The 115343-nt window shown below is 59.4% G+C and carries 85 protein-coding genes and 25 pseudogenes (1 of these 110 running past the window's edge); 66 read left to right on the top strand and 44 right to left on the bottom strand.

Annotated elements, in window-relative coordinates; all coding sequences use genetic code 11:
• Positions 1 to 1116: 1116 nt before the first annotated feature.
• From CIT31_RS27335 to CIT31_RS27365, 7 genes are all read left to right on the top strand, one after another.
• Positions 1117 to 1572 (top strand): acyl-CoA thioesterase, encoded by a 456-nt coding sequence (locus CIT31_RS27335; protein ID WP_165778568.1) that lies wholly within the window; start codon positions 1117 to 1119, stop codon positions 1570 to 1572.
• A 502-nt stretch (positions 1573 to 2074) separates the two neighbouring features.
• Positions 2075 to 3445 (top strand): MmgE/PrpD family protein, encoded by a 1371-nt coding sequence (locus tag CIT31_RS27340; protein WP_095521165.1) that lies wholly within the window; start codon positions 2075 to 2077, stop codon positions 3443 to 3445.
• 525 nt (positions 3446 to 3970) lie between these two features.
• A complete protein-coding gene (locus CIT31_RS27345; protein WP_095521166.1) occupies positions 3971 to 6040 on the top strand; it encodes a 3-hydroxyacyl-CoA dehydrogenase NAD-binding domain-containing protein in 2070 nt (689 codons plus the stop codon).
• Positions 6041 to 6043: 3 nt separating this feature from the next.
• Positions 6044 to 7231, top strand: coding sequence for an acetyl-CoA C-acyltransferase (locus CIT31_RS27350; protein ID WP_095521167.1), 1188 nt, complete (start codon positions 6044 to 6046; stop codon positions 7229 to 7231).
• On the top strand, positions 7215 to 8147 hold the full coding sequence (locus CIT31_RS27355; RefSeq protein ID WP_095521168.1) for an ABC transporter permease: 933 nt from the start codon (positions 7215 to 7217) through the stop codon (positions 8145 to 8147). Before CIT31_RS27350 ends, CIT31_RS27355 begins: the two co-directional genes overlap by 17 nt.
• 31 nt (positions 8148 to 8178) lie before the next feature.
• Positions 8179 to 9189: a glycine betaine/L-proline ABC transporter substrate-binding protein ProX gene (gene proX / locus CIT31_RS27360; protein WP_095521169.1), complete on the top strand. Its 1011-nt coding sequence runs from the start codon at positions 8179 to 8181 to the stop codon at positions 9187 to 9189.
• Between the two features lie 55 nt (positions 9190 to 9244).
• Complete coding sequence (locus CIT31_RS27365) at positions 9245 to 10288, top strand: betaine/proline/choline family ABC transporter ATP-binding protein (protein ID WP_095521170.1); 1044 nt, start codon at positions 9245 to 9247, stop codon at positions 10286 to 10288.
• Positions 10289 to 10320: 32 nt separating this feature from the next.
• On the opposite strand, the pseudogene CIT31_RS35370 reads toward CIT31_RS27365, so the two are convergent.
• Positions 10321 to 10513: pseudogene (locus CIT31_RS35370) on the bottom strand (IS5/IS1182 family transposase); the annotation flags it as partial.
• 174 nt (positions 10514 to 10687) lie between these two features.
• Between CIT31_RS35370 and CIT31_RS27370 the strand changes: the two are divergent.
• Positions 10688 to 11251: an antitoxin Xre/MbcA/ParS-like domain-containing protein gene (locus CIT31_RS27370; protein ID WP_108722859.1), complete on the top strand. Its 564-nt coding sequence runs from the start codon at positions 10688 to 10690 to the stop codon at positions 11249 to 11251.
• Between the two features lie 339 nt (positions 11252 to 11590).
• Entirely contained in the window at positions 11591 to 12724 is a 1134-nt protein-coding gene (locus CIT31_RS27375; RefSeq protein WP_095521269.1) for a porin, read from the top strand.
• 298 nt (positions 12725 to 13022) lie between these two features.
• On the opposite strand, the pseudogene CIT31_RS27380 reads toward CIT31_RS27375, so the two are convergent.
• Positions 13023 to 13800, bottom strand: a pseudogene (locus CIT31_RS27380) (IS5 family transposase).
• Positions 13801 to 13889: 89 nt separating this feature from the next.
• Positions 13890 to 14939 (bottom strand): AraC family transcriptional regulator, encoded by a 1050-nt coding sequence (locus CIT31_RS27385; RefSeq protein WP_095521171.1) that lies wholly within the window; start codon positions 14937 to 14939, stop codon positions 13890 to 13892.
• Between the two features lie 13 nt (positions 14940 to 14952).
• Between CIT31_RS27385 and CIT31_RS27390 the strand changes: the two genes are divergently transcribed.
• The 3 genes from CIT31_RS27390 to CIT31_RS27400 all read left to right on the top strand — a co-directional run bounded on the left by CIT31_RS27390 (position 14953) and on the right by CIT31_RS27400 (position 18572).
• Positions 14953 to 17169, top strand: a complete 2217-nt coding sequence (locus CIT31_RS27390) for an acetate--CoA ligase family protein (protein WP_133116213.1) — start codon at positions 14953 to 14955, stop codon at positions 17167 to 17169.
• Between the two features lie 17 nt (positions 17170 to 17186).
• Positions 17187 to 17996 carry an enoyl-CoA hydratase-related protein gene (locus CIT31_RS27395; protein WP_095521173.1) on the top strand — a complete coding sequence of 270 codons (810 nt, stop codon included), beginning with the start codon at positions 17187 to 17189 and terminating at the stop codon, positions 17994 to 17996.
• A gap of 147 nt (positions 17997 to 18143) precedes the next feature.
• A complete protein-coding gene (locus CIT31_RS27400) occupies positions 18144 to 18572 on the top strand; it encodes an acyl-CoA thioesterase (RefSeq protein ID WP_095521174.1) in 429 nt (142 codons plus the stop codon).
• A 34-nt stretch (positions 18573 to 18606) separates the two neighbouring features.
• On the opposite strand, the gene CIT31_RS27405 is transcribed toward CIT31_RS27400, so the two are convergent.
• Entirely contained in the window at positions 18607 to 19620 is a 1014-nt protein-coding gene (locus CIT31_RS27405) for a GlxA family transcriptional regulator (protein WP_206073422.1), read from the bottom strand.
• A gap of 125 nt (positions 19621 to 19745) precedes the next feature.
• Here CIT31_RS27405 and CIT31_RS27410 point away from each other — a divergent pair, with 125 nt between their 5' ends.
• The 7 genes from CIT31_RS27410 (at position 19746) to CIT31_RS27440 (ending at position 26902) form a co-directional block, all read left to right on the top strand.
• Positions 19746 to 20996 carry a sarcosine oxidase subunit beta family protein gene (locus CIT31_RS27410; protein WP_095521175.1) on the top strand — a complete coding sequence of 417 codons (1251 nt, stop codon included), beginning with the start codon at positions 19746 to 19748 and terminating at the stop codon, positions 20994 to 20996.
• 9 nt (positions 20997 to 21005) lie between these two features.
• On the top strand, positions 21006 to 21296 hold the full coding sequence (locus tag CIT31_RS27415) for a sarcosine oxidase subunit delta (protein WP_095521176.1): 291 nt from the start codon (positions 21006 to 21008) through the stop codon (positions 21294 to 21296).
• Positions 21293 to 24226, top strand: coding sequence for a sarcosine oxidase subunit alpha family protein (locus tag CIT31_RS27420; protein WP_095521177.1), 2934 nt, complete (start codon positions 21293 to 21295; stop codon positions 24224 to 24226). Before CIT31_RS27415 ends, CIT31_RS27420 begins: the two co-directional genes overlap by 4 nt.
• On the top strand, positions 24192 to 24779 hold the full coding sequence (locus CIT31_RS27425; RefSeq protein WP_245316486.1) for a sarcosine oxidase subunit gamma: 588 nt from the start codon (positions 24192 to 24194) through the stop codon (positions 24777 to 24779). The genes CIT31_RS27420 and CIT31_RS27425 overlap by 35 nt, the downstream gene beginning before the upstream one ends.
• Position 24780: 1 nt before the next feature.
• Positions 24781 to 25671 (top strand): bifunctional methylenetetrahydrofolate dehydrogenase/methenyltetrahydrofolate cyclohydrolase FolD, encoded by an 891-nt coding sequence (folD, locus tag CIT31_RS27430; protein WP_095521179.1) that lies wholly within the window; start codon positions 24781 to 24783, stop codon positions 25669 to 25671.
• A 71-nt stretch (positions 25672 to 25742) separates the two neighbouring features.
• The gene (gene purU, locus CIT31_RS27435) at positions 25743 to 26627 is read left to right on the top strand and encodes a formyltetrahydrofolate deformylase (RefSeq protein ID WP_095521180.1); all 885 of its coding nucleotides are present in this window, start codon (positions 25743 to 25745) and stop codon (positions 26625 to 26627) included.
• Positions 26628 to 26728: 101 nt separating this feature from the next.
• On the top strand, positions 26729 to 26902 hold the full coding sequence (locus tag CIT31_RS27440; protein WP_245316493.1) for a hypothetical protein: 174 nt from the start codon (positions 26729 to 26731) through the stop codon (positions 26900 to 26902).
• On the opposite strand, the pseudogene CIT31_RS35375 reads toward CIT31_RS27440, so the two are convergent.
• Positions 26871 to 27570, bottom strand: a pseudogene (locus tag CIT31_RS35375) (transposase); the annotation flags it as partial. The gene CIT31_RS27440 and the pseudogene CIT31_RS35375 overlap by 32 nt on opposite strands.
• Positions 27571 to 27649: 79 nt before the next feature.
• On the opposite strand from CIT31_RS35375, the pseudogene CIT31_RS27450 reads away from it, so the two are divergent.
• The 18 genes and pseudogenes from CIT31_RS27450 to CIT31_RS34450 all read left to right on the top strand — a co-directional run.
• A pseudogene (locus tag CIT31_RS27450) lies at positions 27650 to 27904 on the top strand (helix-turn-helix domain-containing protein); the annotation flags it as partial.
• Between the two features lie 28 nt (positions 27905 to 27932).
• The gene (locus tag CIT31_RS35380; RefSeq protein ID WP_236379414.1) at positions 27933 to 28466 is read left to right on the top strand and encodes an acyl-homoserine-lactone synthase; all 534 of its coding nucleotides are present in this window, start codon (positions 27933 to 27935) and stop codon (positions 28464 to 28466) included.
• Positions 28467 to 28682: 216 nt separating this feature from the next.
• Complete coding sequence (locus CIT31_RS27460; protein ID WP_095521271.1) at positions 28683 to 29693, top strand: ABC transporter ATP-binding protein; 1011 nt, start codon at positions 28683 to 28685, stop codon at positions 29691 to 29693.
• Positions 29683 to 30702, top strand: a complete 1020-nt coding sequence (locus tag CIT31_RS27465) for an ABC transporter ATP-binding protein (protein WP_280950416.1) — start codon at positions 29683 to 29685, stop codon at positions 30700 to 30702. The genes CIT31_RS27460 and CIT31_RS27465 overlap by 11 nt, the downstream gene beginning before the upstream one ends.
• A 136-nt stretch (positions 30703 to 30838) precedes the next feature.
• Entirely contained in the window at positions 30839 to 32533 is a 1695-nt protein-coding gene (locus tag CIT31_RS27470) for a peptide ABC transporter substrate-binding protein (RefSeq protein ID WP_095521273.1), read from the top strand.
• A 92-nt stretch (positions 32534 to 32625) separates the two neighbouring features.
• A complete protein-coding gene (locus CIT31_RS27475) occupies positions 32626 to 33633 on the top strand; it encodes an ABC transporter permease (protein WP_095521182.1) in 1008 nt (335 codons plus the stop codon).
• Positions 33608 to 34612 (top strand): ABC transporter permease, encoded by a 1005-nt coding sequence (locus CIT31_RS27480; protein WP_245316487.1) that lies wholly within the window; start codon positions 33608 to 33610, stop codon positions 34610 to 34612. Before CIT31_RS27475 ends, CIT31_RS27480 begins: the two co-directional genes overlap by 26 nt.
• A gap of 268 nt (positions 34613 to 34880) precedes the next feature.
• Positions 34881 to 37883 carry a WD40/YVTN/BNR-like repeat-containing protein gene (locus CIT31_RS27485; protein ID WP_206073423.1) on the top strand — a complete coding sequence of 1001 codons (3003 nt, stop codon included), beginning with the start codon at positions 34881 to 34883 and terminating at the stop codon, positions 37881 to 37883.
• 58 nt (positions 37884 to 37941) lie between these two features.
• Positions 37942 to 38091, top strand: coding sequence for a hypothetical protein (locus CIT31_RS34440; protein WP_165778570.1), 150 nt, complete (start codon positions 37942 to 37944; stop codon positions 38089 to 38091).
• Positions 38092 to 38225: 134 nt separating this feature from the next.
• Positions 38226 to 38369 (top strand): hypothetical protein, encoded by a 144-nt coding sequence (locus tag CIT31_RS34445; RefSeq protein ID WP_165778571.1) that lies wholly within the window; start codon positions 38226 to 38228, stop codon positions 38367 to 38369.
• 908 nt (positions 38370 to 39277) lie between these two features.
• Positions 39278 to 40879: an ABC transporter substrate-binding protein gene (locus CIT31_RS27490; RefSeq protein WP_095521185.1), complete on the top strand. Its 1602-nt coding sequence runs from the start codon at positions 39278 to 39280 to the stop codon at positions 40877 to 40879.
• Between the two features lie 6 nt (positions 40880 to 40885).
• Complete coding sequence (locus CIT31_RS27495) at positions 40886 to 41827, top strand: ABC transporter permease (RefSeq protein ID WP_095521186.1); 942 nt, start codon at positions 40886 to 40888, stop codon at positions 41825 to 41827.
• A gap of 1 nt (position 41828) precedes the next feature.
• A complete protein-coding gene (locus CIT31_RS27500; protein WP_095521187.1) occupies positions 41829 to 42710 on the top strand; it encodes an ABC transporter permease in 882 nt (293 codons plus the stop codon).
• A 1-nt stretch (position 42711) separates the two neighbouring features.
• Positions 42712 to 43719, top strand: a complete 1008-nt coding sequence (locus CIT31_RS27505; RefSeq protein WP_095521188.1) for an ABC transporter ATP-binding protein — start codon at positions 42712 to 42714, stop codon at positions 43717 to 43719.
• Positions 43716 to 44732: an ABC transporter ATP-binding protein gene (locus tag CIT31_RS27510; protein ID WP_095521189.1), complete on the top strand. Its 1017-nt coding sequence runs from the start codon at positions 43716 to 43718 to the stop codon at positions 44730 to 44732. The genes CIT31_RS27505 and CIT31_RS27510 overlap by 4 nt, the downstream gene beginning before the upstream one ends.
• A gap of 111 nt (positions 44733 to 44843) precedes the next feature.
• Positions 44844 to 46232 carry a CapA family protein gene (locus CIT31_RS27515; protein ID WP_095521190.1) on the top strand — a complete coding sequence of 463 codons (1389 nt, stop codon included), beginning with the start codon at positions 44844 to 44846 and terminating at the stop codon, positions 46230 to 46232.
• Positions 46233 to 46408: 176 nt separating this feature from the next.
• Complete coding sequence (locus tag CIT31_RS27520) at positions 46409 to 46906, top strand: Lrp/AsnC family transcriptional regulator (protein WP_095521191.1); 498 nt, start codon at positions 46409 to 46411, stop codon at positions 46904 to 46906.
• Between the two features lie 616 nt (positions 46907 to 47522).
• Positions 47523 to 47681: a hypothetical protein gene (locus CIT31_RS34450; protein ID WP_165778572.1), complete on the top strand. Its 159-nt coding sequence runs from the start codon at positions 47523 to 47525 to the stop codon at positions 47679 to 47681.
• A gap of 49 nt (positions 47682 to 47730) precedes the next feature.
• Here the strand turns inward: CIT31_RS34450 and CIT31_RS27530 are convergent, their stop codons facing one another.
• The 7 genes and pseudogenes from CIT31_RS27530 to CIT31_RS27560 form a co-directional block, all read right to left on the bottom strand.
• The gene (locus tag CIT31_RS27530) at positions 47731 to 48768 is read right to left on the bottom strand and encodes an ABC transporter ATP-binding protein (protein WP_095521193.1); all 1038 of its coding nucleotides are present in this window, start codon (positions 48766 to 48768) and stop codon (positions 47731 to 47733) included.
• Positions 48765 to 49784 (bottom strand): ABC transporter ATP-binding protein, encoded by a 1020-nt coding sequence (locus CIT31_RS27535; protein ID WP_095521194.1) that lies wholly within the window; start codon positions 49782 to 49784, stop codon positions 48765 to 48767. The genes CIT31_RS27530 and CIT31_RS27535 overlap by 4 nt, the downstream gene beginning before the upstream one ends.
• Positions 49781 to 50674, bottom strand: a complete 894-nt coding sequence (locus CIT31_RS27540; protein ID WP_095521195.1) for an ABC transporter permease — start codon at positions 50672 to 50674, stop codon at positions 49781 to 49783. The genes CIT31_RS27535 and CIT31_RS27540 overlap by 4 nt, the downstream gene beginning before the upstream one ends.
• 1 nt (position 50675) lies before the next feature.
• The gene (locus CIT31_RS27545) at positions 50676 to 51614 is read right to left on the bottom strand and encodes an ABC transporter permease (RefSeq protein WP_095521196.1); all 939 of its coding nucleotides are present in this window, start codon (positions 51612 to 51614) and stop codon (positions 50676 to 50678) included.
• Positions 51615 to 51633: 19 nt separating this feature from the next.
• Positions 51634 to 53217: an ABC transporter substrate-binding protein gene (locus CIT31_RS27550; protein WP_095521274.1), complete on the bottom strand. Its 1584-nt coding sequence runs from the start codon at positions 53215 to 53217 to the stop codon at positions 51634 to 51636.
• Positions 53218 to 53463: 246 nt separating this feature from the next.
• Positions 53464 to 53774, bottom strand: a pseudogene (locus CIT31_RS35385) (transposase); the annotation flags it as partial.
• Positions 53775 to 54647: 873 nt separating this feature from the next.
• Complete coding sequence (locus tag CIT31_RS27560; protein ID WP_133116214.1) at positions 54648 to 54854, bottom strand: hypothetical protein; 207 nt, start codon at positions 54852 to 54854, stop codon at positions 54648 to 54650.
• A gap of 81 nt (positions 54855 to 54935) precedes the next feature.
• On the opposite strand from CIT31_RS27560, the pseudogene CIT31_RS35390 reads away from it, so the two are divergent.
• The 3 genes and pseudogenes from CIT31_RS35390 to CIT31_RS27575 all read left to right on the top strand — a co-directional run.
• Positions 54936 to 55509: pseudogene (locus CIT31_RS35390) on the top strand (aminotransferase class III-fold pyridoxal phosphate-dependent enzyme); the annotation flags it as partial.
• A gap of 8 nt (positions 55510 to 55517) precedes the next feature.
• Positions 55518 to 56882: a CapA family protein gene (locus CIT31_RS34455; RefSeq protein WP_342586962.1), complete on the top strand. Its 1365-nt coding sequence runs from the start codon at positions 55518 to 55520 to the stop codon at positions 56880 to 56882.
• Between the two features lie 24 nt (positions 56883 to 56906).
• Positions 56907 to 57613, top strand: a pseudogene (locus CIT31_RS27575) (DDE-type integrase/transposase/recombinase); the annotation flags it as partial.
• A 408-nt stretch (positions 57614 to 58021) separates the two neighbouring features.
• On the opposite strand, the gene CIT31_RS27585 reads toward CIT31_RS27575, so the two are convergent.
• Positions 58022 to 59131, bottom strand: a complete 1110-nt coding sequence (locus CIT31_RS27585; protein ID WP_095521200.1) for an IS110 family RNA-guided transposase — start codon at positions 59129 to 59131, stop codon at positions 58022 to 58024.
• Positions 59132 to 59359: 228 nt separating this feature from the next.
• Positions 59360 to 59501, bottom strand: a pseudogene (locus CIT31_RS36155) (integrase core domain-containing protein); the annotation flags it as partial.
• Positions 59502 to 59511: 10 nt separating this feature from the next.
• Here CIT31_RS36155 and CIT31_RS27590 point away from each other — a divergent pair.
• Positions 59512 to 59829, top strand: coding sequence for a hypothetical protein (locus tag CIT31_RS27590; RefSeq protein ID WP_095521201.1), 318 nt, complete (start codon positions 59512 to 59514; stop codon positions 59827 to 59829).
• A gap of 186 nt (positions 59830 to 60015) precedes the next feature.
• Here CIT31_RS27590 and CIT31_RS27595 read toward each other — a convergent pair.
• Positions 60016 to 60790, bottom strand: a pseudogene (locus CIT31_RS27595) (transposase); the annotation flags it as partial.
• A gap of 100 nt (positions 60791 to 60890) precedes the next feature.
• Positions 60891 to 62549, bottom strand: a complete 1659-nt coding sequence (locus CIT31_RS27600; protein ID WP_095521203.1) for an MFS transporter — start codon at positions 62547 to 62549, stop codon at positions 60891 to 60893.
• Between the two features lie 1286 nt (positions 62550 to 63835).
• On the opposite strand from CIT31_RS27600, the gene CIT31_RS27610 reads away from it, so the two are divergent.
• The 8 genes and pseudogenes from CIT31_RS27610 to CIT31_RS27645 all read left to right on the top strand — a co-directional run bounded on the left by CIT31_RS27610 (position 63836) and on the right by CIT31_RS27645 (position 73344).
• Positions 63836 to 65002 carry a M20 aminoacylase family protein gene (locus tag CIT31_RS27610; protein WP_095521205.1) on the top strand — a complete coding sequence of 389 codons (1167 nt, stop codon included), beginning with the start codon at positions 63836 to 63838 and terminating at the stop codon, positions 65000 to 65002.
• A 237-nt stretch (positions 65003 to 65239) separates the two neighbouring features.
• On the top strand, positions 65240 to 65425 hold the full coding sequence (locus CIT31_RS27615) for a hypothetical protein (RefSeq protein ID WP_128362396.1): 186 nt from the start codon (positions 65240 to 65242) through the stop codon (positions 65423 to 65425).
• Positions 65426 to 65548: 123 nt separating this feature from the next.
• Positions 65549 to 66958, top strand: a complete 1410-nt coding sequence (locus CIT31_RS27620) for an amidohydrolase family protein (protein WP_245316488.1) — start codon at positions 65549 to 65551, stop codon at positions 66956 to 66958.
• Between the two features lie 29 nt (positions 66959 to 66987).
• Positions 66988 to 67149 (top strand): annotated as a pseudogene (locus CIT31_RS27625) (acyl-homoserine-lactone synthase); the annotation flags it as partial.
• Positions 67150 to 67474: 325 nt separating this feature from the next.
• Complete coding sequence (locus CIT31_RS27630; protein ID WP_095521208.1) at positions 67475 to 68953, top strand: NAD-dependent succinate-semialdehyde dehydrogenase; 1479 nt, start codon at positions 67475 to 67477, stop codon at positions 68951 to 68953.
• A 14-nt stretch (positions 68954 to 68967) separates the two neighbouring features.
• The gene (locus tag CIT31_RS27635; protein ID WP_095521209.1) at positions 68968 to 70371 is read left to right on the top strand and encodes an aspartate aminotransferase family protein; all 1404 of its coding nucleotides are present in this window, start codon (positions 68968 to 68970) and stop codon (positions 70369 to 70371) included.
• Positions 70372 to 70575: 204 nt separating this feature from the next.
• A complete protein-coding gene (locus CIT31_RS27640) occupies positions 70576 to 71931 on the top strand; it encodes a Glu/Leu/Phe/Val family dehydrogenase (RefSeq protein WP_095521210.1) in 1356 nt (451 codons plus the stop codon).
• Positions 71932 to 72573: 642 nt separating this feature from the next.
• Positions 72574 to 73344 (top strand): LuxR family transcriptional regulator, encoded by a 771-nt coding sequence (locus CIT31_RS27645; RefSeq protein ID WP_236379399.1) that lies wholly within the window; start codon positions 72574 to 72576, stop codon positions 73342 to 73344.
• Between the two features lie 913 nt (positions 73345 to 74257).
• Here the strand turns inward: CIT31_RS27645 and CIT31_RS27655 are convergent.
• Complete coding sequence (locus CIT31_RS27655) at positions 74258 to 75532, bottom strand: ATP-grasp domain-containing protein (protein ID WP_095521211.1); 1275 nt, start codon at positions 75530 to 75532, stop codon at positions 74258 to 74260.
• 318 nt (positions 75533 to 75850) lie between these two features.
• Here CIT31_RS27655 and CIT31_RS33920 point away from each other — a divergent pair.
• From CIT31_RS33920 to CIT31_RS27675, 3 genes and pseudogenes are all read left to right on the top strand, one after another.
• Positions 75851 to 76105 (top strand): annotated as a pseudogene (locus CIT31_RS33920) (transposase); the annotation flags it as partial.
• 373 nt (positions 76106 to 76478) lie between these two features.
• A complete protein-coding gene (locus tag CIT31_RS36160) occupies positions 76479 to 76721 on the top strand; it encodes a transposase (protein WP_425350668.1) in 243 nt (80 codons plus the stop codon).
• 187 nt (positions 76722 to 76908) lie between these two features.
• Positions 76909 to 77139: a helix-turn-helix domain-containing protein gene (locus CIT31_RS27675; protein ID WP_095521213.1), complete on the top strand. Its 231-nt coding sequence runs from the start codon at positions 76909 to 76911 to the stop codon at positions 77137 to 77139.
• A 171-nt stretch (positions 77140 to 77310) separates the two neighbouring features.
• Here CIT31_RS27675 and CIT31_RS35410 read toward each other — a convergent pair.
• The 3 genes and pseudogenes from CIT31_RS35410 to CIT31_RS27690 form a co-directional block, all read right to left on the bottom strand.
• Positions 77311 to 77448 (bottom strand): annotated as a pseudogene (locus CIT31_RS35410) (glutamate 5-kinase); the annotation flags it as partial.
• 127 nt (positions 77449 to 77575) lie between these two features.
• Complete coding sequence (locus tag CIT31_RS36165) at positions 77576 to 77749, bottom strand: hypothetical protein (protein ID WP_165778575.1); 174 nt, start codon at positions 77747 to 77749, stop codon at positions 77576 to 77578.
• Between the two features lie 107 nt (positions 77750 to 77856).
• Positions 77857 to 78267 (bottom strand): annotated as a pseudogene (locus CIT31_RS27690) (Mu transposase domain-containing protein); the annotation flags it as partial.
• Here CIT31_RS27690 and CIT31_RS27695 point away from each other — a divergent pair.
• Positions 78244 to 78539 (top strand): annotated as a pseudogene (locus CIT31_RS27695) (transposase); the annotation flags it as partial. The pseudogenes CIT31_RS27690 and CIT31_RS27695 sit on opposite strands and share 24 nt — an antisense overlap.
• Positions 78540 to 79431: 892 nt before the next feature.
• Here the strand turns inward: CIT31_RS27695 and CIT31_RS27705 are convergent.
• Positions 79432 to 79849: pseudogene (locus CIT31_RS27705) on the bottom strand (transposase); the annotation flags it as partial.
• 123 nt (positions 79850 to 79972) lie between these two features.
• On the opposite strand from CIT31_RS27705, the pseudogene CIT31_RS35425 reads away from it, so the two are divergent.
• A pseudogene (locus CIT31_RS35425) lies at positions 79973 to 80155 on the top strand (DUF2285 domain-containing protein); the annotation flags it as partial.
• A 143-nt stretch (positions 80156 to 80298) separates the two neighbouring features.
• Here the strand turns inward: CIT31_RS35425 and CIT31_RS27715 are convergent.
• Positions 80299 to 80580, bottom strand: a complete 282-nt coding sequence (locus tag CIT31_RS27715; RefSeq protein WP_095521215.1) for a DNA -binding domain-containing protein — start codon at positions 80578 to 80580, stop codon at positions 80299 to 80301.
• A 116-nt stretch (positions 80581 to 80696) separates the two neighbouring features.
• Between CIT31_RS27715 and CIT31_RS27720 the strand changes: the two genes are divergently transcribed.
• A complete protein-coding gene (locus tag CIT31_RS27720) occupies positions 80697 to 80930 on the top strand; it encodes a helix-turn-helix domain-containing protein (RefSeq protein ID WP_095521216.1) in 234 nt (77 codons plus the stop codon).
• A 338-nt stretch (positions 80931 to 81268) separates the two neighbouring features.
• Here CIT31_RS27720 and CIT31_RS27725 read toward each other — a convergent pair.
• Together CIT31_RS27725 and CIT31_RS34465 are read right to left on the bottom strand one after the other, a co-directional pair.
• Positions 81269 to 82138: pseudogene (locus CIT31_RS27725) on the bottom strand (prolyl oligopeptidase family serine peptidase); the annotation flags it as partial.
• Positions 82138 to 82404, bottom strand: a complete 267-nt coding sequence (locus tag CIT31_RS34465; RefSeq protein ID WP_165778576.1) for a S9 family peptidase — start codon at positions 82402 to 82404, stop codon at positions 82138 to 82140. The pseudogene CIT31_RS27725 and the gene CIT31_RS34465, both read right to left, overlap by 1 nt.
• A gap of 809 nt (positions 82405 to 83213) precedes the next feature.
• Between CIT31_RS34465 and CIT31_RS33925 the strand changes: the two genes are divergently transcribed.
• The 4 genes and pseudogenes from CIT31_RS33925 to istB all read left to right on the top strand — a co-directional run.
• Positions 83214 to 83510 (top strand): hypothetical protein, encoded by a 297-nt coding sequence (locus tag CIT31_RS33925; protein ID WP_133116215.1) that lies wholly within the window; start codon positions 83214 to 83216, stop codon positions 83508 to 83510.
• Between the two features lie 39 nt (positions 83511 to 83549).
• Entirely contained in the window at positions 83550 to 84353 is an 804-nt protein-coding gene (locus tag CIT31_RS35430) for a DUF2285 domain-containing protein (protein ID WP_245316489.1), read from the top strand.
• A gap of 221 nt (positions 84354 to 84574) precedes the next feature.
• Positions 84575 to 85403 (top strand): annotated as a pseudogene (locus CIT31_RS27735) (Mu transposase domain-containing protein); the annotation flags it as partial.
• A pseudogene (istB, locus tag CIT31_RS27740) lies at positions 85336 to 86061 on the top strand (IS21-like element helper ATPase IstB); the annotation flags it as partial. The pseudogenes CIT31_RS27735 and istB, both read left to right, overlap by 68 nt.
• 153 nt (positions 86062 to 86214) lie before the next feature.
• On the opposite strand, the pseudogene CIT31_RS36170 reads toward istB, so the two are convergent.
• Positions 86215 to 86979, bottom strand: a pseudogene (locus CIT31_RS36170) (IS110 family RNA-guided transposase); the annotation flags it as partial.
• 733 nt (positions 86980 to 87712) lie between these two features.
• On the opposite strand from CIT31_RS36170, the gene CIT31_RS27755 reads away from it, so the two are divergent.
• A complete protein-coding gene (locus tag CIT31_RS27755; protein WP_165778577.1) occupies positions 87713 to 91621 on the top strand; it encodes an AAA family ATPase in 3909 nt (1302 codons plus the stop codon).
• 61 nt (positions 91622 to 91682) lie between these two features.
• Here CIT31_RS27755 and CIT31_RS27760 read toward each other — a convergent pair.
• Together CIT31_RS27760 and CIT31_RS27770 are read right to left on the bottom strand one after the other, a co-directional pair.
• A pseudogene (locus tag CIT31_RS27760) lies at positions 91683 to 92351 on the bottom strand (recombinase family protein); the annotation flags it as partial.
• 273 nt (positions 92352 to 92624) lie between these two features.
• On the bottom strand, positions 92625 to 92837 hold the full coding sequence (locus CIT31_RS27770; RefSeq protein ID WP_236372016.1) for a DUF5372 family protein: 213 nt from the start codon (positions 92835 to 92837) through the stop codon (positions 92625 to 92627).
• A gap of 95 nt (positions 92838 to 92932) precedes the next feature.
• Here CIT31_RS27770 and CIT31_RS27775 point away from each other — a divergent pair.
• Positions 92933 to 93134: pseudogene (locus CIT31_RS27775) on the top strand (integrase core domain-containing protein); the annotation flags it as partial.
• A gap of 280 nt (positions 93135 to 93414) precedes the next feature.
• Here the strand turns inward: CIT31_RS27775 and CIT31_RS27785 are convergent.
• On the bottom strand, positions 93415 to 93681 hold the full coding sequence (locus tag CIT31_RS27785; protein WP_029354712.1) for a DNA -binding domain-containing protein: 267 nt from the start codon (positions 93679 to 93681) through the stop codon (positions 93415 to 93417).
• A 109-nt stretch (positions 93682 to 93790) separates the two neighbouring features.
• Between CIT31_RS27785 and CIT31_RS27790 the strand changes: the two genes are divergently transcribed.
• Entirely contained in the window at positions 93791 to 94009 is a 219-nt protein-coding gene (locus CIT31_RS27790; protein WP_029354714.1) for a helix-turn-helix transcriptional regulator, read from the top strand.
• Between the two features lie 743 nt (positions 94010 to 94752).
• On the opposite strand, the gene CIT31_RS27795 is transcribed toward CIT31_RS27790, so the two are convergent.
• The 4 genes from CIT31_RS27795 to CIT31_RS27810 all read right to left on the bottom strand — a co-directional run bounded on the left by CIT31_RS27795 (position 94753) and on the right by CIT31_RS27810 (position 100528).
• Positions 94753 to 95451 carry an OmpW/AlkL family protein gene (locus CIT31_RS27795; RefSeq protein ID WP_095521221.1) on the bottom strand — a complete coding sequence of 233 codons (699 nt, stop codon included), beginning with the start codon at positions 95449 to 95451 and terminating at the stop codon, positions 94753 to 94755.
• Between the two features lie 38 nt (positions 95452 to 95489).
• Positions 95490 to 97652 (bottom strand): prolyl oligopeptidase family serine peptidase, encoded by a 2163-nt coding sequence (locus tag CIT31_RS27800; protein ID WP_095521222.1) that lies wholly within the window; start codon positions 97650 to 97652, stop codon positions 95490 to 95492.
• Positions 97653 to 98232: 580 nt separating this feature from the next.
• Positions 98233 to 99996 (bottom strand): hypothetical protein, encoded by a 1764-nt coding sequence (locus CIT31_RS27805; protein ID WP_091597893.1) that lies wholly within the window; start codon positions 99994 to 99996, stop codon positions 98233 to 98235.
• Positions 99997 to 100066: 70 nt separating this feature from the next.
• Complete coding sequence (locus CIT31_RS27810) at positions 100067 to 100528, bottom strand: hypothetical protein (RefSeq protein WP_095521223.1); 462 nt, start codon at positions 100526 to 100528, stop codon at positions 100067 to 100069.
• A 212-nt stretch (positions 100529 to 100740) separates the two neighbouring features.
• Between CIT31_RS27810 and CIT31_RS27815 the strand changes: the two genes are divergently transcribed.
• Positions 100741 to 101445, top strand: a complete 705-nt coding sequence (locus CIT31_RS27815) for a hypothetical protein (protein WP_133116216.1) — start codon at positions 100741 to 100743, stop codon at positions 101443 to 101445.
• Positions 101446 to 102482: 1037 nt separating this feature from the next.
• Here CIT31_RS27815 and CIT31_RS27825 read toward each other — a convergent pair.
• The 7 genes and pseudogenes from CIT31_RS27825 to CIT31_RS27855 form a co-directional block, all read right to left on the bottom strand.
• Positions 102483 to 103517, bottom strand: coding sequence for an IS110 family RNA-guided transposase (locus CIT31_RS27825; RefSeq protein WP_029354722.1), 1035 nt, complete (start codon positions 103515 to 103517; stop codon positions 102483 to 102485).
• Positions 103518 to 103610: 93 nt separating this feature from the next.
• Positions 103611 to 104377 (bottom strand): IS5 family transposase gene (locus CIT31_RS27830; RefSeq protein WP_236370666.1). Its coding sequence is split into 2 segments (ribosomal slippage): positions 103611 to 104044 and positions 104044 to 104377, totalling 768 coding nucleotides; the frame shifts between segments, so codons are not numbered across the junction.
• A 303-nt stretch (positions 104378 to 104680) separates the two neighbouring features.
• Entirely contained in the window at positions 104681 to 105424 is a 744-nt protein-coding gene (locus CIT31_RS27835) for a hypothetical protein (protein ID WP_135927944.1), read from the bottom strand.
• On the bottom strand, positions 105369 to 105812 hold the full coding sequence (locus CIT31_RS35440; RefSeq protein ID WP_029354732.1) for a hypothetical protein: 444 nt from the start codon (positions 105810 to 105812) through the stop codon (positions 105369 to 105371). The genes CIT31_RS27835 and CIT31_RS35440 overlap by 56 nt, the downstream gene beginning before the upstream one ends.
• A gap of 93 nt (positions 105813 to 105905) precedes the next feature.
• Positions 105906 to 106391: pseudogene (locus tag CIT31_RS27845) on the bottom strand (IS110 family RNA-guided transposase); the annotation flags it as partial.
• Between the two features lie 50 nt (positions 106392 to 106441).
• Positions 106442 to 106774 (bottom strand): hypothetical protein, encoded by a 333-nt coding sequence (locus tag CIT31_RS27850; RefSeq protein ID WP_029354736.1) that lies wholly within the window; start codon positions 106772 to 106774, stop codon positions 106442 to 106444.
• Positions 106775 to 106962: 188 nt separating this feature from the next.
• Positions 106963 to 109959 carry an N-6 DNA methylase gene (locus tag CIT31_RS27855; RefSeq protein WP_036268033.1) on the bottom strand — a complete coding sequence of 999 codons (2997 nt, stop codon included), beginning with the start codon at positions 109957 to 109959 and terminating at the stop codon, positions 106963 to 106965.
• Between the two features lie 62 nt (positions 109960 to 110021).
• On the opposite strand from CIT31_RS27855, the gene CIT31_RS27860 reads away from it, so the two are divergent.
• Complete coding sequence (locus tag CIT31_RS27860; RefSeq protein WP_127313414.1) at positions 110022 to 110324, top strand: hypothetical protein; 303 nt, start codon at positions 110022 to 110024, stop codon at positions 110322 to 110324.
• 153 nt (positions 110325 to 110477) lie between these two features.
• Here the strand turns inward: CIT31_RS27860 and CIT31_RS36175 are convergent.
• Positions 110478 to 111337 (bottom strand): annotated as a pseudogene (locus CIT31_RS36175) (DUF6615 family protein).
• A 107-nt stretch (positions 111338 to 111444) separates the two neighbouring features.
• Positions 111445 to 111828 carry a hypothetical protein gene (locus CIT31_RS27870; RefSeq protein WP_091597881.1) on the bottom strand — a complete coding sequence of 128 codons (384 nt, stop codon included), beginning with the start codon at positions 111826 to 111828 and terminating at the stop codon, positions 111445 to 111447.
• Positions 111829 to 112168: 340 nt separating this feature from the next.
• Between CIT31_RS27870 and CIT31_RS27875 the strand changes: the two genes are divergently transcribed.
• A complete protein-coding gene (locus CIT31_RS27875; protein WP_127220022.1) occupies positions 112169 to 112540 on the top strand; it encodes a hypothetical protein in 372 nt (123 codons plus the stop codon).
• A gap of 202 nt (positions 112541 to 112742) precedes the next feature.
• Here CIT31_RS27875 and CIT31_RS27880 read toward each other — a convergent pair.
• The 3 genes and pseudogenes from CIT31_RS27880 to CIT31_RS27890 all read right to left on the bottom strand — a co-directional run.
• Positions 112743 to 113082, bottom strand: a pseudogene (locus CIT31_RS27880) (Arm DNA-binding domain-containing protein); the annotation flags it as partial.
• A gap of 301 nt (positions 113083 to 113383) precedes the next feature.
• Positions 113384 to 113827 (bottom strand): hypothetical protein, encoded by a 444-nt coding sequence (locus CIT31_RS27885; RefSeq protein ID WP_029354749.1) that lies wholly within the window; start codon positions 113825 to 113827, stop codon positions 113384 to 113386.
• A gap of 4 nt (positions 113828 to 113831) precedes the next feature.
• A complete protein-coding gene (locus CIT31_RS27890; protein ID WP_095521227.1) occupies positions 113832 to 114968 on the bottom strand; it encodes an ImmA/IrrE family metallo-endopeptidase in 1137 nt (378 codons plus the stop codon).
• Between CIT31_RS27890 and CIT31_RS27895 the strand changes: the two genes are divergently transcribed.
• Positions 114962 to 115343: the 5' portion of a hypothetical protein gene (locus CIT31_RS27895; protein ID WP_029354753.1), read on the top strand. 119 nt of this gene lie beyond the right edge of the window; 382 of the gene's 501 nt are visible here — the first part of the coding sequence; it begins with the start codon at positions 114962 to 114964; its stop codon lies off the right edge, out of view. The two genes, CIT31_RS27890 and CIT31_RS27895, sit on opposite strands and share 7 nt — an antisense overlap.

The raw sequence follows: 115343 nt of genomic DNA on the forward strand, positions 1-115343 counted from the left end.
GGGAATAGGCCGTGAAGGTTCGAAATACGGAATCGATCATTATACTGAAATGAAGTATATTTGCCTGAGCGTGTAATTGTCGCTAAATTCCGCGTGAGAAGTGCCCATCTTTATCTGACGTTATAGTCATCAGCATGATCGGGCCAGAGCCGCGCAAGCTTGAGCGATTAATAGAAGTTGCAGGGCCAACGTAACCGGCCTCGGCAACTTGCCAAGCTGGGACCGATCATACACCGACGGGCTGGTGATGCTCCAGTCCCATAAAGCAGCCGTGCGGTTTACAGCATGACTCTTGTCCCGAATTCAAAGACGGCAAAGCCACGGAGGCGCGGCGTCGCCGTCGTTGAAGAACTGCACCGTCAAGCGGGTCGTCATTGCATGGCGGGGCGATTGACGAAGTGCGACGGCAAGGTGTTCGATGAGGAGGTATCACTGTGATTGTGGCTCAGACGGCTGACTATAGAAGGTGGAAATCGCGCCTCAGTCAGCATACCAGAGGGCAATGGCGGTAAATGTCAACGATCTGACCGAAACTGTCAACGCGATTCGCGTAGCACGATCTAACTATGCTCGATAGGGCGCGTGTGAATTGCCATCGCGCGCGAGCACCGCCCGGGCAGCCCACCTGGCCGACGAGGGAAGGAATTGCTGGAACACATACCGCTAATAATACCAGTACTGATTACAGGGTTGGCAATATTACTGTGTTGAAGCAGTTGGAAGTCTCCTTGTCGCTTGGCGCGGTGATTCTCGGTCATACCGTGGCTTGGCTGCCTGTAGTTGTTAGGCTGATATACGCGCGACCGCAACGGTTCGACCGACGCCTGGAGAAAAGCAAGTTTAGATTGGGGGCAGAGCTGCACCAATGCATATGTGGTCCATGATGCGTGCAGGCTTCACGCCCGAGATCACCGCGTTGGAGCGATTACTATAAAAGTGACGTTGGGCATCGCAGGAGTCGCGTTAGCGTTCTTAAGGTTTGGGGTAGGTGGGGAAACTACCGTTGAGCCCAGCTCCAGCGACGCGACAGCATCGCCCGTTAAGCAAGTTTACGTTCGATGAGTGCCCCGTACGGGCACCACACCGAGCCGACCATCAGTCATGCAGCGGTCTGAAATGGCTAAGACGGATTTCACGTTCTCAATCCCGCTTCGCGTCCGCTGGGCGGAGGTTGATGCACAGGGAGTCGTCTTCAACGCAAACTACGTCAACTATTTCAGTCTCGCATTGTGGGAGTACATGCGGGCACTCAGGGTCCGTCTCGTGGATCGTGAAGATCATATTGATTTCCACACCGTCAAGATCAGTGCTGAGCTCAAGGCCCCCCTCCATTTCGATGACGATGTGGAGATTTTCGCCCGCGCATCCTGGACCGGACGGACGAGCCTTGCCTTCGCCCTCGAGATCTACCCTAGGGACGGTGAGACTTTGCTCAGCTCGGGCGAGATCGTTTGGGTGAGTTTCGACCGGACCACTTATCGGCCGGCGCCTATCCCCCAAGCTTTGGTTGATTTGCTGCGCGGTAGAGAAGGGGAGCGCATGCGGGTCAAGCCTTTCCTGCCGAAGGATTAGACGAGTCATGAAGGCGAATTGCCGGACGGTGCAAGCGGGGGTGAAGCTGATCACGCTCGACGGCTCGCGCCTGAACCTACTTTCTTTCGACTTTCGCGCTGTTGCCCGGAGTGCTAGGCGACAGGACGGTCGAGACGCTCATGGAGACGCTTAGCTACTACAGCTTCTCCAACAGTCGTGTTGGCTGGAGATTTGGACCGACCGCCGCGCTCGGGTTGTGGGAACCTTCCCGGACGGCCAGAGCTGCCAGAACCGGATAGCTGGACGGTGCAGGCACATCGCCGGCAGCCAGTGGTCCGCCCGAAGATAATGACGATCGACCCGCTCCACCGGAGCAGATCTCGGCCCACGGAGAAGCCGCCGCCCGAGAAAAAGCGAAAGTGTCTGGACCTAACCGGTAGAATCCTCATGGTTAACCCAAAATACCAAGAAATAGGCAGGCAGCCCTGCTACCCTCGACGCTCACAATCGCTGCGAAGCGCAAGCTCGTGTGGAGGGGGCGATGAGCGCGGCGCTTGAACGCCTAACCGCGTTTCTGTTCGAACTTCAGTTCGAGGACCTACCGAAAACGGTCGTCGCGCAAGCCGAGCGCTGTCTCATCGACCTGCTTGGCACCGCTGCCGCCGGCGCGCTCACTCCTGCGTCTCAAATTGCTCGTGACTTCTCGGCCACATTTCTCGCCGCCGGTGCTGGAACCTTAGGAGCAAGTCTCTTATTCGACGGACGTCGATGCAGCGCGGTCGGCGCGTCGCTGGCCGGCGGCATCACAATCGATGCCATCGATGCACATGATGGTCATCGTCTGGTGAAAGGGCATGTCGGATGCGCCGTGCTTCCGGCGCTTCTCGCGCTGATTCAGGACTTAGTCGTGACGCCCACCGGCCGCGAGTTTCTCACGCTGTTGGTGCAAGGCTACGAGATCGGCACCCGCGCGGGGATTGCACAGCATGCGAGCACCTCCGATTTCCATTCATCGGGATCCTGGAACTCCATCACCTGCGCCGCACTGGGAGCGCGCCTGATGCGTCTAGGCCAGGAGAAGCTTCGGCATGCGCTTGGGATTGCTGAGTATTACGGTCCGCGCAGTCCCATGATGCGCATGGTGGCTCATCCGACCATGGTGAAAGACGGTTCCGGTTGGGGCGCAATGGTTGGTGTCTCTGCCGCCTACCTTGCGCGGCAGGGCTTTACGGGCGCTCCGGCCGCCATAATCGAGAGCGAAGAGGCGGGGGCGCTTTGGGCCGATCTGGGCGTGTGCTGGCGCATCGAGGAGCAGTATTTCAAGCCATATCCGGTATGCCGTTGGGCGCATCCGGCGATTGATGCCGCGCTCGATCTGAAGCACCGGCACGCGCTTACGCCACAACAGATCGAGCGGGTTGAGATCCGAACATTTGCCGCGGCCGTCGCCCTCGGCTCGCGGGTGCCGACCGAGACCGATGCCGCGCAGTATTCCACAGCCTTCCCCGTCGCCGCCGCGCTGGCCCACGGGCAGGTGGGCACCGAAGAAATCACCGGACGTGGTTTGACCGACCCGCTCACCGCCGCCCTGCAAAAGCGCATTGTACTGGTGGAGCACGGACCCTACAGCAACGTGTTTCCGGCGGAGCGATGGGCTGAGGTCGTCGTCACCACGACGGACGGACGCCGGCTAGCTTCAGATCCAGCGACACCACGCGGTGACCCGGAATGTCCGCTCCGGACCGATGAGTTACGTTCTAAGTATCGCGCGCTGGCTAGCACTTCGCTTGAGGCCGGCAGAATGACACGTATTGAAGATGCTGTGTTCGGTCTCGCCGACGGGACAAGTGGATTGTGCGAGATACTCCAGGAGCTTTTTCGTCCACCAGACTGCCAATCACGGCTAAGCTAGGGACGTCGTGCTGTAGCTCGTCCCACCACCGGCTTTCCGAGCACTGCCGTCATCAGACTTTGCCCGACCGGTGAGAACCGCGGCAGTGTTGGCCTGAGCAGCGTTGGGCATCGGGCCGAGACTGCCTGCCCACCGCGTGGCGCAACTCGGGGCCTATCCGCTCTCCTGCTCGATGCCATGAGGCGGGTGATCCGCCTCAGAATCTCGTCGGCGACGGCGCTTCATTCTTCCATCCTTCGGCGTTACCTTGATGACTTCGCGTCGGGAGAGGGCGCTGGTGGACTTCACCTTCGCCTCGGATATCCCAGTGCTTGGGGGGCAAATCGCCCGCCCTCGCTTCCGCCTCGAGCTCGCATCCTAGGGCAAAACGGCAATATCAAGTGTCGATGGCGGCAGATGTCAAAAAAGTGGCTGAACGTGTCAATGCGATCCTAATCGCGCGGTCTAATCTCGACCGATGGAGCTCGTGTTAAACTGGTTTTGCGAGCGCCGTCATATGTAGATCGCTTTGCTGGAGAATGCTTGATGTTGGGTGCCCCTCACTACAAACTATTTGGTCGGGCTGCGGTCATCTATTTAGACAATCCTCCGGTGAATGCGATCACTGCCGTTGCTCGTGCACGGTTGAAAATTCTGATCGAGCGGTTTGCGACGAGCAAAGGCATCGATGCGATCATTCTGACGGGCGCAGGGCCGGAATTCTCTTCTGGAACTGACATTTCAAGATGCTCAGGGAAGACAGACTTTAGCGGCTTGCCGGAACTGATAACCGCGATTAAGGCGTCTGCGGTCCCCATTGTCGCGGCTCTTGAGGGTCGTGCTATTGGGGAGGCTCTGTCCATAGCGCTCGCCTGCCACGCGCGGGTTGCGACACCGAGCGTACAGCTTGCGTTTCCCGAGGCGACATGGGGGCTTGTTCCTTCAGGTGCCGCCGCTCTTCATCTGAGTGAATTGGCAGGATTGCAATGCGCCCTTGAAATGATCGTCGGGGGGAAGAACATTACCGGAAATGCCGCGCACGCGCTCGGAGTGGTTGATGAACTGGTCAGCAGCCGTGAAGCGTTGGTGGATGAGGCAATTCGGGTCGGGACGGATCGCAGTCCGAGGCGTTCAAAAAGCCCAACTGAGAAAAGTCGGCAGGATATCATTGAGGATTTCAAGCAATCGTTTCCAGCTTCCTTGAAGGCGCCGGCTGGGAAACTGGCTATGGAATGCGTCATGGGAGCCCAGTCAACTTCCCTCGAAGAAAACATCGCCATTGAAAACCGACACAACGAAAAGCTGCTCGCGGAAGCCGAGACAATAGCACTATTACATGCAAGCAAGGTCGAGCTTGCAACTGATCTGCCTCATATCCGGTCTGGGTCCGACACCATAAGTCTTCCGAAATGCGTTGCAGTGGTGGGCTTCGGCTTCATGGGTCGCGGAATTGCTATCAGCTTTGCGACAGGCGGCTTGAAGGTGTTGGTTCACGATCAAGCTGGAGATCGGCTAGCCGAGGGCCTTGAGGCCGTTGGTGCGTCGCTGAAATCCATGGTTCGGCGTGGTCGAATATCTCAGGAGCAGGCCGAGATTGCACGCAACAATATCATAGCGATTGGCGATATGGAGGCGTTAGATGAGGCCGATCTGGTTGTCGAAGCGGTCTCCGAAGACCTTGAACTAAAGAAAAGGATCTTCGCCAAGCTAGACAGCATATGTCCAAACAACACGACTTTGGTCACAAATACATCATCGCTTGATATCGATGAGATTGCAGCTGCAACAGGGCGGCCGAAAAACATTGCTGGGATGCATTTCTTCAGCCCTGCTCATCTCCTAAAGCTGGTTGAAATAGTTTCAGGCAGGGAGACAGCGGAAGGGACTATTGAGCAACTGAGAGTTGTTTCCAAGCACATTGGTAAGATCGGGGTGGTTGTCGGCAACCAGTTCGCGTTTGTAGCTAACAAACTACTTGCCGGGTACCAACGCGAAGCACTCTTTCTGTTGGAAGAGGGCGCCCTTCCGGAACAGGTCGACAGAGTGCTTCAAGAGTTTGGGTTCGCGATGGGGCCATTCGTGATGAACGACATGGCCGGAAACGATATCAGCTATCATGTAAGGCAGGCGGCGTCATATCCCGCCGGAATGCGTTATCCGCACGTCGCGGACCGGATCTACGAAGCTGGCCGCTATGGTCAGAAAACAAACAAAGGTTGGTACAGATATGAGCCGGGACAGCGCGAGGCGCATCCGGACATCGAGGTCGCGGCGTTGATCGAGTCGACATCCTCCGAGCTCGGGTTCAAAAGACGGAACATCTCCGATGACGAGATACTGCAAAGATGCCTGCTGCCTGTGGTTAACGACGCAGCTTGGCTGCTCGGTGACGGCATAGCGAGGAGTTCCGGAGACATCGATGTCGTTTGGATGAATGGGCTGGGCTTTCCACGTCGCAAGGGAGGTCCAATGTTCTGGGCCGATCATTTGGGTCCAAAACGAGTCTACGAGCGGGTCATCGAATTTCGAGAAGAACACGGCCCGGTGCTATGGGAGCCTGCCCCTCTACTGGCATTCCTTGCCAAGAGCGGTATGCGATTTGCGGATGTCAGGTGAAAGATGCGAACGGTAGCTATCGTTTCAACAGCTCGGACTCCCGTCGGCAGAGCGTACAAGGGAGCGCTGCGCGCGGTTCATCCCGTTTCGCTGGCTGCGCACGCTATTTCCCACGCTGTCGCGCGTGCTGGAATTGAACCTGGTCAAGTCGAAGACGCGATCATTGGATGCGCACTGCCTGAAGCCGCCGCGGGACGAAATATTGCCCGGCTGTCGTCAATCCGCGCAGGTCTGCCGACCTCGGTTGCGGCTGCAACTGTAAACCGAGAGTGTGCCTCCGGGCTGCAGGCAATCGCTCAGGTTGCTCATCGCATCGCCTGTGGAGAGATTGACATCGGTGTTGCGGGGGGGGTGGACTCAATTAGCCTTGTGGATAACGAGCAGATACGTCAAGGCTGGATCTCCGAGCCATGGCTCAAAACCCACAAGCCCGAAATCTACATGCCCATGCTCCATACCGCTGAAGTCGTCGCTCAGCGATACGGGATCAGACGGGAAGATCAGGACGCTTATGCGGCGCAAAGCCAACGTCGCGCTTCGGCCGCGCGGGAAGCAGGTCGATTCAGCAGCGAGATCGCGCCGATCACCATAGATGACGAACTGTACCCTGCAGGTTCGGCAAGCGTCGATAAAGATGAAGGCATCCGGCCTGGCACAACCGAGCAAACCTTGAGCGGACTTAAGCCGATCCTCGGAAGTGAGTACACGGTTACGGCCGGAAACGCCTGCCAGATGTCTGATGGCGCATCAGCATGCGTTCTAGCTGACGCGGATTACGCGGCGCGATCGGGGCTCCCCGTCCTGGGCATTTTTCGGGGATACTCGGTCGTTGGATGCGAGCCGAACGAGATGGGATTAGGACCGATATTCGCGGTGCCGCCACTGCTTAGGAAGGCGGGCTTGGCAACCAGCGATATCGACCTATGGGAGCTCAACGAGGCCTTCGCTGCCCAGGTTCTCCCCTGTCAGCATCGATTGGAGATTCCCTCTGAACGGTTGAACGTGAACGGTGGCGCGATTGCCCTTGGACATCCATACGGAATGACAGGTGCTCGCCTGACTGGCCACGGAGTTATTGAGTTGTCCCGACGAGGTGGCAAATACCTTGTCGTCACAATGTGTGTTGGTGGTGGTATGGGGGCGGGCGCATTGTTTGAAGCCGGGAGTGGTCGCGATGCCCGAAAGAATTGACCTTTTTGACCCATTTGCCTCAATCGACATTCCGGTCAGGGAATGGGTTAACAGCGGAATGGCCTGGGTCACGTCAAACTATCGTGAGGTGTTCCAGTCTATCAAGGTTCCGTTTCAGCTTCTTCTCAACGCCGTGGAACAAGCATTGCTGAGCTGTCCGCCAACTGTTTTGCTCGTGGTTGTCGGGTTGGTCGCGTGGCAGACAGGTGGGGCTGGCGTGGCGGTAGCGGTGGTCATGCCGTTGATCGTGATCGGCCTCATCGGCGCGTGGATAGAGGCGATGACGACGCTATCACTCGTCGTAAGCTGCGTTCTCGCATGCCTTATCATCGGCATTCCTCTCGGAATCCTCATGTCGCGTAGTGACAAGGTCCAAGCCGGCATGAGGCCTGTTTTGGATCTCATGCAAACGATCCCCTCATTCGTTTATCTGGTGCCAGTTGTGATGCTGTTTGGCATTGGCAAGGTCCCGGGTGCGATCGTTACGATGATATATGCGCTCCCCCCGGTGATCAGACTGACAAACTTTGGCATTCGTGAGGTCAGTCACGATCTCGTTGAAGCCGCTCGTGCGTTCGGAGCGAATGATTGGCAGGTCCTGTTTAAGGTTCAGTTGCCACAGGCGCGGCCGGCCATAATGACTGGCGTCAATCAGACAATCATGCTTGCCCTGTCGATGGTGGTTGTTTCTTCGATGATCTCTGTTCCAGGGCTGGGGCAACTCGTGTTGAGCGGTATAGGCCGCTTAGATCTCGGCCAGGCAACCGTTGGGGGTTTTGGAATTGTGATGCTGGCGATTGCGATCGACCGCCTATCACAGTCGTTTGCGCAGACGACCAGACAGCGTGTTGGCGCCACAGGGCCAGGATCGCGGCCTCTCGCGATCCTGAGCTTCCTGTTCCGTGGAACAAAATGAACAACAATAAGCAGATCTCAAGGAGGATGAAATGATCACGTCAGTTTTGAAAAAATTGGCAACCGCCGTTGCGGTGTTCACCGTCGCGCTCGCACCCGGCGTTTTGGCTCAAGATCTCCCAGGAAAAGGGATAGTAGTCCGACAGATTAAAGGCGAAGATTACACCTCGGTGTTCCAACACCTGATTGTTCAGCATGGGCTAGAAGCACTCGGCTATACGGTTGAGGAGCCTCAGATAGCGAACTATCCCACAATTCACATCGCTGTAGCAAACGGCGACGTCGATTACACGGTGCACCATTGGCAACCCCTTCATGACGCGTTCTTCGAGAATGCTGGTGGCGATAAGGTAATGACGCGGCTAGGAAACTTCACGCCCAACGTGAAGCAGGGATATCTTATCGACAAACGCACAGCTGACAAATACAGCATATCGAACATCGGGCAGCTCTCTGACCCGAAGCTTGCAGCACTTTTCGATAGTGATGGTGACGGGAAGGCCAATCTCGTGGGATGCAACCCAGGTTGGGGATGCGAGCGGATAATTGAGCATCATATGACGACCTATAAATTGCGGGATACAATCCATCATGACCAGGGCGAGTACTTTGCTCTGGTGGCTGATATGCTGGAAAGGTACAAGAATGGTCAATCAATTGTGTACTATACGTGGTCGCCAAATTGGCTGAATAATCGTCTGAAGCCTGGAACGGATGTCGTTTGGCTCAGCGTGCCCTTCTCTGCAAGCCCCGACGACCCGAACGCGAACACGGAATCTCCGGACGGCACGAACACTGGATTTGCCCCTAATACGATTCGTGTACTCGCGAACAATCAGTTTTTGGACAAAAATCCCGCAGCCAGGAAATTCTTCGAACTCGCCACGGTGCCAGTCGCGGACATTGAAGCTGAGAACAGCCTCATTGAACAAGGCGAGAAGTCTCCCGAGGATATTGAGCGCCACACGCAAGATTGGCTCAAGGCAAACCGCGCTGCGTTCGACGGCTGGGTAAGCGAGGCGCTGAAAGCAGCCAAGCCATAGAGGCCAGCACCACCAAGGCGCCTTTGTCCCCCACGCTTGGTTTAGGACCTCGAAATTGTCAGTCAAGAAGATTGAGTTCAAAAACGTCTGGAAGGTCTACGCGGCGCGCGAAGGCGATGCGCTGGAGGAGATAAAACGATCACGTCTGTGCGGCGCCCCGGCACCCCCATATGTCGTGGGCGTCGAAGACGTTAGCTTCGACATAAATGAAGGCGAGATATTTTGTATCATCGGCCTTTCCGGAAGCGGGAAATCCACCCTGCTGCGCCACATTAACGGCCTGATTAGGCCCACCGCCGGAGAGGTTATTATTAATGGGGTATCTATCAAAGAGCTGAGCGACGCACGTCTGCTGCAATTGCGTTCGCAAAAGATTGGCATGGTCTTCCAGCATGTCGCACTACTGCCGAACCGAACGGTGACGGAGAATGTCGCGCTGGGCCTGGAAATACGCGGGGTCAAGAGGGCGGAGCGGCGTCAGCTTGCCCAAGAGGCGCTGGAACGGGTTCACCTGCCACAGTGGGGCGCGTTCTATCCGGACGAGCTGTCCGGTGGAATGCAGCAGCGTGTGGGTCTAGCGCGCGCCTTGGTAACAGATCCGGAAATTCTGCTGATGGACGAACCGTTCAGCGCGTTGGATCCCATTATCAGAAGGCAGCTACAGGATCAGTTCATAGAGATCTCGGCAAAAGCGACAAAAACCACTGTATTCATCACTCATGACATTGAGGAGGCCGCGCGTTTAGGTGATCGCATTGCGATCATGAACAAAGGAAAGGTGGAACAGATCGGTACGCCGCAGGATATTCTACTGAGACCTGCGACACCCTACGTTCGAGAATTCGTGAGCCATGTCACCCTCTTGGACAAGTTGGTTGCCGGCGACATCATGCAATCAAACTCGGAGATCGTCCATTCCGCAAATGTCGCCTGTGATGGCGGTTCTATCGACGCCGAAACGCCAGTGGCAGAGGTCATACGAAGGGGTATCTCTGGAACTGGAACGCTTCTCGTTTCGAGAGGCGGTACGAACGTCGGCATGATTGGTCGTGAGGAAATTCTGACATTTCTCACAATGCGCCCTGACACGGACCGTTAAGCGTTGTGGGTTTGCAATGGCCTCGCATCGCATCAATGGAGTTTCGCTAAGGAGACGTCGATGCGTGGTTCGTAGTCGCGCACGCGCGGCGCCAGCGTATTAGTCTAGCCAGCCGAACGTTCTTTCGACCATCCAACGCCTGAGCAGCGCCTTGAAGCCGGCCTCGGTATCGATACGGCGCATCACTTCGATGACGAAATCGTAGCCCATAATCACAATTCGATCGCGCAGGCAATCAACCGGACTCTTACGCGGCATGGGAGCCACACATGACAAAACCCTTTGATTGTGGAAATGGACCTCGCCAGGACGAGTTTTTATGCTTGGTGCGAAAGAAGTCGAGCGCGTTCTGGCCAAGTACGATGAGGTTCTAAAGGAACGGAGCTCAATCTCATCGCGATGTTGACTGGCAATACCGCTGTTGCCGATTTGCTTTCGGCAACGCCCCAACAGGCTATCCATGACGATTTGACCGCCCTGGCCACGGAATTTGTTCGCAGGCTCGCAGCCGATGCAGCGCATCGTTCCGATGAAAGCGCCCGTGAGGCGGCTTCGCTCACGGCGCCGACCGAGGGCCCGCATGGGTACACAGCCCTAAAAGCGCGAGATCTGCAAAGCGATTGCCTGCGAATTGAAGACTGGGCGGGTCAGGTTGCAGGGCCAACCTATCTGGAGGAACGCTTCGGCATACCGCGATCGAGATTGCATTGGTGGCAACGGCACAACGACGTGGTCGCATTGCGGAAAGCGCCGCAAGCACGTGTCCCCTTGGCTCAGTTCGTCGACGGCAGGCCTGCGGCGGGGATACGACAAGTGCTCTCAGTGTTTGCCAATCCCAGACTGGCGTGGCTTTGGGTGACCTCTCCTTCACCGCGGCTTGACGGCCGAATTCCCATAGAAATGCTGAGACAAGATCTGGCTGCAGAAGTCATCTTGGCCGCGCGAGACTTTTCCTCGACATAAGCCCAACTGAACCTCCTGGGAAAATTGTATGAGCGGTGCGGGCGCGGCTTCGCACTGAGCGTTCTATCCGTAATATGTGCAAGTTGTCCAGTCTGCGTTGTTTGTATAGTTTGCACGACCTGTGCAGTATAAATGAGGTATTTGTGACATAATAGCAACTTCTACATATATCATGTCGAATGATCGCCACGAAACTTGGACTATTTTATACGTCGGATAACGTTAAGCTGCGAAGAAGCAGCGCGAGCGCACCTTTTTCGATCGCGGGGACCGGGTGGGGATGCTCTCTTCCAGCAAATATACCCTGGCCCATTTTTCAACTTTTGAGTGGAGATCAAAATGAACATCAAGAGCCTTCTTCTCGGCTCCGCTGCGGCACTGGTCGCAGTTTCCGGTGCGCGCGCCGCCGACGCCGTCGTCGTCGCCGAGCCGGAACCCGCTGAATACGTCCGAATCTGTGACGTCTACGGCGCTGGCTACTTCTACATCCCCGGCACCGAGACCTGCCTGCGCATCGGCGGCTATGTCCGCTACGACATCGGCGTCGGCGACGTCGGCACATTCACCGGTGCGGGGACCGTCGACGTCGAGGACGGCGACGATCAGGATACCTACTGGAAGCGTGCTCGCTTCACGCTGAAGACCTCGACCGGCCAGGAAACCGAGCTCGGCACGTTGAAGACGTACACCGAGACCCGCTTCAACTTCCGCAACACCCAAGGCGATACATCTCCGTACCTCAACGAAGCCGGCAACACGGGCGTTTCGCTGCCCTACGCCTGGATCCAGCTCGGTGGGCTGCGCGTCGGTAAGGACGACTCGGCCTTCGATACGTTCAGCGGCTACGCCGGCAACGTCCTCAACGATACGCTGGTTCCCTACGGTGGCTTCGACACCAACGTCGTCCAGTACTATTTCGACGCCGGCAACGGCTTCTCCGCCGTCGTCTCGCTCGAACAAGGTTACGGCGCCTTCACGATCGACAGCTACGTCCCGCATGTCGTCGGCGGTGTGAAGTGGACGCAGGGCTGGGGCGCGATCACCGGCGTCATTGCTTACGACAGCAACTATGAAGAAGTCGCCGGCAAGGTTCGCCTCGACGTCACCCCGATGGAGAACCTGTCGCTGTTCATCATGGCCGGCTACGGCACGGACGACAACTACACGGATGGCGGCTTCGCAATCCCCGCCGGCGGCCGCGGCATGTACAAGCTGTGGAGCGGCAATTGGGCAGTCTGGGGCGGTGGCACCTACACCGTCAACGAGAAGACCTCGTTCAACACCCAGATCTCCTATGACGAAGGTGAGAATCTCGGCGTCGTGGCGAACATCGCCTACGATATCGTCCCCGGCCTGACGATCACGGCCGAAGCCAGCTACTTCCATCTTGGTGATGAGACCGTCAGCAACTGGACCGGTGCCGATGACGACGACAACTTCGGCGGCCTCCTCCGCTTCCAGCGCTCGTTCTGACGGATCGAAGCATTTAACCATAGCGCCCGTCGCATAATTGCGTGCGCTAGACTCGCCCGGCCGGCGTTGGCTCGGCGGGATGCCCAAAAAAGGGCTCATCGGCGGCTCCTTCCGAAGTGCTTAGGTCCGCGCCTCCGGGATCGAAGCCTGCCGCCGATGCGAAGGGCGCCCTTGACCAAGGCGCCCTTCATTCTAGAGCGTCGAGCATTCTGACTGAATCGAAGGGGTCGCCGTCGTGTAGCGACGACCTACTGTCAGAAAAACTGGATTTGAATCTCACGTCGGGGGATGTCGTTGTCTACAGAGCGGTACAGCGGCTGACGTCGATGCGCTTCTCGTAGTCGCGGACGAGGCGGCGCCATCTTGTCATCCAGCCGAAGGTGCGCTCGACAACCCAGCGGCGGGCCAGACTTCGAAGTCCTTCTGGTCGTCGGATCTGCGGATGATCTCTACCACGAAGTCCAGATAGGCTGCCTTGTCCATGAGCTTCAGCTGATCGCAGGCGTCATCGGCGAACAGATGCTTCACCCAGGGCCAGCGCTTGCGGATACCATCCAAGATCGCCTGAGCGCCGGCGCTGTCCGAGATATCGGCCGGCGTTAGGTTGACCATCAACAGGCGTCCATCCGTATCGACGGCGATATGGCGCTTGCGTCCGACGATCTTCCGGCGTCGGTAACCCCTTGTTCCAGCTTGCGGAGCCTTCACCGACTGGCTGTCAATCACCGCCGCCGTTGTGCTCGCCTCGCGCCCAGCCCGCTCACGATCCAGCATCAGAGCCACGTTGTGGATGATCTAGTACAGAAACCGCCGCGCCAGCTCGCGAAACCACCCATAGACCGTCTGCCAGGGCCCGAAATGAATCGGCAGCATCCGCCAGCCGCACCCCGAGCGAACCAGGTAACGCACCGCATGGATCACCTCGCGAAAATCAACCTCACGCGGACGCCCACGCGCCGCGGCTTGGGCATCGGCGGCGCGAACTGCTCCCACTCCTCGTCGGTCAAATCAGACGGGTAGCGCTTGGTCTTCTTGGCGATCTGGGCCATCCGGCCACGGCTCTGCTCTGTCCACATCCAACGCTTGAATCATACCCCAGCCTCAGACCGATTCAAAACAGCCTCTAAGAGACTAATCACGCCGACGAGAGCCGACCTGTGCGACCTCAGGCATTGGCGAGCGCCTGTTCTCGCCAATGCACTCGGTATGCCTTTGGGGGCATACCCGTCCAGCGAGTGAAAGCTCGAACAAATGCGCTGACCTCCGAGTAGCCCAAGATCATGGCGATGTCGGCAAGACCGTAATCAGATTTCTCCAGTAGATCGGTCGAGACGGCTTTCCGCTTGGCGTCGACTAAATCACGCAACATTAGTCCCTGTTCGTCCAGGCGACGTTGAAGCGTTCGTGTGGTCATGCCCAGTTGCTTAGCAATCCAGTCGATTCGGGGAGCCCTACCCAGCAGCAGAGCTTGGTCAATCTGCGCGCCTACGAGCGAAGCCAGATCAGCAGAGTAGGTGTCTCGTGATATAAGGCTCTCTGCCTGGTCCCGCAGAATGCCCAACAACTGCGGGTCTGCGTTGGCGACAGGATGTTCCAACACCCTGCTGTCGAAAAGAATCGAACTGGAACCCTGTTCGAAATGAACTGGCGATTGAAAAACCTCCCGGTAATCCTCGATAGCGGCCAAGGGAGTATGCGTGAACTGCACGCTAATCGGGCGCCAGGTACGGCTTGATAGCGTGCGTATTATCTGCATGCCCCAGGCGAGCGCCAGTTCAACATCCTGTCTGCATTCAGCGACGCCGGGGGCGATAACTGTATAAGTCAACTCCGCAGTCCCTTCTGTTCCCCTAATGAGGTCGAATCGACAACCGTCGGCACGAAGTTTGAAATACCGCACAAATGTCCGTAGAGCGTCTCCCACATCCTTTGAGTTCAGCATCATGTAGCCGATGATCTCAAGGTCATAAATACTATAGGTGCGGCCGAGGTTAAGGCCAAACGCCGGCTCGGAAATTTCTCGCGCGGCAAACTCCATAAGAGCGATACACTCGCAGAGGAATACACGCTTACCGTCAACTTGAAATTTCGAAAGGTCAAACCCAGTACGCGCATCACGTGCTGGGATCGCAACGCCGTGATCGCGCATATGGGCCAAGACCGGTTTGCAGACGCGCATTGGAATAGTGGGCAGCTTCAGAACCGCGGTCGTCATGATGTACTCCTAGGTGTCGACAACGACCCCTGTTGGCGGGCACTATCGAAAATGTGGCATGAAATGTCAATGTGCATGGGGTCAGCATGGCTATGTTGGCTATAAGAAATTGCCCCTCAAGGAGAATTCCGAAGTGCCCTCCAACCACTGGCTAAAGCCATTGCTTGAACCTCATTCCGCCGTGATTATCGGTGCTTCGGCAACTGAAGGTAGCCTAGGCAAAAGCGCGGTTGACCACATGGTTGAGCGTGGGTACCGCGGGCGCCTCTACGCCGTAAACAGCAATTATAAGAAGATAGGAAATGTCGACTGCTTCAGCGCGGTGTCTGAACTGCCAGAGACGCCAGACCTGGCTGTAATTGCGGTCAATCAGAGATCGTTGGAGCAAGTTCTCTCGGAATGTGTAGCGCTAGGCGTACGGGCGGCAGTCATATTCGCGGACTGCGGGAATATGGAACAACGCGATCGCCTGGCCCGTATCGCCGCCGAAGCGAGAATACCGATCTGCGGCGGTAACGGGATGGGGTTTCAGAACTTCACCAACAGCACGCATGCAACGTTTAGCTCCTGTCCGGTTACCAAGGCCGCGCCTGGAAACGTTTCATTGATCGCCCATTCCGGGTCTGTCATTCAAGCGCTAGCCACTGATCTAACGCGTCTTAGGTACAATTTAACCGTGTCGTCCGGCCAGGAAATCAATACCACATTGGCGGACTACTTAGATTATGCGCTGGAGTTGCCCTCGACCAAAGCAGTTGCATTGTTTATCGAGACGGTCCGTGACCCCGCACGCTTCGTGGAAGCGCTACGAAAGGCCGCTAGCAAGCGCATACCGATTGTCGCGCTCAAGGTCGGCCGGACGGCAAAGAGCGCCGCTATGGCCATAAGTCATAGTGGAGCGGTCGTCGGCGACGCGTCGACCTATGAAGCGCTCTTCGACCGTTACAATGTGATCTCGGTCAAGACGCTCGATGAGTTGGCGGCGACAGCCCAGTTACTCGCGCACGTCAAGGATGCCAATTCAGGTGGGCTCTGCGTGGCGATGGATTCCGGCGGGCTGCGCGAACTCATGGTTGATATCGCGGAAGACAAGGGCGCCACTTTCGCTGAGCTTAGTAAGTCCACGCTGGCCCAACTGCAGGACCAGTTGGACGACGGTATGATCGCGGAGAACCCACTGGATGCATGGGGTAGCCGTACCGACGCCAAAGCACATTTTGCGCGTTGTTTAGAGGTGATGATGCGTGATCCCAACAGCGCATTTGGCGCTATTGCAACCGAGGCAGGGGACGCCTTTCAATTTGGGACCGTATATGCCGAGATCGTGGCTGAGACGCAGCGGTTGACCGGAAAACCGATGTTTATGATGAGCAGCTTTTCGGGGATTGCGAACTCTAAGATAGCTACGCGATTGTTGGATTGCGATGTTCCACTCATCAACGGGGTCGATTGCGCGATGACGGCGGTGAAGGCCGTCGACACCTTTAAAGCGCGACTAGAAAATGCCGCGAGGGAGGTCCGCCTCTCGGTGCCACAATCAGCTCTTGAAAGTGCTAAAGCCCTGCTCGCGCGGCCGGGTTCCGATGGTGAGAAGATTGGCCTGTCGGTATTGCAGGCTTTTGATATTCCGGTGGTGGCATACCACGAGTGCGAGAATCTGCGGGAGGTGCTGACGGCGATCGACAGGACGGGTTTTCCTGTGGTGTTGAAGACTGCGATGCCGGGGATCCATCATAAGTCCGACGTCGGTGGAGTTTTGCTGAATCTGGACAGCATTACTCGGGTGACTGAAGCGTACAAGGATTTGACACAGCGTCTGGGACCTAAGGTGATGGTCCAGAGGATGAGCCCCTCCGGCGTTGAGATGAGCTTTGGCATGGTTGTCGATCCTCAGTTCGGCGCGCTGGTAACCGTCTCTCCGGGCGGGAAATGGATCGAGTTGTTTGCCGACCGGCAGATTGCGCTAGCGCCCTTCGACGAGGAGCGCGCACGAGAGCTAATCGACCGCCTCAAGATTCGACCGATATTCGACGGCCGTCGTGGCGAGAAACCGTATGATGTCCATGCACTGGCCCGAGCATTCTCGAAATTCTCAATTATGGCTGATGCTCTGAAAGACGAGCTTGCTGAGTTCGATGTGAATCCTGTGATTATTACTGATGCCGAAGTGATTGCGGTAGACGCGCTGCCGGTTAGAGCCGCCATCAAGAATCAACATATGAAGCACTAATCCAGAAGGCTGCCGCTATGACCGCACTAGTTAGCACTCAGCGCCACGGACAGATACTTGTTGTCACAATCGACAACCCGCCGGCGAATGCGATCTCTCGCCGTACGAGCCGAGAAATTTATGCTGCGTTTGCGGCGTTTCAGGAAGACGAAGACCTACGAGTGGCAATCCTCACAGGCGCCGGGGACCGCATCTTCAGCGGCGGTTGGGACTTGAAGGAGTCCGATGAAAGCCTAACCGCCGACCTCTATTATGATACGCAGGTCGGCAACGGCCCTGGGGGGTTCGGTGGCATTGCGGAGTTCTGGGGTCTGACAAAGCCGGTAATAGCCGCTGTCAACGGCGCCGCGGCGGGAGGAGGCTTCGAGATCACGCTCGCGTGCGATATGATCGTAGCGGCCGAGCATGCGCGCTTCCTTCTCCCTGAGACGCGGATCGGGCTTTTGCCGATGGCGGGCGGCATTCAGAACCTGCATCGCCGGATACCGTACAATATTGCAATGCACCTCATGATGACCGGCAAGCCGATCTCGGCGTCTGAGGCTGCTCGATGGGGCCTTGTGAACGAGGTTGTTCCCCTGGGAGAGGCTCTGGCCGCGGCGATGCGCCATGCCGAGAAGATCTGCGAATCTGCCCCGCTCGCCATTGAAGGTCTCAAGGAAGTTATGCGCTATACATCGCACCTCTCTGCAAGGGACGGTTTCGCAGCGGTTAGAAACCCTCCAAGTGAATTGAAAAAGTACAAAGCTATAGCGAACTCTGAAGATAGCCTCGAAGGACCACGGGCTTTCATGGAAAAGCGTAAGCCCCAGTGGAGGGGCAGGTAATCACTAGAGATATATTCAGCGGCACAACCTCCCAGGTACAGTGACTGGCGTTTGAAATGCGGGTTGGTGAGTGGGGACACAGCCGATGGACGCTTCTCGAGATGACGGGCGCAGCTTGCGTATCCAACTGACTTCGTTGGTGACAAGATGAACGACGCACGACTGCTAGATATTGAGCTTTTCCAGCATTTTGCTGACGAGCATGTCCGGTTCTGTGATACCGACGCTCTCGGTCATGTGAACGTCGGTGTATACTCGTCCTATTTTGCCGCTGGCAGGGCAATATTCGACACGATGCTGGCTTCCGACGACTACATACTGCCGATTGCGCGGATCGCCATGGACCTGCGCGCAGAGATAAAGTATCCAAACAAGATCGTTGTGGGATCATTGTTACTCCGGACTGGCAGATCATCATTTCTTGTGGGCCAAGGTTTATGGATCGAAGGTAAGCCAATGGCTACAGCTGAAGTCACTCACGTGCTTGTCGATCGAAAAAATGGTCGCAGCACGCCGCTTCCCGAACCCTTCCTCCATAAGTTGAGATCACTGGGACCGGTGTGTGCCGAAGGCTAAGAGCCTGCTTGGAACGCTCTACTGGGCCCGCTGCTTAGTTTCTCCCCAGGATTCTTCGGTCAGACTGATCCGGAGCCTCTTCGCGGCCGCGCCGTTTGCGTCGAGTGGCGGGGCCAATGCCAAAGTGGGCCTGAAAGGCGCGTGAGAAATGACTACGGTTGGAAAAGCCCGTGGCAAGCGCCACCTCGACGAGCGGAAGGTTCGACTGCTGCAGAATCTCATCGGCCTTCTCCAACCGCAGAGACCGATAGAACTGCATCACGCTCTGTCCAAGCTGGTTCTTTGTCAGCCGCTCCAATTGCCGCGCCCCGATACCGCTCAGATGAGCCAAATCCTCTAGCTTTAGCGGGTCCGCGATATGACTCGTCATCAGTTGCACCATGGCGACCAGAGCGGGATGGTGCAGATCATACCTGCGCACCGGGTCCAATTGCTGCGGGGCCTCGGCCTGCCGGATGCCGGTATGGATGAACCAATCGCTGACCGCGCGGGCCAATTCCACACCGTGATCTGAAGCGATCAGGGCGTGGGCCATGTCCAGGGGAGCCATGCCGCCGGCGCAGGTAAAGCGGTCGCGATCGATGACGAAGAGGCGGCGTTCAATCAGCGCCTCAGGATAGATCTCGCGCATTGCATCGATGTGTTGCCAGTGGATCGTAAACCGGCGTGACGACATCACACCCGCCGCGGCCAGGATTGCCGCCCCGCCTGAGATTCCGCCCAAAGGCACTCCCGACCGGGCAAGACGGCGCAGCCAGCCCAGAATCCTGTCGTCGCGATAGGTCAGCGGATTGCCGCCCGCCACGACAAACAGAATGTCGAAATTAGTGCCTGCCTCTGAAACAGGTTCGGTCTCGAACGCGCCCGAGACGGAACTGCGCATCCACCCGCCCTTGGCCGAGATGAAGTTCAGATCGTAAAGGGTCCGCCCGCTAAGCAGGTTGGCGGCGCGCAGCGGCTCGACCGCGGAGGCCGCGGACATCAGGGCATAGCCTTCGATCAGCAGGAAACCGTATCGCCGCGCGCTGCCGTGATTCCCGTCAATCATCCCGTTGAAAATCCTATCGTCCACATCGTTCGAACATGTCCGGCAAAAGCACACATGAGTCAATTTTGAAAACACCTCACTGCCCTTGCCGTGACATAGTCTCGGCAGTCCAAGGAGTTCTTGATATGAAGTTTTCGGGCTTCCGCGTCTTTGCTGAAGCGCTCAAGGGGCATACCGGGTGGCGGCCGCTCTGGCGCAACCCTGAGCCCAAGCCCGCCTATGACTACGTGATCGTCGGCGGGGGCGGTCACGGCTTGGCGACAGCGTATTATCTGGCCAAGAGTTTCGGGCGATCCCGTATCGCCGTGCTGGAGAAGGGTTGGCTCGGATCCGGGAATGTCGGGCGAAACACGACGATCATCCGTTCGAACTACCTGCTTGCCGGCAACGAGCCCTTCTATGAGTTCTCGATGAAGCTCTGGGAAGGACTGGAACAGGAGCTCAACTTCAACGCGATGGTTTCCCAGCGCGGCATCATCAACCTTTATCATACGGATGCGCAGCGTGATGCCTTCCGCCGCCGCGGCAACGCCATGATGCTGGCGGGGGCGGGCGCCCGGCTGCTAGGTCGAGAGGAACTGCGCGCCATGGTTCCGTTCCTGAACTACGACAACGCGCGCTTCCCGATCAAAGGTGGCCTGGTGCAGCCGCGGGCGGGCACCGCGCGGCACGACGGCGTGGCCTGGGGCTATGCGCGCGGCGCCGACAGCCACGGCGTGGACCTGATCCAGAATTGCGAGGTGACCGGTGTCCGGCTCGATCGCGGCAAGGTGCGTGGCGTGGAGACATCGCGCGGCTATATCGCCGCCGACAGGGTCGGGGTGGCGGTGGCGGGGTCCTCGGGCCGCGTCATGGCAATGGCTGGAATGCGGCTTCCGATCGAAAGCCATGTTTTGCAGGCCTTTGTCACGGAGGGGCTCAAACCCACCATTCCTGGTGTGATCACGTTCGGGGCAGGCCATTTCTACATCAGCCAGTCCGACAAGGGCGGACTTGTCTTCGGCGGCGATATCGACGGCTACAATTCCTATGCCCAACGCGGCAACCTGCCGGTGGTGGAGGACGTCGCCGAAGGCGGCATGGCGCTGATGCCCATGATTGGGCGGGCGCGGCTCTTGCGCATGTGGGGGGGCGTGGTGGACATGTCGATGGACGGTTCGCCGATCATCGACCGCACGCAAATCGATGGCCTCTATTTCAACGGCGGCTGGTGCTATGGCGGCTTCAAGGCGACGCCAGCCAGCGGCTATGCCTTCGCCCATCTTCTTGCCACCGGCGCACCCCACGAGACCGCGCGCGCCTACCGCATCGACCGTTTCGCACGCGGCCATGTGGTCGACGAGCGCGGCGCCGGTGCCCAGCCCAATCTCCACTAAGGCGGTCCAATGCTGATCCCACATCCACTTCTAGGCCCGCGTGATGCGCAGGAATTCACCTATCTGGGCGACGCGCGGCTCATCGACCGTCCAGACTCCTCCGCGCCCGATGCCGAGGCCGCCTTTTGCGACTACGTCTTCCTGCGCGACAACCCGGCGGGCGTGCACCGCGAACTGTGGTTCCACGAGCAGGGCGACCGGTCATGGCTGGTGGTCACGCGCGACACGGTCACCCATGAAGTCCTCGGTGCGGAACTGGCCCGCAATGTCCCCCTTTCGCGGACGAGGTGCGGCAAATGACACGGCTAGCCGGAGGGCTGATCGACCGCTCGCGGACCTTGAACTTCAGTTTCGACGGCAAGCGCTACCAGGGCCATCCCGGAGACACGCTCGCCTCGGCGCTTCTGGCCAATGGCGTGCGTCTTGTGGGCCGCAGTTTCAAATATCACCGCCCGCGCGGGGTTCTCTCGGCCGGTTCGGAGGAACCGAACGCTATCGTCGAACTCCGCTCGGGCGCGCGGCAGGAGCCGAACACGCGAGCCACGGTGGTGGAGCTGTTCGAAGGGCTGCAGGCGCGAAGCCAGAACCGCTGGCCTTCGCTCGGATTCGACGCACTGGCGATAAACGACTTGTTGTCGCCCTTCTTGACGGCCGGTTTCTACTACAAGACTTTCATGTGGCCGAAGGGCTTCTGGGAAAAGCTTTACGAGCCGGCGATCCGCAGGGCGGCAGGCCTCGGGCGCCTTTCAATGCAGGCTGATCCCGATATCTATGACAAGGGCTTCCTGCATTGCGATCTCTTGGTCATCGGCGGGGGGGCGGCCGGGCTTGCGGCGGCGCTGACGGCGGCGCGCGGGGGCGCGCGTGTGATTTTGGCCGACGAGGATTTCCGCCTGGGCGGGCAGCTTCTGTCCGAGACGGGAACGCTGGACGGAGGGCAAGCTACCAACTGGATCTCAGCGTTGGAGGCTGAATTCGAGAGCCTGCCGAATATTCGCGTGATGCGTCGCACCACGGTTTTCGGGGTCTATGATCACGGCATCTATGGCGCGGTGGAAAGCGTGTCCGATCATTTCCCAGAGGCGAACGGGTGTGTGCGCCAGACACTCTGGCGTATCACGGCGAAGCGCGCGATATTGGCGGCGGGCGCGACAGAGCGGCCCATCGCCTTCGCCGACAATGACCGTCCGGGAATCATGCTGGCCGGCGCGATGCGGGCTTACGCCAATCGCTGGGCGGCATGCCCGTCCGAGACGGTCGCCGTCTTTACCAATAACGATGACGGTCATCACACCGCGCGCGATCTGGCCGCTAAGGGTGTCCAGATCGCCGCCGTCATCGACGCGCGCCCCGAGGCGAAGGCTCGCGGTGACTACCGACTGATCGCGGGGGGCATGGTGACTGGCTCACGCGGCCGGCTTGGCCTGAAGTCGATAAAGGTTCAGGAAAACGGCAGGTCCGAATGGATCGAGTGCGGCGCGCTTGGGGTCTCTGGCGGCTGGAACCCGAATGTGCATCTCTTTTCGCATCATCGCGGTCGGCCTGTTTGGAATGAACCGCTGCAGGCGTTCCTGCCTGGGGAGGAGGGGGCCCTAGGACTAATTCCGGCAGGTGCGGCGGCGGGCCATTTTTCCACCGCCGACGCCTTGCGTTCCGGCGCGCAAGCCGCACAGCGTGCGATGGACGAACTTGGAATCGCGGCATCGTTGCCCGATTTGCCGCGCGCCGAGGAGGCAGACTACACGGTTGCGCACGTCTTCCATGTACCGGGCAAGAAGCGCGCCTGGGTCGATTTCCAGAATGACGTGACGGTGAAGGACATCAAGCTCGCCCATGCCGAGAACATGGGGCCGGTAGAGCATTTGAAACGCTACACGACTCTGGGCATGGCGACGGACCAAGGCAAAACCTCAAATGTGACCGGTCTTGCCGTGATGGCGGAGCTGACCGGGAGGTCGATCCCGGAAACTGGAACAACGATTTTCCGCCCACCTTACACTCCAGTGACGCTCTCTGTCCTGGGCGGCGGCGATGTAGGGCGGCATTTCCGACCACGCCGCCTCACACCCACCCATCACTGGGCCAAGGCGCAGGGCGCGGTGTTCGTCGAGGTCGGCCAGTGGATGCGCGCGCAATATTTCGCGCGTGCGGGTGAAACGCACTGGCGCCAGAGCGTGGACCGCGAGGCCAGGGCCGTGCGCGGCGCAGTGGGCCTGTGTGATGTGACGACGCTTGGCAAGATCGATGTGCAGGGCGCCGACGTGGGCGAGTTTCTCAACCGTCTCTACTGCAACATGATGGCCACGCTGAAAGTCGGCCGAGTCCGCTACGGGCTTATGCTGCGCGAAGACGGATTTGCCTATGACGACGGCACCTGCGCGCGGCTGGCCGAGGATCATTGTGTGGTCACCACGACGACCGCCAACGCCGGTCTGGTCTATCGCAACATGGAATTCGCGCGGCAATGCCTGTGGCCGGAACTCGACGTCCAGCTCATCTCCACGACCGATGCCTGGGCGCAGATCGCAGTCGCCGGGCCGAAGTCGCGCGCTCTGCTCGCCCGCATCGTCGACGGGTTCGACCTGTCGAACGAGGCCTTCCCCTTTATGGCCTGCGCGGAGCTCACCGTCTGCGACGGCCTGCGCGCGCGGCTCTTCCGCATCTCCTTCTCGGGCGAACTCGCCTATGAAGTTGCGGTTCCCGCCCGATACGGCCACGCATTGATCGAGCGGCTGATGGAATTGGGAGCCGATCTTGGAGCGACGCCCTATGGCACCGAGGCTCTGGGCGTGCTGCGGATTGAGAAGGGACACGCCGCCGGCCCCGAATTGAACGGACAGGCGACGGCCGCCATGGTCGGACTTGGCAGTATGGTGTCGCAGAAGAAGGATTCCGTCGGCGCCGTGATGTCGCGGCGCGAGGGCCTTGCGGGCGACAGGCGACGCCTGGTCGGGCTGCGGGCCGTCGATCCTGCCGGGAAGGTGGTCAGCGGCTCACATCTTTTTGCGGAAGACGCACCGAGGAAATTCGATACCGACCAGGGTTGGATCACGTCGGCTTGCTACAGTCCGCATGTCGGCTCGATGATCGGGCTCGGTTTCCTAGAGAACGGCGATGAACGGCTGGGCGAGGTGATCGTGGCCGCGAACCCGCTCGAAGGCGAAAGCGCGCGCCTGCGGGTCGTGCCGGCGCATTTTGTCGATCCTGAAGGAGCACGTCTTCGTGAGTGACCTGAGGCCCATCACCGCGCTCGGTGCCGCGCTACCACGCCTCGCATCGTTCGGGGCGTTGGAGATCCGTGAGAACGGGGGTCTGGCGCTTGCCTCTCTGGTGCTGCGCCGCGGAACTGTTGAGCCGACGCCGTTCGGCCTCACTCTTCCCGGACCCGGCCGTTGCGTTGCAGGGCAGGGGGTTGCCGCGGTGTGGACCGGGCTGGATCAGTGGATGATCGAGGCGGAAGGCCGCGCCGAGCTGGATTTTGCCGCCGAGCTCAAGCAACTCGCCCCCGGCTGCTCGGTGACCGAGCAGACCGATGGCTGGGTCGCTTTCGAGATTGTATCGCGGGCCGGCTCAAGGCCTCTCAACGCATTGCTGTCGAAGCTTGTTAACGTCGATCTCGCGGACTTTGGCCCGGGCCGCGCGACGCGGACCGGCCTTGAGCATATGACCTGTTTCGTCATCCGCCGCGGCGACGCTCATATTGCCGTGCTGGGCGCGCGCTCGTCCGCCGGATCGCTCTGGCACGCCCTGGAAACGGCGGCGAAGCGGCTAGAGGAAAGGTAACATGACCGCTCAGATCATCGACGGCAAAGCGTCCGCGGCGCAGCTACGGTCGAGGGTTGCTGGGCATGTGGCCTGGCTCAAGCAGGAGCACGGCATTACGCCGGGCCTGGCTGTGGTTCTAGTAGGCGATGATCCGGCGTCGGAAGTCTATGTGCGCAACAAAGGACGGCAGACTATCGAGGCTGGCATGAACAGCCTTGAACACAAGCTCCCCACTGAAACGTCTCAGGCCGATCTGCTTGCTCTAATCGAGCAGCTGAATTCCGATCCGGATATTCATGGTGTCCTTGTCCAGCTCCCTCTACCCAGTCATCTGAACGGCGATCTCGTGCTCAATGCGATCGACCCGGCAAAAGATGTCGATGGGTTTCACATTTCGAATGTCGGGCTTCTGGGCACGGGACAAAATGCGATGGTGCCATGTACCCCATTGGGTTGCCTGATGTTGCTGCGAAGCCATCTCGGCGATCTGTCCGGGCTCGAAGCCGTGGTCGTGGGGCGCTCGAACATCGTCGGAAAACCGATGGCGCAACTCCTGCTCGGCGACAACTGCACCGTAACCATCGCTCATTCGCGTACACGGGATCTGGCATCAATCTGCCGTCGGGCCGACATCCTTGTCGCTGCCGTCGGCCGCCCCGAGATGATCCCCGGCGACTGGGTCAAGGCAGGCGCGACGGTAATCGATGTGGGCATCAATCGGATCGCACGAGACGGCAAGCAGCACTTGGTGGGTGACGTGGATTTTAGAAGCGCGGCGGAGGTAGCGGGAGCGATAACGCCAGTGCCGGGAGGCGTCGGTCCCATGACCATCGCCTGTCTTCTCGCCAACACGGTTACCGCCTGCTGCCGTGCTCATAGGCTGTCCGAGCCTGAGGGGCTCACCTTATGAGCCCCGTGCAATCCGGCGCTCTACCTGACACGCCCGAATCGATCTCTTCCGCACACACGAGCAAGCTCGCTATGGACAAATACTACCTGACCGTCACCTGCAAGTCCAAGCGCGGGATCGTCGCCGCCATCGCAGGCTACCTCGCCGAAAGCGGCTGTAACATCACCGACAGCTCGCAGTTCGACGATACGCAGACCGGCAACTTCTTCATGCGTGTGAGCTTTATCTCTGAAGATGGCGCTGGCCTCGACGCGCTGCGCAACGGCTTTGCTGACACCGCCGAGACGTTCGAAATGGACTTCGCCTTCCATGACGAGAGCCAGAAGATGAGGGTGATCATCATGGTCTCGCGCTTCGGCCACTGTCTCAATGACCTTCTGTATCGCTGGCGCATCGGAGCGCTGCCAGTCAATATCGTGTCGGTGATCTCCAACCATCTGGACTACCAAAAGCTGGTCGTGAACCATGACATTCCGTTCCACTACGTCAAAGTTACGAAGGAGAATAAGCGCGAAGCCGAGGCGCAGCAGATGCGTATCGTCGAGGAGACCGGCGCGGAGCTGATCGTGCTCGCCCGATACATGCAGGTGCTGTCGAATGAGATGTCCGAGAAGATGTCCGGCCGCATCATCAACATCCATCACTCCTTTCTGCCGTCATTCAAAGGAGCGAACCCCTACAAGCAGGCCTTTGAACGCGGGGTGAAGCTGATCGGCGCAACCTCGCATTATGTGACCGCGGATCTCGACGAGGGGCCGATCATCGAACAGGACACGGTTCGCGTCACCCACGCCCAGAACCCGTCCGACTATGTATCGCTCGGGCGCGACGTCGAAAGCCAGGTTCTCGCACGCGCGATCCATGCGCACATCCACCGCCGTGTCTTCCTCAACGGGAACAAGACGGTGGTCTTCCCAGCTTCACCGGGCTCGCACGCTTCGGAACGGATGGGATGAGAGCGTACCAAACGCATGCCTGCCAATGTGAAAGCTGACCGTCGGACAGCGGCGCGCCGCAGTCAGATTTGAGAGATTGGGTTCAAGGCATGACGAAGGACATGCAAATTGTCTTTGAGACATTCCTGGAGAAGCTGTCGGAAAGCGTCGATGAGGCGGATTTCCGCGAGGCCATGGCTGGTGCGGCCGCAGGACTCGAGCTGATCACCTTCGCCTATTTGTCCTTGCCGTCGCAACCAGTGGATCCACCACCGGCGAGAGGCGCGAGAAGGTAGCGAGGCTGTGAGAACACGGATCTTGCGGCCGGTCGCCAGTTGGTCATGAACGAAGTCCCATGCCCAGATCTGGTGACTGTGTGTCGCATCGGTTCTGTCCTCTCGCAGCTTCGCTTTCACCCGATGTCTTGGTCCGGAGCCGAAGGCCCATCTCCTTGTAAGGACGATAGATCCGCTTCGAATTGACAACCCGGCCCTCACGGCGCAACAGCACAGGACGCGCCGGTAATCATAGCGCGCCCGTGTCTCGGCAATCTCCCTGATCCGGACTTTGAGGTCGGCCTGCTCGCCGCGCTTCGACTTGTAGCGATAGAGCGACGTGTCGATGAGAAACGTAGCGCAGGCCCGGCGGATCGACACCTTCCAATCCGCCCGTACCTCATCAACAAGCCGCCGATGGGCAGGCCTCATGGCTTTCGGCGAACGACATCCTGCAGCATCGCCTCGTCGAGCGCGGCGACGATCTTTTTTCAGCGATTGTTCTCGTCTTCAAGCTGTCGCATGCGCTTGACCTCGGACGGCGTCAGTCCGCGGTAGCGCTTCTTCCAGGTGTAGAACGTTCCATCCAAGATGGCCGCCTTTCGGCGGACCTCAGCGACCGCAGTCCCTTCTTCCGCCTCCTGCAGAATGAAGGCGATCTGCGCCTCCGGAAACTTCGACCTCTTCACGCAATCCTCCTTCGCCCGATACCGGGATTATAAGTGGAAATTCCAGCTCAGAACGGTCCGAAAACCCGAAGGCAGGGCACTGCGCATCGCCGAGCGATATCAACAAGCTCTTCAACTCATGGCGACCTGCTTTCACATTTACGTTCGCCGCAAGCCGAATATGAGTGCCTGCAGTAGGCGGCACGCGGCAAGTCCGCCTGGGATATCGCCTGCATCTTGGGGATCACGCGGCGCACCGCCGCCTTCCATCGGGACAATGCCAAGAAGAAGCTCGGCATGCGCACCAAAAACGAGGCGGTCGCGCTGCTGGTCCTCACGATCTTCAATTCTCTGAGAACAGATCCGTCTTGGCCCCTGTGCAGGTGCCCAGGCTGTTCGTCGGGCGCATTTGCCTCCAATGGCAGGTCATTTCTGCCCAGAGGGCTCATGATGAAACTTGTCGCACCCGACTGCTATGGCGACTTCGCCGACGAACTGCACGAAATACACCGTCTGCGATATTCAAGGAGCGGCTTGGACTGGGACGTGCGGACGAATGGTGGGTACGAGATCGATTCCTTCCATGCGCTCAAGCGCATTATCTGATCTTGCGAGGTTTCGACGGTCGGGTCGATGGTTGCGTCCGGCTGCTTCAGTCGAACAGGCCGACCATGCTTCGTGATACTTTTCCGGTGCTGTTGGAGGGGAAGACGGCGTCCAAAGCGAGGCCGGCTCCATCCCCGGCAGACAGTTTGAACTATCAATCGCCAATTTGGGATCGCCAACCATTCAATCAGCTCGGGCGCCGCTCTAGCCGCAACCGTAAGATGCGATTCAGCATCACCAAGCGCCGATATGGCGGCAGATGTCAAAAGAATGACCGGAAATGTCAATGCGATTCTAATTGCGCAACCTAATCATCACCCGATGGACCGCGTGAATTGGCTCCGCGAGCGTCGCCTCTACGGGCATTTCCTTGGCCAAGGCGGCATGCGATTTGCGGAAGCAACGAGCCGCTCGACTTGGTCAATGAGATAAAATCTTAGAAAAGAGCATCCACCGTGCCCGAACTGAAGCGGCCTGATCTATTGAAACGCTGCGGAACCACCTTGGATTGGGAGGCGCGCGACTTAATTCAAGATGGAACTTCGAGGCCTGTTTTGGAGGTATCTGATCTTCAGACGGTCTTCTGGTCTCGCAGAACTAGAATCTATGCGGCCAACGGCGTGAGTTTCCACCTCAATCGCGGTGAGCTTCTGGGGGTGGTTGGTGAAAGCGGGTCGGGCAAGAGCGTCACGATGATGTCGCTCTTGAGGCTCCTGCCGTCGCCACCTGCCGAAATCGTGTCTGGAAGGGTGCGTCTTGGGGACAGGGATCTTTTGTCGCTCGACCCGAGCGAAATGCGAAAGGTCCGCGGCGGCGAGGTTGGGTTCATCTTCCAGGACCCGATGACATCGCTCAACCCGGTCTTCACGGTCGGCTACCAGCTGATGGAGCCGTTACGCAAGCATCTCGGTCTAGGCCGCAGCGAGGCGCGCAAACGTGCGATCGAGCTTCTCTCCCGGGTCGGCATTCCCTCGCCACAGGACAGGATAAACGACTATCCGCACCAGTTCTCCGGAGGGATGTGCCAGCGGGTGATGATCGCCATTGCGCTCGCCTGCGACCCAAAGGTGCTTATCGCCGATGAGCCGACGACCGCCCTCGACGTGACGATCCAAGCCCAGATCCTGGAGCTCGTCCAGAAGCTGCGCCAGGAAATGGGCATGAGCGTTATCTGGATCACGCATGATCTCGGTGTGGTAGCCGGGATCGCCGACCGGGTGATGGTCATGTACGGCGGACTCGTTGTCGAGTGCGCCGCTGCCGACGATCTCTACGCAAATCCCCGTCATCCCTATACGCGCGCGCTTCTGGAAACCGTGCCGCGGGCCGATATGGCTGGGCAGGAGCGACTGAAGAGCGTTGGGGGCCAGCCGCCGCATCTCACTGTCTTTCCGACGAGCTGTCCCTTCGCGCCACGATGTCCGCATGCTTTTGACCGGTGTCGCAGCGAAAGGCCACCGCTAATGCCTGTGGGCGAAGGCCATGATGCGGCATGCTGGTGGGACGTTATCGAGGGAAGTCCGCGCGATGATGTCTGAGCCGGGCGTCCTCACCATAAAACCACAGGCCGGCCCGGACGACGTCCTGCTCCGTATCATTGATCTAACCTTGCATTTCCCGACCTATCGGGGTGTCCTCGGGCGCCAGGTGGGCGGCATCAGAGCGGTAGATGGCGTGAATTTGGAAGTCAGGCGAGGCCGGACGCTGGGCTTGGTCGGCGAGAGCGGCTGCGGCAAGACGACGACGGGGCGGGTCATCCTGCGCCTTTACGACCCCACCGGCGGCCGCATCGAATTTGATGGCGAAGACATCACGCACATCCAAGGCAAAAAGCTGCGCCGCATGCGCGCGCGCATGCAAATGATTTTCCAAGATCCGCAGGCCTGTCTTAATCCGCGCATGACGGTCGGTTCAATCATCGCCGAACCGCTCAACGAACACCGAGCGCTGAAAGGCAAGGAAAAGGAGAAGCGGACCCGCGAGTTGCTCGATGCCGTTGGCCTTAATCCGAAATTCGCCAACCGCTACCCGCACGAATTCTCCGGCGGTCAGCGCCAACGCATTGGCATCGCCCGGGCGCTCGCGCTCAATCCGGATTTCATCGTCTGCGATGAGCCGATCGCCGCCCTGGATGTCTCCATCCAAGCCCAGGTGGTCAATCTTCTTAAAGACCTGCAGGAGCAATTCTCGCTGACATACCTCTTCATCAGCCATGATCTTTCAATGGTTCGTCATCTGTGTGAGGACGTCGCGGTGATGTACCTGGGCAAGGTGATGGAACTCGGCCCACGCGACCTCATCTACAAAGACCCAATGCATCCCTACACGAAGGCGTTGCTCTCTGCGGTCCCGGTGCCGGATCCGAGGGTCGAGCGCGCGCGGCAGCGCATCATCCTGAAGGGCGATTTACCGAGCCCGGCCAATCCGCCTTCGGGGTGTCGATTTCGCACCCGCTGCCCGGTCGCGTTCGACCGGTGCGCGGCAGAGCAACCGGCTTGGCGAAAGGTGGCCGGCAACCGGTGGGTCGCTTGCCACCGAGCCGAGTAACAGGAAATGGCGGGAAGCTCGATCGAGGCAATCCTGCCAAACCATCCACCTTTCCCGATGGGAAGGAGATGAGGACTGACATCACAAGGCCGGCGGCAGCTGGGCCGTCATTCAGCAAGGGAGGAAGTAGTAGATGTTGAGAATGGTTTCATTGCTAGCGGGGGCGGGCGTGGCAAGCCTCGTCGCGACACCGGCATTGGCCGAACGCGGTACAGACGGCGTCGTCAACATCCTGTCTTGGCAGGCGCCATCGATCATGAATCCCTATCTCTCGGGCGGGGAAAAGGACACCGACGCCGCCTCTCTTGTGCTCGAGCCGCTAGCCAGCTACGACGAGAATGGCGAGCTTTTCCCGCGGCTTGCGGCGGAAATCCCAACCGTCGAGAACGGTGGCGTCGCCAAGGATCTGAAGTCGATCACCTGGAAGCTGAAGCCTGGTCTCAAATGGTCTGATGGCACGACGGTCACGGCGAAGGACGTGGTCTTCACTGCCAACTACTGCATGGACCCAAAGGGTGGCTGCGCAGCACTTGCTAGGTTCCAGGGTGTCGACAAGGTCGAGGCGCTGGATGACCTGACCGTGAAGGTAACCTTCAAGGAGCTGACGGTCGTCCCCTACACTCTCTTTGTCGCCATGTGGTCTCCGATCATCCAGGCCAAACAGTTCGCCGACTGCCTGGGCACAAAAGCACCAACCTGCACGGAAGCCAATTTCTATCCGGTCGGCACCGGGCCGTTTGTCGTCGCCAACTTCAAGCCGAATGACGCGGTCCAGCTCAAGGCCAACCCGAACTACCGCGATCCGAACAAGCCCGCTTTCGCGGGGGTCAACTTCAAGGGCGGCGGCGATGCGCTCGGGGCGGCTCGTGCCGTGCTGCAGACCAGCGAATATGACTACGCCGGGATGTTGCAGGTTGCTCCGGACGTGCTGAGCAAAATGGAGAAAGGGGGCAAGGGCAAACTCCTCTCGGTTTTCGGAACGAATGTCGAAACTCTTTTTATGAACTTGACCGATCCCTCGGCCAGTCTACCGCCGGAGGAGCGTTCGACGGACAAGCATCCACACCCGATACTCAGCGACGTTCGCGTGCGCCAGGCTCTGTCGATGGCGCTGGACCGCGCGAGGTTGAGTGAGATCGGCTACGGCTCCATGGGCAAGCCCACATGCGACTTCGTTCCGGCGCCGCCGATCTTCGCCGCCGGCAACACGGAGTGCTTGAAGCAGGATATTCCGGGTGCCGTGAAGCTTCTTGATGAAGCGGGCTGGAAGCCGGGTCCCGATGGGATCCGGGAGAAGGATAGCAAAAAGCTGAAGCTCACCTTCGTAACTACGACCAACGCCACGCGCAACCAGTTCCAAGCGATCATCAAGCAGTGGTGGCACGAGATAGGGGTCGATGTGGAACTGAGGAGCCTCGACGCCTCGGTCTTCTTCAGCAGCGACCCGAGCAGCCCGGATACATACCAGAAGTTCTATGCCGATGTCCAGATGTGGACCAATTACTCTGACGCTCCCGACCCCGGCGAATATGTCGCAACCTACACCTGTAACAAGGCTCCGCTGCCGGACAAGCAGTGGCAAGGCAGTAATGTTCCGCGCTACTGCGACACGAATTACGACGCGCTGGTGAAGGAACTCGGCAAGACCGCCGCCATCGAGAAGCGCGCCGAGATTGTCAAAAAGCTCAACACCATTCTGAGTGACAGTTACGCGATCATGCCGCTGGTCTGGCGCAGCAGCGTCTCGGCGACCTCTAAGACACTAGGCGGGTATGTCGGCAGCGGGGATTCCAGGTTTTGGAACGCTCAGGACTGGTATCGCAGGAAGTGAGATTGCCTGCGCCTCCTTGGAGAGGGCGCGCCGCTTTCCATCTCCATGCCGGCCGCGGGCGTTGCCCCGGCCGCCAGCAATAGGTGCCGCGCATGCTCAACTATGCCATCCGGCGACTGCTTATGGCGGTCCCGACCTTATTCTTGATCAGCCTCATGATCTTCTCGCTGCTCAAACTCGCGCCAGGCGATCCGCTATCGCAGTTGCCGCTGACCATTCCGCCCGAAGTGCGCGAAAAGATGCGTGCTGCCCTTGGCGTCGACGAGCCGCTGATCGTGCAATATCTGCTGTGGCTGAAGCAGTTCTTCGTAATCGAGCCGCTGCGTGGTTTCGACATTCTGTTCGGGACGCATCTTTCGGACGGTATGCAGCGGATCATCTCCTGGCAAACACGCGGTCCGGTTTTCAGCATGATCGCCGAGCGCCTTCCGCAGACGCTGTTGGTTGTCGGCCTGGCCTACATCGTCGGCGTGCTGATTGCTGTGCCGATCGGAATTGTCTCAGCCTACAAGCAATATTCAGTATTCGATCAGATCGGCACCTTCCTGTCGATGCTCGGCCTTGCCGTGCCGCCCTTCTTCTCGGGCGTTCTGGCGATCCTGATCTTCGCCGTCTACCTCGACTGGCTTCCGACAATCTATAACACCAATCTTATCGTCAACAGCTGGAGCAACTTCACCGAGCAATTTCTGCAGATGGCCATGCCGGTGATGGTTCTTGCAGTTCAGACTATCGCTTCCATCAGCCGCTATCTGCGCTCGTCAATGCTCGACAATCTCGAGCAGGACTATGTCCGCACGGCTCGGGCCAAGGGCATGGGCGAGAATGTCGTCGTTTTCATCCACGTCCTGCGCAATTCGATGATCCCGGTGGTCACTGTCATCACGCTGGGACTGCCGAGCGTCTTCGGCGGTGCCATCGTCACCGAGCAGATCTTCAGGGTTAACGGGATCGGCCAACTCCTGATCACCGCCATCTACGCCAACGACGTGCCGACGGTGCAGACATTGGCCTTCATCTTCGCTGTGCTGATCGTCGTCTTCAACCTGATCGCCGATCTGCTCTACGGCGTACTTGATCCCAGGATTCGCTATGACTGAGCTGGTTAGCTACAACGAACCGAAAAACGTTGCCGAGGCGCCTGTTTCGGAAACGGCAACTACCGATCCCATCGCCGGCGTGGACCTTGTGGTGCTTAAGGTTCCGCCGCGCAATCAGTGTTGGGACGTCTGGGACCAGTTCAAGACCCACAAAGGCGCGGTGGCCGGGGCGGGCGTCTTCTTCGTAATTGTCGTCGCTGTCGTCTTCGGCCCCTTCGTTTGGCGCGTAAGCCCCGCCTATATCGACTTCACAGCCATGAATGCGGGACCAAGTTGGGCCCATCCGTTCGGCACCGACCAGCTTGGGCGCGATCTTCTCGCGCGGATGATGACAGGTGGGCGCGTTGCGATCGCCGTCGGCCTGGCGGCGATGATCATCTCTATTTTTCTTGGAACGCTTATCGGTGTCCTTACCGGCTACTTCAAATCCCTTGATGGGCCGCTGATGCGGCTCACCGATCTCTTTCTGTCATTACCGGTGCTCCCACTGCTATTGGTCGCAGTGATGCTGTTCCGCGATGCGGTGGCAAAAATTCTCGGAAACGATCTAGGGAGTTTCACCCTCATCGTGTCGATCATCGGCGTGATGAGCTGGATGGGCATGGCACGCATCGTGCGCGGCGAAGTGTTGGCCGTCAAGCAGCGCGAATTCGTAATGGCGTCGCGCAGCATCGGCACCCCGCCGCACCGGATCATTATTCGGCATGTGCTGCCCAACGTCATGTCGCCGATCATTGTCTCGGCTACTCTCGGCATCGCCGATGCCATTATCGCGGAAAGCGTGCTTTCGTTTCTTGGCCTGGGCTTTCCGCCGGATTTTCCGACTTGGGGACGACTGCTCTATGACGGGATCGAATACATGCAGGTCTCCCCGCAACTAGTGCTGTGGCCGGGCATTGCGATTTCGCTGACCGTCCTCAGCGTCAACTATATCGGTGACGGCTTCAGAGATGCGCTCGATCCGCGACTGCGGCGATGATGCACCTTCGATACCTGAAAGCATACGACGAGAAGAAGTGAAGCAGTAACAATCCAATGCCAACTATCAGCGAGTTGAAATGTTGAAGCAAACCCATGTAACTGACCCTAAGTGTCTCGAGGCCCTCAAATGGCGCTGCATCGGACCCGCCAGAGGCGGCCGCGTTGTGGCCGTCGCTGGGGATCCGAATGATCCAATGGTGTTCTATTTTGGCGCCTGCGCGGGCGGGGTTTGGAAGACAATCGACGGCGGAGTTTATTGGCGCTGCGTGTCCGACGGTTTCTTCACGAGCGCCAGCGTCGGCGCGCTCGCGGTTGCCCGCTCCAACTCGAATGTCATCTATGCCGGTACGGGCGAGACGACGATCCGCGTCGACGTCTCTTACGGCGATGGCGTCTATAGGTCGACCGATGCCGGCCGCAGTTGGGTTCATCTGGGGCTGAGAGAGACCCGCCACATTGGCAAGATCTGCATTCACCCGCTCGATCCGGACATCGTCTTTGTCGCGGCTCTGGGCGACGCGTTCGGTTCCAATGAGGAAAGGGGCGTGTTCCGCTCCAAGGACGGCGGCAAGACCTGGCAGAAGGTCCTCTACCGCAATCCCGACGCCGGCGCCGTCGATATTTCGATGGATCCCAGCAATCCGCGCATCCTTTTTGCCACGACTTGGGAGACGCGGCGTAGTTTCTGGAACCTGAACAGCGGTGGGCCGGGGAGCGGACTCTTCCGGTCGCTTGACGGCGGCGACACCTGGGAGGAGCTGTCCGGTCGCAACGGCCTACCGGGCGGGGTGCTCGGCAAGCTTGGCGTCTCCGTCTCGCAGGCGCAGCGCGGGCGCGTCTACGCGCTCATCGAGGCGGAGGGCGACAAGATCGGGCTCTACCGCACTGACGATTACGGAGACCGCTGGGTCCATGTCTCGCAAAATCGCGATCTGATCCATCGCCCCTGGTACTACACCCACGTCTTCGCCGACACCGTACATGCCGATACCGTCTACGTGAACAACTTGCAAATGTGGAAGTCGACCGATGGCGGGGCGAGCTTCACCAACTTGACGACGCCTTACAGCGACAACCACGATCTATGGATCGATCCTGCCAATCCCAAGCGGATGATCCAAGGCAACGACGGCGGCGCCTGCGTCACCTTCAACGGTGGCAGAACCTGGTCGTCGATCTACAATCAGATGACGGCGCAGTTCTATCGCATCGACGTTGACGATCGGCACCCTTATCGGGTCTACGCCACCCAGCAGGACAACACCGCGATCTCAGTCCCGAGCGCCTCGGAAACGGGCGTCATCACCTTGGGTGATTGCACTTATCCGGGGACCGGCGAGAGCGGCTTCATCGCCGTCGATCCTGAGGACCCCGACATCGTCTATTGCGGCGCGACCGGCTCGAGCCCAGGCGGCTGTGGAGCTCTGCAACGCTACGACCACCGTACCCGGCAGATTCGCGTCGTCAGTGTCTGGCCAGAAAAAACGAGTGGCATGGCGCCGAAGAACATGCGGTACCGCTTCGCCTGGACTTTCCCGATCACCTTCTCGCCGCATGATCCGAAGACGCTGTATGCCGGGGGCAATCACGTCTTCCGCAGCCGCGATGAAGGATCGAGCTGGACCGCGATCTCGCCCGATCTCAGCCTCAGCGACCCGGCTCGGCAGGATTACTCGGGCGGCGTCTTGACCCACGACAACTCCGGCGCGGAGGTGCATGCGACGTGCGCATCGGTCGTCGAATCCCGGCATCGCAAGGGGGAGATCTGGGCGTCTACCGATGACGGCCTCGTCCATGTGACGCGGAACGACGGGATCGAGTGGAGGAACGTCACGCCCGACGCCATGCCCGAACTCGCCTATGTCGGCTGCGTCGAGATCTCGTCGCATGACGCCGATACCGTCTATGTAGCGGCGACACGCTACAAGCTCGCCGACTATCAACCTTATCTCTTCCGCACCAGGGATGGCGGCAAGAGTTGGCAGCCGATCAATGGCAACTTGCCGAACGGCGAAATCACGCGCGTGGTGCGAGCCGACCCGGTGCGGCCGGGACTACTCTTCGTCGGCACCGAGACGGCGGTCTTCTTCAGTCTCGACGAGGGCGCGCACTGGTCGCGTCTGGCCGGCGGCTTGCCCGTGGTGCCGGTCTACGATCTCAAGATCAAGGGAAGCGATCTGGTCGCCGGCACTCATGGCCGGTCCTTCTGGATCCTCGACGACATTACGGCCTTGCGCGAGCTGGCCGTGGATCAGAACGACGCGAGGCTGATGAGCCCGCGCCCCACGGTCCGGACCAAGCTCCGGTACGGGGCCCGGAAAGGTTCCAAGGCCGGCATGAGCTACAGCCCGGCTTTCGGCATCGGCGCCGGCACAGAGGGCGTGGAGCTGGAGGGTGGACGGAGCCATCGCCACTATCTCGACTGCGGCGAAAACCCGCCGATCGGAGCGATCGTCTATTACTGGCTGCCCGAGGATGCGGAGGGCCCGGTCAAGCTCACTTTCCAGGACGCCACGGGAAAGACCATCATCGCTTTCACGAGCGACGACCAAGAAGCGTCCTTCGATAAGAAGCCGGGCACTAAGGCCGGCCTCAACCGTTTCGTTTGGGACCTCAAGCATCGGGGACCATCCAAACTCGACAAATCGCTGATAACCCGGAAGTACGAGCCTCTCGCGATGGAGGACGAGGATCCGAGCGGCCCGGCGGTGGTACCCGGCAGCTATAAGGTTGAGCTGCAGGCGGACGGAAAGAGTCAGATGGCCGGCCTCACCGTCGTCAAGGACCCCCGCGTAGCGACGACTGACAAGGACTTCGCCGAGCAGTTCGTGCTCTTACAAGAGCTGTTCGGCAAGGTCTCATCGCTCAATCAGGCGGTCAATCGGATCCGGCTCCTAAAGCGTCAACTCGCGGATCTGCAGAAGCGGCTCGGCGGCAGTGACAAATCGCTTGGCGAGCGCACGCAGGCACTGTTCGGGCGGCTCGAGGCGATCGAGGGAACGCTGGTCGACATCAAGCGGGAGACGCCGCGCGACAGCGACGACCGTAATCCTGCTGGCTGGCATGATAAGCTGATCGACCTCGTCACCGTGGTCGAAATCGGCGACGCGGCGCCGACCGTGCAGGCCCGTCATGTTTCCGATGAGATCATGTCGAGGGTCGACAGCGAGATTAAAAAGCTGGACGAGGTCGTGAATGACGAGGTCACTGCGCTCAATGCCGCACTCAAGAGCGGTGGCTTCGAGGTGCTCGGGACTGGGAAGGCCTAGGCGCCCGTGAGGGGACACATATAGCTGAGTGAGCATTCATCCCAAGGAGAAGACAGAGATGGACTTTATCGAGCGAATATTCGGCGTGGCTCCTGATGGGGGCGACGGCACGACCGAGATACTCTATATCGCGGCCGTGCTTGCCGTCCTTGCGATGGTGATCGCCGGCGTTTGGCTCCGCCGACGCGCCGCTGTCCGGCGCCGCTAGGCTTCTCTCTAGGTCCAGATCGCGTGCGGCGTGCCGGCTAGGAACTCCCGACCGCGAGCTGCTGAGGTCCGCGCCAGAGCCAGGCGGACCCGGACGGACGATGATGGAGGCCCCCAATTGTGATTTGATAGAAAATGTTTTCACTAACCCAGGCGATCGGAATAAGCGGCGTAGCGAAGCGCGAGTTGGTGCCCTTCACGATCGCCTTCGTAATCGCTGAGATGTTCTACAAGCTTGGTAGCTTCGCCTTCGAATGCTTGGCATTCCTCGCCACTTGATATTGCTGAGCTACTTTTTCCGACAGGTTGGTTGGTCGGGGCCGCAGCTGACGTTGATGCGGGCAGCGCCTATTTTGCTCCGAGCCCGGGATTGGAAGCCCATTTGCCCGAACCATTTGGATTGAGTCACGTCGCAATGGCTGGGTCCGCAGTATGGCGTGGTGCGTTATCCGGCTTCGGCGGAGGGATATTGCCCCTAGGGTTCCGGCAGCCGTCGATTGTTGAACAAGTGACTCAGGTCAGCGTAGCCTGTGCCATGGTCCGCGCCGATGATGACTTAGGGCTTCTGAGGGGCCATTGATCGTCTCGGCGAGCGTTGCCGTGGCGGCCGGCCATCATCCGCTTGAGGGTGCAGCGTGCCACCGCGATGTGCTCTCGGATAAGTTGCCGACCTTGCGCCCACCAATCCGTCGAAGTTCTTCGCGAAGACGTGCTCGATCTAGGCCTTCAGCAGATTCGGCGTCGTTACGTGGATATGGCAGCACATGTCAAAACAATGGCCGAAAGTGTCAACGCGATCCAAATATTGCGAGCTAATCTCAATCGTGGAACTCCCATGAGAGAGGCAAAATGGCAGACGATCCCTGTGCAATCTGGGCGGAGAGCGAACAAAGAAAGTGCAGGTACTGGTCGGTAGGAACGAACCAACTCTGCCTCTGCGACGCTCCACACCTCGCGAGAATTTTCGGAGGTTCGCCGTGACTGGGCGCGGATATCTGCGAATTCTTGACCCAAATTGCGGGAAACGGGACCGATGCTCGCCAATGTGGCATCAGCGAAGCGAAGCACCAGGGAAGCATACGGGAAGCACACTGGCTGTACTGTCTAACTGGTAGCGCCCGGTAGGAAGGCCGCTGGTGCATGACGAAATTGGAATAGGTGCACCACAAACTCAAAAGGGGACAAACATGACGATCTCTCGACGCCACGTCTTTAAGATGGGAATTGCCGCCGGATTGGCTGTGTCGATCCCGTCGGTTCTGCGGGCGCAGACGACACCGACGGTGGGGCAGACCGTTCGAATGGTGAAGGGTGACCTCCGCGTTTTCGATCCGATCTGGACGGCGACTAACATTACCGCTGATCACGGCGCGGCGATTTACGACACCCTGTTCTCGCTCGACTCCAAGTTCATGCCGCAGCCGCAAATGGTGGCGAAGTGGGGCGTTTCCGACGACAAGAAGACCTATACATTCGAGCTCCGGGACGGTCTGGGCTGGCATGACGGCACTCCCGTCACCGCGGCGGACTGTGTCGCCTCGATCCGTCGCTGGGGACAGGTCCATCCCGGCGGGCAACTTATCATGGCCAGGGCCAGCGACATTTCGACGAAGGACGACGAGACGTTCACGATCTCGCTCAAGGATCCGCTTGGGGTGCTGATCGATATCCTAGCGGACCTGACTCCCCCGTGCCTGTTCATCATGCGCGAAAAGGACGCGAATCGCCCCGCAACCGAACAGGTGACCACAAATATCGGCTCGGGACCGTTCAGGTTCAATGAAGCTCTCGCCAAGCCGGGTGCGAGCGTCACCTACGGCCGCAACGACAAATACGTGCCGCGCAAAGAGCCGTCCGATGGATTGGCCGGCGGGAAGATCGTCAACGTCGATCGTGTCATCTGGGACAACATTGCCGATCAGCAGACTGCTCTCGCGGCCTTACAAGCTGGTGAGATTGATTACCTGCAGAGCCCGCCAGTCGATCTTTTCCCGGTGATCGAGAGCGATCCCAACCTTGAACTCCAGGTTCTAGACAGAGGAGGGTGGGACATGATGGTGCGAATGAATTTCCTGCAGCCGCCATTCAACAACGTCAAGGCGCGCCAGGCGGTGCTTCACCTAATCGATCAGGAGGTGATGTTGCGCGGCGCGTTCGGCAACCCAAAGTACTTCAACACGGTCACTTCGATCTTTGGAGACACGACGCCGGTGTCCAACGACGAAAACACGGGATGGTACAAGAAGGGCGGCGACCCGGACAAAGCCAAGCGGCTCCTGAAGGAAGCCGGATACGCCGGCGAGAAGGTCGTCATTCTAACTGCGACGGACTGGAGCGCGGGCGATAATGCCTCCCAGCTTTTAGCCGCGTCGCTGCGGAAGATTGGAGTCAATGCCGAGCTCTCGTCTATGACCTGGGGTGAGCTTTCCACGCGTCGGGCAAGCAAAGACCCTGTCGAGAACGGAGGCTGGAGCATGTTCATCACATCGGAACCCGATTATTCCCTCGGCAATCCGCTCGCCTCACCATTCCTCCTCGCGAATGGCGACAAGGCTTGGTACGGCTGGCCGAAGAACGACGAATATGAGGCGCTGCGGGTCAAATGGGCGGATGTTGAATCGCTTGAAGAGCGCAAAGCACTGGCCCGCAAAATGCAAAAAGTATGGTGGGATTTCGTCGGCGATGTAAGATTGGGAAAATACGTCTCGCCAATCGCGCGACGCAAGACGCTCACCGGCCTCATTGGCATGCCCCAAATCGTGCCGATGTGGAACATGCAGAAGGCCTGAGCCCGAATGGCTGCCTACATCCTTCGCAGGATGGTTTCGGCCATCGCCGTCATGGCGATGGTCGGAGTTTTCGTGTTCCTGCTTCTCAGGCTGGCGCCCGGCGATCCGGCGGCGATCATCGCCGGCAGGTCGGCGACGGAGGAGATGATCGCCGGCATCCGCGAGCAGTTGGGACTGAACGATCCTATGCCGGTTCAGTTCATACGTTGGGTGCGGGACATGCTCGGCGGCGATTTCGGCACCTCGATCTTTGCCGGCCGACCGGTTCTCGAGCTCATCTCGCAGCGGCTTGAACCGACCATTTCGCTGTCGATCCTGACGATGATTCTTTCGGTGACGATTGGAGTCTCCTTCGGCATCCTTGCCGCGTGGCGAACCGGCGGTCTGGTGGATCGGCTCCTCACGGCCTTTTCAGCGTTTGGTTATTCCATCCCCGTCTTTGTCATAGGCTTTTTCCTCATCTACTTCTTCGCTATCAGGGCACACTGGCTGCCCGTACAGGGATACGTGCCAATCGAGCTGGGTATCGGACGTTGGTTCGTGCATCTGGTCCTGCCCACCGTGGCGTTAAGTCTTGGCTACATTGCATTCATTGCCCGAGTTACCCGGGCGAGCATGCTCGAGGTTCTGACGGAAGACTATATGCGAACGGCCGCCGCCAAGGGCGCTTCGTCCTATGCCATGCTTTTCCACCATGCCTTGAAGAATGCCGGCGTCCCGATCCTGACCGTCATCGGCATAAGCTTCGCTTATTTGATCGGCGGAGTCGTCCTCACGGAGACAGTATTCAACATACCCGGTATCGGTCGTCTGGTCGTCGATGCGATCAACAATCGCGACTATCCCATCATCCAGAGCGTGCTCATCCTGACCTCGGGTCTGTATGTCCTTGTCAATCTCGCGATCGATCTGGCCTACACGCTGATCGACCCCCGTATACGGTACTGATATGACGATTTCGTCCGCATCAGTTGAATACGTCCCGACGGCTCGCCTGCGAATCTCTGACGCTCCCCGCCTGGCAATGCGTCATCCGCTGGTCGTGATAGGCGGCGGCCTCTTGGCTCTGTTGATCATTCTGGCACTCGCTGCCCCGCTTTACGCCGGCGATCCATTGAACATGGATCCATTCAAACGCCTTCAGCCGCCTTCCGCCGAAATGTGGTTCGGAACCGATAATCTGGGCCGGGATGTGTTTACGCGAACGATCTACGGTGCCCGGATCTCACTTTTGGTGGGGTTGGCGGCGGCGGCTGGTGCAGCTCTGGGCGGCCTTCTAATCGGTGTCATCGCCGGCTATGTCCGCGGCTTCGATAATATCGCCATGCGGGTCATGGACGGCCTGATGTCGATCCCGACGATTCTGCTGGCGATTGCGCTCATTTCTCTGACCGGCCCCGGCATCGGCATCCTCATCGTCGCCATCGCAATCCCCGAGACGCCAAGCATCGCACGGCTGGTTCGCTCGGTGGTTCTGGGGGTTCGCGAGCGTCCCTACGTGGAGGCCGCGCTCTGCGGCGGCGCGCGCCTGCCCAAGGTCCTTTGGCGGCACATCCTGCCGAGCACCATTCCGTCGCTGATGGTCCAGAGCGCCGGCGTCTGCGCAAGCGCGATCCTGACGGAGGCGGGGCTGAGCTTCCTCGGCGTGGGCGTGCCGCCCGAGATTCCGAGCTGGGGCAATATGATTGCCAGTTCACGACTGTATCTCGCCATCGCGCCAATGACGATCTTCGCCCCCGGTATCTGTCTTGCCGTCACGGTCCTTGCCGTCAACCTGCTCGGGGACGGACTGCGCGATATGTTCGATCCCCGCTCAAAGCGGAGACGCTGACATGCAGATGCATCAAACCGCACGGAACGACTTGCTTCTCGACGTGCGAAACCTCGAAACGCATTTCTTTGGCGAAGACAGCGTCACCCGTGCCTTGGGCGGCATCAGCTTCCAGGTCAAAAAAGGCGAGACGCTCGGCGTTGTCGGCGAATCGGGATGCGGGAAGAGTGTCACCGCTCTGTCGATCCTTCGCCTGCTGCCGAAGGTGAGCGCCAGGACCGTCGGCGGCGAGGTCCGCTTCCACGGACGCGACCTGCTTGATCTGTCGGATCGGGAGATGCGAAAGATCCGCGGCGACCAGATCGCCATGATCTTCCAGGAGCCGATGACGAGCCTGAACCCGGTCTATACGGTCGGCCGCCAGATCGCAGAGGCGGTGCAGATCCACACGAAAGCCTCCCGCTCGGCGGCTATGAAGAAAGCAGAAGAGATGCTGCGGCTCGTCCGCATCGCGGACCCCGAGCGGCGCGTCAACAACTATCCGCACGAAATGTCCGGCGGCATGCGCCAGCGCGCCATGATCGCCATGGCTCTCGCCTGCTCCCCGGAACTGTTGATTGCCGATGAGCCGACGACTGCGCTAGATGTCACAATCCAGGCGCAGATCCTGCGGCTCATCGTCGACCTGAAAGAGCGCACGGGAACGGCCGTCATGTTCATCACGCATGACCTGGGCGTTGTCGCCGAGACATGCCAACGCGTGATCGTGATGTATGCCGGCCGGATCGTAGAACAAGCGAACGTGATAGATCTGTTTGCGCGTCCGGCGCATCCCTACACTCAGGGCCTCATGCGATCGGTGCCGGATCGGCGGCGCGGCCGACAGCGCCGCCTTCCGGAAATTCCCGGCATTGTCCCAAGTCTTCGCGAGCCCATTGTCGGGTGCAGCTTTGCGCCGCGCTGCCCGTTCGCTATCGATATTTGCCGCGAGAAGAGGCCCCCCTTCCTTGATGTCGGGTCGAGCCACGCCGCGGCTTGCTGGCGCGCCGAAGAGGTAATGGGCGCATGAACGGTCCGCTGCTGAAAGTGGAGAATCTGACCAAGCATTATGCGCTCGGCTCGGGAATCTTCAAGAAAAGCATTCCGGTGATCCGGGCGGTGGAGGGTGTATCCTTTTGCGTCGAGGCAGGCGAGACGCTCTGCATCGTAGGCGAATCCGGCTGCGGCAAGTCCACCGTGGCACGGCTCCTGATGCGGCTCGTGGAACCGACGGGCGGGCGCGTGCTGATCGACGGGACCGATATTGCGGGCCTCAAGAAAGCCGCGCTTCACGCCTGGCGCCGTCGGATGCAGATGGTCTTTCAGGATCCTTACTCGTCGCTGAACCCGCGCCTCACCGCTGGACAGATCATCACGGAACCCGTCGAGAATTTCGAGCGGCTCAGCCGGAAGCAGCGTCAGGCATTCGCCGCGGAGCTTCTCCGAAAAGTCGGAATGTCGCCGGAGATGATGCACAGGCTGCCGTCCGAGTTGTCGGGCGGTCAGCGCCAGCGGCTCGGCATTGCACGAGCCCTGTCGCTCAACCCCTCGCTCATCATCGCCGACGAGGCGGTGTCAGCCCTTGACGTCTCGGTGCAGGCGCAGATCCTGAATCTGCTTCTGGATCTGCAACAGCAGATGGGCATCGCTTTCGTCTTCATCTCGCATGACCTTGGCGTGGTGGAGCATATCGGGCATCGCGTGGCAGTCATGTATTTGGGGCGGATCGTGGAGCTTGCGCCCTGCGAGGCGCTTTTCGCCAAGCCGATCCATCCCTACACCGAAGCGCTGATCGCGGCAGCTCCGGTTCCGGATCCGACGCGGGCTCGGCTGGAGGCACCGGTGGAAGGCGAGGTGCCGAGCCCGATCAACCCGCCGAGCGGATGCGCGTTTCACCCGCGCTGCCCGCTCGCTGTCGAGCGGTGCCGCATCGACGTGCCACCTTTGGTGCCGATGGCAGACGGGCGCGTCGTGGCCTGTCATGTGCGTGCTCCGGCCACCGACATCCCGGCCCAACCGGCTGCGGCGGCCAATCCTCCTTAGCTCACCGATGTGGCATAGCCCCAGCCCCTCTCACCCGATCGAAGATCTCGAGTGCGGCGCTGACGTGAACATCACGCCAAGTGCAGCAAGAAAACAAATAAAGCGAAGCTTATGGAAAAAGATCCACACGAGAAGGGTTCTTCTCTCGCCCAGCAGACCGGGAGCTATGATCCGACCGGCTCAATCGCAACGAATGTTGCGGACGGTTTCACGATGGTCGCGGTGGGCGACCTGATCGTGACTCGGCCACTGACGAAGGGTCAGCATGCCGGCTTTGACGACATCGTAAAGATCCTTCGTGACGCCGATGTCACGTTCGGCAATATGGAAACCAACATCTTTGACATCCGATCGTTCACCGGAAGTCCGCAGGCCGAGTATGGGGGCGCATATCACGTCAGCCTGCCAGAACTCGGGCCCGATCTGAAGGCCATGGGCTTCAACCTGGTGAGCTACGCCAACAATCATACCTTCGACTGGGGTGTTGAAGGCATGCGCGAGACGTGCCGAGCACTGGATCAGAACGGAATCGTTTACGCAGGTGTTGGCGAAAACCTTGCACAAGCCGGCGCCGCTCGGTTCTTGGAGACCCCACGCGGTCGGGTCGCGCTCGTTTCATTTGCCACGACGTTTACTCCCATGTCTCGCGCGTGCGATCCTGCCGGCGAGGCGCCGGGCAGACCCGGCCTCTCTGCCCTTCGTCTGGAAGAAAGCATCGTAGTCCCTCCGGCGATGCTCGAGAACTTGAGGCAAGTCCGCGATGCGCTGCCCACCTACAGGCCTGGCCGTAACGATCAAAACGGCCTCGCGCTCGCTGGAGCGAGGTACAAGGCGGGCGAGCAGGTCGGCTTCAGCTACGAACCCGATCAAAGCGATGTCGCCGACATCCTACGAAACGTTCGCCGGGGCAAGCAGTTCGCTGACTTCTGCATCGTCACCAACCATGGGCATGAGCCCGGGAATTGGAGCCAGCAGTTGCCCGACTACGAACGATCCTTTGCGCACAAAATGATCGATGCCGGGGCCGATGCATATATCGTGCATGGACCGCACCAGCTTAGAGGCATTGAGATCTACAAGGGCAGGCCGATTCTCTACAGCGTTGGGAACTTCATCATGGACGACTTGCGGACGCCCGTTGGCGCCGACATGTTCACCGCTCATGGCAAGGATTTGCGGAGCGACACTGATGCCGAGGTGACAGTCGATGAGATGGCGAGAGGCTACAAGACCGACCCGGGATTCGCGGACCCGGTCTTTTACGAAAGCATTATCGCCGTCAGCCGATTTGAGCACAATCAACTTACCGAATTGCGCCTCTATCCAATTGAACTTGGTCACTCGAAGAGGTTTGCCAACCGGGGCATCCCCCGACTCGCGCTCGGCCAGCAAGCAAACAGAATTCTAGAGCGTCTCCAGAAGCTTTCGAACCCTTTCGGTACCGAAATCGCGGTCGAGAACAATATAGGTATGATCAGACCTCCGTCCAGCTGCGGATGACGCGGATCAATAATCGCAACACACTTTAAATCAGGCAAGTTCTGTTAGGTATAACGGGAAAAGAATGCAGCGAAAAGAACCGCGCTCCCGAAGAAAGCTCCCTTAATAGCGGAGCTATACTTGATGTCAATGCAAAGGTTCCGGCGACCGTTTGCTGGATTGCGCAGGATCGCGGAATGACCGAGCTGGATCGTATAGATGTCGCGCTTCTTGGAGCTGTCCAGAAGAACAACCGGCTTACGTCAGAAGAACTAGCTGAAATCGTGAATCTGTCCCCAACGGCATGCCAACGGCGCTTGAAACGGTTACGCGCTGAAAGGGTGATAGAAGCGGATGTTGCCATTGTCTCACCCAAGGCAGTGGGCCGCCATATCACCATGATCGTTTTGGTATCCCTCGAACGGGAAAGGGCGGACATCGTCGATCGATTCAAAGCGGCAATTCGCAACACGCATGAGGTAATGATTGGCTTCTATGTTACAGGGGATGCGGACTTCATTCTTATCGTAACCGCCAAGGACATGGAGGACTATGAAGAGTTCACGCGTCGCTTCTTTTACGAAAACCATGACATCAAGGGATTCAAGACCATGGTTGTAATGGATCGCGTCAAGGCCAGCTTCGCCGTGCCCCTCGAAGTGAGTCAGCATCTAGCGCAAACACCGGGGAAGTGATTGTCGTCCAAGGCGACAGTTGCCCATTTCCATGGCGCCGCGGTAGTCAGCCATCGCTTTCAGCCTCTCGGACGATGAGGCCGAGTTTCATATCCATGACCGGCTTTGCTTCTTGCGTTCCCGACGCCAAAACGATCTGGTTGGTTAGGGAGTACCTCACGCAGGCCGGGGCGGTGGAGAACCTGTTGCCCGGTTCGACAAGCTGACAAGCACCTCGGCAAGGCCGGCTAGCTGGCGATGGATTGCCAGATCGTGGATGCCACGATCGTGGCGGCGCCGAAACAGCGCAACAGCGATACTGAAAAAGGCCGAAATCAAGGCAGGAAACGTGCCGGACCAGCGGCAGAATAAGCAGCCAAGTTGCGCCAGATGGACCGGGACGCGCGCTCTACTGTGAAGTTCTCCAAGGCCAAGGCGAAGGCCAAGGACGACGGGGAGGGGAAGACGAAGCAGCGCGACATCGCGTTCCCGCCTTCGGCTGCAAGAACATGCCTCGATCGATCTCCGGCACCGCTCATCCTCGATGTCGCGCGCCGAAAGACCGCGTGCCAGATATTCCACCGCCAGGTCTTCGAGCGCTTCCGTGCGGGCCCTTCGGATCTCGGAGCGAAACGGCTTGTCCCGGCTCGCAACCTACGACACCGCTTTTATCATCACGCCACAAGGTCGCGAACCTGTGAACCTGTTCGCCAAGCTCAAGGACTGTTGGCGCATCGTCACCCGCTACATGCGTCCACACCTTCGTCTCGGCTATCTGCATCGCAGCCCATCGTAGCTTGTGGCTCTGATCAATGGTTCCTGAGCCGAGACTTCCTTAGTCACCATCACTTGGTTCCTACTAGGGTATGGTGTGGCCGCCCGAAGCCAGAGATGACTTCACGCGCGAGTGGGAAATGGCATCGGAAGCTGTGCTCCGGGTCATCCGGGCTGGTTGAAGATTCGGGGAAGACGCGGCTGCAGATATCCTGCGCGTAACGGCAGCGGGTGTGGAACTCGCAGCCGGATGGCCGCCTCATCGGGCTCGGCACCTCACCCTTGAGCTCGATCCTATTGAACACCGCATCCGGGTCAGGCTCGGGATTGGCCGCAAGCAGCGCCTCGGTGTAGGGATGGCGGGGTTGATCAAAGATATGTTCGGTCGAGCCGAGTTCAATAAACCGGCCGAGATACATGATCGCCATGCGATCGGTCATGTGGCGCACCACGTTAAGATTGTGCGTGATAATCAGGATCGCCATGCCGAGTTCGTCCTGAAGCCGCGCGAGAAGGTTGAGCACCTCGCCCTGCACCGAGACATCGAGCCCTGCAGTTGGCTCATCGGCGATGATCAAATCGGGTTCGAGCGCAAGGGCTCGCGCGATGCCCACGCGCCTGGCCTGACCTCCGGAAAGCTGATGGGGATAACGGCGAGCAAAATCCGCCGGCAACCCGACCAATCGAAGCAGGCGCGCTGCTTCCACTCCGGCATCGCGCTCCTTCAGCCCATGTATACGAAAAGGTTCTGTGAGGAGCGACCGAACGGTCAGCCTCGGCGAGAGGGAGCCAATTGGATCCTGGAACATCATCGCCATGCGCCGCAAGTAGGGTTTGCGTTCCGCCCCGGTGAGTTCCTCAATCTCCTGTCCGTCGAAGCTGATGCTGCCGCTCAAAGCCCGCTGCAAGCCGATTATCGTGCGTGCGATGGTTGATTTGCCCGAGCCGCTTTCGCCGACGAGGGCCAGCGTCTCACCCTTGCTGATTTCAAAGGACACACCACATACCGCGTCAAGGAAGGGGGCGTTCGTCCCCGTCGCGAGCGCCTTCAGTGGACCCATGGTGCGGAAGCGGACCCGGAGGTCCTCAACCCGAAGCAGCGCGCTCATGCCGAAACCAACCGCTCTTGACCGAGGAGGTGGCATCGGGCGACTTGGTCCACGCCGATGCGGTACTCGACCGGGTTCTCTTGCACACAGCGGTCGAACGCATGTTGGCAACGTGTGCGGAAGATGCATCCTACCTTGGCGCCGAGGAGACTGGGCACCTCACCGGGAATAGTTGGCAAAGTGCGCGTGCTTTTTCTGATCCGCCCCGGGTCGCACTCAAGCAGCGCGCGCGTGTAGGGATGAGCAGGATTGCGGAAGATGTCCCGAACAGCACCCTGCTCCACCACTTCGCCGGCGTACATGACGGCGACCCGGTCGCACAACTCAGCCACCGCGCCGAGATGGTGGGAAACGAAGAGAATCGAGCAACCGATTTCTTTTTGCAGATCCTTGAGCAAATGAATGATCTGCACTTCCAGCGTTGCATCAAGCGCAGTGGTTGGCTCGTCGGCGACGAGTAGCGCCGGTTTCACTAGAAGCGCCATGGCGATACAAACGCGCTGGCGCATGCCACCGGAGAACTGATGCGGATAGGCACCTAGCCGATTTTTGGGATCGGGAATACCGACCCGGTGAAGCATGTCGACGGCACGAGCGCGCTTTTCGCTGCGGCTTCCTTGTTCGTGGTGCTGGATATCGATCATCTGGCTCTCGATGGTCCGCACCGGGTTGAGTGCGGTCATCGGATCCTGAAAAATCATTGACAGACGATCACCGAGCAGGCTCCGACGCCCCTGAGCCGTCATAGTGAGCAGGTCTCGTCCTTCGAACAGAATGCTGCCGGCTGTCACATCTGCATTTTCGGCCAGCAGGCCCATCACTGTATAAGCGAGGGTGGATTTTCCGGATCCACTTTCGCCGACAATGCCAACCACCTGTGCGGCAGGAACATCGAGCGAAACGTTGCGCAGGGCATGGATGCGTCCCCGCGGTGTACCGAAATCGAGATTCAGGTCGCATATCTCAAGAAGCGGGCGACTGGACGACGGCGGCGGTGTCGGATCGTCGTGCGTCATAAGTCTTTCCGTAGCTTGGGATCGAACATATCGCGCAACGCTTCGCCCAAGAACGTGAAGCCTAGGGTTGCGAGGATAATCGGGATGCCGCCAGCGATCACGATCCAGGGAGTCTGGTTGATGTAGCTATAGCCATCGTTGAGGATTGCTCCCCAGTCAGGTGTCGGAGGCCGCACACCCATACCTAGAAAACTGAGACCGGCCGAAGTGGCAATGACGGCCGGCACGTCCATGCTCACGAGAATGACAAGGGGACCGATGACGTTGGGCAAGACGTGCACGGCGAGGATGCGTGTCGTGCCCGCCCCCATGCTGCGCTCTGCTGCGATGTATTCACTGCTCTGCAGCGCTTGGGCCTGGGTACGCGCCACGCGCGCATAGCCCGGCATACACGTTATCGCTATCACTAAAATGATGTTGACTAGGCTTGGTCCCAGAAGAGCGATGATTGCCAACGCAAAGATGATGCTGGGAAAGGAGCGTATGGTATCGAAGATGAGCAGGAGCAAATTGTCCAGCCAACGCGGCCCGAAGCCTGCGATGAGACCGAGCACGACCCCGACCGCCAGCGCACCGCCGAGAGAGGCGAAGGCGACAAGGAGCGGGATGCGGCCTCCCATGATGACGCGCGAGAATGTATCACGGCCCAGTTGGTCCGTGCCTAGCAGAAAATCCAGCGAAGGTGCGGCCAGACGCGGCCCTACCATGATCTGGATCGGATCATGAGTGACAATCAGCGGAGCTAACACCGCAATTGCGGCGATGAGTACGACAAGCACTCCTCCGAGCGTGCCCAGACGGTTCTTGCATAATTGTCGAAGGAAGGCGCCAAATGCGCCGGTGTCGATGGCGTCGTTGATTTCTGGAGTGTCGGCTTCAAAGCTTACCATGTCAGAGCTTTTCCCGGGTTCTCGGATCGAGAAATGCGTTGACAAGATCTGAGAGCGTCGTGGCGGTAACAATAATTACAGTGCTAACGAGCACGACGCCCATCACAACCGGATAGTTGCGGGTATTTACGGCGTTCACAATCAAAGCCCCGATGCCAGGTCTCGCAAAGACAACCTCGATAAAGACAGCGGACGAAAGTAGCCACGCGACGCCTATCCCGAGGATGGTTACGGTCGGCAAGATCGCGAGGGGCAGCGCATAGCGCGCAACAATGCGCCATTCAGAGATCCCGAAGGAGCGAGCCGTGCGCACGTGGTTTTCCCCCAGAATCTCAAGCATGGATGCCCGTACTAGTCGCGAGATGTAGCCCACCCAGCCAATCCCTATCGCAAAAGCTGGCAGGACAAGATAAGTGAGTCCGTCCCAGAATCCATTGCCGACACCGATCGCGGGCAACCAGCGCAGGCTCACGGCAAAAATCAGCACCGCATAGACTGCCATCACGAAGGAAGGAATCGCGATCGTGGCCACTGTCACGACGCCGACCACATGGTCGACCAGGGTGTTGCGCCGCATCGCCGAGAAGCAGCCGAGCGGCACGGCTATCACGACCGCCCATAAGATCGATACCAAGATCAGTTCTATTGTATATGGCAATTGCTCAAAGACGATGTCGGCAACAGGTCTACGGCTGAATACGTCGAAGCCGAGATCGCCGCGGAGAAGCCCGCCGAAGAACGTACCGATCTGCACAACGAGCGGCTTGTCGAGTCCCATCTGCTGATGAAGCTGCTCCTTCATTTCGAGCGTCGCTCGCGGGCCGAGCATAACCACGGCAGGATCGCCGGGGACTGCCATGATCATCAGGAACAATAGCGTCACCGCGATCGCAATGATTGCGACCGCGAGGATGGTACGTTTGGCAAAATACAGCCACATATTGCTACGTTGCCTGGAGCTAAACTGCCTTGAAATCTACATACAGCGGGTAGCCGTCAGGACGAGTTACGGCCTGCGTATGCGTGGTGCGATACATGACCGGGTTGCCCCCATGAGTAAGGAACCGGTAGGCACCGGATTCCTCCATGAGATCCTGCATCTCTTGATAGACCTTCGCCCGCTCGTTCGGATCGCTCATCGTGGCCCCCTTGGCGCTCAGCTCGTCGAAGCGCTCGCTGCGGAATCGCTCCCAGTTCCAGACCCCCACTCGACTTTGTAGGAAGGATGACGTCGCATAGTAGGGGTCCGGCAAATTGCTGAACCACATGACAGTGAGCTGCATGTCCTTCCAGCGATCGCCTTCGGATTCCATGCCGAGCGTCCAGAACGAGCCGGCATCCTGAGCATTGATCTCGACCGTGATGCCAATCTGCGACAATTGAGCTTGCACAGTCTGGGCTATAGTCGAAAAAAGGCTCTCGTTCAGGCAATCGATGGTCAGGTTCAGCTCGCTCACACCGGCCTTTTCTAAGAACTCCTTGGCCTTCGCGAGATCGCCTTCCGGCGGGACAAGCGCTTTGTCACGATGCCCCAGAAGACCTGGAGGAATTGTCCCCGTTGCGACCTCCGCCTGTCCCGCAAATGCGGCTTCCAGGATCTGCGGCACATTGATCGCCCACTGAATCGCCTTGCGGACGTTGATGTCCTTCAGTTTTGGATGATCCACATTCATGCCAATCCAGTGGTAGTTCAGTGAGGGATGTTCCTCAATCTTGGTGTCGGCCGGCGGATTGCTCTTGAACTTTGCCAGAGAATCCAGAGTGATACCAGTGAAGTCGATGTCGCCTGCCTGATAGGCGCGTTCTGCCGTCTTGGTGTCGCCGATCAGGACCACGCGGATTTCGTCAAAGCCTGGCTTCGAACCCGCCCAATCCGGATTGCGGGTCAATAGCAAATGCTGATTTGGCTTATATTCGGCAAGCACATACGGTCCCGAGAACGATGGTGGATTCATGCCGAAATCGCCGCCGTCCTTGGTTGCCTTCATCACCGCATCTTCGGATACGATATGGCCTACCGCATAAGGGAATGCGATGTTAAAGAGTGGCATGAACGGGGTCTTGAGTACGATTACGCCAGTATAGTCATCTTCTATCTCGACGTGATCGAGCGAGCCCCAATTATCTTTGACCGGCGATTTGTGCTTGATCCCCCGCTCAAAGGAAAATTTTACGTCCCCGGCGGTAAGTTCGCCGTAATCGCCAGTGAATTTGATTCCTTTTTTTAGGCGAAAGCGGATATGGGTTGGATCGACCTGCTCCAGTTTTTCGGCCGCTTCTAACTCCCAGCCCCATTCGGAGCCCGGCTTGAATCGCGTGAGCTTCGAATAGAGACACTCCATCACGCTCACTTCAGAGACCGCAGTGTAAAATTGGGGATCCATCTTGGAAATATCGTTGGTTGAAGCAGCTGTGAGGACCTTTCCTTCCGCAGCCCAGATCGCGCTGGATAGGGGCATTCCAGCCGCGACGATCCCCCCTCCGAACACTGAAGTGGTCTTAAGGAAGGTTCTGCGGCTAACACCATCTTGATAATAGTTCATAGTTGTTCCCCTTGATTTAATCGAAAAGCTTGCAGATGGAGTGGGCCTGCTATCGCGCGAGCCGCGCCAGAGGGCATCCCACACCGTGTGCTCTCCTAGCCAAGCGCAGCTGCTCTCAATCGCATTGAGAGGACGAATGCAGAAGCCAGTTTCACGCGAGCTCCATCGGGGAGATATTAGATCGCGCAATGGGGATCGCATTGACATATTCGGCCACTCTTTTGACAATTGCCGCCACATCGGCCCACCGAAGCGGAGCATCGCATGCATGATGACGGCGAGCTTGCGGGTGAGCGAACGCGGAGCGTTTGAATCCGATCTTTTCGCGCAGCTTTATACCCCAATTGCGCAAGTCGCTGTTGGTCCGGCTGCGGGTTAGGATCACTACCGCGGCTTTATAGAGAAGCGAACGCACATGGGTGTCTCCGCGTCGAAAGATATAGCCGTTATTAATCTACTTCGCCTGACTGATAGCGCCGCGTCATCAACCCGAGCCACGCGCCTACTGAGCGCAATCGCTTGAAGTTCGCGGGTTCCTTGATGGCAGTTAGGTAGGCCTGATCGGCCCGAAACTGCGATTTTGGCCAAGTTGTGGAACGTTGGCGGCACGGATTGACTGGCATGGCGGCTTCTTGAGAATTCACTCTTGGCAGACGGAGTGGATGTATTGGTTAGCGTGTTTCGCTCGAGGCGATCGACAGGAGTGGAGCCTCTCTTTTGCCGACATCGACTTTTGACCGTCAGGGCGGCCGGATCGAGGCTTGGACTGGCGGTTCAACTGAAGTTTTTCGCCGCGTAAGGATATTTCGCAACCGCGGGGGGCTGAGGCTCCCGACGAGCCGGTTTCGTATCTGGCCGAGGAGTTTGGCGTCAGCAAGGTAGATTTCTGCCAATATGATTTTACCAGGGCGGCGCCATGCGCCGAGATTTTGCGCCATCTTTGGTTTTCGCCGGTTGAAGCGGGCCGATCGAGCCGCGCTTGCGAGCTGGATAGCGACGGAGCATTGCCCACAAAGCAAGGCAACCGCCAGGTGGGAACTCAAGATCATCAAGTGCTGATATGGCGGCGTATGTCAAAAAAATGGCCTAATGTGTCAATGCGATCCTAATTGAGCGATCTAGTATGGGCGGAGTTCGCATGGAATGGCTTGCGAGCGGCGCCCTTCGCAGATCGCTTCTCTGAAGAATGTTTTGTGTTGAGCACCGATGAGGCCGCTCGTGCGTTCCGAGCAATGATTGGAAGGTCTTGGCGTGATGACTGGCTCTAATCAGACAATCATGCTTGCCCTTTCGATGATGGTTTTGCGCCGCGCAACGTGTTAGCGGCGCAGGACGGGGATTCGCGGCCCCTCGCGATCCTCACTCCCTTCGTTCCGCGAGGCGAACCGAGCAAAAACAGTAGATCGTTGAGTAAGTTGCGATTGATCCCGTCAGTTCTGAAAAAGTTGGCAACCGCCGTTGCTTTGTTCACCTTTGCCCGCGCACCCAGCGCGTCGGCTCAAGATCTCCCTGGAAAGGGCATAGTCGTCCGACCGATAAAAGGCGAAGATGAGAACTCCGTGTTCCAACATCTGGTTGTACAGCGTGGCCGAGAGGCACTCGGCTATCCGGTTAAAAAGATTCAGATAGCGCATCATCCCACAATTCATCTGGCTGTCGCAAACGGCGAGGTCGACTACATGGTGCACCAACCGCTTCACGACGCATCCTTTGTGTGAATGGGCACCATGTTCGGCTCCGACCATTACGGCATCAAGCCTGATCTGATCACCATCGCCAAGGGCTTGACCTCGGCCTATGCGCCGCTGCCGGGCGTCATCGTCGCCGATAAGATGCGGCAGGTGCTGGTTGAGGGCTCCGACAAGTTAGGCTCGCTCGGCCATGGCTGGACCTATTCGGCGCATCCGATCTGCGTCGCTGCGGACGTGGCCAATCTCGAACTGATCGACGAGATGGAACTGGTGACAAATGCCCGCGAGACCAGCGCTTATTCCCGTGTGGAGCTTGCCAACGCCGTCGGTGGCCACAAAAATGTCGGCGAGGTTCGCGGTGACGGCATGCTGGCGGCGGTCGAGTTCGTCGCCGACGGGGACGACCGGGTGTTCTTCGACGCCTCGCAGAAGATCGGGCCGCAGGTGGCAACGGCACTTGCCGCAAACGGCGTCATCGGCCGCGCCATGCCGCAGGGCGACATTCTTGGTCTTGCCCCGCCACCTCTGCCTGACCCGCGAGCAAGCCGGCATCGCTTCGAAGACAGCGTACGCGGGCAGGAGTGTGTTTGCCAATCTCTGAGATCGATTATTACCCCCCAAATCGGAGCAACCACCATGACAATCCGGCTTCCAATTGATCCAATTGAGGTCTTCCAGCCCAACGAACAGGCGCTCGAAGCTATACGTAGGGCTGAAGTCCGCGGATCGTGGGAGTTTCCTTTACACCAGGTGGCAAACGGCACGCCAGAGGGGACGGGCAACGGCCTTGAGTACTGGTTTTACACTAGTAGGTATCCCATTACGAAAACCTCGCGAGAGGTCTCAGACGCGTTATCGTCGTTGAAAGCTGGCGACATATCATTGCCGACTGGCTGGGTTGAAGAGACCGCCGTCAGTCTAGCTGCGTGTGGCGATCTTATTCAGGCCGCGGACCTGGAAGCATCAAACAATCAGCTTTTCTCGCAAATTAAAGATGTCGTCTTCGATAAAGACGTGTCCTTTGCAAACTATGAATCCGTGGTTGCCGATGCTCACAAAGTCAATGAAGTAATGCCTGATATAACTTCGTTTCGCATGTGCTGCACAATTGAGCAGTACCGTACATTGACGTCTCATAACACTGCGCGTTTCGACGTCCTTAATATGGCGAATAATCACGCAAATGACCTTGGTGTTGACGAGCTTACTCGCACGCAGGACATCGCAGAAAGCGATGGAATACTTACCATTGGCGCCCCGCGGAATAAAGCCGAGTATGGCAAATGCAAGACCCTCACAAAAAATGGGATCAAAATTGGTTTTGTTTCCGCTACATACAGCCTTAACGGATTTGCATTGCCTCCAGGGCATGAATTCCGAATTCACGTGTCTAGACTCATGTCTCGACATGTAACTACAGAGTTAGATTTGCTGCGAGCTCAGATCGCTGATTGTAAAGAACAGGATTGTGATTTTATAATCGCGTCCATCCATTGGGGAGTGGAATTCGAGTTTTTTCCTCTGCTTGGACAGATCGAAGCGGCTCACGCCCTGGTAGAAGAGGGTGTTGATCTGATTTTAGGCACTCATCCGCACGTCATTCAACCTGTTGAGTATTATCGCCCCAAGGGGGATCCGCACCGTACCGCGATTATAGCCTATTCCCTTGGCAGCCTCACATGGGACTGGTTTACGGCACCGCACCTCATATTAAGCCTTGTATTGAACTTAAATATTTCAAAGGGCAGGACAATTGCTGGTGAACAGCGAACTTATTTAAAGAGCGCTCAACCAATTCCCATTATTCGGAACATATCCTTAGACAAAGGCAAGAGGACGATGCAGCTCGAAAAGCTGGGCGACCGTCTTGACGAGATCGGCAACGCTACGGGTGGTGACCTAATCAAGATGAAAGATTATTGCGATCTGGTTTTAGGGCAGGGTTGGGCCCGCTCGAGCGTCGTGCCTGAGTAGTGAATCGTAGGACTCCCATGGGGCCTGGCGGGGTCGATGCCAAACGTCGCGACGCTGATGGAAGCGTTGGGGGGGGAAAGTTCTGACGCCCAGGACCAGGAAACTGACTTGGGCGATCGAAAAGAAGTGCTACGCGCAGCGGCGTGCCTACGGCCTAGACGGGCTCGATCCGAAGACCTTCCGCTACGCGTCGCGACGGCCGGACGGCACCGCCGTGCGGGTGCGGCTGAGGAACTGGCACTCGAGCGGCGCCGGTTCGGCTACCGGCGGCAGCATGTCCTGCTGCGGCGAAAGGGAACCGAGCTGAATCACAAGAAGCTGTTCCGTCTCTATTGGGAGGAACGGCTGACGGTGAAGAAGCGCGGCGGCCGCAAGCGGGCGCTGGGCAGCGAGCGCCCATGACACTGCCGCAGGGACCGAACCAGCGCTGGAGCCTCGGCTTGGTATCGGACATTCAGGCCGACCGGCGGCGGTTCCGGGGTCCTGCCGGTGGTCGACGACTTCACTCGCGAGAGCCTGGCCCTTCGTGGTCGACACGCCGCTCTCAGGAATGCGCGTGGCGCGGGAAATCGATGCTCCGCGTCGAGGTGCGCGGCCCGCCCCTGATGATCGTCTCCGACAACGGCACCGAGCTGACGTCGTGGGCGATCCTGCAGTGGCAGCACGATCACCGTGTCGAGTGGCACTACATCGCGCCCGGCAAGCCCATCCAGTGCGAATTTCGCAAAAGCCGGACAGAGATCCTGCTAAGTCGCGGACGGTCGTTTCACTAAGTCGCGGACAGTTTTGGCGGCGCTGGTCCTCGGGTGCCTGATTGTCGGGTGGAGTACCGACTTCGCCAGCGCCTAGTCTCTCATGTTCCCTGTCAAGGCTGAGCGCAAGACGGATGGTCTGCTCGGCGTGGGCGAAGCAGTCAGATCGGCTGAAGCTGCACAGGGCTGGGGGTGGAGCTCTGAGACGACGGTTGATCAGACTCTCATCCGCGGGTTGGATACCGCCTTCCGTGTCTTCGTCTCGGGGCTGTCCTCTGTCTAGAGGGCGGGCGTCGAGCGGGTTGGCTCGGCCACATAACTAGCGACGGGAGTTCCCCACCGTGGCCCCACCCCCAACGCTGTGCAGCGGGTCGGGTCGAGACCTGTCTATGACGGTGCGACCTCCCGACCGATAGCCCACAAGAAGGCGGCCATCTCGCGTGCGATCGCGGCCACGACCACTGGTGGCTTCTTGCCGGCGGCGTACAGGCGGCGATAGCGAGTGCAGAGCCTGATTTGCGCCTTCCAGGCGATGTCGCGGACAGCCTTCGGCAGACCCTCGAGCCGGAGCCTCAGCGCTTCGCTGACCCTGGCGGGGTAGCGGTAAGTCCAAGCCGCTTCGACCAAGGCGCGGCGGGCGCGTCGATTGCCGGCGAGCGTAAGGCTCGACCGGCGGACCGTATCGCCAGTCGAGCGCTCTCCCGGAACCAGGCCGAGGAAGGCCATCAACTGCGGCGGCGTATCGAAGCGGCGCACATCGCCGATCTCGGCCGCGAAGATCACTGCGACCAGGAACGAGGCGCCGCGCATCGCCTGATAGGCCTCGACGACCCGTGCCATGGACCAGGTCGGCACGATGGTGCGTAACTGCTCGTCCAGGCGGCGTAGCCGCTGAGCGGCGTCCTCGATCGCGTCGATCTTCTCCTGGAAGACAATCTGCTGCGCCATATGCTCGAAGCTCGGGCGGGCAAGCCAGCGCCGGTGCGCCAATGTCCAATGACCGCCGCCCTCGTAGATCCGGCCATGGCGCAGAAGGAAGGAGAGCAGTTGCTGGCGTTTACGGCGCAGATCGTCGCCTGCAGTTTCCCGGGCCCGAACCAGATCGCGGACAGCCTCATGGACGACGTCCGGCACCCACACTCCAGTCAGCTCGCCCGCCCGATGCAGCCGCGCCAGCGTGACCGCGTCCCGTCGGTTCGTCTTGATCCGCTCGCCCGACCGCTTCGGGATCAGGGCCGGCGCAACCACCATGCAGTCGTGACCAAGATCGCGAACCTGCCGGCACAACCCGTAACCCGTCGGCCCGGCCTCGAAGCAGACGTGCAGTCGATCATACTTCTTTCCCAGCTTCTTGATCGTCCGCTCTATCGCTGCAGGACTATTTTCGACCTCGCCGACAAACCGGACCTCGCCGGTGCGGCCGCCCTCCGCGATCGCCACCGCGTGCTTCTTCTTGGCTACATCAAACGCGACAAACGCTTCGCTATACTCTCCCATGGCTCGCCCTCCGTGCGTGAGGATCGGCTCGGCCCATCCGAGCAACCCTCGTCTCTTAATCGCACGAAAGGGCGGGCCACCGATCTCAGCCCTGGAACATGACGTCTAGCCATCCGTCGACGCAGCGAGAAAGCGGAGAAAGCAGAGTGGAGTGGACCCCATTTTCACCGGACATGCGGCGGTTGGGTTTAGGCACTGAGGCGCAAGAACTCGCGAGGTGACCTCACAATAATCGTCGATCCATTTGGGCAGCAAGGCCAGGATGGTGTCGGCGTCTGGGAGGATGACGATCGAGGCATAGTCCCTTTTTAGGGTTTTCGACGAAGGCCTCGGACATGCCGTTGCTCTGTGGGCTTCGAACCGGGGTGTAGAGTAGGTCGATGCCGAGGGCCGTGGCCACCTGTGCAGTCCTGGCGGGCGTCGAGCTTGTCGGTCTTGGCCAGAAGCCCGCCGGCCTCGGCGAAGCAGCGGATCCGGACGGGGTTGCGACTGGCGCTGTCGATGCCGGCCTCGGCCAGAGCGTGGCGCAACAGCCGGTCGTGGACGCCGGTCGCCTCGAAGACGACGAAATCGCGCCCGGCGCCAGCCCGGCCACGAACGCCGCGATCGGCCCGGCCTGGTTGGCGAGCCGCCGGAAGCTGCGGCTCGACGGATCGAACATGTCGAGCATGTCCTTGGAGATGTCGCAACCGATGTAGTTATGCTGGATCATCACCGTGCCTCTTCCTGTGGTGCGAGGTCTGTGCAGCAGCCTCGTGCAACTGTTCAGGTTGATGGTTTCGAAGCGGGAAGGGAGCCGAGCCATGCCGCGGCCTGTCGGGCAAGACCCGACGACCAGGATTCCCACGGCCTTCTTCCCGCGCCCACCTTACAGCAAAACAAACACACAGGATTCCCAGATGATCTGAGCACCAGCGGATGTTGGAACGCAGGGCAACAACGACACCGTCGTGGGTGCGGGTGGGCCGCAGAGCTGTATGCTTTTGAAGGGTCAGTCCGTTCTGCTGCATGACCCTGAGACACGCTTGGCATTGACCATGGGCCTGCCATCTTTGCGCCTTTGCCGATTCAGCAATGCCGCACCGGCGATAACCATAGGTGGGCCGCTGGTCGATGATCGCGCAGTTCGGCGAGCAGGGCGACGTCTTCGGGCTTGCGATAGGGCCCACGCGGCTTGGAGGGCTTGCTGCTGCGCTCAATCAGATTCGACCGGGAGACGCCCAGGTTCTGGCAATCGCGCTCGTTGGAAATCGCCCTCGGGATCGCTCCACGACAGCAACGGCGACGACCGTTTTTTTGGGCGAGCGAGGTCAAGGGCTTCCTTGAGAATCTCGGCTTCCATGGTCTTTTTGCCCTGCATGCGCTCGAGATCGCGCACCCGCTTCTCCAGTTCGCGGACCTGGAAGAGCCCACAACATCTTCGTCGGCCTGAACGGCGGCATGGCCGCCCTCGAGCATGCGGCGTTTCCAGGCGAAGAGCTGGGAGGGGGAAATACCGGCGGGTCGTGCCACGTAGGAAACGCTTATGCCCGGCTGCATGGCTTCCTCCACCAGCCGAACCTTCTCGGCGACGGACGAGCGCCGGCGGCGCTGCACCGAGGTGATATCTTCGACCCGCCGAAACGGCTCATCGGAACTCTTGGACATAGTCGTCCTCATAGGCGCATGCCTATGCCTTATCGGCTATGCCGCCTGTCCGGTCAAAATGGGGTGCGCTCCACAGAGGAGATTGGCGTTTCGTTCACGACTAGGACTAGAGTCAACGGTGGAGAAAGTAAGCTGCTGATTGCTCGGGCTTGCGAGTGGGGGTTGTTGGTCGGCCGATACAAAGCGTGATTTGAGGTGGGAGCTCTCCCGCATGCAGTTGGAGCACACGTTTGTCCAGTTCCTTGTCTGCTTCCGTGAGACGATGGTTCAGGCGAAGGTAGTCGGTCCAGGTCGGCGTGCGGAATGTTTCCGTCCACTGCATAGGCTTCTGAAGGTTGCGCTGGAGCGTCCAGTGCCGAGCCCCGACGCGGGTGTGTACATGCCGGCGTTCGCGCATGAGTTCCAGGAAAAATTCAACGTTCTTCTCAGGGATCAGATAATCGACCTTGACGACGATGGGACCGCTTCTAGGCTTGAGATTGAGGGCGACTGCCGGGGCGTTGAATTGCTCCAAAGGATCGGGCTCGGATTCGTGGCGTTCGCGAAGAGGAAACAGTACGCCGGCCGCAGCGACGAGCAACAGAGCACCACTAGAGCCCCCCAGCGCCCAGGTCAGAGAGTGGTTCTGCGCCACCGTGCCCCACACCCAACTGCCCGCCGCGATGCCGCCATCTATCAATGCATAATAGATCGAGATGGTGCGACCCACGACCCAGCGCGGGCTCGCCAACTGCACGCTTACGCCAACCCCGGACCAGGCGGTGACCCAACCCGCGCCGCCCAAGGCGAGCGCAATTGCGGCCACGGCAATCGAGGAGGTCAGTGCAAGGGAAAGGGAGCATGCAGCGCAAGCGACGCATGCGAGCGTCATCAGTCGTTCTTGAGACAAGATCCGTCTTAACATGCCATTGGAGATGCCGGCGATGACAGCGCCTGTCCCAAAGCCGGCCATGAGGGCGCCAAAGGCGACCGGTCCTCCTCCCAGCTGATCGCGGACAACCAGGGGCAGCAGCGCTAGTATGGCGATACTCGCCAGGCCAAAGAGAGTTCCGCGCGCGATCGCCGCCTTGATTTCCGAAGACATCGCCGTGAAGCGCACCCCGTCGTAGATCGCCGTCCTCATCGGCTCGCGCGGCAGAGGCGAAGAGCGAACCTTCCATTTGCAGCGCCATATGGTCCCCAGAGGTACCAGGTATGTGAGTGTGGTCACGGCGAGGGCCGTCAGCAGCCCGAACGAGGCAACCACGATGCCGCCGAGCGCCGGGCCCACTGTCCGGACAGTGTTGAAGCCGACTGAAAGCAGGGTAACGGCAGCGGGAACATCGCGTCGCTCCACGATATCGCCGACCGAGGCTTGCCAGGCCGGATCGTTGAGAGCGCCGCCGCATGCGATCAAGAAGCTGAAGCCGAGGATCATCCAAGGGTCGACAAAGCCCAGCGCCACAGCCGCAGTGAGCATTGCAGATGCTATGACCATAATGCACCGGCCGGCGAACATGACCCGGCGACGGTTGAAATTGTCGGCGATGGCCCCGACAAAGACAGATAGAAGGAATGCGGGAAGCGTCGATGACGCCGGTACCAGCGCGACCATCAGATCGGAAGTCGAGATTGTCGCCATCAGCCAGCTGATGGCAACCGTCTGCATAAGCCATCCAAGGCTGGAGACCTGCGTGGCCAGCCAGATCGAACGAAAGGTCCGGTTTCTGAGGGGCGCAAGTGGCGCTGGCGGCGAACTTAAATTCGCATCTGCGCCTGCCGTCTTTTTCATTTCCTCTTAGCCTTTGGCTTTTATCTGTGAGATCGAGTGCTCGACCAGTCCTGCCACGCAAAGTCAACTCAAGGAATTGAAGGGGCCCTGCAATCGCCAAATCCCTTCGGCTTACAGCTGTACGTCCTCAGCATACCTCGGCACGATGTAACGCTGGTGCGCCGATCATCATCTTCCACCTGAACTGACTACCGCAGTCCCATTCTGATGAGCAGCTTCAGCCGCCTGACAGGCCTGTGTTGCTTACTCGAGTTGCTCTTAAGACGGCGCAAAGCCTCTATTTGGCTAGCATACATGCAAAGCGTTGCTCTTAACCCTGCGGCCGATGAAGTGAGCTCCGGTACCATGATGACCTTTCCCCCGGTTCGCGCTTCGGGCACGTCGAACCACGAGTTCGGTTTTTGGTTTGTGCTGCAAACAACTTGGTCATGCACCCTGTGGCCTCCAGCCGTTAGGTACTTCTTCGCTGTTCGCTGATTCCGCATTGGAGAGCGTAGCGCGGGAGCCAGTCCCCATTCCTGCAAAAAGGGCCGAAAGTTTGCAGTGATCCGGCGTCCAATGAGTATCGCAGCCGAGCAGGTCGGTGCGGAGGTGATGTGGCGGCCAAATCGCGACGATGGTCGACGACAGAACGGGGAGCCACGAAACGTCCGTCGACGGAAAAGATCGCGACAGACGTCAGTACGACAACGTGGGGCACGTTGTTTCGTGATGATGACCGTAGTAGCCCGGGAAGAAGTTCGCAGTGGCAAGTCCGGAGCAGCAAGTCGCGAGGCTCGGTCCAGGCAGTTAGGCCAAGTGGTGGGGAGGGGAGAGCGGACTACCTCTGGGGCCTAGTTAGTCAGTGGGGGAGCGGGGTTTCGCCGGCCGCCCTTACCTGGCGTGTCGACGCTGGCCGACCAGGCAGGCCTGCACGTTGGTGCTCGCTTGTGCGCTGATCGAGGCCCAAGTGCTTGCCACGGAGCGGGTGCATGGCAATGAGATGACGGCGTCGCGCATTGCTCGCGGCAGACGTTGCCTGAGCGCTTACCACGCTTTCGCGGAAGTGAATTAAGCGAAACTGTGGTCGTCTTCACCCAACACGGCCAATTGGTCATTCAGTGCCGATATGGCGGCATATGTCAAGAAACTGACCGAACGTGTCAATACAAATCTAATCGCGCAAGCTAGTCTCACCTGAATGGAGTTCGCGTAAATTTGTTTCGCGAGCGCCGCCCTTGGCAGGTCGCTTTTTAGCAACATCGGCCAATGAAACAGTACGACGATCCCAACAGAGACACGTTCACATGAGCAGCATTAAGGCCTTCCGGGAACTGCAGAATGAAGTAACCGAGTGGCGTCGTTACCTGCACGAAAACCCCGAACTCGGCTATGAGGAACACAACACGGCTAGGTTCGTGGCCGAGAAGCTGGCCTCTTTCGGTATCAACCATATCGAGACGGGGATCGCTGAGACCGGTATTGTTGCGCTAATCCAGGGCGAAGGCGGAGACGGACCTACGATTGGGTTGAGGGCGGACATGGACGCCCTGCCAATACTTGAAAACTCGAACAAACCCTGGTCGTCGACCATACCCGGCAAGATGCACGGATGCGGCCACGATGGTCATACGGCGATGCTGCTGGGCGCCGCCAAATACCTTGCGAAGACTCGCAACTTCAAGGGGTCCGTTGCCTTGATCTTTCAGCCCGCGGAAGAAGCGGGCATAGGCGGCCACAGAATGGTCCAGGAAGGTATCATGGACCGGTTCAGCATCTCAAAGGTTTATGGCATGCATTGCACGCCGGGAATGGAGATAGGCAAATTCGGGATTTGCCCCGGCCTCGCGTTGGCCTCGGTTGACGAGTTCGACATTTTTGTGAAGGGCCGCGGCGGCCATGCGGCGTATCCCCAAAGGATAATCGATCCCATCGTTATTGCAGCGCAGATCATCGTTGGGCTGCAATGTGTCGTTTCGCGCAACACGGACCCGCTCGAGTCGCTCGTCGTCTCCGTTACCCAGTTGCGCGCTGGGGAGGGCTATAACAGCATTCCAGAACACGCTCAGATATCTGGGACTGTTAGAGCTCTCTCACCCACACTGCGCGATTTTGCCCAACGACAGATCTCCGAGTCCGCGAACGGAATTGCGCGCGCCTTCGGCGGCGGTATCGACTTCAAGTACCACCGTCTGGAGCCCGTCACCGTCAATCATCCGGAAGAAACTAGTCTGGCGATTAAGGCCGCGCGCGACATTGTGGGCCACGATGCAGTGACAGACCGGCTCAAACCTACAATGGGAGCGGAAGATTTCGCGTATATGCTGGAGGCGAGGCCAGGAGCTTACATTTATATTGGGAATGGCTCAACTGCCGACGTACATAACCCTGCCTTTGACTTCAACGATGAAGCCATACCTTACGGCATCGGCTACTGGGTAAAGCTGGTCGAGACGTCGATGCTGGCGGCGTGAAGGTTGGTGCAAACCCATCCAGTCTAGTTGCCGGAACAATGAGGGAGAACAAATAACGAGCATATCCATAAAACCGCAGAGTTTTCATCCACTCGCTATGGAGCCCGAATTGGAAGTCGCCGACGAGCCAGTCAGCATGCTGGACGTATCAGTTGATATCCAAATCATCATAGCTGATGCTGGAACTTCGAGCATCGCGGGGGTTGGCGTATGTTCTCAATCATACATGAAATTTACTTGGCGGCAGCCATTGCCGACCGCGTTTTGGTTATGCGGGCGGGGAGGATCATCGAAGCGGGTTTCCCGCGCGATGTTCTGAAGCATCCCCGCGAACACTACACCCGCAAGCTTCTCGCCGCTGCGCCATCCCTCGACGAGGCCTTGGAACTGAGGGCGGCACAGAGACGAGTGTCGGTGGACTGAACCGCCGCCTTCCAGATGCATCTCAGGATGTTCTGGCCGAAATTTGGAGGCTGCATGTGTACGCGACGCGGCCGTAAACTTGACAGAGGGAGATGACATCAAATGAACAACCCTGTCGCCGAGATGTCGAGCGATCTGGCCGCAAGTCCCGCGAAGACGACGTCGTCGACTTCTCTTTACCTGCGTCACCTACCCCTGTTCCGTGGAAGGCAGGATCCTGAATTCTTCAAGATCTTCGATGTGGTCAACGCGCTCCCGCTTGATGACGCGCATTGTCACCTCGTTACCGACCGCGATGCGATTACTACCCCCCAGCGCTATCTTGAGCGCATTTCGCTGGCCGGATACCCTTTTCCTAACTACTTCCCCGCAGGGATCTATAACCGTTGGCTCACCGGTGACGAGGCAACCCGGCACGACCTTGACAAGACATACGGAATCCAGGCCAAGGTCGATGAGATGACGTACCATCTGTCCCAAAGCATTTTCATCAAATTCCTGACAAAGGAGCTGGCACAGTTCCTGAATTGCGAACCAACATTCGAAGCCGTCATCGAGGCACGGAATGACCGTGGCCGGGATTATTGGTCCTACGTCAACGCCCTTTTCCGCGACGTCAACCTGGAAAACATCATGCTCGATACCGGCTACCACGAAAGCTGCGGCCGGCCGGCCATCGAGAAATTCGAAGAGGCAATCCTTCCCTGCCGGACCCACAGGATTGCCCGCATCGAGGAGATCCAGCGCGAATTATTTAGCATGGAGATTTCTTTCGACGAATTCGAGGGTCTCTACTTCGAACGCCTTCTCGACATCATGGATGGCACGGGCAATCTCGGCAAGAAGTCCGTCGGTATGAAGTCTTACCTGCTGCCGTATATCGGCCTAATCGAACCGCTTTACGATCGGACTCTTGCGGCAAAGTCGTGGAATGCGATGCGGAAATCCTACGCGGAATTGCCGTTCATGGAACGGCAGGCGGCGTTCAATGTCTCGAAGGACCTGCGGCGGTACACGTTCACGATGACGCTGGAGGAATGCCTTAAGCGGGACATGCCGATGCAAATCCACACCGGCGACGGCGAAGCGCCAGAGGTGATCCTGCGCAATCAGGACCCATTCTACCTGGAGGAAGTGGTCCGGTTCGACAAGGACAACATGATGCGGATGCCGAAGATCATCCCGCTGCACGCCGGCTATCCCTCGGTCGGCAAGGCGGCATGGCTGAGCCACCTGTATCCGAACTGCTATTTCGAGCTGTCGATCATGACCCCGTTCGTCCACCAGAGCCTCTACGAGAGGTATAAGCAGGTCATGGAGGCGGTTCCGCTCTCAAAGATCCTGTTTGCGAGCGACAACTACCACGTTCCCGAATTGTTCTGGCTCGCCGGACGGTGGGGTAAGCGATATCTCGCGAAAGCGTTGACCGACTATGTCGTAGGCGGAAGTCTCGCCTTCGACGAGGCGATAGAGGCGGCGCGCATGGTCCTCCATAAGAATAATCGTGCAGTCTACAATTTGAGCGACGTCTGATCAAAAATGGTATTCAGACCCCGGTGGCCATCTTCGCCGGCATGATCGGGTTCGACCTGCCTCGCCGCCTCAGCCGAATTGTCACCGTCACCGATCTGCGCATGGAGCGCATCCTTCGCCGAGCCGGCTGGCCGCTTGCTCGGATCGGCGAGCCGCACACAATCGGCGCCACCGGTGCGGTGGCCGGATATCCCCGACGCCTCCAGCGACAGGAGGACGTTCTTCATGTCCAGTGCTGTGGTCGTGAAGGGCGCCGGGTGCTCGTGAACCGAGCCCGCTTCTCTTTTCCGGGCTCAAGCGGACTCGGCTGTAGCCGTTCATCACCGTCCAGTTCGCACGGTCGACGTGACTGCGCAGAGAAGCGCAACGTCTATAAGATAGTTCGGTCACTCCCCAATCCTGCAGCGTTGGGGCGATGTTTGCAGGAAACCGGCCTTGAGCGCTGCAATTCTGCCGTCAATCGACGCTCTGGGAAAGCTAGTTTGAAGGCATCAAATCATCCACTTGGAGTCATTGATGAGGGGCACCGCAACCACTGCACTGCAGAGGCTCAGACGGCCGGACCTTTTGCAAGAATGTGCATATATCAATGGGACTTGGGCCTCAAAATCTGAAAGCCTCGCGATAGTGGATCCTGCAACTGGCGAAGCCTTGGCCCAGGTAGCCGCCTGCAAAGCGTCGGATGTGGACGATGCGGTTCTTTTCGCGAGAGCCGCGTTCCTCCGGTGGCGCGACATGCTTCCCCCAGAACGTGGCGCATATCTGCGGAAGTGGGCAACCGGTATGCGTCAAAACGCGGAAGATCTAGCCGTGATCATGACTGCCGAACAAGGCAAGCCCATCGCGGAAGCTCGAGGTGAGATTGCGTATGCGGCTGGCTTTCTGGACTGGTTTGCCGCAGAGGGTGAGCGGGCCTACGGCGAAACCATCCCCAGCCATCTCGCCGGGAGCCGGCTGGCCGTGCAGATGCAGCCGATCGGAGTGACTGTCGCTATCACCCCATGGAACTTTCCCTCGGCAATGATTACCAGAAAAGCTGGAGCCGCGCTGGCCGCTGGCTGCCCCATGATCGTCAAGCCGGCCCCAGAAACGCCCTTATCGGCGCTGGCGCTCGCCCGCCTTGCCGAGGAAGCCGGCATCCCCGTTGGCGTGTTCCAGGTGGTAACTGGTGAGGCGCCGCCGCTGGCCAGGCGTTTGTTGGAGCATACCGTGGTGCGGGCGTTCTCCTTTACCGGCTCGACCGAGGTTGGTCGCCTCCTGCTCCAGGAGTCGGCGAAAACCGTAAAAAAGGCTTCGCTGGAACTCGGAGGCAATGCTCCCTTCATCCTGTTTGACGACGCACCCATCGAAGCTGCGGTCGCCGGTTGCATGGCTGCCAAATTCGCCACATCCGGCCAGGACTGCCTGGCGGCGAACAGAATCTACGTGCAGAGGAGAGTCTATGAACAGTTTGTGGAGAAATTCGCACAGGCCACCAGAGATCTGAAAGTTGGGCACGGGTTGGAGCCGGGGGTCGACATCGGTCCAATGACCAAGGCGTCTGGTGCCGAAAAGTGCAGGCAGCAGATCTCCGAGGCTCTCTCAGAGGGGGCCAGAATGGTGACCGGCGCACAAGACAACTTTCTCGGCGGGAACTTTGTCACACCGACGGTGCTCGCCGACGTGACTGACGACATGCGGGTGGCCAGGGAAGAAACCTTCGGGCCTGTGGCTGCTATCTTGCCCTTTGACGACGAAGGGGAGGTGCTCGAGCGCGCGAATAATTCCGAGATGGGCCTCGCGGCCTATGTCTACACCCGAGACCTCAACCGTGCGATGCGGCTCACCGATCGGCTCGAATACGGCATGGTCGCGGTCAACACGCCGAAATTCACTGGTGCGCCGATCCCGTTTGGCGGGTGGAAACAGTCCGGTCTTGGCCGGGAAGGCTCCAAACATGGCATCGCCGAGTATCTGGAACCCAAATACACCTGCTTCGGGAATCTTGTAGCGTGAGAGGATTGCGTCCAATGACGATCAACATCGGGGAAATCGGCGAAAAGGACAGGAACAGCGTCCTGCATCCATTCACGCAACTTAAGGATTTTGCCACCGGTAAGCTTGGCGATCCGACCATCGTCGAGACAGGCAAAGGGATTCGCATCCAGGATGCGAATGGCAACCAACTGATCGACGGCTTCGCCGGTCTCTATTGCGTGAACGTCGGCTATGGCCGGACCGAAGTCGCCGAGGCGATCTCTCGTCAAGCTTATCGTCTCGCCTATTACCATTCCTACGCCGCGCACACGACGGACGAACTCGCGATTCTGTCCGACCGCCTCGTGAAGATGGCGCCAAACAAGATGAGCAAGATCTTCTACGGGATGTCCGGCTCGGACGCCAACGAGACACAGGCCAAGCTCGTCTGGTACTACAACAACCTTCGGGGCAAGCCAAACAAGAAGAAGATCATCTCGCGCGAGCGCGGCTACCACGGCTGTAGCGTCATCTCCGGCTCAATGACCGGCATGAGCTTTTATCATGACCATATGGACCTTCCCCTGCCGCGGATTCTCCATACTGGGGTTCCCCACTTCTACTGGGGAGCGCAGCCGGGGGAGACGGAACAGGAATTCTCCAAGCGTCGCGCGGCCGAACTGGATGACCTCATCCAGCGCGAGGGTCCAGATACAGTGGGTGCATTCATTGGAGAGCCGGTCTTGGGCACGGGCGGCATTACCCCGCCCCCTGCGGGCTATTGGGAGGCGATCCAACCTGTCCTCAGGAAGCATGATGTCCTCTTGATTGCAGACGAAGTGATTACTGGCTTCGGCCGTACCGGCTCCATGTTCGGTTCACAGCACTATGGCATCGAGCCTGACCTCATCACGATCGCGAAGGGGCTGACATCCGCATATTTCCCGCTGTCCGCCGCCATGGTGGGAGAGAAGGTCTATGAGGTGCTTGAAGCCGGAGCGGACCGCGTCGGCGCATTCTCTCACGGCTACACCTATTCCGGCCACCCTATTGGCGCGGCGGCGGCAAATGCGGTTCTCGATATCGTCGAAAGGGAAGACCTTGCGGGAAACGCACGCGAGGTCGGCGCGTTTTTCCAAGCCCAGCTGAAGGAGAAATTCTCGCAATTGCCGATCGTTGGCGAAGTGCGCGGGGTCGGGCTTATGGGCGCGATCGAATTCGTGGCCGATCGCAACAATAGGAAGCGCTTCGATCCGATGCTCAAGGTTGGCGCGCGAATATCCAAGGCAGCCCGTGACCGTGGTCTTATTGCTCGCGCGATGCCGCACGGAGACATTCTGGGTTTTGCCCCGCCCCTCGTAGTAACGAAAGCCGAGGTCGAAGAGATCGTCGCCATCGCCGAAAGCGCTGTCCGTGTTGTCATGGATGAACTCACCCGCGATGGCCAAAGAATCTGAGACATCGACCGCAGGAATCGCTCATCCGCGAGCACTTGGTAAGGCGAGTGATCCAAGTAAGGGAGTTCTCAATTGGGTTCGGTGACAGTACCAGAGCTCCGGTCCGGCGAAGGGCAAGTGGCGATGGGGCCGGGGGCTGCTGTTCAGCTGCATTCCTCGCCCACCAGCTTTCTGCACAGCGTTGACCAGAATTTCCGCCATGCGATGGAGTTCCTCGATCTGCCTGAGGGATTGGCCGAGCGGATCATTCAGTGCAACTCGACATACACAGTGCGGTTTGGTGTCAGGCTGCGCGGCCGGATGTACAGCTTCGTCGGCTGGCGCTCCGTTCACAGCGAGCATTGCGAGCCTGTCAAAGGGGGCATCCGGTTCACGCCCGATGCGGATGCTGAGGAGGTTGAGGCGCTCGCAGCGCTGATGACCCTCAAATGCGCGCTGGTCGACGTCCCGTTTGGCGGCTCAAAAGGAGCACTCAGGATCGACCCGCGTGAGTGGACTCCTCAGGAGCTCGAGCGCATTACCCGCCGTTTCACCCAGGAGCTCAGCAAGCGCGGCCTAATCGGTCCTGGGCTCAACGTGCCAGCTCCTGATGTGGGCACAAGCGAGAGGGAAATGGCCTGGATGGTCGACGAGTTCCGCCGGGCCAATCCGATGGATGTGATCAATGCGCGGGCCTGCGTTACCGGCAAGCCACTCTCCAAGGGCGGTATCGCCGGGCGCACAGAAGCGACTGGCAGAGGTGTGCAGTTCGCCATTCGCAGCTATCTACAGGATCCGCGCACAGCCGGGTTGAAGCAGGGCCGGGACCTGAAGTGGATATCTGTGGCGGTGCAGGGCTTTGGCAATGTCGGCTATCATGCCGCCAAGTTCCTTTCCGAGGATGATGGCGCATTGATCACGGTCGTTTCCGAACGCGATGGCTACGTCGCCCATCCGGAAGGCCTTCCCATCGAGGCGCTCAAGCGACATCAGCTCCGGACGGGCAGCATCCTCGGCTTTCCCGATGCAGAGTCATTCGATGGCGATATGACTGGCCTGGAACGGCCGTGCGATATTCTCATACCTGCCGCCATGGAAGAAGCCATCCATGTCGGCAACGCTGAGCGCATCCAGACGCAACTCATCGTCGAGGCGGCCAACGGCCCGATCACCTATGAAGCTGACAAGATGCTTCGCTCCCAAGGGATCACGATCCTTCCCGATCTCTATGTCAATGCCGGCGGCGTGGTCGTAAGTTATTTCGAATGGGTGAAGAACCTGACCCACATTCCATTCGGCTTAATGGAGAGGCGGCGGCGGGAGCGACGCAACCAGACAATTGCCACGGCGCTTGAGCGAATGACCGGCAAGACGTTTCCCGCCGACATGCGCGACGACTTTCTTGAAGGGGGCGCCGAGATCGATCTAGTTCGGTCCGGCCTCGAGGACGTCATGCGCAGCACGTGGGCACGTATCGCAAACCTCCTCGAGGAGCAGCCTGAACTCAACGACTACAGAACGGCCGCATATGTCGCGTCGATTGGCCAGATCGCCGGCGCTTATGAGGCAATAGGCATCTGAAGCCCCTAGTTTCAGAACCAACACAAAGCGCAGGCGAGCGATGTCGGAATTTGACGATCCACAGGGAGAGGCTTTCAGTCGGCCCAGCAGGCGACTGTCCACGTCACTCGCGTTGGCACGGCGCCCTTCTGTATGCTGCGGCTGTTGGCTCAAACAGCGGCAACTCCGAGCGCTCACGGACGTCGGCAGATCATCACGCGACCAGGACCTAAGCGCGGCGCGCCCTGTCGGTGTCCTCCCACCGGTAGGGCGCAGGTTGTTCAAGGCGCTGGATAGGAGTGCTTGCAGCGCATCTATGATTGAAGGCTTGAGGAGATGACCCGCGGGATAGCACATCGAGCTTCGACATCTCTGCCACGCCACTGCTGCCCCCATGGTATCTTCCGGCGCGCGGCCGAAGTGCATCGCATCAAGTAGTAAGCGGCTCGGAGTTCACGGTTCGAAGAGTCCAGCAGTGGCGCGAAGACGATTGGCGCGAAGTTCGTGCGAACCTCGCGGCGTCTTGTACAGAGCTCGTCGCAGGCTGGCCGATCCCGCGAGATCGGCTGCGCTCATGTCGGGAGACTGCCCCTCGCGTCCACACGTCCGGACCTTGCGCAGTGAGAAATTGAGGCATTGAGTTTTCGAGGCATATCGAAGGACATGCAAATTGTATTTGAGACGTTCCTGGAAAAGCTGTCGGAAAGCGTCTACGAGGCGGATTTTCGCGAAGCCATGGCTGGGGCGGTCGCAGGACTTGAGCTTCTCGCCTTCGCCTATTTGGCATTGCCGCCGCAACGTTCGGGCGAGCCCAGGCTGATCTCGAACTATCCATGTCGCTGGACCGCGCACTACCTGCAAAACCGGTATCAGAAAGTGGATCCGGTCATTATTCGTGCACGGTGTGGCGGATGCCCGTTTCGGTGGGGATCGGATATGCGAGGCTTTGCGACATCACAGGTTCAGCAGACGCTGTTCGAAGAAGCGGCCGAGTTCAGCATCCGCTGTGGTTTGACGATCCCGATTGTTGACCGCCGCGGCTGCTTTGCCGCAGTTACTTTTGCCGCTGATGAACCCAATCCAGCGTTTCTCCGGGTCGCTGAACGGTATGAACAAGCTCTTCAGCTCATGGCCACCTGTTTTCACATTCACGTTCGCCATAAGCTATCCGGCAATAGGACGGTGGACGGCGTTTTGCTGACGCCCCGTGAATATGAGTGCCTGCAATGGGCGGCGCGCGGCAAGTCCGCCTGGGAGATCGCCTGCATATTGGGCATCAAGCCGCGGACCGCCGCCTTCCATCTGGACAATGCCAAGAAGAAGCTCGGCGTACGCACCATCACCCAGGCGGCCGTGCGACTAGGCTTAGGTTTTAGGCTAGCCAACTCCAGTCTGGGATCAACTGACAAGCCCTTCTTCGGATCGCCCGCTTGAGATGCCCCGCTGACCGCCGAGTCGCAGTTCGCGGTTGAGCAAGGCGTGATACGCCGATACCATAGGGCGGCCGCTGGTCGACCAGTCGGCGCCTCATTGGGCAGCGGCCAAACCTGTCAACGCGATCCTGATAACGCGGGCTAATCTCACCGGACGGAGCTCGCGTGGGAAAGGCAGAATAGCACGCTGATCGTTGTGAATTTGGCGGAGCGGAGATACAGTGAAACTACTTGATCGGCAGGAATGGACCATCTCCGCCTCTGCGGCGCTCTGCACGTTCCGACAAATTTCGGCAAATAATCCTCATTGGGCGGCGATATCTGCGAATTGTTGGCCCTGCAGGAAAGGGGACTGCATGCCACAATAGGGCTCCCCAATGTGGCATCGCAATAGCGAAGACACAAGGGAGCACCTAACGGTGTAACAGCGCCTAGACTTCCCATAATGCACCTCCATCGAGATGAATGTTGAATTACCCCAAACGCCGTCGTCACATCACAATCGATTCATCGATCACGGGGACGTGCTCTAGTCGGGAGGCCAGAATGGGTGCAGGACGAAGTTGGAAGGCGTTGCAGCACCAGTCTTCGTCTTCCTCCGGACGGAATATGGCCGGGAAAGCGGCCGTTTCCACTGATCTTCCGCCATCTGCGCCGAAGGGTGCCGTCGAAAGTTCCGAAGGCACTTACGAGCCCTTCGCCGGCATGATCAAGTTCGGCCTGTCGCGCTGTCTCTGCCGAATTGCCACCCTGACTGACCTGGGCATGGAACACATCCCTCGCCGCGCCGGCCGGCCGCTTCCGCGGATCGGCGAACCGCACACAATCGGCAGCACCCGCGCCTCCTGAGGGAGCTTATGTCTCATCACCGAGCCTTCGCTTTCCCGCCCGATTGCACCAATGTTCGGCGATGATCACCCTTCACCCGAGGGCGCCTGCGCAGGTGTGGAGACATGAGAGGCCGCTGATTGTTCCTGTTCGGTAGGAAACGGTGTGATCGACCAACTGATTGAGTCAACGGCACGCTGGAGTATTGCCTCTGTTTGAGCACGGCTAGGTGAAGCGGCGAGGACATATCCGATGCAGTCTCGGTAATCCCCTTTCCTGACGATCGGCGTCTTGGGTTTGACATACAATTTCACCTCGGCGACGCCTGGTATGGCAGCCGCCCGATTGTCGCCATCGATCCAATCGAGGATACCATCGCGATCAGGAATCAGGAGCCGCTCGGTCGCAACATGCGAATGCCTTTGGTGCAAGTTCCATTGCTCGCCGATCACGAGCTTGATATGTTCGGTGACAAGATCGATACCGTGAGCCGCCTCAATCGTTTGAGCACCGCCACCAAGACGCGGATTGACCTCTATGACGACTGGGCCACGCTTGGTCCACCGCAGTTCTACGTTCGTTGGCCCCCAGCCAAGCCCGAGAGCTCGCAAACAGCTCAGCGAAACGTCGGCAATACGCCCATGCTCGTCATCAGTCAGTGGGGCTGGATCGGTTCCCCCAAGATAAACAAAATGCGGCGGGGGCGCGAATTCACAGGTGGAGATGCAAATGACCTCATTTCCCATTATTGCGGCGCTATACTGCGGGCCTTGTGCGAATTCCTCGACCAGCATCCTTGGCGAGGACCGCCATATGTGCCTCCCGTCCAACAAATAGGTCGTATGTTCGGCTAACTCATCGACATTGCGGCACAATCGGACACCGCTGCTGCCGACGCCCACGGCTGGCTTAACAACCACCGGCAGGCCGATCTCAGCGGCAAAGCTTTCTACCTCCGTCGCATTCGCTGCTCCGCGATAAGCGGGCATTGGAACGCCAGCCTCCGCGAGAAGCTGACGTTGAGTGAATTTATCGCAGCATCCTTCAATCGATGCGGGGTCCGGTCCCGGCAGACCGAAGTGCCGGCAGAGCTTGCCAACTGTCGCATAAACCGAGTTGTCGGAGGATGTAATGCCAGTAATGTCATAGGTAGCACGCAGCCAGGAACATTCGCCGATCAGCGCATCGAGATTGCCTGTATCGACACGGATTGCCTCACTTCCTTCCGCCGCAAGATAGTCGTACTGAGCTGGATCAACCGACAGGGTAATTGGATGAAGACCAAGACGCTGGGCAGCTTTCACGTATAGCACACCATTGCTCCTTGTGCCTTCAACCAGGATGAGCGCTCTTCTTGCCATTGGCGATGATCTCCGTTGCGTGCTGTGCGGCGGTCCGAACGTAAAATCGGCATTGGCTCATATTCACGCCTGCCTTCAGACCTTGCGGTGAACCTAGCATCGTCAGCGGTCCGCGGTTGCAAAAGAATCTGTAAAGTTATTTGAACGATCCGTTGCAACCTCTTGGTTGCCGACGGTGGCACAGCCCGCGGCTGATGGTGTAGGAGGGCCGCGTGGAGCCGTCGACGTAGCGCAGCGCGCCGACCGTGACTCTGCGGTCATCGCCGATCTTCGAGAAGGTTTAGGTTGCAACGTCTGAAACCTGAAACGGAGATGACGATGACCGATGACAAAATGGCGCTGATCGAGCTGTTGAGAAGCAGGCCGCTGGCGACCTCGTGCGGAACATGCTGGCACTTGCGGCCGAGCGGATCATGGAACCGGACGCGGGAAGCGCGGCGGGCGAAGGCGCGCTCGCCGCTGCGGGAGGTGCAGCGGAACGGATATCGCGACTGGGACTGGGACACCCGTGCGGCCTGGATCGCTCTGGACATCCTCGAAGCTGCCCAAGGGAAGCTACTTCCCGAGTGTCGATGCCGGCTCAATGCTCCCCAGAAGTGCCGTTTGAATCTTCCCAGAATAGCGCGGTCGCCGGTCTCCCGGAGCGCGCTCCGGAAGACCGGCGGCGCATGATCGGCGATGTTTCTCCCGATGGTCGGGAGAGGGATTTCGGTGATCAAGATCAGGGAGATGATGATGATACTGGATTTGCATCGGCAGGGCCTGTCGGTATCGGCGATCGCCAGGGAGAGGCGGGATCGACGGTATCTAGGTGAAGGTGCGCGAGGGCGGGAAGATCGTCAGTCGTGCCGCGAAAAATCGCCATCGCGGTGGACGATGGCGGGAAGCGCGAGGTGCTGGGCTCGCCACCGGCCCGGCCGAGGGCGAGACGTTCTAGACCGACTTCCTGTGGTCTCTCGCCGATCGCGGCCTGCGCGGTGTGAAACTGATCATCGCCGACGACCAAAAGGGGCTTGCGCGCCGCAGCTCGCCGGGCCTTCAACGGGCCAGGCACCAGACCTGCGCGCGGCCATCGCGTGCCGGATCAATGCCGAGGATCAGATGCGCCATCTCTTCTTCGCTCGCGTCGTCGGCGGAAGCGTCTAGGGGCCTCATGTATGTCGTGAAGTGCGCGTTGTTGAGGCCGTAACGCTTTCCGACCAGGGGACTTCGTCGGACAGAGTTGAGCTTTTAATCTCACCGGTTTCGGTCGGTCGAATCATAACTGCTGCGAACCTCGCCTGCCTGTGCTGGAGTTAAGCAGTCTATCCCAATATGGGACAATCCAAACCCGGGATTAGTCGGTGAGCCGGTCTTTAACTGACCGGTTCACCTGCATGCCAAAATCTCTTCGATCGCCCCGCCACCGGTTTCTGGGCCAGCTAATTTTCTTACGCAAGGCGAAAGGCCTGACCCAGGAGCAGGTGGCCGAGAAGCTTGGCCGTCCGCAATTTTTCGTGGCCAAATACGAGGGTGGAGAGCGGCGTCTCGATGTCATTGAGTTTCTCGACGTCACTGCGGCGCTTGACACTGACCCGTGCGAGATTCTGCCCAGCTTCCAGGTATAGTGGGGCGTCCGCGCCTTGCAGCGGTGAACCGAGCCCGCTTGCCCTTCGGCAGCCTCAGGCGGTCTCGGCCGTCCGTCAGTCTGTCGGCTGCTGACAGCGGCCGTCCGAATAACGGCGCACGACCCATCATCCAGGGTGCGCAGTTGGCATAGGTGTCGCAGGGATCCCTGCCTATGGCGGACGGAAGAACCATGTTGATGGCCCACCATTCTCGATCGCGGCGAGCGGGTAAGGCTTTCCTGTGGCGATGGGCATTCCGCAGCCCGCATCCATGGCTATCCTGGCTGCCACCAATTTGGTCACCATCCCCTACAGCGGCGCCCAGAGCGGTGGCATTGAGAACTCCGATACCGGGGATCGACGTCAGGCGCCGAGCGGCTGCATCGGTGCGGGCCAGTTCGACGAACTCCCGATCCAAAGCCTTCGGCGGTCGAGATCAAGCCATTCCTCCCACATCTCCGCAAGCGATTCGGCTGCCGGCCATGAAGTCCGGATCGGCGAGCAATGCCTCCACAGCCTGCTCGAGCTTGCGGCGTCCCTGTGCGATAGTCGTGCCGCGCTCCAGCAGAATGGCGCGAAACTGGTTGGTCAGCCTCGTGAGCGTGCCCACCGTGATCGAGTGCGTTCTTCTCTCGGGCCTTTCGTCGCGACCTTTCAAAAGCCGCGGGCCCGTATGGTGATTCTGCGGATCGGGTCCAAATCTTCTTCTGCAAGAGCTTTCAAGCTCGGGATGACGTGCCGGTAATTGACGACCTGGTCGTGCCGGCCGTGGGCATGGCCGCGTCCTCGGGGCAACGTCATCAGATGCGTCCCGCCGATGAAGACCTCGAGGCGATCATCGAACAGCCGGACGCGAAGCCGATGTCCGATCAGGCGGGAAGGCACAGTGTAGACGACCTTGCGCAAGGTGAAGCCGCCTGTGCGTGACACCGTGACGACCACCTCTTCGAAGTCGGTGGCGCGGCGGTCGGGAAGTTCCTGCAAATGCGGGCGCTCGGCGTGGATGCGCTTGCCATGAGCGGCATTACGGCGGCTGACGATCTCATCGATGAAGGCGCGGTAGGAGCCGAGATCGTCGAAGTCCATGGTGCCGCGCATTAGTAGCGCATCGCGGACCGCGTTCTTGATCCGCGCTGTCGGGACAAGACCGCCCACAGCTTGGCCGACACGATCGGCTTTCGCATGAAGATGATCGCCGCCGGCTACGAGGACGGCAGCGACGCGAACTGGCTGCGCTCCGATGCCTTCTTCAAGATGGCCCAGGATGCGCTGCCGTCGGGTTGGGATCTGGCCTCCCAATCGACCATGTACCGGCTGGAGAACCTGCCCAGCGTGCGGGAACTGGTCGCCATAGGCGGGCGATGGGCGACCTCTATTGCGCCTCTTTGGCGGGCTCGCCCTCCACTGGATCGTTGTTTCGGCACGAGAATGCCGCAAACTGGCGGCCGTTCTTGAGCAAGTTCGATAACCTACGGCCGCGATCAAGGCTGTCGCGGTCACAGGGCCGATGCCTTAGCTTTCCAAGCCGCTGACATAATTCGCTGTTGCGAAAGAACTGCCGAACCCGGCGATCATAGGATGCAATGCGTTTGTCCAATTCGGCCAACTCCGTTTGCACTTCTCGTATCAGCACCCGCACCAATTCATTGAGACATCGTCGCTGCTCCCCGTAATATCAACAACGGCCCGCGGGCATTGCTTGGTTAGAAGCCCACGAACCTGATTGATGAGCTTGACCCGATCTGCAACCAGACGGCTGCGAATGCGATGATCCGCTTGAATTGCCAATTGATCGGCTGATTCGGTGAAACAAAACGCATCGTCGGCCGGCCAGCGGCTTCGCAAATCGCGTCAGCGTCATTCCGGTCATTCTTGTTGGACTTGACGTATGGTGTCACGAACTGAGGCTGATCAGCCGAACCTCATGGCCGAGATCGGAAAGCACCTTGCCCAATAATGCGCTCCGTTCGATGCCTCCATGCCGACCAGACATCGTGGCAGATTGGCGAGGAAGCGGGCTACCGCATCGCGGCGTAGCGTTTTTGCGCACGACGACTTTCCCGTGGCAGTCGACACCGTGAACTTCGAAGACTTATTTCGCTAGATCCAGACCTATTCGAACGATCTGCATGAGATCCTCCTTCGCTGCAGTTGGCGGTCGAGATTTCACCTCGCTTGGAGGGCGGGGTCCGTACCATTGGCCTTTAGCCAAGTGCATTTTTCAGACGGCTGATCACGCGGGAACGGGTGCGGCGCAACGGATTATCGCGCCGCACCGGGCTTTCAAGGAGCTTATATAAGGGGTGTCAAGGCTGGCTCCCCTTTTTTGGTCCGTTGGTTTGCGGTATCCATTTTCTGAGCCCGATTGCATGATGCGGCTCGTTCCCCGAGCCAGATCCAGTTCTCGTGGATCTCCACCGCCAGTGCCCGAACCAGCCGCAGACAGCTCTGCTGGCTGGGGAAGATGCCGACGACCAGGGTACGCCGCTTGATCTCCTGGTTGAGCCGCTCCAGCATGTTCGTCGACTTCATGTGATTGTGATGCGGCAGCGGCAGTGCCCGTAACAGCGCTGCCAGACTGCCTCGCGCAGGACTTCCCGGATCGCTGGCCTGAGCCCGGATGGCCGTCGGAGACGACAAACTCGACGCCGGCGAGCCCGCGCTGCTTAAGCCCTGCCACCAACGCACGCCAGTTCGAATGGCTTTCCCGGCTGACGGTCGGCAGGACGTCGTGCTGCGAGATGCTCATCCGGGTTTCCAGCTCGTCCTGGAAAGCGCGACGCTTTGCACCCCGTTCGGCTTTTCCGTCGACGCGATCTGGCTCGCCGATCGGATGAGGCAGCAGTTGAATGCGTTCGAATGCCTCAATGCTCTTCACACGACTGGACAACTTTCCGACAGCCTGTTTCCGCCCGACGCGCCCGGCAGCCGCCTGCACTTTGTCCTCCAGGCGCTCGACGGCTCGCTCGGAGGTGCATCGCACCAAGAAATCGCAGCGGCCTTGTTGGGCTGGCAACGCGTCCATGCCTGCTGGACGGATCCGCGCAACACCTTCGCGATCGCATCCGCAGTACCGTCCGGCGCGGTCACCTCCTCATGGATCGTGGATATCGAGACTTCCTCGCCTGAAGGTGGTCGGAAGGGTCACCCTGGGGACCGTCAACGCGTGAACAGTTCCTTGTATCCGGTCGTAACCATCCAATTCGCCCGATCGAGATGGCTGCGAACCGCCTTTCGGGCACGGTCAGGTTCTCGCACCGGATCGATGCCGAGGACGAGCAGCGCCATCTCCTCTTCGCTGGCATCGTCGGCGGAGGCGTCGATAATCCTCAGATAGACCTTAAAATGCTGCCTGTCATAGCTCGTGAGGCTCTCCGACCAGGGGGCTTCGTCGCGCAGTGTTGAGCTTTGAGTCCCGTCGGTTCCCGTTGATTGATTCATGTCTGCCGCGAACCTCGCATGTTGATCGCTGGATTCAAGGAAGCATATCCCAAAATGGGATAATCCGGAACCGGGATTAGTCGCTGAGCCGGTCTTTACTTGACCGGTTCACCTACATGCCCAAATCGCTTCGAACTCCCCGCCACCAGCGGTTTCTGGCCCAGCTGATATCGCTGCGCAAGGCCAAAGGCCTGACCCAGGCGCAGGTGGCTGAGAAACTTGGTCGGCCGCAATCCTTCGTGGCGAAGTATGAGGGTGGAGAGCGGCGTCTCGACATCATCGAGTTTCTCGACGTAACTGCGGTGCTTGGCGCTGATCCGTGCGAGATTCTATTGAGCCTCCGGACGTAGCGGAGCCGCGCAGGCGGATCTGCCAAGAGCTTGGCTCTTAGATTGGTGTCGTAGACGGGCACGGGGAAGGGCGACGGGACGGGGGAGGCGGGAGGCGCAGGGGCTTGTGGATGGCTCGTCGCGACAGCCTGCTGTGCCAGCAGCATCAGGACGACGGCCGCTACTACTCCCCGCGCCACGTTGATTTACTTGTTACCATGATATTGCTCCTTGCTCTTCAGAAAATGGTAGACTGCTATAGTCCTGCAGTATTGATTGAGATCGACAGCGTGCGGGCGCGCATTTGCGCAAACCGTGCTCGCATTATTTGCACCCTTGCCGCAGTACTCGACCTGTACTCACTCATCCGAAGTTCGCCCTTGTCGAGCTCCCGGTCTTTTATGAAGGCTATCGGCGTGCCAGCCGATCGCGCTGCGAAGAAAATTGGTGCCCAGACTGATGAATGCGGCTTGCTCCCGATTGTCCTTGCCGTAGCCGTGCCCGCCTGCGCTGGCCTCGTAGAAGTAAGCGGGATAGCCAAGGGCCTGCAGTTTTGCGGCCATCTTGCGCGCATGGCCCGGATGGACGCGGTCGTCGCGTTTCGTGGTGGCGATCAGGATAGGCGGATAGGGCTGTCCCGGCGCCGCGGCGTGATAGGCGGAGATTTCCTTCAGGAAAGCCCAATCGTCAGCCTTGTCCGGATCGCCATATTCGTCGATCCAGCTCGCGCCCGCCAAGAGCTTGGTGTAGCGACGCATGTCGATAAGCGGAATTGTGCAGAACAGAGCCCCGAAATGCTCAGGATAGCGGGTCAGCATGTTGGCGATCAGCAGGCCGCCATTTGAGCCGCCCTCGGCGGCAATCCGCCTCGGCAGGGTGATGCCCCTTCGCACGAGGTCGGCGGCAACGGCGGCGAAATCGTCATGGGCGAGACGCTTGCCCTCCCTGCGCCCGGCATCGTGCCAGCGGGTGCCGAACTCGCCGCCGCCGCGGATGTTCGCCTCCACACACGTGCCGCCGCGCTCCAGCCACAGCTTGCCCAGCGGGGAGTTGTAGTAGGGAAGGAGCGATATGCCGAACCCGCCATAAGCGGAAAGGTGAACCGGAGCATCTCCGTTCCCGTTCGCCGGACCAACCTGCGTATAGGGGATCAGCTCATGATCGATAGAGACTGCCTCGTGGCGCGTGACCACCAGTCCAGATGCATCGAAATTCTCCGGGCTGCGCTTCACCCGCGCGGATTTCCCGCATCTCGCCAGAAATTGTAAAGGTATTGACCGCGGCGCGCGATCAGGGGAATCCTGTCGAAACGGTCGAACATCACTGTAAGCGCCGCCCGGTCGCGCTCGAACTGCGTTCCACCGAAATGCTTCAGGGTCTTTGCCGACTGGCTGGCGGTCCACGCAAGTGCACGTTCGCGTTCTACATCTTCAAACCAGAGATGGGGGTCATCGTCGGGTGCATTCATTGTAGGGCGGAAATCGAATTCGGTCATGTCCGGACGACCTGAGGAATGAAAGTCGAATGGCTTCCGTTTGCTCGGGATTGTCCGGTGTTTGCGGGGGCGCCCGCATGTCCAAAAAGCGTGTTCATGGATGAGTTCTTCCCGGTGCGGCGTCGCAGTGCTTTTGCGCATAGGACTGCAATCGTCGTGGCAACTGGGAAAAACGTTAATGAACAATGCGATCGTTCTGGAAGCGTTGTGTCACATGTCCGACATCGTCGAGAATCCGACACCGAGTGCTCCTCCTAATCACCGGATGAACCTCCGGCGCCAGTCGGTGACACCATGCAGAACTCGAGCAGTGAAGCTCATTGGTGAACTTGGTTGACGCCCAACATCTTCGCTCTGGAGCGCTTCACGCATACGGATTCATGGCAGACACCATGCGATCGCATGCGACTGGTCCCTATGGCAACTTGAGCTGATGTCGGGCCGCAGTCGATATGCTCTATGAGGGTTCAGGAGAGGGGGAGCTCGGGCTCGGCGTAGTATCTCGGCCAGACGGCCATGGCCGGCGATGTCTTGCTGACGCCGCGCATTGGCATGCCCGCAAACAATGGGCAGTGCGGGGCAAGTCTGCTTGGAACAATGGGCTGCAGCAGGCGCCAGTGGGGCCCGGCCGCGCTCCATCTCCATACCCCTCGCAAAAAGCCCTGCGTGAGCACCATCCAAAGAAGCGGTTGCACTGCGTCGCCGCGTTTGCGCCCACTGAACTACGGCTTAACCTGTACAACTATACAGCCTGCCATAGCGCGGAACTTGGCCTCCAATGGCGAAACTTTTCCCCCGAGGAGACCCAGATGACTGACCTTATAGCCCGCGCCACGACAACTTGCCCACAAGCATCGTGCAATCCACCGCCACGCCACTACGTCTCCAAGGAACGCCCTGAACTGGACGCAGGAGCCGATCACCGATACGAAACGAATACCCTTGGCGTGCTCAGGCCGCGCTGGCTGTCGCTGCGCGGGTTCGACGGTGTTCTGGCTGTTTGCGCGCGCCTTCTGCCCTCCAAGGTGCCAATGGCGCACGCTTCGACGAAATGCCTCCATCGAGGTCTGGTGGCTCCGGCGCCGGTGCTTTGCCAGGAGGCATGACGTTTCGACGTTCGTGGGGGCGGGCAGGGGGGCACAGTCATGCCTGCAGTTCTCGTGACTGGCGCGGTCGAGGCTGATTGGCGGGATGAAAGATCATACGACTACACCACTGGTATGACGCCGCGCGAATGGGCTTGGGAGTTTTTGCGCCGCAATCCAGCATTCCAGCGTGATGTGACGGCTGCCAGCAGGCCAATAGCTGGTCTTACCAACCCTTGCTTGACGTGGTCGCGTCGGCCGGCGACCTGTCACGCTGGGGTGTTCTGTTTCGCCGAGTCTTATGGGCGAAATTCGATCGTTTTCTGGTCTCCGCTCTGGTGCGTCCATGTGTTGCCAGTCATTGCAGAACATCTGCCAGCATCGTCGGAGACAACGCCGTACCAACTCTTGGCATTGCCATGTCGTGCGACGGTCCTGCTGGCGCCCGACAAGGGCCAACATGTTCTTCTTCGCAATGCTGAGCATACGCTCCAGCTCGCCGTCTCTGGCGCGGATATCTTGCACCCTGTCTGTCTCCGAACCGAGGCGATCTGGCCCGCGAAGCTTTTGAGGCACCGCCTGAGGGCGCTCGAGTGCCTCAATGCTCTAAGTGTGGGTCAACGTCTGCCTGCCCGCTTGTTTCCGCGGGAAAAACGCGGTCCCCGTCTAAACTTCGTTCTTCGTGCGCTCGACGGATCGCTTGCCGGGGCCTCACATCGCGAGCTCGCCGAAGCGCTGATTGGTCAACGCCGCGTCGATGCCGACTGGAGGGATCCTCGCGACCATCTGCGCGACCGCATTCGCCGCGCCGTCTCTCGTGGCCGCGCCCTTATGAATGGCGGATACAGAGATCTCCTCACTTGAAAAGTAACCGTCCGCCCTGTGCGTCAGCCGTCGAACAGTTCGGAACTAGTACTTGGTCGCATCAGCTCGCCAGGTCGACACGGCTGCGAAGCGTCCTGCGGGTGCGCTCTGGTTCAGGCGTCGGTCGATGCCGATGCACGTTCGGCATTGTCCGATAGCCGACAATGTCGAGTACGCAACGTAAGGGAAGCTGACTATCGGGCGTTTCAAATGCTTTTTGCCTTGGCACGGTACATGCACGCTTCTTCACGCCCCGCCTGCGCTTCAGGAGCTACGAGGAGATGAACGCCTGGCTGCTCGACAAATGCGTCGCCTGGGCCAAGGCTCACCGCCATGTCGACCAGCCCGAGCGCACGATCTGGGATGTGTTCGAGGAAGAGCGCGGCAGACTGGTCGAGTATCGTAGCCCCTTCGATGGCTTCCACACGGTTCCCGCCTCGGTGTCGAAGACCTGCACCGTGCGCTTCGACAACAACAAATACTCGGTGCTGTCGACCGCCGTCGGCCGCCCGGTCGAGATCCAGGCCTATGCCGACCGCATCGTCATCCGTCAGGACGGGGTGATTGTGGGCGAGCATGTCCGCTCGTTCGGCCGCGGGCAGACGCTCTACGACCCATGGCACTACGTTCCCGTGCTGGCTCGTAAGCCCGGCGCCTTGCGCAACGGCGCGCCATTCCAGGGCTGGGAGCTGCCGCCGGCGATGGAGCGGGTGCGGCGCAGGCTGAAGGCTGCCGATGACGGCGATCGGCAGATGGTAGCGATCCTGACGGCGGTGCTGTCCGATGGTCTCGACGCCGTCGAGTCCGCCTGCCAGCAGGCGCTCGCCGAGAACGTCTGCTCGTCGGCCGTCATCCTCAATATCGTGGCCCGCCGGCGTGATCCGGCACCGGCCGTGACCATCCTCACATCCGACGCGCTGCGTCTGCGCCATGAGCCGCAGGCCGACTGCGCCCGCTACGACAGCCTCAGGAGGGCAAGCTGATGGAACGCACCGAGATACTGGACCTGATGGGGACGCTGAAGCTCTCTGGCATGCGCAGCGCCTATGACGAGATCATGGCCACCGCCATAAAGCGTCAGCACGAGCCGCCCAGGATCGTCGGCGACCTGCTGTCGGCCGAGATCACCGAGAAGCAGGCCCGTTCGATCAAATACCAGCTCACCGTCGCCAAGCTGCCGCTCGCCAAGGACATCGACGACTTCGACTTCGCCGACACGCCGGTCAACGAGGCCCTGGTCCGCGATCTCGCCACCGGCGCCTTCGTCGCGGACCAGCGCAACGCTGTTCTCATCGGCGGCACCGGAACCGGCAAATCGCATCTCGCCATCGCGATTGCCCGGGCGCTCATCGGTAACGGAGCTCGCGGGCGCTTCTTCAACGTCGTCGACCTGGTCAACCGGCTCGAGACCGAGCATCGCGCCGGCAAGCAGGGGCACATCGCCGACTACCTGACCCGGCTCGACTTCGCAGTGCTCGACGAGCTCGGGTATCTCCCCTTCGCCCAGGCCGGCGGCCAACTGCTCTTCCACCTCATCAGCCGGCTCTACGAACGGACCTCGATCATCGTCACCACGAACCTCGCCTTCGGTGAATGGCCGGCCGTCTTCGGCGACGCCAAGATGACGACCGCCTTGCTCGACCGGCTCACCCATCACTGCGAGATCATCGAGACCGGCAACGAATCCTGGCGCTTCAAGAACCGCTCTCAAAAGCTAAAGCCGCCAGAGCCCAATCAGCCGCGCCCGACCGGGCTGCACCACCCAGACCAGTTCCACCCGGTCGGGCGCTCACCGCAGCGCTCTACATCAGGGGGTCAAAATTGGATGCCGAGCGGGGTCAACTTTGGATGCCGTTTGACAAGAGGTGTATTGACTCGGCACGAGCCCAAGCCAGGCCGCAAAGTCTCGCCCGCGTTTGAAGCTCTCCATCGGCGGAGCAAAGCCGCTGATCGCCAACGCAGTCTGGGGCCCGACACCAGACATTGTCTGGATTCGCCGCGCTGTATCAGTCGCCAGGGAAAAGGGCTTTGGCCTTTGCCATTTTGACCTCGATCCGGGCCGTCTTTTCAGCAATCTGTTCGAGCAGATCAAAGCATTTCTCGCGCACCAGGGCTGGCAGGTCACTGTTCGGCTCCTCAAGGAGACTTTCAATCCGCTTGATGTGGGCGATCCCTTTCGGATGACGTGGCCATATTCGTACAGTACCGAACGCAAGCATTCACAAGCACGATGCGCTGATGGAGGAGGCGCTCCCGAGCTCGGAACAACACAGCGCATGCCTGCTGATCTTCCGACTTCGGCTGTACAAAACGCATCTCCGGGCGCTGTGGTGCAACGACGATTACTTCAGCATCGGCAGCATCGTTTTTCTACCGTTTGACAAAGGGCCGCACATATTGAGGTGCGATCAGCTTCACTGGTGGCCAAATTTGACCATTCTCGGGCCCAGTAGCTCGCGCTGCCGCCTGCTTCCATCACAACCACGGCAGGCGGCTGGCTTGCCATGAACTGCCGGAACCGTGACCTCGTCAGCTTCTTACGGAAACTGAGATGCCCCGTCATTGTCGCGCCGTGAAGTTGGAAAACGTTCTTTGCCAGATCCACCCCGATCATAGTACCCTTCATTTGCCGTTCTCTCCTTTTCGTGGCGTTGAACACCACGATCTTGGCACATTGCGATGCCGTCTGGGGGAGGGCGGCAATCATCCATCTTCTGATGTTTGGCTTCTGATGTTTGGCGAACGGCTTCACATGAACGGATGGGAGCACGGCGAATTTAACGACCGAGCTTCGCGGTCCCCCAATAATGCGCGGTCACGCACCCCTCGACGCAACGATGCACCTCGGCAGCTCCCCCCGCGCGACCGTAAAGCGGCGATTTACCACCTCACAACAGCCAATTGCGGGACTTATGCGCAGACGGCGCGAAAACGCCGAGTTCCTGCGACGATGGTGCGATTATTCGAGCAACCCGGTCCACCGGGGCTGCTATATGTCACCGTGCGAGCCATTGGCCTACAAGGACGCAGACTGGGAAATCACTTAAAGCAGCCAGATTGCTGAGGCGAATGTCCCGGAAAACTGCCGGTGATCGACGGAAGGGTTCGCCGGACAGCTTTGGCACTGGTCCTTACGAGAGGTTGTAAGGGGTGAGTGTGCAAAGATTAGTCTGGTGTCCATGCACGGCATCAATGATTAAAGATGGATGCGAAGACGGATATCTCAACAAGCATGTGGGGTAGATCGTCCCCAGACCTATTCAAAAGAAGAGCTGCTGATGACTTCGCGGTGCGGCCGATGCAGAGCGTGCTGCCTTTGGTGAACGATGTCTCGGGCACAACAATGGACAGACGAAAACATGGATAGATCGAATGCTCGTGCGCTGCATTTGCACACCATTGACTCGTTAGTTGCCGATTTAATCGTAGGCACGCCAGTTCTCATTGAGGGCGGGCACACCTTTTCTCTGCCTGATGCTGCAACGCGTAGCGCCTTGGGATGGTACCAAAATCGTGGCCCTGCGGCTTGGACCGCTGATGTCCGCTCTCCGCATGCGGAAGAACTCGTAGACGCGATTTCCCAACCGCCACCTGCTGTAAAGGCCTTGCCCTCGCGGCCCGCGAACGCGAACAACAGGCGACTTCGGCTGAAGAGGGTGGAGGCCCACCGGTTCGCCGGCCTGCATAAGTTTGGGACACCGGATGCGGCCCCGGAGAATTATGTCCACGAGTTCTCGTGCCCAATCACGCTCTTCGAAGGGCGGAACGGATCCGGCAAGACCTCGCTACTCAATGCCGTCATCTGGACGCTCACAGGTCAGATGCTTCGGCCCCAGCGCGAACCTGAAAGCCCGGAGGACTTCGATTGCTGGATAGGCAATGCGGAGGACGAGCGAACAACGCACAAATTGTCGTCACTGACACCAATGCCATTCTTGGATCAGTACCGACCCGACAAGGACTGGGTTCCAGCTGATACCTGGGTTGAACTGACCTTCGTTGAAGATGGCGGCGTGAAGCTTCCCCCCATCCGCCGCAGCATGACGCGCTCGCTTCAGGGCAAGCTGAAGGAGTTGCCGCCAGATCTAACCCCGCTCGGGGTCGATCCCATCGCACTTCGCATCGGCACCGTGATGCCGGGCTTACTCCCGCTCATTCAGTTGGGATCTGAGTCGGAACTCGGACGCGCAGTGTCCGAGCTTACAGGGTTGTCAGCGCTCGTGGACCTTGCTGCACATTCGCGTCGCGCGAAAACCAAAATCGACAAAGATCTCATCAAGGCCAAGCGCGGCGAACGCGATAAGGCGGACGCCGATTACAACATTGCCAAAGGCGACCTCGAAAAGATCTTGCGGACGCATGCTATGCTGGAGCCGCCGACGCCGGTGCCAATCCCGTCGGACGACAAGGCCATTGAGGAAAAGCTTAAGACCATCAAGACGAACTTCGATGACGCAAAGGCATGCGCGTTTGAGTCCGCGAAAGAGATCCTTGGCGGGCGTTTTGACCCCGCCGATGCAAAACTGCGTTCGGACCTCGAAGAGAATATCAGTCGGGCGCTCGAGCGTGTCAGCCAGCCTCAAACGTTGAAGTCGATCGCACGGCTCGCCGACCTCCGCAAACTGACGCCGGACGAGCTTGGCGACGCCGAAAACAGGCTAAATGCCATTCTGACGGAAGCACGCACCCTGCAGGAGCTGGCGCAAAATCCATCGAGCGCAGCGCGCACGCGCTTGTATGCACGGATCAAGGCCTGGATGGCCGATCATCCGGACCCAGCACGCGACCAAAACCGGTGCGTCGTCTGTGGTGGCGATCATTCCCATGCCGCTGACCCTGTTACGGGCCAACCGGTCAAACAGCACCTAGCCGGGTCTGCCTCCGATGCTGACCTCTTGTCGCAAACCCTGGCCCATTGGGCGGCAAATGCCCATGGCGATCTGTTGCGCTCGTTACCCGAGGCGCTTCGCACTGAGTTGGTCGCCGACTTGCCGTCGCATCCGTGCGACCTTCTGCGAAAAGCGCTTGTCGACGAGGCTTTTTCGTTCGCACCGTTCGCAGGCATTCTTGGCGAATTGAAATCCCCAACGGCCTTAAGCCTCGATGCCGTATTCCAGAACCGCGCGGAGTTGGATGATCCCCTTGCCATCTCGTTGCCAGCAGGGTGTAGCGACCTTCAACTAGCCTTGGAGCGCCTTAACCGAGCAATCCGCTTTGCCCATTGGCGCCAAAACAACGATGCCTTGGCAAAGGATGTCCTGACCCGCGTGCTCGGGCGCAAGCCCAAGGAAGGGGAGCATACAGAGAAACTGACCCTCACGGGGAAGCTGTTGGAACTCCAAAGCATCGTCAAAGCAGCCGAGCCGATCTCGGACGCGTTGACCCAGTGTGCGCGGCTTTCAAAGCACTTGGCGACGCGCCGGGCGGCTGAAGCCCGGCTTGGCAACTACGCGACGGCAAGCACGGCGCTCGGTCAACTAGCCGATTTGGGGACGCTGGCTGACCAGCAAGTCGACCAGCTTCGCAAAATTCTTCGAACGGATGCCGCCGCTTGGCGTGATCTCATCTATCTCGGCGCATTTCCCGATACGGCTCACCAACTCGTCGATACCGGTATGGGCCGCAAAGGGGAATTGGACCTCGTAGTCCAAACAGGAGGCGTCGCGGCCCCAGCCCAACATGTCACGAACGCGTCGGCCCTGCGAGCGAGTTTGGTCGCGTTCTTTTTCGCCTTCTGGCAGCACGTGCTGAAGGAGCGCGGTGGCTTGACTACCCTGGTGCTTGACGATCCTCAGGAGCTGCTTGACGATGAAAACCGGGAGCGGCTGGCGGCCGCGCTCGGAAAATTGGCGAGTGGTGGCGCGCAGGTGATCGTTACGTCTTATGATCCTCGCTTCAGCGGCCGGGTTGCCAAAATCCAGCTTCCGGGCGGAGTTGAGCATCTTGCCGTGCACCCCGCGACACGGTTGCAGCCCCGTCTCAGGACGATCGTGCCCCATTCCGTCCTGCTTGAGCGCAAGAAGCGCTTCGATGCCGACCCAAATGAAGAAGAGCCCGCACGCGATTTCGCCGATGGATGTCGCGTGTTCCTCGAGGCGCAGCTTGGTGACATGTTCGACGATCCGGCCCATTCATCCTGGGCCAAGGCGGCACCGAATCCCACGCTCGCCGATTTCGTGCAGCGAATGCGCCCCTTGGTACGGGCCGGGTCGGCCGGGATGTTCGGCGCAGACATTTTCAGGCGGTTCGCTGAACACCCTGCGCTGGGTGACAACTCCCCGGTGGTGGCCTTGATGAACAAGGCCCACCACGGGCGTCGCCAAGACATCACGGCTGGTGAGGTCGCGCAATGCGCTGGCCAATTGGCTGATCTGATCAAGCTTGCGGAGGACATTCGTGAAGAATGCTATCGCTGGCGCCGGCGGGACTTGCCAGCAGCGAAGCAGAAGCTTGCGGCGCCGGCCGCGATCGACTTCACCTCGCTCGCTGCACCGCGGGTCGTCATCTGTCCCGATTTGGCGGCCTTTACTAGGCACCGGGCGGGTGCGGAAACCCAGGACCAGCCGGAAATTCTCGAGCCCTGCGTTCTTGAGAGCTGCGTTGCATACTATCTCAGGCGAGCCAACTTTGGTTTTGCGGCACCCCCTGGCAGCCTCGCTATCGTCAAATCCATACCCACGTTAAGCGCGGACCGGCGGCTGGTGATCGCTCGGCACGGCAAGGACGTTTACGCGCGCCGGTTAGTTCGCAACGCAAAAGGTGGCGGATTAATCGCCCTCACCGCCGAGACGCCGGACCCGCGCATCCGCAATCCAAAAAGCGTCTTTCTTCCCGAGGATGAAACGGCAATTCACCAAGTTGTCGGGATCATTTTCGACCACACGGTGAGGGTCGATCATGGCCCGGAAGAGGCCGTGGCAGTCGACGCCAACAGGGAGTTGCAGCGGATCGCAATCGCCTTCCGCGTGGTCGATGAAAGTGCCGTGCCGCTCGCTCTTGATAAGCAAGTTGTCCTCGGAGGAGACCACATCCAACTCGACACCCTCGGGCATCACCAGGATGCGCTCGTCGCCCTTTGCCTTGATGACGGATCCAGCATTTTCAAGCGGGTGGGCACGGCGCTTCCGGGCGATCTTTCCCATTTCAGGCTGTTCGAGAGCATAGGCGGGATGGGATCGTCACAGGTCCTTTCCGTGGGAAAGGCTGCAAATGGGGTTCCGACGGTCATTGGCGCCCGGAAAATCGTCGGTGTGCTTTACAACGTCTAGCCGCAATCGACATCTGATCCCACGATTGTACGTTCAATGACGCAGGTCGTGTCGCGTCAAAGATCTTCTCGCCGCGCAGACGGCGCACGACGGCGCAGGCTGAGCCGGTCTGGCGGAAGGTATCGAACAGGAGCCGCACCGTGTCCTGGATCTGTCGGTCGGGATCGAGCACGACCCGCGCGTCAGGGGTGTAGACCAACCCGATCGGCAACGGCATCTCGAGCTCGCCGCGGCGCGCCTTGTTGAGAATGCCGCGTTGCAGCCGCGACTTCAGAATGTGCAGCTCGGCCTCGCTCATCGTGCCCTTCAGCCCGAGCAGCATGCGATCGTTGAAATAGGCCGGATCGTAGACGCCGTCCTCGTCCATGATGAGCGTACGCGACAGAGCGGCCAGCTCAAGGAGACGGTGCCAGTCGGCATTGTTGCGTGTTAGGCGCGACACTTCCAGCCCCAGCACGATCCCTGCATGCCCCATCGCCACTTCGGTCACCAGGTGCTGGAAGCCGTCGCGGTCCTGCGACTGCGCGCCGGAGAGGCCCAGGTCGCTATCGATGACGTGGACACGTTCGATCGGCCAGCCCAGCGCCACTGCGCGATCGCGCAAGGCGTATTGCCGCTTGGTGCTCTCGGTGTTCTCGAACACCTGACGAAGAGAGGACTGACGCACGTAGAGGAATGCATCACGCCGCAGATGGTCGGCGTCAACCTTCATGGCGATGTCAGTAGACATGATTGCCTCGGGTCTCTGCTGCCAGCACATGTTGGCGAGCATGTGCACGAGCTAGCGATCGTGCACTGCAGCCGAAGCCGTGGGCGGTGGTTCCGGCCGCCGATGCATCGGCGGGGAAGGCTGAGGAGCCGCGATCAGCACCGCCAGCCCTTGCCAAAAGCCATGAAAAACGATGGCGCCGATGTCCTTGACGCAGGCCTGACCGCACAGGAAACGCCTGCATGCGGGGCATAATTAGGTTTACATATGCGGCATAAATTGCCTGACACGCATTCAGCCGCCATGGCTGCGCTCGATCTGCTCGATCAACGCCGCCAGGGTTGCCAGGTCATCTGGACGCATGAACGACCTACCCGCCGAGACCTGAATGAAAACATCGGGTGCGGCGACGTCCGTCCATGACGCAAGCAGTGAGCGAAGCCGTCCCTCCGCGTCGTAGAACATGACGCGGTCCTCGCCCCAGTTCTGCTTGCGTGTCGACAGCACGAAGCGCTGGCCGCGCCACGGATGGAACGGGTGAGTGATCTCGAACTCTATACGCGCTTGAGTGTCAGCACGAACTGCAGTCCTGAACTTGAAAGAATGGCAAGGCCGAACGCTTCATCCAGACCAGCCTGCGCGAATGGGCTTACGCGCGAGCCTACAACAGCTCTCAACACGGACGAACTGCTGCATTGGCTTCATCGGTACAATTGGCACAGGCCTAACGGCAGCCTAGGATCAAAACCACCCATCAGTCGTATCGGCTTAGATCGGGACAACCTACTGAGGCTCCACAGCTAGCTCTCGCTTCGGGTCATTCTCCTCGTTCCGGTCCTCCGGATGCGGTGCGGCTCAGACGGCGGGCCCGTTCCTGTCATGACTCGCCGCCGCACCGCTTCCTGGGAAGCAGCCATTGGCGAGCGGAGGACAAAACGATGAGACAGCGAAGCGCTGGGCCATCCGCGCCGACTGGAAGTCCTCGCGATCATCTTCGAGCGCATTCGCGCTGTGGTGATGCGTCGATGCATGGTGGTTACGCGACTTCGTTGCTTGAAGCGAAGCGACCGCACCGCCCATTTCGTCAACTGGCGAACAAATCCTTGTAGCCGCTCGTCACCACCCAGTTTGCACGGTCGAGATGACTGCGAAGAACGTTCCGTGCGCGCTCCGGTTCGCGTGCCGGATCAATGCCGAGGATCACATGGGCCATTTCCTCTTCAGTGGCGTTGTCGGCTGAGGCGTCCAGGAGCCTCATATAGGTCGTAAAGTGGTCCTTGTCGTAGGCTGTAATGCGGTCCGACCAGGGGACCTCGTCGGCAAACGGCGTGTTCGATTTGGGCTGTAACATCGCTAATTCTATCTCCGGCCAATGGACCCGCGAAGCCCTCTGCCTGCTAAATGTGGATTACATATTATAGTTGATAAACTCAAGCCGCCTGATCCGCTGGCTTGCGTGCATGGATATGCGCAAGTTGGTTGGACGGAATGTGCAGAGGATCAGGCAAAGGAAGCGTCTGACGCAGGAGCAGCTTGCGGAGATTTCCGGGTTCAGTCAGCAATACATCAGCGGCTTGGAGAAAGGCCGAAGAAATCCGACAATTATCACGATCTATGAACTGGCATTGGCCCTCGGCGTCAGCCACATGGATCTGGTTCGGCCCGACAAACAGGCCTGATACACCCGCCCTCCAAGTAGCTGGCGGCCTGATGGCGTGCGCCGGGTGCTCGTGAACCCACGCTTTTCTTAGGGCCCCCCGGCAGCCCCTGCCATTTGGCTCGCCCTGGCGCGGCGCACCCTATTGGACAGTCGGCCGCTGCGGTTTTTGTCAGCCTTTCCTGGGGCGTGGGGGTTGGTCGGCATTGCCTTTTAGGCCCGCCGCGGCCTCCCGCAACCTTCGCTCTCGCTTCAGGTCCTTCTCTTGGCTACGGTCCTTCGGATGCGGTCCGCCTCTTTCAGCGGGCCTAATCGCTTTCTGCCGCCCACCCCACGGGGACAGGCACGCGAGACTAGTATGGAGCGTTGCGGTTAGCGCACGAACAGCAAAGGAACTGAAAAAAACAGGCAACTGTCGCAGCATGGCTGAACCAGCCATCGTGTCGGCATCTAGGAGCCGCGTGTTCGCCTTGCGCTGACACGAAGCTCAGACATGACGTCCGGGAGACGATGCTGGCAAATAGTCTGGCTGAAGCATTCCACCCACAATACCAAAGCCCGTCCCGATCCAAAGCGCTTCTAAGCACTCGATCTCAGGCGCGAGGCAGGCTGGCCAGTGCACCTTCTTGGTCCGCCGGAAGAGAGCCCCGCCCTCTCGACAATGGCTTCATGAGGTCTCGCCCTGCAGTGTCGACCGTAAAAAAGGGCGCGCGAGGCGCCCTTAATTTTAAACCGGCAGTCGGGAAGCAGACTTCACTCTGATATTCAAAAGCGGTAAGTGACACCTGCGCCTATCAGCCAGGGATCGAGCTCCGCCTTCCCCGTCAGCTTTGCGCCGGCCACCGTGACGTCGAAGTCCGGCCTCAGGAAAAGCTTCTTCACGTCGAAGTTGAGGCCCCAGTGCTGGTCCACCATGTAGTCGAATCCGACCTGCAGCGCCGTGCCGAACGTGTTCTTCACCTTGAGAGCGTCAGCGCTGCCAGTGTCCTGGTTATAGAAGATCGTGTAGTTCACGCCGGCGCCGATATAAGGCTTGAACGCGCCGAGATCGGTAAAATGGTACTGCAATGTCAGCGTGGGCGGGAGCAGCCAAACTTTGCCGATGTTGCCCGCCGAGCGGATCGTTCCCTGACCTTCGATGTTAGCATGGGTGGTGCCGAGTATGAGTTCGGCGGCGATATTGTCGGTGAAGAAATACGAGATATCGAGTTCCGGCGTCACCGTGTCCGAATAGGAAAGACCGGAGCCGGGAAGCGTATCAACGTAGCCCAGATCTTTCGTAACGACGCCCAACCCTCGCAGGCGGACCTGCCAAGGGCTTGGCGCTTCGGTGACCGAGGCTCCCGTCTCCGCCAGGACAGTCTCTGCTTGCGCAGGCTCCGCGGCGACGGCCTGCTGTCCCACCATGATTAGGGCCACCGCCGCTGCTATTGCCCGCGCTACGCCCATTCGCGTTCTCGCCATGATATTCACTCCTTGATGTTCAGAAAGGATGCACTGCACTATTTCGTCTCCTGCTCGAATGAATTGTTGATGGAGCTCAAATGCTCCTCTTGCGTTGCAACGCGTACCGCCATCTCCGGAAGGTGATCGTTGAAGCCGATTACGCTGCGGAGAAAATTGGTGCCTAGACTGATGAATGCGGCTTGCTCCCGATTGTCCTTGCCGTAGCCGTGCCCGCCTGCGCTGGCCCCGTAGAAGTAAGCGGGATAGCCAAGAGCCTGCAGTTTTGCGGCCATCTTGCGCGCATGGCCCGGATGGACGCGGTCGTCGCGTTTCGTGGTGGCGATCAGGATAGGCGGATAGGGCTGTCCCGGCGCCGCGGCGTGATAGGCGGAGATTTCCTTCAGGAAAGCCCAATCGTGAGCCTTGTCCGGATCGCCATATTCGTCGATCCAGCTCGCGCCCGCCAAGAGCTTGGTGTAGCGACGCATGTCGATAAGCGGAACTGTGCAGAACAGAGCCCCGAAATGCTCAGGATAGCGGGTCAGCATGTTTGCGATCAGCAGGCCGCCATTTGAGCCGCCCTCAGCGGCAATCCGCCTCGGCAGGGTGACGCCCCTTCGCACGAGGTCGGCGGCAACGGCGGCGAAATCGTCATGGGCGAGACGCTTGCCCTCCCTGCGCCCGGCATCGTGCCAGCGGGTGCCGAACTCGCCGCCGCCGCGGATGTTCGCCTCCACACACGTGCCGCCGCGCTCGAGCCACAGCTTGCCCAGCGGGGAGTTGTAGTAGGGCAGGAGTGATGTGCCGAACCCGCCATAAGCGGAAAGGTGAACCGGAGCATCTCCGTTCCCGTTCGCCGGACCAACCTGCGTGTAGGGGATCAGCTCATGATCGATAGAGACTGCCTCGTGGCGCGTGACCACCAGTCCGGATGCATCGAAATTCTCCGGGCTGCGCTTCAGGATTGCTGAAGCGCTGAGAGACGGCGCGGCATTGAGATCGAATAGCAAGAGCTGCGGCGGCGTGATCGGATCCTGAGCACAGACCAGGACCTCTCCATTGGTCTCGTGAACTGCCGCATCGAATGACCAGACGTGGACAGTCCCTTCGGCCGGCAGGGTGTCCAGGACTCGGCGCGTCCATTCCTGGTGGCCGGGAGTGAACATCTCGAAACGCGGTACGAGATTGACGAGGTAAGAGATAATGAGCTTCCCGTCATTCCAGAAGAATGACTGCAGAGAGCGCCTTTCCCCTGGTTGAAACAGGGTCTCAAAACGGCGTCCGCCGGCGAGGAAAGAGCAAAGCGAGATGACGATCAGCGCGTCGGCGGGATGGGTGGTGCCTCCCACCGTCCACGGCTTGCGCGGCCTTACCGCCAGCCAGTCGCCGAAGACCCGCCACGACGCGTCACGAGGAAGATCGATCTGCCTCCTCGGCCCGCTCCTGTCGCCGATCCAGCTGATCTTCTCGAAGAAGGCCGGCTTCTCGATGAACCAAAGGCGCTCGCTGCGGCCGGTGCGGTCCGAATGACCAGACACCTTGAGGCTCTCGAACCCGGCCTCGAAGATTACCGGCGTGGTGAGGGGATCCGCGTCACGCTTCCACAGTCGCACGGTGCGCGCATAGCCGGAGCGGGTGGCCATGCCATTACCAAGCGCACTGGAAAGCAGAAGCGCGTCAGGGTCCAGCCAACTAACGTAGCCTTTGGCCTCGGGGAGATTGAAACCGTCGGCGACAAAGCTCAGAGAGATCAGGTCGAATTCGCGATGCACGACCGCGTCGCTGCCGCCGCGCGACAGGCGCAGAACGGCTCTTTCCCGTCTCTCCGGCTCGACGGACGCGCCGTCCCAGATCCAATCCTCTCCGTCGCTAGCCGCGAGAGCATCTAGATCGAGCAGTAGCTCCCATTGGGGATCCGCCTTCATGTAGGCGGCAAGGGTGGTCCGGCGCCACAGTCCGCGTGGATTTCCGGCATCTCGCCAATAATTGTAGAGGTACTGACCACGGCGCGCGATCAGGGGAAGGTTGTCGCAATTGTCGAAAATGGCTGTCAGAGCCGCCCGGTCGCGCTCGAACTGCGTTCCACCGAAGTGCTTCAGGGTCTTTGCCGACTGGCCGGCGGCCCAGGCAAGTGCCCGCTCGCCCTCTACATCTTCAAGCCAGAGATAGGGATCGTCGTCGGGAGCATCCAGCGTTGGACGGACATCAAATGCGTTCATGTCCGGACAGCCTTCAGAAAGAAGGGATAGAGGCTTCCGTCGGCTCGGGAACGCTCAGTGTTGGTAGCGGCGCCCACATGTTCGAAAAGCGTGATCATTGATGAGTTCTTCCAGTCGGTGCGGCATCGCAGGGCTTTTGCGCATAGGATCGCAACCGTCGTGCCAACTGGGAAAATCGTTTCGGAACAATGCGATGCTCTGGAAGCGTTGTGTCACATGTCCGACATCGTCGAGAATCCGACAACGAGTGCTCCTCCTAATCACCGGATCAACCTCCGGCGCCAGTCGGTGACACCGTGCAGAACTCGAGCAGTGAAGCTCATTGGTGAACTTGGTTGACGCCCAACATCTTCGCTCTGGAGCGCTTCACGAACACGGATTCATGGCAGACACCATGAGGCGATCGATGCGGTTAGCGACCAAGCTGGCTGCGCCTGTGGGTTTCAGCCGCCAGCTGGAAGCAGCGGAGTTCTGAGGAGATGCGACGAGCGCCCCCAAAGCTCGCGAAGCGCATTGAAATACGTGAGCACTGTCAGATACGGATCGGCGGGATCTTCCCCTTCTTGCGTCGGGCTGGAAGTCAGTGCCTGCGCGCCTGCCAGCAGGGTCTGCATGCTCCGAAGAAAGAGGAGTTTAGGCCCGCGATCCTGACTCGCCACACCGATGTAGAGGCGGGCTGGCTCTCGTGTCGATGGCACAGTCCTGGCGAAGAAGCTGTCGGTACGGTGGATGCCGGGTGGCGGAAATACGGCCGTCTCCGAACGATCGAACAAGGCTGCGATCTGTTTCTCCGCCCTTCGGACGGTCGCGGTCGAAGCGACGATTTTGGACGAATGAGTCCATGAAGACCCGGCCGCGACGACAGCAGGTCGATCGCTGTTTCGTAGAGTGCGGCCACCGTTCCAAGCGGGCCAGAGATCAGGTGCAGTTCGTCCTGGATGACAAGATCCGGCGGATCGAGCCGATGCCCGTTTCCGAAGGGGCGACCTTCGCCTGGCCCATACGCGCCGAAGAACCCCTTGTCCGGATCATACCGGTCTACGTGTCCAAAGAATGCGCCGCTCTTGCCAATCCATGGAAGGGAGGCAAATTTGTCCACCGTGGCGATGAGAAATGCGGGAAGACGGCGGTAAATTGGCTCGTCCACCACGAGCACCGGCAGGTGTCGATCCCGCGTGAAGTCGCATTCGGCGTTCTCGCATTTGAGCACTAGATTCTGCGGAGCCGTCCTGTTGGGCGTGAAGTGGAAGCTCTCTGGCTTGAAGGGCTCACCACACCACGGACATGCCTTCAGTGGCACCGGGGATTTCGTCTTAGGTCTGCTCTGGTACCGCTTCAGCCAGGTCGTCGCGGCGTCCTTGTCGGAAGAATTTCGCGGCTGGATTGTTCGGTGAGGCTGCGCCGCCCACCCAGAGTCCAATCTCGATCGGCCATTCGCCAAGCGTCTTCCGGCCATTGTCATCATGGGTCCGCAGGAATTCGAGCGCGCAGACGAGACCAGCGGCGTGAGCAGGCGTAACGTGTAGCGCATGATGACGCTGATGCCCGCACCCAGCACGCCAGATCCGCGGAGCCGCCTCAGCACAATCGCATAGGCGGCAAGTCCAAGATACGCTCTTGCCGCCGCCGGTCGGAAAAAAAGCAGGTCGACGATCTCACGCTCACCACTGTTTCGGTCGGTCACGCCAACGAGATTGAGGAGGACGAAGGCTAGCTGGAACGGCCGCCATGTTGGCGGGTCTACATCGCCCGGCAGCTTCTTCTGGATCACTGCCTCGCGCCGGCGGTTGGCCATCGCCATCGCCGTATTCATCAGGCCGAATGCTTCACGCGCCACCGTATCACGCTTAAGGAGATCTATCCCATCGCGAATCCTGCTGCCGGCGGTGTCAACTTTTTCCAGAAGCGCCTGGCCCGTCTTTAGCCGTCTCGGCGCAAGCCCTGTCATCATTCCTTCCTGACCCCGCCGCCACTCGGCGTAAAGTTCAGGCAGTGAATCCAAGGCTGCACTGACCGCTTCGGCTCCGGAAACGGCAGCCCGAGCGAGAGCCTCCATGCCGAACTCGACGCCATCGCTCCTTGCCGGGACGACACGCTCCACCTCCTGCTGCGGAAGGAAATCGGTCCAAACACGCGTCACGGGGAGCGGATCGTTCGTCGCGTCACGCCGTTCTTGCCAGCCGGCAGATGTGTTGCGACCAACGGCATATTCGCGGACATCGCGATAATGGAGATCGCCCAGCCTAAGTTCGAAATCATCGGACTGGTAGGTGGACAGGTCGCTGCGCGGATAAAATCCATCCGCACATTCGAGCTCGATCCGGGTCTGGAACGCGTAGGCCACGTCCTTGTACGGAGCCTTTGTGCTCCGTCGACGGTTTACCAAGAAGACGGTGATGACGCGCAGACGCTCTTCAGCCCCTTCGGAGTCTTTTAACGGAGCACACGGTGTGAACGGCGACTTCGATGCCGCCGCCCGGCCTGTGAGGCGCAGCGCTTTCCGGCAGCGGGATCCCGGACTGGTTCCGAGTGACGTCGAGGACGATCGCGGCTTCGCCGGAAACCCGAACCCAACGGAGGTTCTCGGGCTTTTCTGGCTTTGGCTTGCCCTTTCCCGACACTTCGGGAATGAGGAGCGCATCGGGCAATGGGGGCTCCGTCTTATAGTTCCCCCATGTTGCGCGCAGCGTGACTTGACTCACCGTTTCCGGAAGAACCACCGTCAACCCCATCGACGACGGAAGAAACCTGTCCCGCGGTGGTTGGTCAGTCGAATCCTTCTCATCGACCTCCTCCTCGACAGCGGAGTCCAGCGTCTCACTGGCGAGAAGGTCGTCGGCGGTTTCTTCGATGGTTTCCTCGCCGTCAGGTATCACAGGCGCAACACCGTCGTAGGCGGGAACGATAAAGCCCCCGACGTACCAGCGATTGCTTCTTGGTCAGGACTTCGCGTGCGAGATCCTGATCAAGGTCAGGATTCGGGCCGACTAGGTCGGATATATCGCGATTTGGACCAGCGAAGCCCCAGTGAGGATCGTGGCTGGCCGTTGATCGGAAACGAATCGGAGGCACCTTCAGGTAACGCACGATGAAGTTCACCATTTCCCTTTCTGATGCAGCTCGTCACACTATTACGCTTGCCACACTGGAAGCCTATGTTCTCGGAGATGGTCGTCCGCGCCGAACAAAGCTGGAAACGCTGGGGTATCTTTGGGGCTTCAGTCGCGAGGACTCGAAAGGAACGACCCATTTCCATGTCGATCTTATGAGTCTCAGCATTTCAGCCAAGCGATCACGGAACAGCGTGAAGCCCAACGATCAGGCTGTCCGCCTGAAGAGCGAACTGATGGATCGATGGGCACCACACTTGACGCTCATCGGTGATTTCCACAGTCATACCTATGAAAATCTTGCCGAGGTACGGGACATTCGTGGATTCGAGTTTTCGGATGCTGACGAAGCATCATTTCTAGACGACGACTTCCTGTGGGAGCGGGCTAACGACCAGCCAATCATGCTGGCAATGACAATCTGCAAGCTGGCGCGGGTCCATGAAAAGCATGCCGCTGAGACCATACGCTCGAACATTGCGTATTTCGACGTGGGTGAATTTCGGTTCTGGTTGAATGCTGCTGTTGGATTCCTAGACGCCTCCGGGTCCAGACGCTGCACTGGGAATCGTCCTTCAAACGTGAAACTCAGAATTGATTCTCGCTTCTACAATTACTCGAGAGACAGGCTCGTTGTTGCTACCCGTGCATTGATTTCCTCGCCTTCTCCCATGGGAGCTTAAGTTTCGTGCGGAAAAACGATTATCAAGAACTCGCCGACGTAAGTGCGGAAATTGGCACGTACAGGCAGGCCTTACGGTTGGAATGATAATGACACCTAGAGCTCATCTTATGACTTGCGAGTCGGTTTCCGATCTAACTACGCGAAATATCACAGCTATGTCCCTGTGGTTCATGACGGTGGTTTCGGGGGACTATTCTTTGCAGAACGCTTCTTCGACGCGACACCGCCGAGTGGAAAAATCTCTGAGCGTGTTTCCGCTCCAGAAGAGACGTTGGTTGGAGCCGACGCAAGCATTTCTAGACTTCATCCGAGACGCCGACCAAAGGCCGTGTCGGCTAGGGTCAGGACTTCGGTAACGGGGCCGTCCTCGTCAAGGCAAATTTGATGCAAGAAGGGATCGCCCATCCGGGTGTGCGGAGAGCGTGATTGCATTTTGGTTGTGCTATATCGCCTGCTTTCCTGCCGTATGAGGTTCTGCCCGGGTTCATGCTTCGGTCCGTGGTCGGCGCGGCGGCCGCCAACATGATGCTTGTCCAATATGGTTCCGATGCGCCCATCTCATTGGCGTGCTCGCCCGGCGGGGCGGCATCAGTCCAGACCGCGGCGTCATCGGGACCACGTCCCGGGTCGGGGACCTCGCAGGTCTGCGCTCAGGCAGACATCAACACGGAGATTAGCTCATGCATGGATCGGCTCTGGCGCTCCTTCGGTAACGGGGCCGTCCTCGTCAAGGCAAATTTGATGCAAGAAGGGATCGCCCATCCGGGTGTGCGGAGAGCGTGATTGCATTTTGGTTGTGCTATATCGCCTGCTTTCCTGCCGTATGAGGTTCTGCCCGGGTTCATGCTTCGGTCCGTGGTCGGCGCGGCGGCCGCCAACATGATGCTTGTCCAATATGGTTCCGATGCGCCCATCTCATTGGCGTGCTCGCCCGGCGGGGCGGCATCAGTCCAGACCGCGGCGTCATCGGGACCACGTCCCGGGTCGGGGACCTCGCAGGTCTGCGCTCAGGCAGACATCAACACGGAGATTAGCTCATGCATGGATCGGCTCTGGCGCTCCTTCCCAGCGGAAGTTTCTTCCGTCCAGCCACATCCGATGCAGGATCACACCGATCCGACGCGCCAAGGCCACCATGGCCCGCTTGGTGCCGCGCCGTTTCGCGACCCGCGAGGCCCATGTCCGCAACCACGACCCACGGCCCCGGTTCATCATGACGGTTGCGGCCTGGCATAAGGCGCGGCGTAAATGGGCGTCACCGGCTTTGGTGATACCGCCTGTCACGTCGCGCTCGCCGGACTGCTGCCGTGAAGGGGGGAGGCCGACCCACGGGCCGACTTTCTTCGACGACGAGAACCGAGCCGGATCATCCACGGCCGACTTGAAGGTCAATGCGACCACCGCGCCAACGGCCGGCATGGTCATCAGCAAGCGGCAGGTCGGGTCGTCCTGTGCTAGGCTGCGCACATGCCGCTCCAGTCGCGCCAGTTCATGGCGGAGGGTGGCACGGGCGCGAAGCATCGGCTCGGTTGCCGCCACCAGCGTAGTGTTGCTGGCAACCAGTTCCTGAATGCGAGCATCAAACCGTCCTTTGGAGATTGCGCCGACTTTCAAGCCGAAGTTCCGCAATAACCCGCGCAAGGACATTTCCAGAGCGATCACGCCCTGCTGGATGGATTTGCGCGCCCCGAGGAGTGCGCGGATCTCCTGGGCAGACACCGACTTGCAATGGACTGGCCGGAACCAGCCCAAATGTAGCAGCCGGGCAATACCTTCAGCATCGCGCCGGTCTGTCTTGATCGGCATGGCTTTCAGAGCACCCTTCACTTGCCGGGTATCCATCAGAACCACTTCCAGGCCGGCTTCGGTCAGCCCCCGGTGCAGCCATTGCGACAACGGCCCGGCTTCCATCCCGATCATCGCAATTTCGCCCTGTTGCTCCAGCGCGAATTGCGTCAGCGCCGCGGGATCGCTGCCGACCTCAGCCTCCTTCACGATCTTGCCGTGCTCGCTGACAATGCAGACCGCAGTCTTGGCGAGTGAGACATCCAACCCAATGAACAGTTTCATCCCGTAATCCTCCTGTCAGAATCAGATAGGGGAGCGTCGGCGGCAACCGGTCAGCATGCAATCGGTAACGGGCAGCGCACGACGCAGGCCCCGTTACAGCATCTCATTGATCCAGAAGATGAACGCTGCAGCGAAGGCGATTGCTGACAAGAATGTGTGCGCGCATCGGTCGTATCGAGTGTGGATGCGTCGCCAGTCCTTGAGGCGGGCGAACATGTTCTCGATCCTGTGGCGCTGCCTGTAGAGCAGCGGATCATAGCTGTGCTGGACACGGTGCTTGGCATGAGGCGGGATGCAGGGTGTGATGCCCTTGCCGATGAGCGCCTCGCGGAAGCCAGTGGAACTGTAGGCCCGATCGGCCAGCAGATGGCGGGCAGGTGGCAGTTCGTCGAGCACGGCAGCGGCGGTTCTGTGATCGTTGGCCTGGCCTTCGCTCAGGTGCAGCAGCAACGGACGTCCCTGGTCGTCGCAAACCACCTGCAGCTTGGTGGTCAGACCGCCTCTGGTCCGTCCGATACATCGGGGTAGAGCCCCTTTTTGAGCAGGCTGGCTGCCGTGCGATGCGCCTTGAGATGGGTGGCATCGATCATCAGCTTGTCTGTGCCGCCGCCCCGGGCCGAGAGTTCGGCCAGAATGCGGTTGAACACACCCAGCCGGCTCCAGCGAATGAACCGGTTGTAGATCGTCTTGTGCGGACCATAGGCGGCCGGCACATCCCGCCAGCGCAGCCCGTTACGGATCACGAACAGAATCCCGCTCAGCACCCGTCGGTCATCGACCCGAGGTACCCCGTGCGAGCGTGGAAAGAATGGCTCGATCCGCCGCATCTGCGTCGGCGACAGCAGTAACAAATCACCCATGGTGGCCACCTCCAGCCACCTTGAATCATCATCGCTCCTTCAACTCAACAATTTAATGGGTCCTGACCCTATTTCCTCACGCCAGATCGAAGGTCTCGTCAGCATTTCAGCATGCAGAAATTGCCAGTGCGAGCAGCGCTCTTTGCTCTCGTGACAGCATTCGAGATGTCCATGGCGGATGCGATAGGGAGACGCTTCGAAACGCCGGGCCGCTGGCTGGAGAAGCTTAGCGCCGAAAGAAGAAAGAAGATTTCTCAAGTGATCGCCGATGCGAAGAGTGATGATGGATTTGTGGACGAGATCCTATTCACTCAGTTCTGCGACAAATCTGATATTGTTCGAAAAGGAATAGAGCTCCCCCGGAGCGCGACATCGGCCGCCGACGTGTTCCGGCGAGCTGAGAAACTTAGAAATGCTGTTGCGCATGAAATGACTGTGCCTGGCTCCTTCCGCCGCGAAAAATATCGCAGTGTTGGTCAGAGATATGATGATTTTGAAAAGGGAGATTGATGGATAGAAGGCTTGCTCTGCGCAGTTGCCTTTTTGGTGCGTTGGGAGACGAAACGGAGACTGTGCAGGACCCTCCATTAAGCGCTCGAGGTTGCGCGCGTACTCATCTTCCAGTTCGACGCCGGCCTCTTGGAGAATGGCTACTTCTTCTCTGGTTAGAAGCCAGTCAGGCGACTCTACAGGGGGCACGTCGGCGGTGCCTTCGCCTAATAAATCCTCGTCCTCCGCAGCCTGCTGTGCGGCTGCCAATGCTGCCTGGATAGTCAGCGTCGCGTCGAAGACCGTGTCCCTCTCGGTGATTTCGAACTCGTGGCCACGCTCGGTTTGATACTTACGACCAAGAAAGCGATCCCGCAGTTCAGCGAACTGCCAATGCATGTCCTCTCGGCCAGCGTGATGTTTTTCGATGCCCTCGGGTTTGAAGTAGCAGACCATTTGCTCGACACCGCCTTGATGATGCCCCGGCGACGTGGCCAGGCGACTAGGAATGGGTGTTGATGTCCTGCTCAATCTGCCGTGCTGATTCCAGAATGTCATCGAAACTCGGCGGAGTGCCGAAGATCATGGCCGCCGTATTGGCATAGTCGCGCGTGAGCGCGTCCACCATCTTTGGAGCGGGCGCGATCGCGAAGCTGCCCGGGACTGCTGAGGCGAGGTCATAGTCGGGACGGTCGAAAAACATTCGTGCGTGCCGCACGCAGTCGGCGCCAAGATCGAGATCGCCGAGCGCGGCCTTTCCGGTCTCGGATCCGAGAAGACAGTGCATGTATGGACAGCCTCCGCGTGGCAAGGGCTTTCTGACATTGATGACAGGTTGGTCGGGTGCAGGCATGTATTCGGCCTTTGAGTGCGGCCTGTTCATGCCGCTGGCCTTGAAGTCCGCGGATCGGATCCCAGACAGGTCAACGCGCTTTTTGAGCGGCACCCACTGAGCGGGTTTTTCCGATCCCGGTTCGACCGTCGGTCATCACACCATCAGCACCTCACCAACCTCTGTGCATCCTCTGCGACTACGTCACTACGCCGGTGAATCCGCGAAGCGCTTGCCCGTAGTCATCAGCGCCCAGACGATCCGGGCCATCTTGTTTGCCAAGGCCACCGCAACGACGTTGTACGGCTTTTTCGCCAGAAGCTCGGCAGCCCAGCGAGTGGGTGCCGCTTTGCCCTTACGACAGAAGCGAAGCACGGCATGGGCTCCCACAACAAGAAGGCGACGGATGTAGGGATCGCCTTGCTTGCTGATCCGCCCGAGCCGATCCTTTCCTCCGGATGAGTTCTGTCGCGGCACCAGGCCAAGCCAAGCCGCGAGTTGCCGGCCGGATTTGAACAGGGAAGCATCTGTCACGGTCGCAACGATTGCGCTGGCGGTGATCGGACCGATGCCGGGGATCGTTTCGAGGCGACGGCTCAACTCGTGCGAACGATGCCAGATGTGAATCTGTCGGTCCAGCTCACCGACCTTCTCGTGCACCTCACGCAATTGCTGTAGGGCCGATCGGGCAAGCGGGGGAATGAGGTCGTGCCCCTCGTCCTCAACCAACGCGACGAGCATGCTCAGCCCTGTAGCACCCTATCGGCAGCCGTGTGGTGGCCATAGTCGGCGATCGGTTCGTTGCGATACCAGTAGATCGCCTTGTCGACGTCGCCGGTGAGCTCCGTCGCGGCCGAGATCACTTGTACCATCTCGCGCATCCGGCCCTGCAGGCGTTCCGATGAGGGATTGCGGAGCGTGTTGCGATGAACCCCGGTCAACTGTGCCAGATTGGCCACCTTCACGCCCAGCGCCTGCGACAGGCGCTTCGGCGAGATATAAGGCGTGCGCGGCTCCTGAAGGCTATCGACAAAGCCTGAGACCGCCTTGGAGTGTGCGAGCTGTGCGTAGGTTATGACAAATTACGACCTCTCATACGCACAATATATTAACATTCGAATGCATAGCAAGTGGACACGAATTATATGACTTGGTTTAACGGCACTCTGCAATTCGTCAGGCTAAGGGGCAGCATAAGGCCCGGGAGCGGACGGCAGGGGACGGGCGGATTGGTTCCGATAGCGGACCTTCTCTAGTGCGGGTGTCAAGGTGGAAGTAGCGCGTCGACAAGGCGTTCGATCGTTTCCGCTACGCCGTCGTCGACTAGTGTTTGCCGGATCGCCCGCCGCTTGGCGGTGAAGTGCGCGCTGTCGGGTAGTTCGATGCGGGCGGCGATTCCGGCAGCGTGCAGCGCCGCCGCGGCAAGGTCCACGTGCAGTGCCTCGGAAGCGTCGAATTCAGGGATAGGCAGCGTCCAGACGAGATTGTCGAAGTCACGCGGATCTCGCTGTCCGACTGGCTGAAGGTCCTTTACGCGATCAAGCACAATACTCGTGTTCAGGACGGCAGCAACGTACGCGGCTTCTTCGAGTGAGTTGGCGGCCGACCAATAGGCCTTGTGGTCGATAATCACATCGTCGTCCTCTAGCCAGCACGCGCTCAATCGCGTTCCAGCTTTGGTGTAGAGAACTCGAATCGGCGATCTCGCCGCCTGCGCCACCAGTTTTTGAAGGTGGTTTAGCGACCGCGTCAGCGTCATACGAGGCGCGCCGTCTACCCCCTTGTTGCTATGCTCGTTCCACTTCGTTTCGGCATCGCGCAACCACGCCGCAAGGCCACGATGGCCTCGTGCGTCAGCGCTTGCCGCCGTGAGGATTGCACCGCTCTCCATCGGAACCACGCCCGTCACGAGGTCGAGGACCCGATAAGGTGCGACGGACTCTCCCAGCGCAATTCGACGCACGAATATGCGTTCGACCGGGCCCTCGGGAGGCTCGACGCCGGTCCACGGCCGCTTGTCGAGACTACCAACACGGCCGCGCAGGCGCGGCGCATCGCGGCGGCTTTGCAGGCGTCCGGCTGCGGCATACTCCACGAGAACAAAGCGCCTTGGAAAGAGGCTTGCACCATTACGGAAGCGTGTCCGATATGGAGATGCAGCAAGTAGCGTTCTCGGCCTTGGCCAAGCCGCGCGCATATGCGCGAGCACCTCGGCCGCCTCGGCCTCGCTGGCATCACGCCGTGGAAGCACACCTACCCAGCGATCGAATTCCGCCGGCGGCGGCCCGGCACGGTCACGCTCACCGAACAGCACACAGGTGCTCGTCGTGCTGCTGCCGGATTGCGCACCGAAGATCGGCCACACCCGCTCCAGACCCCAACCGCCGATGATCGCTACCCGCACGCGCTCCATGCCCCCGTCGCGCATTCCGGCGAACACGGGAGCGTTGAGCGCGGCATAGGGCAGAACGAGCGCCAGCACGCCGCCGTCGCGCAGGTAGCGTTCCGCGCCGCGCGCCCAAAACAGCGCACACATGTCCTGTTGTGTGGCCAGACTGCCACCGACCCAGAGATTGTAGCTCCGCAGCGCCTCGCGCAGCCGGTCCTTCATGTCCGCGCTCAGGTGGCGATAAACGATCCAGGGCGGATTGCCGATCAGGACGTCAGCCCGGTGATCGGGATGCGACAGCCACACTGGGCGCAGCAAGTTGCGCAGAATGAAAGTCCAGATGTGGTTGCGGCCGTCAAGATAGAGTTCCTTGAGCTGCGCGAACGTTTGGCCGAGCATGGCCGCGTCCTCGGTGGTCGCGCCGGCGAGAGCGATGGCATGGCGAATGGCCTCCGGCTCGGCGAGCGTGTCGAGCCCGCGGTTGAGCTCGTCGAGCGCACGCTCGAACAGATGTTGGTCGCTCGCCAAGCCGGCGGGGATGCGCAGGGGCGGATCGTTGGGCGGCACGTCGACCAGCACTTCGGCCGATGCGCCCAGCGGTCGCAGGTTCCACTGCATCGAGTCGCCCATATAAACCGGCACGCTGAGCGTGGGCGGCCGATCCTGTACCAAATCGCCGAGAGCCAGCAGCCACGTGACGCGCGCGAGCGCGACCGCGACAGGGTGCACGTCGATCCCGAACACGCGATCGGCACAAGTCTCGACGATCTCGGCTGGTGGCACCCCAGCCTGCCGACCGGCTTCGATCAGGCGGCGAAGCGCATGGAACAGAAAGGTCCCAGAGCCACAGGACGGATCGAGCACCCGCTGTTCCAGCGGGCGAGGAATAGCCGCCGTGACCACCCGCGCGGCCAACCAGTCGGGGGTGTAGTATTCACCGAGGTCGTGGCGCTCGTCGGGGTCGATCAGGCTCTCGTAGAGACTCTTGAGCACGTCGACCTTGACATCGCGCAGGCGAAAACGAATCGTTTCGGCGGCAAGCGAACGCACCAGGTCATCGCCGCCCGTTGCGAGTAGGGGCCAGTCGAAGAAGTCAGCCTCGACGGCGCCGACAATACCCTCATTCGCCAGCAACCGGCCCGACAGCATCTCCGCCGGATCGCCAATTTCCAGATCGAGGACGCGCGCCGCGATCGCCTTCACGAGGATAGTCAGGTAGGTGTGTTGGAGGAACAGCGCATCACTGCCCACGTCATCGCCGTATACCTGGCGCAGCAACCCATCCCACAGGTTCCGCTTCAACCGCACTTCGGGATGGTCGCCGACCTCGGACCACAGGCGCTGCAGTTGCGCGTGCGCGCGGCCGAAGGCAAGGCTGTATCGACCGAACGCGAGCGCGACAGCGATCGGTGTCGGCATCACCTCGGGAACGGGCGAGAGCAGCGGCTCGAGCCAGGTCAGCAACCGTTCGGGGTGGTCGACGTCGACGTCATAGCGGCCGATGCTCGTGAGCCTGCCGAGATCCAGCGTGTAAGCGAGCAGCGTCGCGCCGTCGGTGGCAAGACCGACGGTGGTACGGCCAGGTGCGCTGCCGCGGCTTGCATCGGCCAGATAGTCGGGCATACGGGCGACGACATCACGCTCTTCGCGCCGTAGATCGCTCTTCAGCTCGATCACGGTGGCGCCCCACGCCACGTCGATCCGCCCACTGTTGTCGACAAGGTAGCGCTCGTGCTCTAACTCGCTGAACGCGGCGCCGAAGCCTTCTCGCAGCAGTTCCGTGATCAGGCCCCGCAACGCCTCGTGTCGTGGCCGGGAAGCCATCGATCGGACGATGTCGGGCAGACGATCTCCGCGCCAACTGTTTGCCACTTTCCCCTCCCGCTTGAGGCTGTACCGTTGCCGCCGCATGCGCGAGAGCATAAGTTGCCACCATGAGATTCGCTCAAGCAGACTTGTTCGCGCAAGACGACGCCGAACGCAACACGCTATCGCAATCAGAGCGGGTAGCGATCCGATCGCGTCTGGAAACGACACTGGCCAAGCTCGAAGCCACGGCAATCTTCCCTTGGCGCGATCCGCTGGACGCCGTGCACGAGGAGAACCGCTTCCAACGCGACAGCGAAATGCTCGGTGAGGAGGGCGTTCTTCTGTGGCACCGGTTCGACACAGAGATGGACCGGCTCCACGCGACGCGGTTCTCTTCCGACCTCCGCTCCGCTGGATCGACGAATTGACGGTAGTTTGTCAAGTGCTTGGAAGTCGACCAGAGCCAAAATGAGGCGCAAAGTTACTACGCAAGCTTTGCCTGAAATGGGCCGCTGGGCTCAAATGTCTTTAGTCCGCCCTCCAATTTAGCCAGCCAATCCCTATTAATGGCGAGCCCCAGCTCAGCCTCGCTGTGAGGGCACGTCGCTGATGACAGGCGTACGGGAGTCTCCGGTGCGACCGGAGATGAACGTAACTAACGGGTAATCGAGCTGCCGGTCGATACGTACCGCCGGACCGTCCTGCAAGGTCCGACCAATCCCATCAGCTGTCATGAGCTCATGAGGTTCAGATAGCCGGCGGAAGGTTTCGTCCCCGTACCTTTCGCGAGGCCTGGCAGGGGCGCTACGAACATATCGCTCTCTCAGGAAGGCAGAGACCGTATCAGGTGTCGGAACCGTCTCGCTCCGAACCGTGCTCCGAGGACAAAGTAGTGCCTCGAGGCAAAAGAAATGAGGCCGCAGATGGACAGACGCTTGTTAAGCGCTCCCGTTTTCGGCGTCCCACTGGCACCAGCGAGCTTCGCCTCCAGTTCGGCGGCGATGTCGCTCGCAAAGGCTAGGTTCGCCCCGCTGACAGAGGGGACCAGCCCCCTGAAGTTAGGGTCCATCGTCACACTCGCATGATTGTAGAAGAGGTAAAGTGGGACCCACGGCGGGGGCGTGTCCCGCAGGGTGCGGAATTGATAGTCATGCTTGGGCGAGGGCCTATGCAGCAGCTCGCTGTAGGAGCGGTTCTTGTTTTGGACCACGGCGGCGTTTAGGCGCTTGGCTTGGATCCGCACCCAAAGGTCGCGACCCTCAGACACGTTCCAGAACCGCAGATCAAGATCACCCCCGGTGTCCTTTTCGATCGGGTAGGAGATGACGAGCTCTGGACCGGCGAACGCGGCCAGCGCGCCCGTGAGGATGTCGGTCATGATTTCTTCCCGGAACCTACCGCGCTTGAGGTTGGTCTCGCGGTCGAGCAGTCCCCCGATCACAAGAGGTAGCCGTGTTGCCAGGTCGCAAAGTGTTGCCAACGTTGTAATCCTACGATGACTATTGCCGCTCCGCGAATTCCATAATCACCTACACTCAGCGCAGGGAGTTAGCGTGTGGTTTCAAGCGAGCGGTAATGAACGGGGTCGTGGTTCCGCACGGCATCTAGGATCAGCGTGACGATCGCCTGCGCCTCGCTCATGTCTGGCAAGCGCGAATGACGGCCTATCCGAGCTACAGGCTTCGGCATGGCGCGCTCATGCGCAGCGGCGAGAAGTGCCTCACCTTGCACCTTCCATTTCACTTGCCAGCGACGGACCGCCGCCTCTGGACTCGCCGCATCCCAGTCCGTGCGCTGCCGAACGATGCGCGTCATGGCTGTGGTATACTTCAGGCCAGGCGTCTTCACCATGAGATCTGCAACCATGGTCAGGAAGACTGTATCGTTCTTGCCTGTGCCGCGAGGGCGGCCGCGGGAACGCTCGTCAGTCATCGGGGCGTCCTTTCCGAAGATGACGATGATGCCTTAGGATAAGTAATTCGACAGCCTGATCCTACTGAGAAGAATTGGCATTTCGACCTTTTTAGCGTCGGAAATTCACGTCACGAAGTCCATCAACGAGGATAATTCGATTTGGATGGATTTTTCCTCGCTCCGTGACTATCGCAGGGGATCTGCCCTGCGGCCGGGGGTTCCATCAATACGGTCGGGCTCAAGATCGCGCGGCAGAAACGGCTGTGGGGATACGGTCAGGAGTGAGCGAGATGAAACTACCCCTGTAATGACGTATGGAAGGGCCGACACCCTCGAAGAGCGGCTTGGGCTGACGCCCATGGTCAGCCAGCGTATCGCGGCGATCATCATCTTCGCCGCCGCCATCGAACATCACCTGGAGCGGGCACTGTGGAAGCTCGAGGGCGCCAATCCAACGGGCATTCGACCCGAGACCGACGCGAAGATGATCTCTGATTTGATCGGATGCTTGAAACATTCGCCTCAACCCTGCCAGCAGGAGAGGAGCGCACCCCTGCTTGAGACATGGTGCAATGCAGCCCGTCTCGCGTTTGCGATCAGGAATGACATCGCTCATGGCGTGCCCACCAATTTGGGAGACACGCTGACATTCATGAACAATCCTCGCTGGCATGGCGAGAAGCGAAAGAGACCAGTCAGCGACTATTGGGCCGGACGATCACTCTCTTGATCTCGTTCGTCACGTCTTCGCCGTTCTTCTGCGCGTCATTGTTGGCGTTTCGGCAGAGAAAGTGACGTTGGCCGGCCTTACTAAACCGTCTTTGCTACGTGCCTTGCGCGACTCGAATTCGATTCTGAGCGAAATGGCCTGTAAAGACTACAATCCGACCTTCGAGAAATACTAAATCGGCAGCGGGGCTTCATACCGCTTGCAGGTTAAGCCCCGCGTTCAGATCGGCGATATATCGCGCACACAGCTCTTTGATGGTGATTGCTTTGTAGTCGAGTTCACGCTCGTCGGCAGGATTGTCGCCTTGAGCGACACGGCCGAACTGGACCTTCGCTTCCGGTCGTGCCGTCTCGGGCGTCCAATCCCGTGGAGGCCGATGGTGTAGCGAGGCGAGCGGCCGGCTGCCCTGTATTGATGACATAGCTGCGTTTGCCGGATGCGAACACACGAAGGCCGAAACCGAGCAGCTCCTCATCCCAGATGACGTAGTCCTTTTCGCGGACCTGGGCGGCGTCGACAACCCTTTTGGTGATCTTAGTCATGACGTTCTCTCCAACCAGCACCGATCTCTCGCGTAAGCAACCACGTAAGCACGAGGGCGGAAGTCGGAGCGCAGTTTCGGATTCGAGCGTCGCTCGGCATTTCAAGTTGCCTAAAAGTTTCTAAGAGATAGGGTGCGCCAAAGAAATCAGGGGTCCATTCTGGACACATAGGTTACGGTTTATACCGGAGACATGGTGAAGTGCACCCATCTCTCGGGAAGGGCACAGTCGCTTAGATGGGTTTTCGAGCAAAGCTGCCACTTGGTCCCACACCAAGTTCCCGCACAGCGCCAAAATGCTGCTAGAAGCTGGTGACTTCCATGAAAGGGACTTTCAGGGCGGCACAGAGGCTTCTCATCGACGAGGAGTGGAGTCCGTTGTCGCCGGATACCAAATGGCATGGCGGCTTAGCGCCATTTTGCGCACAATGGACGAGAGCTATGAAGGGGACCTTTTCGTTTGCGGCCGCGTTTAACCGATGCCCTGAGGTCATAAAGATTTCGTTGAGTGCGCAAGCGGCCACGTATACGTCGGAATCGAGTTCGACAATTTCGATGTCCGACTCCGATATCTCATCGGCCAAGCTCTTGTCGAAGATACGAACCTGGTCGAAAACCTCTTTGGGTACCGCAATGCGTTCGACTTTCGCTCGTTGGAACAGAGCGGCTTTCAGGTTTCCGCCAGCTTCGCTAAAATAGAGGCATGCCTCTAGATCAAGCACAAAGTTGATGCCGCTATAGGCCATGCTGTTATGGCCCCAGCCGGTTAACACCAATGGCGGCGATCTGCTTTATCGTACTTGGCTTCAGATTGGTGAGCCGGTACGCATCGAACTGAGAGATTGCCTTCCTGTCGACCGCGGCGGTGAGCATGTTAGGCAGAAGATATCCGAACCTGGCAATCTGCGAGCTAATTCCACCGCCCCCGCTGTTTTCCTCACCTTCGTCTTCTTCTTCGATCATGGGGACTTCAGACGGCAGGGTCGCAGACCACGCAGCGTAAAAGCCTTTGCTCAAGCCCAAATCAGAGACGCGTAAGGCGCTCGCCTGCTTACTGGCGCCAAATCGTCTGGAAAGGAGATCAACGACGGCCCTAGCACCCCTTCCCGCGACGCTTTTATAGGCTTGGGAAAATTCCTCCGCAGGCATCATGACCGAGGCAGTCACCGAGTTGCAGAATCTTTCAACCTGGTTGTTGAGAATGGCGGGGTCTGAAACTCCCGTTTTGCCAAGGAGCACATGCACCACTTCATGCATCAGTGTGAACAGCTTGGTAGCGGGCCGCTGCCCGGTTGTATTCACGAAGATGATGGGAAAGTCACCGGTAGGAGAGTAACAAAACCCACGGAACGGGTCCGCTACCCTATCGCAGAGCACGATGATGCCTTTCCGCTCTAGCGATACACGCGTCTCCCTGAACGTTAGGGTAGGATTCACCGATCCATCGACGCGCTGGACGGGGACATAGAGCGATTTCAATAGCTTTCGCGCGGTCGACTGCTGATGGATGGTCACGCTATTTGTATTGGCGAACCTGGCGCAGTCTTCGAACGCTCGGTCCGCCAGGTAGGCGGCGATAGAACGAGCACGCGCGATTCGCGTTAGTCCTGCCGATGTAAGAACCGCTGGCCTATTATTGGCGGCGCGAAAATCAGGCATATTGGCGTCGATTTCTACGTCTTTGGCGAACAGGAACTGGACCGGTACAGCCAGAGCGGAGGCAAGTGAAAACGCCACTCGCTTGCTGACGTCGGTTGGGGTTGTTTCCATTTCAGTCAAGAAATCTGGTCGGATATTCGCCTCAATCGCGACCGCTTCAATTGACAATCGTCGCGCGCGGCGGATGCTTTCCACTGCCGAAGGTCGGGGGGTAAGTTTCAATGGCATCTCAGTCGCTCGCAACAGAGTGTTTTCGTCTGAATGAGTTTTCCGGACTGCTTCAACTAGCGTTCGGATTGAATTTGGCGCTGTCGATTTTTAGAGAGCTGGCAATCGTTCCTCGAGGACCGCTTGCACGCCAGATCGCGGCAATCGAAACGTTAATCGGAACAAGAAAGGTGAGAAACCCCTCATCAGCCGGCAGCCTTCGGGCACGTTTGGAATCGGCAAAGCGAGAGATCGTCATCAATGACGATAGTTTGGCCACTTGGGTAACATGCTGCGCGGCCGTCACATCCTTGTTCGGGCTAGCGGCCCTGTATTGGTCGTTCTACGCTGCCGTGGACCAGTCTTGCATGGGCGAGCAGCTCGCTCTCTTTACGA

The sequence above is a fragment of the Mesorhizobium wenxiniae genome (assembly GCF_002284535.1).
In the GTDB taxonomy this organism is placed as follows: Bacteria; Pseudomonadota; Alphaproteobacteria; order Rhizobiales; family Rhizobiaceae; genus Mesorhizobium; species Mesorhizobium wenxiniae.

Bases quoted from the DNA above. Each gene is read 5' to 3' on its own strand.
- CIT31_RS27335 (WP_165778568.1), top strand. From the start codon at position 1,117: ATGGCTAAGACGGATTTCACGTTCTCAATCCCGCTTCGCGTCCGCTGG.
- CIT31_RS27340 (WP_095521165.1), top strand. From the start codon at position 2,075: ATGAGCGCGGCGCTTGAACGCCTAACCGCGTTTCTGTTCGAACTTCAG.
- CIT31_RS27345 (WP_095521166.1), top strand. From the start codon at position 3,971: ATGTTGGGTGCCCCTCACTACAAACTATTTGGTCGGGCTGCGGTCATC.
- CIT31_RS27350 (WP_095521167.1), top strand. From the start codon at position 6,044: ATGCGAACGGTAGCTATCGTTTCAACAGCTCGGACTCCCGTCGGCAGA.
- CIT31_RS27355 (WP_095521168.1), top strand. From the start codon at position 7,215: ATGCCCGAAAGAATTGACCTTTTTGACCCATTTGCCTCAATCGACATT.
- proX (WP_095521169.1), top strand. From the start codon at position 8,179: ATGATCACGTCAGTTTTGAAAAAATTGGCAACCGCCGTTGCGGTGTTC.
- CIT31_RS27370 (WP_108722859.1), top strand. From the start codon at position 10,688: ATGTTGACTGGCAATACCGCTGTTGCCGATTTGCTTTCGGCAACGCCC.
- CIT31_RS27375 (WP_095521269.1), top strand. From the start codon at position 11,591: ATGAACATCAAGAGCCTTCTTCTCGGCTCCGCTGCGGCACTGGTCGCA.
- CIT31_RS27385 (WP_095521171.1), bottom strand. From the start codon at position 14,939: ATGACGACCGCGGTTCTGAAGCTGCCCACTATTCCAATGCGCGTCTGC.
- CIT31_RS27395 (WP_095521173.1), top strand. From the start codon at position 17,187: ATGACCGCACTAGTTAGCACTCAGCGCCACGGACAGATACTTGTTGTC.
- CIT31_RS27400 (WP_095521174.1), top strand. From the start codon at position 18,144: ATGAACGACGCACGACTGCTAGATATTGAGCTTTTCCAGCATTTTGCT.
- CIT31_RS27405 (WP_206073422.1), bottom strand. From the start codon at position 19,620: ATGATTGACGGGAATCACGGCAGCGCGCGGCGATACGGTTTCCTGCTG.
- CIT31_RS27410 (WP_095521175.1), top strand. From the start codon at position 19,746: ATGAAGTTTTCGGGCTTCCGCGTCTTTGCTGAAGCGCTCAAGGGGCAT.
- CIT31_RS27415 (WP_095521176.1), top strand. From the start codon at position 21,006: ATGCTGATCCCACATCCACTTCTAGGCCCGCGTGATGCGCAGGAATTC.
- CIT31_RS27420 (WP_095521177.1), top strand. From the start codon at position 21,293: ATGACACGGCTAGCCGGAGGGCTGATCGACCGCTCGCGGACCTTGAAC.
- folD (WP_095521179.1), top strand. From the start codon at position 24,781: ATGACCGCTCAGATCATCGACGGCAAAGCGTCCGCGGCGCAGCTACGG.
- purU (WP_095521180.1), top strand. From the start codon at position 25,743: ATGGACAAATACTACCTGACCGTCACCTGCAAGTCCAAGCGCGGGATC.
- CIT31_RS27440 (WP_245316493.1), top strand. From the start codon at position 26,729: ATGCAAATTGTCTTTGAGACATTCCTGGAGAAGCTGTCGGAAAGCGTC.
- CIT31_RS27465 (WP_280950416.1), top strand. From the start codon at position 29,683: ATGATGTCTGAGCCGGGCGTCCTCACCATAAAACCACAGGCCGGCCCG.
- CIT31_RS27475 (WP_095521182.1), top strand. From the start codon at position 32,626: ATGCTCAACTATGCCATCCGGCGACTGCTTATGGCGGTCCCGACCTTA.
- CIT31_RS34440 (WP_165778570.1), top strand. From the start codon at position 37,942: ATGGACTTTATCGAGCGAATATTCGGCGTGGCTCCTGATGGGGGCGAC.
- CIT31_RS34445 (WP_165778571.1), top strand. From the start codon at position 38,226: ATGTTTTCACTAACCCAGGCGATCGGAATAAGCGGCGTAGCGAAGCGC.
- CIT31_RS27490 (WP_095521185.1), top strand. From the start codon at position 39,278: ATGACGATCTCTCGACGCCACGTCTTTAAGATGGGAATTGCCGCCGGA.
- CIT31_RS27495 (WP_095521186.1), top strand. From the start codon at position 40,886: ATGGCTGCCTACATCCTTCGCAGGATGGTTTCGGCCATCGCCGTCATG.
- CIT31_RS27500 (WP_095521187.1), top strand. From the start codon at position 41,829: ATGACGATTTCGTCCGCATCAGTTGAATACGTCCCGACGGCTCGCCTG.
- CIT31_RS27505 (WP_095521188.1), top strand. From the start codon at position 42,712: ATGCAGATGCATCAAACCGCACGGAACGACTTGCTTCTCGACGTGCGA.
- CIT31_RS27510 (WP_095521189.1), top strand. From the start codon at position 43,716: ATGAACGGTCCGCTGCTGAAAGTGGAGAATCTGACCAAGCATTATGCG.
- CIT31_RS27515 (WP_095521190.1), top strand. From the start codon at position 44,844: ATGGAAAAAGATCCACACGAGAAGGGTTCTTCTCTCGCCCAGCAGACC.
- CIT31_RS27520 (WP_095521191.1), top strand. From the start codon at position 46,409: ATGACCGAGCTGGATCGTATAGATGTCGCGCTTCTTGGAGCTGTCCAG.
- CIT31_RS27530 (WP_095521193.1), bottom strand. From the start codon at position 48,768: ATGAGCGCGCTGCTTCGGGTTGAGGACCTCCGGGTCCGCTTCCGCACC.
- CIT31_RS27535 (WP_095521194.1), bottom strand. From the start codon at position 49,784: ATGACGCACGACGATCCGACACCGCCGCCGTCGTCCAGTCGCCCGCTT.
- CIT31_RS27540 (WP_095521195.1), bottom strand. From the start codon at position 50,674: ATGGTAAGCTTTGAAGCCGACACTCCAGAAATCAACGACGCCATCGAC.
- CIT31_RS27545 (WP_095521196.1), bottom strand. From the start codon at position 51,614: ATGTGGCTGTATTTTGCCAAACGTACCATCCTCGCGGTCGCAATCATT.
- CIT31_RS27550 (WP_095521274.1), bottom strand. From the start codon at position 53,217: ATGAACTATTATCAAGATGGTGTTAGCCGCAGAACCTTCCTTAAGACC.
- CIT31_RS27560 (WP_133116214.1), bottom strand. From the start codon at position 54,854: ATGATGCGCTATCTGAATCTTTTTAACCGGATAGCCGAGTGCCTCTCG.
- CIT31_RS27585 (WP_095521200.1), bottom strand. From the start codon at position 59,131: ATGGGAGAGTATAGCGAAGCGTTTGTCGCGTTTGATGTAGCCAAGAAG.
- CIT31_RS27590 (WP_095521201.1), top strand. From the start codon at position 59,512: ATGCCGAGGGCCGTGGCCACCTGTGCAGTCCTGGCGGGCGTCGAGCTT.
- CIT31_RS27600 (WP_095521203.1), bottom strand. From the start codon at position 62,549: ATGAAAAAGACGGCAGGCGCAGATGCGAATTTAAGTTCGCCGCCAGCG.
- CIT31_RS27610 (WP_095521205.1), top strand. From the start codon at position 63,836: ATGAGCAGCATTAAGGCCTTCCGGGAACTGCAGAATGAAGTAACCGAG.
- CIT31_RS27620 (WP_245316488.1), top strand. From the start codon at position 65,549: ATGTCGAGCGATCTGGCCGCAAGTCCCGCGAAGACGACGTCGTCGACT.
- CIT31_RS27630 (WP_095521208.1), top strand. From the start codon at position 67,475: ATGAGGGGCACCGCAACCACTGCACTGCAGAGGCTCAGACGGCCGGAC.
- CIT31_RS27635 (WP_095521209.1), top strand. From the start codon at position 68,968: ATGACGATCAACATCGGGGAAATCGGCGAAAAGGACAGGAACAGCGTC.
- CIT31_RS27640 (WP_095521210.1), top strand. From the start codon at position 70,576: ATGGAGTTCCTCGATCTGCCTGAGGGATTGGCCGAGCGGATCATTCAG.
- CIT31_RS27645 (WP_236379399.1), top strand. From the start codon at position 72,574: ATGCAAATTGTATTTGAGACGTTCCTGGAAAAGCTGTCGGAAAGCGTC.
- CIT31_RS27655 (WP_095521211.1), bottom strand. From the start codon at position 75,532: ATGGCAAGAAGAGCGCTCATCCTGGTTGAAGGCACAAGGAGCAATGGT.
- CIT31_RS27675 (WP_095521213.1), top strand. From the start codon at position 76,909: ATGCCAAAATCTCTTCGATCGCCCCGCCACCGGTTTCTGGGCCAGCTA.
- CIT31_RS27715 (WP_095521215.1), bottom strand. From the start codon at position 80,580: ATGAATCAATCAACGGGAACCGACGGGACTCAAAGCTCAACACTGCGC.
- CIT31_RS27720 (WP_095521216.1), top strand. From the start codon at position 80,697: ATGCCCAAATCGCTTCGAACTCCCCGCCACCAGCGGTTTCTGGCCCAG.
- CIT31_RS34465 (WP_165778576.1), bottom strand. From the start codon at position 82,404: ATGACCGAATTCGATTTCCGCCCTACAATGAATGCACCCGACGATGAC.
- CIT31_RS33925 (WP_133116215.1), top strand. From the start codon at position 83,214: ATGACTGACCTTATAGCCCGCGCCACGACAACTTGCCCACAAGCATCG.
- CIT31_RS35430 (WP_245316489.1), top strand. From the start codon at position 83,550: ATGCCTGCAGTTCTCGTGACTGGCGCGGTCGAGGCTGATTGGCGGGAT.
- CIT31_RS27755 (WP_165778577.1), top strand. From the start codon at position 87,713: ATGGATAGATCGAATGCTCGTGCGCTGCATTTGCACACCATTGACTCG.
- CIT31_RS27785 (WP_029354712.1), bottom strand. From the start codon at position 93,681: ATGTTACAGCCCAAATCGAACACGCCGTTTGCCGACGAGGTCCCCTGG.
- CIT31_RS27790 (WP_029354714.1), top strand. From the start codon at position 93,791: ATGGATATGCGCAAGTTGGTTGGACGGAATGTGCAGAGGATCAGGCAA.
- CIT31_RS27795 (WP_095521221.1), bottom strand. From the start codon at position 95,451: ATGGCGAGAACGCGAATGGGCGTAGCGCGGGCAATAGCAGCGGCGGTG.
- CIT31_RS27800 (WP_095521222.1), bottom strand. From the start codon at position 97,652: ATGAACGCATTTGATGTCCGTCCAACGCTGGATGCTCCCGACGACGAT.
- CIT31_RS27815 (WP_133116216.1), top strand. From the start codon at position 100,741: ATGAAGTTCACCATTTCCCTTTCTGATGCAGCTCGTCACACTATTACG.
- CIT31_RS27825 (WP_029354722.1), bottom strand. From the start codon at position 103,517: ATGAAACTGTTCATTGGGTTGGATGTCTCACTCGCCAAGACTGCGGTC.
- CIT31_RS27835 (WP_135927944.1), bottom strand. From the start codon at position 105,424: ATGACATTCTGGAATCAGCACGGCAGATTGAGCAGGACATCAACACCC.
- CIT31_RS27860 (WP_127313414.1), top strand. From the start codon at position 110,022: ATGAGATTCGCTCAAGCAGACTTGTTCGCGCAAGACGACGCCGAACGC.
- CIT31_RS27870 (WP_091597881.1), bottom strand. From the start codon at position 111,828: ATGACTGACGAGCGTTCCCGCGGCCGCCCTCGCGGCACAGGCAAGAAC.
- CIT31_RS27875 (WP_127220022.1), top strand. From the start codon at position 112,169: ATGGTCAGCCAGCGTATCGCGGCGATCATCATCTTCGCCGCCGCCATC.
- CIT31_RS27885 (WP_029354749.1), bottom strand. From the start codon at position 113,827: ATGGCCTATAGCGGCATCAACTTTGTGCTTGATCTAGAGGCATGCCTC.
- CIT31_RS27890 (WP_095521227.1), bottom strand. From the start codon at position 114,968: ATGCCATTGAAACTTACCCCCCGACCTTCGGCAGTGGAAAGCATCCGC.